128 protein-coding genes and 1 riboswitch (2 of these 129 cut by a window edge) are annotated in these 115,343 nt (G+C 32.2%); of the genes, 99 read left to right on the forward strand and 29 right to left on the reverse strand.

From position 1 onward, the window contains the following. On the forward strand, positions 1-631 hold the 3' portion of the coding sequence (locus tag ACO6VN_RS12690) for an ROK family protein (protein ID WP_194201470.1). It extends 233 nt beyond the left edge of the window; only the last 631 of its 864 coding nucleotides appear in the window; the start codon falls outside the window, past its left edge; the stop codon is at positions 629-631. Positions 632-655: 24 nt separating this feature from the next. Continuing rightward, on the forward strand, positions 656-1,222 hold the full coding sequence (locus ACO6VN_RS12695; protein ID WP_194201471.1) for a GNAT family N-acetyltransferase: 567 nt from the start codon (positions 656-658) through the stop codon (positions 1,220-1,222). Positions 1,223-1,346: 124 nt separating this feature from the next. Here ACO6VN_RS12695 and ACO6VN_RS12700 read toward each other — a convergent pair whose 3' ends face one another. Together ACO6VN_RS12700 and ACO6VN_RS12705 are read right to left on the reverse strand one after the other, a co-directional pair. After that, the gene (locus ACO6VN_RS12700) at positions 1,347-1,532 is read right to left on the reverse strand and encodes a hypothetical protein (RefSeq protein WP_194201472.1); all 186 of its coding nucleotides are present in this window, start codon (positions 1,530-1,532) and stop codon (positions 1,347-1,349) included. Positions 1,533-1,625: 93 nt separating this feature from the next. Continuing rightward, positions 1,626-2,228 carry a nitroreductase family protein gene (locus tag ACO6VN_RS12705; protein ID WP_194201473.1) on the reverse strand — a complete coding sequence of 201 codons (603 nt, stop codon included), beginning with the start codon at positions 2,226-2,228 and terminating at the stop codon, positions 1,626-1,628. A 181-nt stretch (positions 2,229-2,409) separates the two neighbouring features. Between ACO6VN_RS12705 and ACO6VN_RS12710 the strand changes: the two genes are divergently transcribed. Beyond that, positions 2,410-3,126 carry a tyrosine-protein phosphatase gene (locus ACO6VN_RS12710; protein ID WP_194201474.1) on the forward strand — a complete coding sequence of 239 codons (717 nt, stop codon included), beginning with the start codon at positions 2,410-2,412 and terminating at the stop codon, positions 3,124-3,126. Between the two features lie 43 nt (positions 3,127-3,169). Here ACO6VN_RS12710 and iadA read toward each other — a convergent pair whose 3' ends face one another. Further along, on the reverse strand, positions 3,170-4,321 hold the full coding sequence (gene iadA, locus ACO6VN_RS12715) for a beta-aspartyl-peptidase (RefSeq protein WP_194201475.1): 1,152 nt from the start codon (positions 4,319-4,321) through the stop codon (positions 3,170-3,172). A 251-nt stretch (positions 4,322-4,572) separates the two neighbouring features. Here iadA and ACO6VN_RS12720 point away from each other — a divergent pair, with 251 nt between their 5' ends. After that, entirely contained in the window at positions 4,573-5,430 is an 858-nt protein-coding gene (locus tag ACO6VN_RS12720; protein WP_422404761.1) for a helix-turn-helix domain-containing protein, read from the forward strand. Positions 5,431-5,489: 59 nt separating this feature from the next. On the opposite strand, the gene ACO6VN_RS12725 is transcribed toward ACO6VN_RS12720, so the two are convergent. Further along, entirely contained in the window at positions 5,490-6,086 is a 597-nt protein-coding gene (locus ACO6VN_RS12725) for a hypothetical protein (protein ID WP_194201477.1), read from the reverse strand. A gap of 146 nt (positions 6,087-6,232) precedes the next feature. Here ACO6VN_RS12725 and ACO6VN_RS12730 point away from each other — a divergent pair, with 146 nt between their 5' ends. Next, complete coding sequence (locus ACO6VN_RS12730) at positions 6,233-7,534, forward strand: Na+/H+ antiporter NhaC family protein (RefSeq protein WP_194201478.1); 1,302 nt, start codon at positions 6,233-6,235, stop codon at positions 7,532-7,534. Positions 7,535-8,043: 509 nt separating this feature from the next. On the opposite strand, the gene ACO6VN_RS12735 is transcribed toward ACO6VN_RS12730, so the two are convergent. Next, positions 8,044-9,234 carry a M20 family metallopeptidase gene (locus tag ACO6VN_RS12735; RefSeq protein ID WP_194201479.1) on the reverse strand — a complete coding sequence of 397 codons (1,191 nt, stop codon included), beginning with the start codon at positions 9,232-9,234 and terminating at the stop codon, positions 8,044-8,046. Positions 9,235-9,399: 165 nt separating this feature from the next. Between ACO6VN_RS12735 and ACO6VN_RS12740 the strand changes: the two genes are divergently transcribed. Together ACO6VN_RS12740 and ACO6VN_RS12745 are read left to right on the forward strand one after the other, a co-directional pair. Then, on the forward strand, positions 9,400-9,831 hold the full coding sequence (locus ACO6VN_RS12740; RefSeq protein WP_017001145.1) for a MarR family winged helix-turn-helix transcriptional regulator: 432 nt from the start codon (positions 9,400-9,402) through the stop codon (positions 9,829-9,831). Continuing rightward, positions 9,831-11,018 carry an MFS transporter gene (locus tag ACO6VN_RS12745; protein ID WP_194201480.1) on the forward strand — a complete coding sequence of 396 codons (1,188 nt, stop codon included), beginning with the start codon at positions 9,831-9,833 and terminating at the stop codon, positions 11,016-11,018. Before ACO6VN_RS12740 ends, ACO6VN_RS12745 begins: the two co-directional genes overlap by 1 nt. A 253-nt stretch (positions 11,019-11,271) precedes the next feature. On the opposite strand, the gene ACO6VN_RS12750 is transcribed toward ACO6VN_RS12745, so the two are convergent. From ACO6VN_RS12750 to ACO6VN_RS12770, 5 genes are all read right to left on the reverse strand, one after another. Further along, positions 11,272-12,744: a catalase gene (locus tag ACO6VN_RS12750; protein ID WP_194201481.1), complete on the reverse strand. Its 1,473-nt coding sequence runs from the start codon at positions 12,742-12,744 to the stop codon at positions 11,272-11,274. A 332-nt stretch (positions 12,745-13,076) separates the two neighbouring features. Next, complete coding sequence (locus ACO6VN_RS12755) at positions 13,077-13,424, reverse strand: NUDIX domain-containing protein (protein ID WP_422404796.1); 348 nt, start codon at positions 13,422-13,424, stop codon at positions 13,077-13,079. Positions 13,425-13,560: 136 nt separating this feature from the next. Further along, entirely contained in the window at positions 13,561-14,493 is a 933-nt protein-coding gene (locus ACO6VN_RS12760) for a DMT family transporter (RefSeq protein ID WP_194201483.1), read from the reverse strand. Between the two features lie 6 nt (positions 14,494-14,499). Then, positions 14,500-15,789 carry a D-serine ammonia-lyase gene (locus ACO6VN_RS12765; protein WP_194201484.1) on the reverse strand — a complete coding sequence of 430 codons (1,290 nt, stop codon included), beginning with the start codon at positions 15,787-15,789 and terminating at the stop codon, positions 14,500-14,502. Positions 15,790-15,951: 162 nt separating this feature from the next. Next, on the reverse strand, positions 15,952-17,391 hold the full coding sequence (locus ACO6VN_RS12770; protein WP_194201485.1) for a carbon starvation protein A: 1,440 nt from the start codon (positions 17,389-17,391) through the stop codon (positions 15,952-15,954). Positions 17,392-17,603: 212 nt separating this feature from the next. On the opposite strand from ACO6VN_RS12770, the gene fdhF reads away from it, so the two are divergent. From fdhF to ACO6VN_RS12790, 4 genes are all read left to right on the forward strand, one after another. Then, positions 17,604-20,543, forward strand: a complete 2,940-nt coding sequence (fdhF, locus tag ACO6VN_RS12775; RefSeq protein ID WP_422404762.1) for a formate dehydrogenase subunit alpha — start codon at positions 17,604-17,606, stop codon at positions 20,541-20,543. Then, positions 20,543-21,013 (forward strand): DUF1641 domain-containing protein, encoded by a 471-nt coding sequence (locus ACO6VN_RS12780; RefSeq protein WP_194201487.1) that lies wholly within the window; start codon positions 20,543-20,545, stop codon positions 21,011-21,013. Before fdhF ends, ACO6VN_RS12780 begins: the two co-directional genes overlap by 1 nt. A 153-nt stretch (positions 21,014-21,166) precedes the next feature. Beyond that, entirely contained in the window at positions 21,167-21,946 is a 780-nt protein-coding gene (locus tag ACO6VN_RS12785) for an N-acetylglucosaminidase (protein WP_369917462.1), read from the forward strand. 179 nt (positions 21,947-22,125) lie between these two features. Beyond that, positions 22,126-23,253, forward strand: a complete 1,128-nt coding sequence (locus tag ACO6VN_RS12790) for an FAD-dependent monooxygenase (protein ID WP_017000949.1) — start codon at positions 22,126-22,128, stop codon at positions 23,251-23,253. Positions 23,254-23,468: 215 nt separating this feature from the next. Here the strand turns inward: ACO6VN_RS12790 and ACO6VN_RS12795 are convergent, their stop codons facing one another. Beyond that, a complete protein-coding gene (locus ACO6VN_RS12795; protein WP_103268998.1) occupies positions 23,469-25,016 on the reverse strand; it encodes a solute symporter family protein in 1,548 nt (515 codons plus the stop codon). Beyond that, positions 25,013-25,324: a DUF485 domain-containing protein gene (locus ACO6VN_RS12800; protein WP_017000898.1), complete on the reverse strand. Its 312-nt coding sequence runs from the start codon at positions 25,322-25,324 to the stop codon at positions 25,013-25,015. The genes ACO6VN_RS12795 and ACO6VN_RS12800 overlap by 4 nt, the downstream gene beginning before the upstream one ends. Before the next feature lie 261 nt (positions 25,325-25,585). On the opposite strand from ACO6VN_RS12800, the gene ACO6VN_RS12805 reads away from it, so the two are divergent. The 3 genes from ACO6VN_RS12805 (at position 25,586) to gmpC (ending at position 28,334) form a co-directional block, all read left to right on the forward strand. Continuing rightward, positions 25,586-26,605: a methionine ABC transporter ATP-binding protein gene (locus ACO6VN_RS12805; RefSeq protein ID WP_017000900.1), complete on the forward strand. Its 1,020-nt coding sequence runs from the start codon at positions 25,586-25,588 to the stop codon at positions 26,603-26,605. Continuing rightward, positions 26,605-27,264 carry a methionine ABC transporter permease gene (locus tag ACO6VN_RS12810; protein ID WP_017000902.1) on the forward strand — a complete coding sequence of 220 codons (660 nt, stop codon included), beginning with the start codon at positions 26,605-26,607 and terminating at the stop codon, positions 27,262-27,264. The genes ACO6VN_RS12805 and ACO6VN_RS12810 overlap by 1 nt, the downstream gene beginning before the upstream one ends. Before the next feature lie 54 nt (positions 27,265-27,318). Continuing rightward, positions 27,319-27,425: riboswitch (SAM riboswitch) on the forward strand. Positions 27,426-27,491: 66 nt separating this feature from the next. Then, complete coding sequence (gene gmpC, locus ACO6VN_RS12815) at positions 27,492-28,334, forward strand: dipeptide ABC transporter glycylmethionine-binding lipoprotein (protein ID WP_103268997.1); 843 nt, start codon at positions 27,492-27,494, stop codon at positions 28,332-28,334. Positions 28,335-28,370: 36 nt separating this feature from the next. Here gmpC and ACO6VN_RS12820 read toward each other — a convergent pair whose 3' ends face one another. From ACO6VN_RS12820 to ACO6VN_RS12830, 3 genes are all read right to left on the reverse strand, one after another. After that, the gene (locus ACO6VN_RS12820; protein WP_017000905.1) at positions 28,371-29,669 is read right to left on the reverse strand and encodes a cation:dicarboxylate symporter family transporter; all 1,299 of its coding nucleotides are present in this window, start codon (positions 29,667-29,669) and stop codon (positions 28,371-28,373) included. 228 nt (positions 29,670-29,897) lie between these two features. Next, positions 29,898-30,299, reverse strand: coding sequence for a DUF4870 domain-containing protein (locus ACO6VN_RS12825; RefSeq protein ID WP_194201488.1), 402 nt, complete (start codon positions 30,297-30,299; stop codon positions 29,898-29,900). A gap of 220 nt (positions 30,300-30,519) precedes the next feature. Beyond that, a complete protein-coding gene (locus tag ACO6VN_RS12830) occupies positions 30,520-31,080 on the reverse strand; it encodes a CHAP domain-containing protein (protein WP_017000909.1) in 561 nt (186 codons plus the stop codon). Between the two features lie 378 nt (positions 31,081-31,458). On the opposite strand from ACO6VN_RS12830, the gene nhaC reads away from it, so the two are divergent. Beyond that, positions 31,459-32,859, forward strand: coding sequence for a Na+/H+ antiporter NhaC (nhaC, locus tag ACO6VN_RS12835; protein ID WP_135021054.1), 1,401 nt, complete (start codon positions 31,459-31,461; stop codon positions 32,857-32,859). Positions 32,860-32,899: 40 nt separating this feature from the next. Here the strand turns inward: nhaC and ACO6VN_RS12840 are convergent, their stop codons facing one another. Next, positions 32,900-33,682, reverse strand: coding sequence for a CHAP domain-containing protein (locus tag ACO6VN_RS12840; protein ID WP_135031166.1), 783 nt, complete (start codon positions 33,680-33,682; stop codon positions 32,900-32,902). 477 nt (positions 33,683-34,159) lie between these two features. On the opposite strand from ACO6VN_RS12840, the gene ACO6VN_RS12845 reads away from it, so the two are divergent. The 14 genes from ACO6VN_RS12845 (at position 34,160) to ACO6VN_RS12910 (ending at position 48,341) form a co-directional block, all read left to right on the forward strand. After that, a complete protein-coding gene (locus ACO6VN_RS12845; RefSeq protein WP_194201489.1) occupies positions 34,160-36,190 on the forward strand; it encodes a helix-turn-helix transcriptional regulator in 2,031 nt (676 codons plus the stop codon). A 28-nt stretch (positions 36,191-36,218) separates the two neighbouring features. Further along, positions 36,219-36,965: a transcriptional regulator, SarA/Rot family gene (locus tag ACO6VN_RS12850; RefSeq protein WP_103268993.1), complete on the forward strand. Its 747-nt coding sequence runs from the start codon at positions 36,219-36,221 to the stop codon at positions 36,963-36,965. Between the two features lie 32 nt (positions 36,966-36,997). Further along, positions 36,998-37,546 (forward strand): tubby C-terminal domain-like protein, encoded by a 549-nt coding sequence (locus tag ACO6VN_RS12855; RefSeq protein WP_422404763.1) that lies wholly within the window; start codon positions 36,998-37,000, stop codon positions 37,544-37,546. Positions 37,547-37,573: 27 nt separating this feature from the next. Continuing rightward, on the forward strand, positions 37,574-37,939 hold the full coding sequence (locus tag ACO6VN_RS12860; RefSeq protein ID WP_228086221.1) for a hypothetical protein: 366 nt from the start codon (positions 37,574-37,576) through the stop codon (positions 37,937-37,939). A gap of 160 nt (positions 37,940-38,099) precedes the next feature. Beyond that, positions 38,100-39,149, forward strand: a complete 1,050-nt coding sequence (locus ACO6VN_RS12865) for an LLM class flavin-dependent oxidoreductase (RefSeq protein WP_194201491.1) — start codon at positions 38,100-38,102, stop codon at positions 39,147-39,149. 2 nt (positions 39,150-39,151) lie between these two features. Beyond that, complete coding sequence (locus ACO6VN_RS12870; RefSeq protein WP_194201492.1) at positions 39,152-39,505, forward strand: hypothetical protein; 354 nt, start codon at positions 39,152-39,154, stop codon at positions 39,503-39,505. A 453-nt stretch (positions 39,506-39,958) separates the two neighbouring features. After that, positions 39,959-40,309, forward strand: a complete 351-nt coding sequence (locus ACO6VN_RS12875) for a transcriptional regulator, SarA/Rot family (protein ID WP_017000925.1) — start codon at positions 39,959-39,961, stop codon at positions 40,307-40,309. A 70-nt stretch (positions 40,310-40,379) separates the two neighbouring features. After that, entirely contained in the window at positions 40,380-40,985 is a 606-nt protein-coding gene (locus ACO6VN_RS12880) for a C39 family peptidase (protein WP_194201493.1), read from the forward strand. A gap of 76 nt (positions 40,986-41,061) precedes the next feature. Continuing rightward, positions 41,062-42,561, forward strand: coding sequence for a hypothetical protein (locus tag ACO6VN_RS12885; RefSeq protein WP_422404764.1), 1,500 nt, complete (start codon positions 41,062-41,064; stop codon positions 42,559-42,561). A gap of 18 nt (positions 42,562-42,579) precedes the next feature. Beyond that, positions 42,580-43,746 carry an ABC transporter permease gene (locus tag ACO6VN_RS12890; protein WP_422404765.1) on the forward strand — a complete coding sequence of 389 codons (1,167 nt, stop codon included), beginning with the start codon at positions 42,580-42,582 and terminating at the stop codon, positions 43,744-43,746. Further along, positions 43,743-44,663, forward strand: coding sequence for an ABC transporter permease (locus tag ACO6VN_RS12895; RefSeq protein WP_194201496.1), 921 nt, complete (start codon positions 43,743-43,745; stop codon positions 44,661-44,663). The genes ACO6VN_RS12890 and ACO6VN_RS12895 overlap by 4 nt, the downstream gene beginning before the upstream one ends. A gap of 11 nt (positions 44,664-44,674) precedes the next feature. After that, positions 44,675-45,355, forward strand: a complete 681-nt coding sequence (locus ACO6VN_RS12900) for an ABC transporter ATP-binding protein (RefSeq protein WP_194201497.1) — start codon at positions 44,675-44,677, stop codon at positions 45,353-45,355. Positions 45,356-45,525: 170 nt separating this feature from the next. Then, on the forward strand, positions 45,526-46,917 hold the full coding sequence (locus tag ACO6VN_RS12905) for an L-cystine transporter (protein WP_064204602.1): 1,392 nt from the start codon (positions 45,526-45,528) through the stop codon (positions 46,915-46,917). 260 nt (positions 46,918-47,177) lie between these two features. Beyond that, entirely contained in the window at positions 47,178-48,341 is a 1,164-nt protein-coding gene (locus ACO6VN_RS12910) for an acyl-CoA dehydrogenase family protein (RefSeq protein WP_422404766.1), read from the forward strand. Between the two features lie 69 nt (positions 48,342-48,410). Here the strand turns inward: ACO6VN_RS12910 and ACO6VN_RS12915 are convergent, their stop codons facing one another. Then, the gene (locus ACO6VN_RS12915) at positions 48,411-49,349 is read right to left on the reverse strand and encodes an EamA family transporter (protein WP_082892494.1); all 939 of its coding nucleotides are present in this window, start codon (positions 49,347-49,349) and stop codon (positions 48,411-48,413) included. Positions 49,350-49,494: 145 nt separating this feature from the next. Between ACO6VN_RS12915 and ACO6VN_RS12920 the strand changes: the two genes are divergently transcribed. Continuing rightward, positions 49,495-49,866, forward strand: coding sequence for a YbaN family protein (locus ACO6VN_RS12920; protein WP_017000934.1), 372 nt, complete (start codon positions 49,495-49,497; stop codon positions 49,864-49,866). Positions 49,867-49,991: 125 nt separating this feature from the next. Further along, positions 49,992-50,930: an ABC transporter substrate-binding protein gene (locus tag ACO6VN_RS12925; RefSeq protein ID WP_064204600.1), complete on the forward strand. Its 939-nt coding sequence runs from the start codon at positions 49,992-49,994 to the stop codon at positions 50,928-50,930. Between the two features lie 126 nt (positions 50,931-51,056). On the opposite strand, the gene ACO6VN_RS12930 is transcribed toward ACO6VN_RS12925, so the two are convergent. Together ACO6VN_RS12930 and ACO6VN_RS12935 are read right to left on the reverse strand one after the other, a co-directional pair. Continuing rightward, the gene (locus tag ACO6VN_RS12930) at positions 51,057-52,580 is read right to left on the reverse strand and encodes a sodium:solute symporter (protein WP_422404767.1); all 1,524 of its coding nucleotides are present in this window, start codon (positions 52,578-52,580) and stop codon (positions 51,057-51,059) included. A 29-nt stretch (positions 52,581-52,609) separates the two neighbouring features. Continuing rightward, the gene (locus ACO6VN_RS12935; RefSeq protein WP_422404797.1) at positions 52,610-53,479 is read right to left on the reverse strand and encodes an N-acetylneuraminate lyase; all 870 of its coding nucleotides are present in this window, start codon (positions 53,477-53,479) and stop codon (positions 52,610-52,612) included. A gap of 152 nt (positions 53,480-53,631) precedes the next feature. On the opposite strand from ACO6VN_RS12935, the gene ACO6VN_RS12940 reads away from it, so the two are divergent. The 5 genes from ACO6VN_RS12940 to ACO6VN_RS12960 all read left to right on the forward strand — a co-directional run bounded on the left by ACO6VN_RS12940 (position 53,632) and on the right by ACO6VN_RS12960 (position 57,212). Continuing rightward, complete coding sequence (locus ACO6VN_RS12940; protein ID WP_017000350.1) at positions 53,632-54,318, forward strand: FadR/GntR family transcriptional regulator; 687 nt, start codon at positions 53,632-53,634, stop codon at positions 54,316-54,318. Continuing rightward, positions 54,315-54,962: a FadR/GntR family transcriptional regulator gene (locus ACO6VN_RS12945; RefSeq protein WP_017000349.1), complete on the forward strand. Its 648-nt coding sequence runs from the start codon at positions 54,315-54,317 to the stop codon at positions 54,960-54,962. Before ACO6VN_RS12940 ends, ACO6VN_RS12945 begins: the two co-directional genes overlap by 4 nt. A gap of 1 nt (position 54,963) precedes the next feature. Continuing rightward, on the forward strand, positions 54,964-55,833 hold the full coding sequence (locus tag ACO6VN_RS12950) for an ROK family protein (protein WP_422404768.1): 870 nt from the start codon (positions 54,964-54,966) through the stop codon (positions 55,831-55,833). Between the two features lie 61 nt (positions 55,834-55,894). After that, positions 55,895-56,446, forward strand: a complete 552-nt coding sequence (locus ACO6VN_RS12955; RefSeq protein WP_064204596.1) for a biotin transporter BioY — start codon at positions 55,895-55,897, stop codon at positions 56,444-56,446. A 13-nt stretch (positions 56,447-56,459) separates the two neighbouring features. Next, positions 56,460-57,212 carry a GNAT family N-acetyltransferase gene (locus ACO6VN_RS12960; protein WP_194201504.1) on the forward strand — a complete coding sequence of 251 codons (753 nt, stop codon included), beginning with the start codon at positions 56,460-56,462 and terminating at the stop codon, positions 57,210-57,212. Between the two features lie 73 nt (positions 57,213-57,285). Here ACO6VN_RS12960 and fdhD read toward each other — a convergent pair whose 3' ends face one another. Then, positions 57,286-58,077, reverse strand: coding sequence for a formate dehydrogenase accessory sulfurtransferase FdhD (gene fdhD / locus ACO6VN_RS12965; protein WP_194201505.1), 792 nt, complete (start codon positions 58,075-58,077; stop codon positions 57,286-57,288). 284 nt (positions 58,078-58,361) lie between these two features. On the opposite strand from fdhD, the gene modA reads away from it, so the two are divergent. From modA to ACO6VN_RS13030, 13 genes are all read left to right on the forward strand, one after another. Next, the gene (gene modA, locus ACO6VN_RS12970; protein ID WP_422404769.1) at positions 58,362-59,129 is read left to right on the forward strand and encodes a molybdate ABC transporter substrate-binding protein; all 768 of its coding nucleotides are present in this window, start codon (positions 58,362-58,364) and stop codon (positions 59,127-59,129) included. 10 nt (positions 59,130-59,139) lie between these two features. Further along, complete coding sequence (gene modB, locus ACO6VN_RS12975; protein ID WP_194201507.1) at positions 59,140-59,808, forward strand: molybdate ABC transporter permease subunit; 669 nt, start codon at positions 59,140-59,142, stop codon at positions 59,806-59,808. Between the two features lie 6 nt (positions 59,809-59,814). Next, positions 59,815-60,414 carry an ATP-binding cassette domain-containing protein gene (locus ACO6VN_RS12980; RefSeq protein WP_194201508.1) on the forward strand — a complete coding sequence of 200 codons (600 nt, stop codon included), beginning with the start codon at positions 59,815-59,817 and terminating at the stop codon, positions 60,412-60,414. Between the two features lie 168 nt (positions 60,415-60,582). Continuing rightward, positions 60,583-64,254 (forward strand): nitrate reductase subunit alpha, encoded by a 3,672-nt coding sequence (locus tag ACO6VN_RS12985; protein WP_422404770.1) that lies wholly within the window; start codon positions 60,583-60,585, stop codon positions 64,252-64,254. Then, the gene (gene narH / locus ACO6VN_RS12990; protein ID WP_017000340.1) at positions 64,244-65,800 is read left to right on the forward strand and encodes a nitrate reductase subunit beta; all 1,557 of its coding nucleotides are present in this window, start codon (positions 64,244-64,246) and stop codon (positions 65,798-65,800) included. The genes ACO6VN_RS12985 and narH overlap by 11 nt, the downstream gene beginning before the upstream one ends. Then, the gene (narJ, locus tag ACO6VN_RS12995) at positions 65,793-66,368 is read left to right on the forward strand and encodes a nitrate reductase molybdenum cofactor assembly chaperone (protein WP_017000339.1); all 576 of its coding nucleotides are present in this window, start codon (positions 65,793-65,795) and stop codon (positions 66,366-66,368) included. Before narH ends, narJ begins: the two co-directional genes overlap by 8 nt. Continuing rightward, positions 66,361-67,041: a respiratory nitrate reductase subunit gamma gene (narI, locus tag ACO6VN_RS13000; protein ID WP_017000338.1), complete on the forward strand. Its 681-nt coding sequence runs from the start codon at positions 66,361-66,363 to the stop codon at positions 67,039-67,041. The genes narJ and narI overlap by 8 nt, the downstream gene beginning before the upstream one ends. 34 nt (positions 67,042-67,075) lie before the next feature. Continuing rightward, complete coding sequence (gene nreA, locus ACO6VN_RS13005) at positions 67,076-67,519, forward strand: nitrate respiration regulation accessory nitrate sensor NreA (RefSeq protein WP_017000337.1); 444 nt, start codon at positions 67,076-67,078, stop codon at positions 67,517-67,519. Next, a complete protein-coding gene (locus ACO6VN_RS13010) occupies positions 67,516-68,550 on the forward strand; it encodes a sensor histidine kinase (RefSeq protein ID WP_017000336.1) in 1,035 nt (344 codons plus the stop codon). Before nreA ends, ACO6VN_RS13010 begins: the two co-directional genes overlap by 4 nt. 16 nt (positions 68,551-68,566) lie before the next feature. Continuing rightward, the gene (gene nreC, locus ACO6VN_RS13015) at positions 68,567-69,220 is read left to right on the forward strand and encodes a nitrate respiration regulation response regulator NreC (RefSeq protein ID WP_194201510.1); all 654 of its coding nucleotides are present in this window, start codon (positions 68,567-68,569) and stop codon (positions 69,218-69,220) included. Between the two features lie 952 nt (positions 69,221-70,172). Beyond that, positions 70,173-71,333 (forward strand): nitrate/nitrite transporter, encoded by a 1,161-nt coding sequence (locus ACO6VN_RS13020; protein ID WP_194201511.1) that lies wholly within the window; start codon positions 70,173-70,175, stop codon positions 71,331-71,333. Between the two features lie 192 nt (positions 71,334-71,525). Further along, positions 71,526-72,527, forward strand: coding sequence for a ThiF family adenylyltransferase (locus ACO6VN_RS13025; RefSeq protein WP_194201512.1), 1,002 nt, complete (start codon positions 71,526-71,528; stop codon positions 72,525-72,527). Between the two features lie 11 nt (positions 72,528-72,538). Beyond that, positions 72,539-73,039: a MogA/MoaB family molybdenum cofactor biosynthesis protein gene (locus ACO6VN_RS13030; RefSeq protein ID WP_194201513.1), complete on the forward strand. Its 501-nt coding sequence runs from the start codon at positions 72,539-72,541 to the stop codon at positions 73,037-73,039. A gap of 1 nt (position 73,040) precedes the next feature. On the opposite strand, the gene moaC is transcribed toward ACO6VN_RS13030, so the two are convergent. Continuing rightward, positions 73,041-73,520 carry a cyclic pyranopterin monophosphate synthase MoaC gene (gene moaC / locus ACO6VN_RS13035; protein WP_016998776.1) on the reverse strand — a complete coding sequence of 160 codons (480 nt, stop codon included), beginning with the start codon at positions 73,518-73,520 and terminating at the stop codon, positions 73,041-73,043. 69 nt (positions 73,521-73,589) lie between these two features. On the opposite strand from moaC, the gene glp reads away from it, so the two are divergent. The 6 genes from glp to moaA are packed head-to-tail and all read left to right on the forward strand — an operon-like array spanning position 73,590 to position 77,648. Beyond that, positions 73,590-74,849 (forward strand): gephyrin-like molybdotransferase Glp, encoded by a 1,260-nt coding sequence (gene glp / locus ACO6VN_RS13040; protein WP_194201514.1) that lies wholly within the window; start codon positions 73,590-73,592, stop codon positions 74,847-74,849. Next, positions 74,846-75,310 carry a molybdopterin-guanine dinucleotide biosynthesis protein B gene (gene mobB, locus ACO6VN_RS13045; RefSeq protein ID WP_194201515.1) on the forward strand — a complete coding sequence of 155 codons (465 nt, stop codon included), beginning with the start codon at positions 74,846-74,848 and terminating at the stop codon, positions 75,308-75,310. Before glp ends, mobB begins: the two co-directional genes overlap by 4 nt. 8 nt (positions 75,311-75,318) lie before the next feature. Continuing rightward, positions 75,319-75,765, forward strand: a complete 447-nt coding sequence (locus ACO6VN_RS13050) for a molybdenum cofactor biosynthesis protein MoaE (protein WP_016998779.1) — start codon at positions 75,319-75,321, stop codon at positions 75,763-75,765. Between the two features lie 2 nt (positions 75,766-75,767). Continuing rightward, entirely contained in the window at positions 75,768-76,001 is a 234-nt protein-coding gene (gene moaD / locus ACO6VN_RS13055; protein WP_016998780.1) for a molybdopterin converting factor subunit 1, read from the forward strand. Positions 76,002-76,008: 7 nt separating this feature from the next. Further along, the gene (gene mobA, locus ACO6VN_RS13060) at positions 76,009-76,599 is read left to right on the forward strand and encodes a molybdenum cofactor guanylyltransferase MobA (protein ID WP_016998781.1); all 591 of its coding nucleotides are present in this window, start codon (positions 76,009-76,011) and stop codon (positions 76,597-76,599) included. A 26-nt stretch (positions 76,600-76,625) separates the two neighbouring features. Further along, positions 76,626-77,648, forward strand: coding sequence for a GTP 3',8-cyclase MoaA (gene moaA / locus ACO6VN_RS13065; RefSeq protein WP_103268757.1), 1,023 nt, complete (start codon positions 76,626-76,628; stop codon positions 77,646-77,648). A 68-nt stretch (positions 77,649-77,716) separates the two neighbouring features. Here the strand turns inward: moaA and ACO6VN_RS13070 are convergent, their stop codons facing one another. Beyond that, complete coding sequence (locus ACO6VN_RS13070) at positions 77,717-78,757, reverse strand: SDR family oxidoreductase (protein ID WP_194201516.1); 1,041 nt, start codon at positions 78,755-78,757, stop codon at positions 77,717-77,719. 150 nt (positions 78,758-78,907) lie between these two features. Here ACO6VN_RS13070 and ACO6VN_RS13075 point away from each other — a divergent pair, with 150 nt between their 5' ends. Continuing rightward, complete coding sequence (locus ACO6VN_RS13075; protein WP_016998784.1) at positions 78,908-80,107, forward strand: multidrug effflux MFS transporter; 1,200 nt, start codon at positions 78,908-78,910, stop codon at positions 80,105-80,107. A gap of 91 nt (positions 80,108-80,198) precedes the next feature. On the opposite strand, the gene ACO6VN_RS13080 is transcribed toward ACO6VN_RS13075, so the two are convergent. Then, the gene (locus ACO6VN_RS13080) at positions 80,199-80,456 is read right to left on the reverse strand and encodes a hypothetical protein (RefSeq protein ID WP_016998785.1); all 258 of its coding nucleotides are present in this window, start codon (positions 80,454-80,456) and stop codon (positions 80,199-80,201) included. Between the two features lie 129 nt (positions 80,457-80,585). On the opposite strand from ACO6VN_RS13080, the gene ACO6VN_RS13085 reads away from it, so the two are divergent. The 3 genes from ACO6VN_RS13085 to ACO6VN_RS13095 all read left to right on the forward strand — a co-directional run bounded on the left by ACO6VN_RS13085 (position 80,586) and on the right by ACO6VN_RS13095 (position 86,479). Beyond that, complete coding sequence (locus ACO6VN_RS13085; RefSeq protein ID WP_026023597.1) at positions 80,586-81,836, forward strand: lipid II:glycine glycyltransferase FemX; 1,251 nt, start codon at positions 80,586-80,588, stop codon at positions 81,834-81,836. 116 nt (positions 81,837-81,952) lie between these two features. Continuing rightward, positions 81,953-85,126: an efflux RND transporter permease subunit gene (locus ACO6VN_RS13090; RefSeq protein WP_194201517.1), complete on the forward strand. Its 3,174-nt coding sequence runs from the start codon at positions 81,953-81,955 to the stop codon at positions 85,124-85,126. Between the two features lie 195 nt (positions 85,127-85,321). Beyond that, entirely contained in the window at positions 85,322-86,479 is a 1,158-nt protein-coding gene (locus ACO6VN_RS13095) for an aminotransferase class I/II-fold pyridoxal phosphate-dependent enzyme (protein ID WP_016998788.1), read from the forward strand. Between the two features lie 51 nt (positions 86,480-86,530). On the opposite strand, the gene mspA is transcribed toward ACO6VN_RS13095, so the two are convergent. Together mspA and ACO6VN_RS13105 are read right to left on the reverse strand one after the other, a co-directional pair. After that, on the reverse strand, positions 86,531-86,851 hold the full coding sequence (gene mspA / locus ACO6VN_RS13100; RefSeq protein WP_016998789.1) for a membrane stabilizing protein MspA: 321 nt from the start codon (positions 86,849-86,851) through the stop codon (positions 86,531-86,533). Positions 86,852-86,866: 15 nt separating this feature from the next. Then, positions 86,867-87,034 (reverse strand): SE1832 family protein, encoded by a 168-nt coding sequence (locus ACO6VN_RS13105; protein WP_016998790.1) that lies wholly within the window; start codon positions 87,032-87,034, stop codon positions 86,867-86,869. 50 nt (positions 87,035-87,084) lie between these two features. Here ACO6VN_RS13105 and ybaK point away from each other — a divergent pair, with 50 nt between their 5' ends. Both ybaK and ACO6VN_RS13115 read left to right on the forward strand, forming a co-directional pair. After that, the gene (gene ybaK / locus ACO6VN_RS13110) at positions 87,085-87,567 is read left to right on the forward strand and encodes a Cys-tRNA(Pro) deacylase (protein WP_016998791.1); all 483 of its coding nucleotides are present in this window, start codon (positions 87,085-87,087) and stop codon (positions 87,565-87,567) included. A gap of 103 nt (positions 87,568-87,670) precedes the next feature. Beyond that, positions 87,671-88,582, forward strand: a complete 912-nt coding sequence (locus ACO6VN_RS13115) for an AEC family transporter (RefSeq protein WP_016998792.1) — start codon at positions 87,671-87,673, stop codon at positions 88,580-88,582. Positions 88,583-88,752: 170 nt separating this feature from the next. Here ACO6VN_RS13115 and ACO6VN_RS13120 read toward each other — a convergent pair whose 3' ends face one another. The 3 genes from ACO6VN_RS13120 to ACO6VN_RS13130 all read right to left on the reverse strand — a co-directional run bounded on the left by ACO6VN_RS13120 (position 88,753) and on the right by ACO6VN_RS13130 (position 91,454). Further along, a complete protein-coding gene (locus ACO6VN_RS13120; protein WP_016998793.1) occupies positions 88,753-89,538 on the reverse strand; it encodes a glucose 1-dehydrogenase in 786 nt (261 codons plus the stop codon). Between the two features lie 27 nt (positions 89,539-89,565). Next, positions 89,566-90,423: a GRP family sugar transporter gene (locus tag ACO6VN_RS13125; RefSeq protein ID WP_016998794.1), complete on the reverse strand. Its 858-nt coding sequence runs from the start codon at positions 90,421-90,423 to the stop codon at positions 89,566-89,568. 164 nt (positions 90,424-90,587) lie between these two features. After that, entirely contained in the window at positions 90,588-91,454 is an 867-nt protein-coding gene (locus tag ACO6VN_RS13130; RefSeq protein ID WP_194201520.1) for a GNAT family N-acetyltransferase, read from the reverse strand. Between the two features lie 143 nt (positions 91,455-91,597). Between ACO6VN_RS13130 and ACO6VN_RS13135 the strand changes: the two genes are divergently transcribed. Next, complete coding sequence (locus ACO6VN_RS13135; protein WP_228086223.1) at positions 91,598-93,733, forward strand: DNA topoisomerase III; 2,136 nt, start codon at positions 91,598-91,600, stop codon at positions 93,731-93,733. 206 nt (positions 93,734-93,939) lie between these two features. Beyond that, positions 93,940-95,274, forward strand: a complete 1,335-nt coding sequence (locus ACO6VN_RS13140; RefSeq protein WP_016998797.1) for an NCS2 family permease — start codon at positions 93,940-93,942, stop codon at positions 95,272-95,274. A gap of 31 nt (positions 95,275-95,305) precedes the next feature. Here ACO6VN_RS13140 and ACO6VN_RS13145 read toward each other — a convergent pair whose 3' ends face one another. Then, the gene (locus ACO6VN_RS13145; protein WP_016998798.1) at positions 95,306-95,674 is read right to left on the reverse strand and encodes a hypothetical protein; all 369 of its coding nucleotides are present in this window, start codon (positions 95,672-95,674) and stop codon (positions 95,306-95,308) included. A gap of 314 nt (positions 95,675-95,988) precedes the next feature. On the opposite strand from ACO6VN_RS13145, the gene rpsJ reads away from it, so the two are divergent. The 36 genes from rpsJ to ACO6VN_RS13325 form a co-directional block, all read left to right on the forward strand. Continuing rightward, complete coding sequence (rpsJ, locus tag ACO6VN_RS13150; RefSeq protein WP_016998799.1) at positions 95,989-96,297, forward strand: 30S ribosomal protein S10; 309 nt, start codon at positions 95,989-95,991, stop codon at positions 96,295-96,297. A 32-nt stretch (positions 96,298-96,329) separates the two neighbouring features. Beyond that, positions 96,330-96,992, forward strand: coding sequence for a 50S ribosomal protein L3 (gene rplC / locus ACO6VN_RS13155; RefSeq protein WP_016998800.1), 663 nt, complete (start codon positions 96,330-96,332; stop codon positions 96,990-96,992). 29 nt (positions 96,993-97,021) lie between these two features. Further along, the gene (gene rplD / locus ACO6VN_RS13160) at positions 97,022-97,645 is read left to right on the forward strand and encodes a 50S ribosomal protein L4 (RefSeq protein WP_064204194.1); all 624 of its coding nucleotides are present in this window, start codon (positions 97,022-97,024) and stop codon (positions 97,643-97,645) included. After that, positions 97,645-97,923 carry a 50S ribosomal protein L23 gene (gene rplW / locus ACO6VN_RS13165; protein ID WP_016998802.1) on the forward strand — a complete coding sequence of 93 codons (279 nt, stop codon included), beginning with the start codon at positions 97,645-97,647 and terminating at the stop codon, positions 97,921-97,923. The genes rplD and rplW overlap by 1 nt, the downstream gene beginning before the upstream one ends. Before the next feature lie 32 nt (positions 97,924-97,955). Continuing rightward, positions 97,956-98,789 (forward strand): 50S ribosomal protein L2, encoded by an 834-nt coding sequence (gene rplB / locus ACO6VN_RS13170; RefSeq protein ID WP_016998803.1) that lies wholly within the window; start codon positions 97,956-97,958, stop codon positions 98,787-98,789. Between the two features lie 63 nt (positions 98,790-98,852). After that, complete coding sequence (rpsS, locus tag ACO6VN_RS13175; protein ID WP_016998804.1) at positions 98,853-99,131, forward strand: 30S ribosomal protein S19; 279 nt, start codon at positions 98,853-98,855, stop codon at positions 99,129-99,131. 25 nt (positions 99,132-99,156) lie between these two features. Further along, complete coding sequence (rplV, locus tag ACO6VN_RS13180) at positions 99,157-99,504, forward strand: 50S ribosomal protein L22 (protein ID WP_422404771.1); 348 nt, start codon at positions 99,157-99,159, stop codon at positions 99,502-99,504. Positions 99,505-99,532: 28 nt separating this feature from the next. Continuing rightward, complete coding sequence (gene rpsC, locus ACO6VN_RS13185; RefSeq protein WP_016998806.1) at positions 99,533-100,186, forward strand: 30S ribosomal protein S3; 654 nt, start codon at positions 99,533-99,535, stop codon at positions 100,184-100,186. A gap of 2 nt (positions 100,187-100,188) precedes the next feature. Beyond that, the gene (gene rplP / locus ACO6VN_RS13190; RefSeq protein ID WP_016998807.1) at positions 100,189-100,623 is read left to right on the forward strand and encodes a 50S ribosomal protein L16; all 435 of its coding nucleotides are present in this window, start codon (positions 100,189-100,191) and stop codon (positions 100,621-100,623) included. Then, complete coding sequence (gene rpmC / locus ACO6VN_RS13195; RefSeq protein WP_016998808.1) at positions 100,613-100,828, forward strand: 50S ribosomal protein L29; 216 nt, start codon at positions 100,613-100,615, stop codon at positions 100,826-100,828. The genes rplP and rpmC overlap by 11 nt, the downstream gene beginning before the upstream one ends. Positions 100,829-100,851: 23 nt before the next feature. Next, positions 100,852-101,115, forward strand: a complete 264-nt coding sequence (gene rpsQ / locus ACO6VN_RS13200; protein WP_016998809.1) for a 30S ribosomal protein S17 — start codon at positions 100,852-100,854, stop codon at positions 101,113-101,115. 33 nt (positions 101,116-101,148) lie between these two features. Then, on the forward strand, positions 101,149-101,517 hold the full coding sequence (gene rplN / locus ACO6VN_RS13205; RefSeq protein ID WP_016998810.1) for a 50S ribosomal protein L14: 369 nt from the start codon (positions 101,149-101,151) through the stop codon (positions 101,515-101,517). Positions 101,518-101,560: 43 nt separating this feature from the next. Next, a complete protein-coding gene (gene rplX / locus ACO6VN_RS13210; RefSeq protein ID WP_064204193.1) occupies positions 101,561-101,881 on the forward strand; it encodes a 50S ribosomal protein L24 in 321 nt (106 codons plus the stop codon). Between the two features lie 25 nt (positions 101,882-101,906). After that, complete coding sequence (gene rplE / locus ACO6VN_RS13215; protein WP_016998811.1) at positions 101,907-102,446, forward strand: 50S ribosomal protein L5; 540 nt, start codon at positions 101,907-101,909, stop codon at positions 102,444-102,446. A gap of 27 nt (positions 102,447-102,473) precedes the next feature. Next, positions 102,474-102,659, forward strand: a complete 186-nt coding sequence (locus ACO6VN_RS13220) for a type Z 30S ribosomal protein S14 (protein ID WP_016998812.1) — start codon at positions 102,474-102,476, stop codon at positions 102,657-102,659. Positions 102,660-102,689: 30 nt separating this feature from the next. After that, positions 102,690-103,088 carry a 30S ribosomal protein S8 gene (gene rpsH, locus ACO6VN_RS13225; RefSeq protein WP_016998813.1) on the forward strand — a complete coding sequence of 133 codons (399 nt, stop codon included), beginning with the start codon at positions 102,690-102,692 and terminating at the stop codon, positions 103,086-103,088. Between the two features lie 29 nt (positions 103,089-103,117). Continuing rightward, positions 103,118-103,654 carry a 50S ribosomal protein L6 gene (rplF, locus tag ACO6VN_RS13230; RefSeq protein ID WP_016998814.1) on the forward strand — a complete coding sequence of 179 codons (537 nt, stop codon included), beginning with the start codon at positions 103,118-103,120 and terminating at the stop codon, positions 103,652-103,654. Between the two features lie 27 nt (positions 103,655-103,681). Beyond that, the gene (gene rplR, locus ACO6VN_RS13235; protein ID WP_103268772.1) at positions 103,682-104,044 is read left to right on the forward strand and encodes a 50S ribosomal protein L18; all 363 of its coding nucleotides are present in this window, start codon (positions 103,682-103,684) and stop codon (positions 104,042-104,044) included. Positions 104,045-104,062: 18 nt separating this feature from the next. Continuing rightward, entirely contained in the window at positions 104,063-104,563 is a 501-nt protein-coding gene (gene rpsE / locus ACO6VN_RS13240; protein ID WP_016998816.1) for a 30S ribosomal protein S5, read from the forward strand. 16 nt (positions 104,564-104,579) lie between these two features. Then, on the forward strand, positions 104,580-104,759 hold the full coding sequence (gene rpmD, locus ACO6VN_RS13245) for a 50S ribosomal protein L30 (protein WP_016998817.1): 180 nt from the start codon (positions 104,580-104,582) through the stop codon (positions 104,757-104,759). A 30-nt stretch (positions 104,760-104,789) separates the two neighbouring features. After that, the gene (gene rplO / locus ACO6VN_RS13250) at positions 104,790-105,230 is read left to right on the forward strand and encodes a 50S ribosomal protein L15 (RefSeq protein WP_016998818.1); all 441 of its coding nucleotides are present in this window, start codon (positions 104,790-104,792) and stop codon (positions 105,228-105,230) included. Continuing rightward, positions 105,230-106,531 carry a preprotein translocase subunit SecY gene (gene secY, locus ACO6VN_RS13255; RefSeq protein WP_016998819.1) on the forward strand — a complete coding sequence of 434 codons (1,302 nt, stop codon included), beginning with the start codon at positions 105,230-105,232 and terminating at the stop codon, positions 106,529-106,531. The genes rplO and secY overlap by 1 nt, the downstream gene beginning before the upstream one ends. An 18-nt stretch (positions 106,532-106,549) precedes the next feature. Further along, on the forward strand, positions 106,550-107,200 hold the full coding sequence (locus tag ACO6VN_RS13260; protein WP_194201521.1) for an adenylate kinase: 651 nt from the start codon (positions 106,550-106,552) through the stop codon (positions 107,198-107,200). A 306-nt stretch (positions 107,201-107,506) separates the two neighbouring features. Next, positions 107,507-107,725: a translation initiation factor IF-1 gene (gene infA / locus ACO6VN_RS13265; protein WP_001118443.1), complete on the forward strand. Its 219-nt coding sequence runs from the start codon at positions 107,507-107,509 to the stop codon at positions 107,723-107,725. Positions 107,726-107,757: 32 nt separating this feature from the next. Further along, positions 107,758-107,871 (forward strand): 50S ribosomal protein L36, encoded by a 114-nt coding sequence (gene rpmJ / locus ACO6VN_RS13270; RefSeq protein ID WP_003156543.1) that lies wholly within the window; start codon positions 107,758-107,760, stop codon positions 107,869-107,871. A gap of 20 nt (positions 107,872-107,891) precedes the next feature. Continuing rightward, complete coding sequence (gene rpsM, locus ACO6VN_RS13275; RefSeq protein WP_016998821.1) at positions 107,892-108,257, forward strand: 30S ribosomal protein S13; 366 nt, start codon at positions 107,892-107,894, stop codon at positions 108,255-108,257. Between the two features lie 22 nt (positions 108,258-108,279). Continuing rightward, positions 108,280-108,669: a 30S ribosomal protein S11 gene (rpsK, locus tag ACO6VN_RS13280; protein ID WP_016998822.1), complete on the forward strand. Its 390-nt coding sequence runs from the start codon at positions 108,280-108,282 to the stop codon at positions 108,667-108,669. A gap of 83 nt (positions 108,670-108,752) precedes the next feature. Then, on the forward strand, positions 108,753-109,697 hold the full coding sequence (locus ACO6VN_RS13285) for a DNA-directed RNA polymerase subunit alpha (protein WP_064204192.1): 945 nt from the start codon (positions 108,753-108,755) through the stop codon (positions 109,695-109,697). Between the two features lie 16 nt (positions 109,698-109,713). Then, positions 109,714-110,079 carry a 50S ribosomal protein L17 gene (gene rplQ / locus ACO6VN_RS13290; RefSeq protein WP_016998824.1) on the forward strand — a complete coding sequence of 122 codons (366 nt, stop codon included), beginning with the start codon at positions 109,714-109,716 and terminating at the stop codon, positions 110,077-110,079. Positions 110,080-110,444: 365 nt separating this feature from the next. After that, positions 110,445-111,251, forward strand: a complete 807-nt coding sequence (locus tag ACO6VN_RS13295) for an energy-coupling factor transporter ATPase (RefSeq protein WP_194201522.1) — start codon at positions 110,445-110,447, stop codon at positions 111,249-111,251. Next, positions 111,248-112,114 carry an energy-coupling factor transporter ATPase gene (locus ACO6VN_RS13300; protein WP_194201523.1) on the forward strand — a complete coding sequence of 289 codons (867 nt, stop codon included), beginning with the start codon at positions 111,248-111,250 and terminating at the stop codon, positions 112,112-112,114. The genes ACO6VN_RS13295 and ACO6VN_RS13300 overlap by 4 nt, the downstream gene beginning before the upstream one ends. Beyond that, positions 112,104-112,901 (forward strand): energy-coupling factor transporter transmembrane component T family protein, encoded by a 798-nt coding sequence (locus ACO6VN_RS13305; protein WP_194201524.1) that lies wholly within the window; start codon positions 112,104-112,106, stop codon positions 112,899-112,901. Before ACO6VN_RS13300 ends, ACO6VN_RS13305 begins: the two co-directional genes overlap by 11 nt. Before the next feature lie 10 nt (positions 112,902-112,911). Further along, a complete protein-coding gene (truA, locus tag ACO6VN_RS13310) occupies positions 112,912-113,706 on the forward strand; it encodes a tRNA pseudouridine(38-40) synthase TruA (protein WP_026023599.1) in 795 nt (264 codons plus the stop codon). 217 nt (positions 113,707-113,923) lie between these two features. Further along, positions 113,924-114,361, forward strand: a complete 438-nt coding sequence (gene rplM / locus ACO6VN_RS13315) for a 50S ribosomal protein L13 (protein WP_016998829.1) — start codon at positions 113,924-113,926, stop codon at positions 114,359-114,361. A gap of 19 nt (positions 114,362-114,380) precedes the next feature. Beyond that, a complete protein-coding gene (rpsI, locus tag ACO6VN_RS13320; protein WP_016998830.1) occupies positions 114,381-114,773 on the forward strand; it encodes a 30S ribosomal protein S9 in 393 nt (130 codons plus the stop codon). 315 nt (positions 114,774-115,088) lie between these two features. After that, positions 115,089-115,343: the 5' portion of a class I SAM-dependent methyltransferase gene (locus tag ACO6VN_RS13325; RefSeq protein WP_016998831.1), read on the forward strand. Its footprint extends 306 nt past the window's final position; only the first 255 of its 561 coding nucleotides appear in the window; the start codon lies at positions 115,089-115,091; its stop codon lies off the right edge, out of view.

Below are 115,343 nucleotides of genomic sequence, written 5' to 3' on the forward strand. Positions count from 1 at the left end.
TCCGAAGACAGCTTGGAAAGATTTTGATTTTATTGGTTCAGTAAAAGAATATTTTGACGTACCTATAGCATTTACTACAGATGTTAATGCATCTTTATACGGCGAATATCAAAAAGGAATTGCAAAAAACGTTGATTCAGCAGTTTATTACACTATCGGGACAGGTGTAGGCGGTGGAGCTATGATGAATGGTCGTTACATTCAAGGACTAAGTCATCCTGAAATGGGTCATATGTCTATAAAACAACATGAAGATGATGATTTTGAAGGTAATTGTCCATTCCACCATACTTGTTTAGAAGGATTGGCGTCTGGGCCAGCTATAGAAAAACGTGCAGGTATTAAAGCTAAAGATATTGAAGAACAAGATAAGACTTGGGATATGGTAGCATACTATATAGCTCAAGCAGCTTATAATACAACGCTAATGTTATCACCTGAAAAGATTATTTTTGGTGGTGGTGTCATGCATCAAGATCATTTATTAGATAAAATTCATAAGCAATTTGAAATATTGAATAATGGTTATTTAAATTTACCACCAGTTGAAACTTATATTGTGAAACCTAGTTTAAATGATGATCAAGGCGTAATAGGTTGTTTAGGACTTGCACAAAGCGAATATAAATAAAGGTTAAAAGGGGGATTAAATAATATGGACTTACTGGTGAAATTAGCGGAATATCAAACAATGGAAACAGAAAGACTTATATTGAGACCTGTGTCTTTAGAAGATACGCAATCATTATTTGAATATGCTTCTAATATTGAAAATACAACGCATGTCTTTCCAACACATTTGTCTAAAGATGAAACAAGAGAAGTCATTACAAAGTATTATTTACAATCCCCGTTAGGAAAATACGGTATTATATTAAAAGAGAACGATAAATTTATAGGTACGATTGATTTACGAGTGGAAGTAGAACATAAGCGTGCAGAAATTGGTTATGTGATTAACCTAAAGTATAGCGGAAATGGTTATGTAACAGAAGCAGCTAATCAATTGTTGAAATTATCATTTGAAGAAATGGGATTAAATCAAGTTAAAGGTGTACATAGTACATTAAACCCCAAATCAGGACAAGTTATGAAAAGACTTGGCATGAAAAAAGTAGGCGTAATGCCTAAAAATCGTATTCATAAAGATAAAATAGTTGATGATGTAATATATGCAATAACAGATAATATGTATAAAGAAAATAATAAGCCTAAGACGTAAGAATTGTTTTAGGCAAGTATGCACTTTGCAAAAACCAAAATAAATTCTCCTAATTCGTTCATAAAAAACGAATTAGGAGAATTTTTTGAGTATTATATTCCAAACTCACATGTAGTAAAGCATCTTATTTAGATGCTTTTTTTAATTGAGTTAGTATCTTCAATCCATATGCAAATATACCATATCCAATTAATGAACTAGGTAACCATGATTTCGTTAATTGAATATCTTTATTTTTGTTAAGCAAAGTATATGGTACTAACGTTGAGATTAAGTAAAGTAATAGAACTTTTTGATAACGTTTGTTCAATTTAAACACCTCACTTTGTTACTTTTATTATAATATAAATTTGAGGTGAAATATTATAATATTATTACAAAGTTTAGACATTATGTATTGTCTTTATTCAAATTTAGCAAATGATGATACTTCATGACGAGATGCTCTATTATTAGACATTTCACCTTTACCTATAGTAATTAACATAGCAGGTACTAAATTATCATCGATATTAAAAGCATCGACAACAGCTTGTTTGTCAAAACCAATCATTGGGCAAGTAGCATAGCCTTCGTCCTCACTTATTAACATTAAATTCATCGCAAATAGTGAAGCGCCACGCACCGCTTCATCTCTCTTATTTGTTTCATCTTCAAAGAAAGTATTAACACTTTGGATTAACCCTTCGCGTTTTTCAGCAGGTATATGATTATGCTTTATCCAGTCATCGGCAATATCACCTATTATATTATGGGCATTTAAATCACCTAGCACGATGAAAGTAGCGCTGGATTCTTTAATTTTAATTTGTTTGTTCGCTGCTTCGTATAGTTTTTCTTTAGCTTCATCAGAATGTGCTACAACAACTTTCCACTGTTGTAAATTCCAAGCAGAAGGTGATAAAGAAGCTTTGTTTAATAATTTTGTTATCGTTTCACGATCCATTTCATAAGGTTCGTATTGTTTTACTGAACGACGTTTGTTAATGACATCTTGTAATTCCATTAGTAATTCACTCCTAAATGTTTATATATTAATCATGATTAAAGTGGTTGGAATTTTCAAATTCTTTGCTTATACAAGAACACAAATCATTTTGATATATTGATTGAGTGAAAATTTGTTACAATAAAGGTAATAAGGATAATTTGTAGAAAAAGTTGATTCATAAAAAGGAGCTGTACATATGATAGATATACACAATCATTTGCTTTATGATGTTGATGATGGACCAATTGACGCTGACAGTATGATTGAATTAGCTAGAGTTGCAGAAGGGTTAGGGATAACTGATTTAGTAGCTACACCACACTATATAGAACACAGATTTAAAAATGATGCTAATATAGTTAAAAACCGAACAAAAGAAGTACAAGCATTGCTAGATGAAAATGGCATAAATTTAAAAGTTCATCCGAGTCAGGAAATTCATATGTTTGGTAAAGAGCTGGAAGGCTTACAGTCCGGTGAATTATTACCAATAACTGAAGGTTCGCGCTATGTATTAATTGAATTTCCGTTCTTTAGTATTCCAGACTTTGCAGATGAAACATTTGATAAATTATTTAATGCTGGCTATAGACCTATATTAGCTCATCCAGAACGAATAATTCCTATACAAGATAACCCAAAAATATTATTTGATTTAATTGAACGAGGTGCGCTATGCCAAGTTACAGCAGGATCATTAGTTAATAGATATGGAGAAGATGCTAAAAAATCTGCGGATTTCTTATTAGATAAAGATGCTATTCATATAATCGGAAGTGATGCACATAACACTTCGAATAGAACATTCCATTTACAAGAAGGTTACGATTATATTGAACGAACAAAAGGCGTCGAAAAAGTAAACGAACTTAAAGAAAATGCAAAGAAAATATTAAATAATATTGATATATAGAAATTAAGGGTCCGGGACTTACATAATTGCCCCGGGCCCTTAATTATTCATACATACCTTTACGTATTACTTTGTAATCAGATAACATTTCTTTTCCTTTTGCTAGGACATTTTTAATCTTATTGCTATTCTTATCAATGATTAAAATATCGGCGTCATAGTTTTCATGAATATGTCCTTTATGATGCAATGTTAATGCATTAGCTACGTTAGAAGTGAACAGTGCTATAATATCATCCCATTTATCTTGATGATAATGTTTGAGTAAATTAAAGAGTTGTTCTGTTAATGTATAACATTTAGCAACATCATACCCAACAAGTTGATTATTGTGGTCAAATTTAGGTAAACTACCGTGACCGTCAGATGAAATAGTGAGTTGAGCGATATCGCCATTATTTTGAAGATAATAATCTACACAATCTACAGTATTTGTATCGGCTGTTAAATCTATATAAACACCTTGATTACTTAAAGTGATTCCTTCTTTAAGTAAATCTAAACTTTTGTCGAAATGCGTAATGTATATTTTATTCGCTTTGACATCATAGTTTGCTAGTAAATTATGAATTTGATTTAAGTTATGTTTTCCAGTTCCTAAATGAAAGTGAGTAACTCCTGCTTTACCACTCAACATTCCTCCAACAGTAGTTTCTGCAATAATTTTAGCCAGTTCATCTGTGTTAGGTATAGAAGATCTAAAGTCATTAATAGCGATTTCTCCAGTACCAATTACTTTGTCTATTAACATTAAGTCTTCTTTTATAGAATCAGTAATAGTAGTAACAGGTAAGTGGTAGTTACCTGTATACATATATGTTGAAATCCCTTCTGCTTCAAGAGCTTTGGCTTTTGCATATAAACTTGAAAGTGTACGAGAAATACCATCTGTACCTATTAATCCTATTACTGATGTAATACCGCACTCTATAAGTTCAGATAAATTCACCTCTGGCGTTCGCGTCATATAACCTGCTTCGCCTCCACCGCCTAATAAATGAATGTGTGGGTCTATTATACCGGGTATAAGAATATTGTCTTCTGCATCAATTATATTCAAGTTTGGGTCGATATCTTTAAATTTTTCTATATCTATATCACCGATTTTGAGGATGGTTTGACCTTGAATAAGAATTGAATTTTGGCCAATATATTTTGGTGAATAAATATCACCATTTTTTATGATTGTGAACATGAGTTCTGCCCCCTATGAAATTGTATATTGTTACATATTTTAAATTACTTGAATCATTAAAGCAAAGTATCACTGATATTGTCGCAAATTTATAATAGCTAAATTAATTGTATTTTCTTTCTAGCGAGATTAGAATGAAGAGACATAGTTAGTCTTTTTATATATAAAATATGTAAGATTTATTAAGTGTAATAAGTTTAAACATAAAGATGTATGAAATAAAGACAATAGAATGTCGGGGAGCGTTATAGATGAAATTAGGAGAACGTGTTAAACAACGTAGGAGAGATTTAAAGTTATCTCAACAATCACTAGCAAAAGGTATTGCAACACAAAGCCAGATTTCTAAAATAGAAAAAAACGAATTGCAACCGGGATCGCAATTGCTGTTTAATATTTCTAGAAAATTAAGTTGTAGTATGGATTATTTATATGTTGGGGAAGAACTAGATACACAACTTGAACAAAAGTTAAAAGTAATTGAAAGGTTACTTGAAGATAGAGATTACGATGCTTTAACACCTATTATTGATGGCAACTATTTATCAAATAGTTCCACTGACGAAATTGCAGCATCTAAATGGGTGAGATCTATCATAGCTTTTTATAAATATGAAGATATAAATCAAGCAATCTTATTAATAGAAGAAGCGTATAAGTTAATTGATTCAAATATGTTTACTAAATTACAAGTTTCAGTTTGTAATACGAGAGCAATTTTCTATTATAGAGAAAGTAATAATCAGTTGGCTAAATCTTCATTAGAAGAAGGTTTGCAAATAGCTAAACGTTTTAACGTAGAAGACAACTATAAAATAAAACTATATTATACTTTATCGAATATTTATTTTAGTGAAGCATTATACGATAGATGCTTAGCATATGCTCAATCAGCATTGGATATTACGATTAATTCTAATAGATATATGCTGTTTAGTGAACTAGTTTATAATATCGTTCAATCGAAAAAAGAAATGAAAATTATTGATGACACAGATATTAAACAATTAGAAGTAGCTTTATATATAAGTAATTTATCAAAAAAACATAGTGTAACTATTCTTATAAGAGACTTGATGAAGTCTTTGAAAAATACACATGATGAATAAAAAATAAAGGAGTGGAGGTTGAGACGTATATATCTGTCTCACCTCCATTCCTTTTGAAGTTATATATAATGTAGTTCTTGTTCTAATTTCTGTATTTTATTATAATTTGAATCTGACATAAAAGGATAATTAATACTTAATTGCCGCATGATGCCTAAAGTTGCTATTTCTTCTAAAAGCATATTAGGGTATTTAATTTGAGTTTGTTCATTGAAGAAGAGTTGAATATACTCTGTTTGATGTATGTATAATTTAGTGAAGTAATAGGCGACCATTGCATATAAATCATCAACGCGTTCGGATAACTTTTCTATAAATAAAAATAATGTTGTTGAAGATTTTGTAGGGATGGTGCCAAAATCTTGATAGTCACCAATTAAAAAGTAGATATTAGGTTGCAAATAAACTTTATATTGTTTTAAAAACAGCAAACGAATATCAAATATAATGTGTACGAGCTGATCGTTTACATGTGATACATTTCGAATGTCATTTTCGATTTTTGGAATAGTATAAGGAAGAGCTGATACAAGATTATCAACATATTTACCAGCATTTGAGAATTCATTAAAATATCTCGTATAGTATAATTCAAATGATGATTTTGTTAATTGATGGTTGTGTATAAAGCTATTCACAGTATTGCTTATAATCATCGTATAACCCCTTCAATATTATTTAACCACTATTATATATGATATTGCCTAAAATAAATAATCTAATCATCAAAAAAATAATTTGACGTATAGTATGATGTCATGTAATCTTTTGAAGTATTAAAGTTAACAATAAGGAGATTCCAATGGAACAAATAAATAAAAAATCATCGTTTTGGGCACTATCACCTTTAATAGTATTTGTTGCTTTGTTTATAGGTACAGGTATTATTACAAGTGATTTTAATTTTCTACCAATAAATGTTGCTTTATTGATTTCAACTGTTTTTGCATTTATTATTTATCCAAAAACTAATTTAACGAAAAAAATAGACATATTTACAAAAGGGGCAGGCCACCCTAATATTTTATTAATGGTATTTGTATTTTTATTTGCTGGAGCGTTTAGTGAAACGGCTGAAGCAATGGGAGCGGTAAGTTCGACTGTAAACCTTGGCTTATCATTAATTCCACCTCAATTTTTACTAGCTGGTTTATTCATCGTAGGTGCGTTTATCTCAGTTGCGATGGGTACATCCATGGGGACAGTAGCGGCATTGGCCCCTGTAGGTGTTGGTATTTCTGAGTCAACAGATATCTCAATTGCCTTATCGATAGCAACAGTTGTAGGTGGCGCAATGTTTGGAGATAACTTATCGATGATATCTGATACAACTATTGCAGCTGTTAGAACTCAAAAAACTAAAATGGGTGACAAATTTAAAGTGAACTTTTTCATTGTCTTACCCGGAGCGATTATGACAGTTATTATTCTTTGGTTTCTAACTAAAGATTTAGGTATAGCAGAAACAAGTCAAGGTGGCTATTCTTTAGTTAAAGTGATACCTTATTTATTTGTATTAATCGCCGCTTTATGTGGTATGAATGTTTTAATGGTGTTAGTGTTAGGTGTTGTAATTGCAAGCTTTATCGGATTGACCACAGGATCCTTTACAATTAATGAAAACTTAAAAGCCATATCTGACGGTTTAATAGGTATGCAAGATATAGCGATGATAGCTCTATTCATCGGAGGTATTATCGGAATGATTCAATATCAAGGCGGTATTCAATGGTTGCTTAATACTGTAACAAGTCGAGTTAAAACTAAAAAGGGAGCAGAGTTTGGTATAGCAAGTTTAGTAACTACAACAAACTTCGCTACAGCTAATAATACAATTGCTATTATAACTACTGGACCTTTAGCAAAAGAAATCTCGGAAGATTATGAAATTGACGCCCGGAAGTCTGCCAGCATACTAGATATATTTGCAAGTAGTGTACAAGGTATCATACCATACGGAGGCCAAGTGTTAGCAGCAACAAGTGTTGCAGGCATTTCAAGTGTCTCATTGATACCATATTCGTTTTATCCTTATTTACTCGTCGTTTGTGGGATAGTATCCATAATCGTTGGGTATCCTAAAAGAAAAGATAAGAGTGTGTAAATAAAAAGAGCTAGGGACATCAATCCTTAGCTCTTTTTTGGATGGGATTAATCAAAAGGCAAGAGTTGATATTATTGTTGGATTTATTACGACAATAATCCAAGTACAGACGCCTTTATTGGATTTACTAGGACAATAATCCAAATAGACCACTCTTTATTGGATTAAGTATGACAATAATCCAAGTAGAGCACCCTTTATTGGATTAACTAGGACAATAATCCAAGTAGAGCACTTTTTATTGGATTAACTAAGACAATAATCCAAGTAGAGCACCTTCTTATTGGATTAACTAGAACAATAATCCAAGTACATACACCTTTATTGGATTAACTAGGACAATAATCCAAGTACAGACCCTCTTATTGGATTAACTAGAACAATAATCCAAGTACATACACCTTTATTGGGTTTACTAGGACAATAATCCAAGTACAGACGCCTCTTATTGGATTTACCATGACAATTATCTCCCAGGCTGTTTTATTGCTAGTTTTATCATAACTAAATTATTTTTTACCTAAATAATCTACTGTGGCAGCAGCAACTGTTTTAGCTGCAATCAGCATTGCGCTTTCATCAATATCAAATTTAGGATGATGGTGAGCGTAGGTTTCTTTATCTTTCGGACTTGCTCCAACATAGAAAAATGTACACGGTAACTCTTCAGCATAGTATGCAAAGTCTTCTGAAGGTGGCTGTGGTTCACATCTTATAACTTCATTAACTTCGGGAATATTTGCTGATTCAATAGATTGTACGACTTGTTTCGTTAAACTTGGATCATTATATAGTACTGGATAATCATTTGTATATTGCAAGTCACAGTCAACGCCATACATTGTCTCTAATCCATGGGCTATTCTTTTAATTTCATTTTCCATTAATTCAAGGGCGTCATCATTCATCCCTCTAACATCACCTTCTAGTTCAACCTCATTTTTAATGATATTAAATTGTCCTTTTCCATCAAATGATCCTATTGAAATAACGCCCATATCAAATGGGTTCAATCTTCTTGATACAATTGTTTGTATTGACATAACGAAACTACTAGCAGCGACAATTGGATCGTTAGCTAAATGTGGAGAAGAACCATGTCCACCTTTACCAGTGATTTTTAATTTGAAAAAGTTGCGTCCAGATTGAACATTTCCTTCTCGGTAATAAACATTGTTAACAGGCATAGTACTCATAACGTGTACACCTATAACATTATCTACGCCATCTAATATGCCATCCTTAATTAAATATTGTGCGCCACCTGGAGGTTTTTCTTCAGCTGGTTGATGTATGATAACAATTTTTCCGTTCAATTTATCTTTCATTTCTATTAAACATTCTGCAAGAATCATTAAATACGCTGTATGCGCATCATGACCACAAGCATGCATGACACCTTCATTTTTAGATGAGAATTCTAAACCTGTATCTTCTTTAATAGGCAGGGCATCGAAATCGGCTCTTAACGCAAGTGTCTTGCCAGGATTACCAGAATCAATCGTTACTTTAATGCCATGTATATTTTCTCCACCTATATTTGTCTCTACAATAGCATCTTTATCTTGATAAAAGTCAGCAATATATTTAGCTGTTTGTTCCTCTTCAAAAGATAATTCAGGGTTCTCATGTAAATATCTTCTGATGGCTATCATTTCTTCTTCTTTATCATTTAACTTATTAAATAAATGTTCTAGCATCTTTTCTCCTCCTATTAATCATTTAATTCCATTATAGTAAAAATTGCTTATGTAATGTTGTAATTAGAAAAGCATATTGACATAAATATTTGAGAGGAGTAGAATAGCGTAGTATTAGTTAGCAAAGCTAACTTTATTTTTTATGAGAAAAGGCGGTATAAAAGAATGAATAATTTTTTTAATAGTTACATAAACGTTTATAGGCCATATATACATCATATTAATGTGATTTTAGAGCCATATGATTTATATGCAGCTCAGTATAGAGTCTTACGTGATATTGCAGGAAATCAACCTACAACACTCGTACAAGTGTCCAAGCGTTCTTTTATAGAAAAGCCTACAGCTCGTAAAATAATCAAAAAGCTTATTGATTTTAACCTTGTTCAAGCCATTAACAGTAAAGAAGATAAACGAGAAAAGTTTTTAACATTAACTGAAAAAGGCGAAGCAATGCATAAAGAAATTTATGAACAAGTCTTAGAATTTCAGAATAAATGTTTTGAAGCAATAGGTGCAGATGAACAAGAGTTATTAAAAGCAGAGGAATTGTTAAATCAATTTCGAAATTATTTAATTGAGGAGGCGACGGAGTAGTGAATAATCAAATTAAACATCCTATATGGACGAAAGATTTTATATTTAACTTTGTTATTAGTTTCTTTATCTTTTTATCTATGTATTTATTATTAGTTACAGTAGGTGGATATAGTAAAGCAACTTTTCATGTTTCTGATAGCTTCGCAGGACTAGCATCAGGACTATTTATTGTGGGTTCTTTAGTTGGTAGATTTATAACTGGTAAATATATCAACATATTGGGAACGAAAAAAGTATTAGTAATCGGAGGTTTATTATTAGTTATTACTAATGGATTATATTTAGTTTCTGCATCGTCATTCGCATTACTATTAATTGTACGTATTATTAACGGAGCTGCCAGTGGTATTGCAAGTACTGCAACAGGGACAATAGCAGCTTATATAACACCTGCGGATAGACGTAGTGAAGGTATAAGTATGTACAGCTTAAGTATGGTACTAGGAACGGCTATAGGGCCGTTTATAGGGCTAATCTTATATCAACACATACCAATGGAAGGATTATTTATAATTTGTACAACTTTAATTGTTATCGCATTTGTAATGTCAATATTTATGAAGATAGAAACACCGGTAGCAGTACAAAATGAAACTAAAAAAGGATTTAAACTAACGGACTTCTTCTCAGTTCATGCATTACCGATAGCAATTGTTGTAGTTATTGTGAGTATTGCATATTCTTCAGTACTTTCATTTATTCAATTCTTCGCACAAGAAAATAATCTAGTAGATGCAGCAAGTTTCTTCTTCGTTGTATACGCTATTGCAATTCTACTAACACGACCATTCACAGGTAGAATTATGGATCAAAGAGGGGAGAATATTGTAACCATCCCAGCATTTATTTGTCTAGTATTAGGACTATTCCTCATCAGTATTGCAAACAGTGGATTAGTATTATTAATAGCAGGTGCATTTGTAGGATTAGGCTTTGGGAATTTACAATCTATCTTCCAAGCGTTGGTTATCAAAGTATCTCCAATAGAAAAAATGGGATTAGCAACTTCAACATACTTTATAGGTCTAGACTTCGGATTAGGCTTTGGACCATATGTATTAGGTAACTTTACAAACTCAATAGGATATTCTGGCCTATACTTCGCAATGGCTATTGTAGCCTTAATAGGGTTAGTAAGCTATTACTTCCTGCATATGATTAAGACACAAAAAGCAGTTAATTAAAAAAGAGGGGAGCAGAACAGAAATCTTTTAGTGAAATGAGATTCTGTAACGCTCCCTATTTTTTTCTGTCTATTAAAATTTGTATTTATTATTATAAAACTATAAGTATAAAAGGCTAGAAAATCGAATTTTAAAGTTGTTAGACACTCTGAGTATCGCAAGAGAGGGTCCACAACTATTCACACTTTGCTACTTCATCTATTTATATGTATAAAAAAACACGCCATTATACATGGCGTGTTTTTTCTTTATATTACCCTTCTAAATCAACTGAGTTAATATCAATGCCTAAAGCTTCAGCTACACCTTTACCGTAATCTGGATCTGCTTTGTAGCAGTTACGGATGTGACGGTGTTTAACTTCGTCAGTAGTACCTTGCATTTCATTTGCAGTGTTTTGGAAGATACGTTGTTGTTGTTCTGGTGATTGTAGACGGAATAATTTACCTGGTTGCTCGTAGTAGTTATCGTCATCTTCACGGAAATCGTGTTCGTATAATTGTCCTTCTACTTCAAGACCTGGTTTTTTATATTCAGGTTGTGATTCGTGTTTGCTATAACTATTTGGATAATAGTTAATTTCGCTACCAAAGTTACCATCAACTCTCATTTGACCATCTCTAGAGAATGGACATACGTTTTCCGCAGCTTTAGGAGAGTTAACAGGGATTTGCCAATGGTTAACGCCTAAACGGTAACGTTGAGCATCTCCATATGAGAATAAGCGACCTTGTAACATTCTATCTGGTGAGAAATCAATACCAGGAACGATGTTAGTAGGTGCGAATGCAGCTTGTTCTACATCTTGGAAATAGTTCTCTGGGTTACGGTTTAATTCGAATTCACCAACTGGAATAAGTGGGTATTCGTCTTTGAACCATACTTTAGTTAAATCGAATGGATTGTCTTTATGATTTCTAGCTTGTTCTTCAGTCATAACTTGAATGTACATTTTCCATTTAGGGAAATTGCCTTCTTCGATTGCGTTGAATAGGTCTCTTTGACTTGATTCACGGTCTTTAGCAATAACTTGTTCCGCTTCTTCAGCAGTATAGTTTTCAATACCTTGTTGAGTTCTGAAGTGGAATTTAACCCATACTCTTTCGCCTTCATCATTGTACATTGAATAAGTGTGTGAACCGAAACCGTGCATGTTACGGAAACCTTTTGGTATACCTCTGTCAGTCATCAAGATTGTTACTTGGTGTAACGCTTCAGGTAAAAGTGTCCAGAAGTCCCAGTTTGATTGTGGGTTATGCATGTTTGTTTTTGGATCACGTTTAACAACGTGGTTTAAACTTGCGAATAATTTAGGATCACGGAAGAAGAATACAGGTGTGTTGTTACCAACTAAGTCCCAGTTACCTTCTTCTGTGTAGAATTTAAGCGCGAAACCACGGATATCACGTTCTGCTTCTGCAGCACCACGTTCACCAGCAACTGTAGAAAAACGTGCAAACATTTCTGTTTGTTTACCGATTTCTGAGAAGATTTTCGCGTTTGTATATTGTGTAATATCATGTGTTACTGTAAAAGTACCAAAAGCACCAGAACCTTTAGCGTGCATACGACGTTCTGGAATAACCTCTCTATCAAAATGCGCCATTTGTTCTAAGAAATAAATGTCTTGCATTGAGATAGGGCCACGACGACCAGCAGTCATAGTATTTTCACGATCTGATACAGGTGCACCAAAAAGACCTGTAAGTTTTGAATTGTTAGTCATAATTGTCCTCCTATGTTTCCTTAATTATAATAATTCTAATTTCATACTTATTATAATTTAAACTGAGCAAAGAGACAAGTAAAAGAATTATTACAATTAGAAAAAATATAAGTAATTGTGAACAGTTTGTTCACTTAAACTACCCTATTGGTGAATAAAATAAACATTTTACAATAAAAACACTGTATTTTTAAAGTTTTACTTAATATTTATGATAAAGAATAAGAATAGTAAAATTTAGCTGAGTGAGAAAATATAAGCACAATTGATTATAAAGAATATAAATAATTAAAAAAGAGTACATAAAAATGTACTCTAAACAAAAATTACTATTATTTAGTAGAATTTCTATCGATAAATAATGGTTGTATGTCAATTTGTTTTAGTATGATTTCTTTTGCTTTTTCAGGTCTAATGTCTAACTCTGGAATATCCGTTAAATTAACGTATACATAATCGATATTATTTTGATTATGATTATTAGGAATATTTTTAATATGTTCATCTAAATCAAGTTTGTACATAAATAAAATTTCATGAATAGACGTATTTTGGTATTCAAAGAAATTTTGTATTGTAGTAACGAATTGTACCTTATTACATTCAATGCCTAACTCTTCATTAATTTCACGTTTAATTGCCGAATCTGAGCTTTCGAAATATTTAACGCGCCCACCAATTAAGGCATAGTAATTCTTTTTTTATCATAGTGAAAGTAATAGTGATTATTCGATTTAATGATAGCACCAACTCTAATATTTAACATACCATCCCCAGATTGTAATGTTAAGTCCATATCATTCACCCCTTAATGAATTAAAATAATTTCAATATTATTATACCGATAAAGACTAAAGATGCGCCAACAGCTCTTCTTACAGTAATTTTATACCTTGGTGTGTTAAACATACCGAAGTGATCGATGATTAATCCCATTAGCATTTGCCCAAATATAACAACCATTAATGTTAGTGCAGCGCCCAATTCTGGCATTAGTAGAATATTAGTTGTTACAAATACAACTCCTAAAGGTCCACCGATGAAATAAATAAGTTTGATTCTACCTTGTCCTTCCTGGTTTAATTTAAAACGTACTCTTCTAACTATAATAAGAGATAGTATTAGTAATACTATCGTACCAATCGCGAAAGAAATGAGTGATGATAAATAGAAAGATTGAACTTCATATCTTAATGCACTATTGATGGCAGTTTGGATAGGTGGTAAACAACCAGTAAACAAACCTAAAATCATCCAAAACTTTGTGTATTGCGTCTCATTCGTAATAATTCTTGCAGATTTCTTTTTGTAATTCATAAATATTATACCAATTAACATCAGCAAAACGCCGCTAATTCTGCCTATATTAATAGTATGAACTTCTGCATCGAATAAGCCAAATTGGTCGATAAATAGTCCCATAATAATTTGACCTGATACTGTCATTACTACTGTCAAAGCAGCGCCAATTCTTGGCAAGAGCAATAAATTTCCTGTTAAGAAAACTACGCCTAGCATACCACCAGTAAACCATACATAAGAAAATTCTTGGTTCATAATGAATGACGGTGTTAATTTTTGAGGATTCATTACTAAATTAATAATGATTAATGTTAACGTACCAATTAAAAATGAATAAAAAGAAGCAAGGATAGGCGATTTTGTATAACTTCCTAATCTCGTGTTTATTGATGTTTGAAGTGGTACACATAGACCAGCTACAACACCTAATATAATTAGTAATATCAAGTTATCTTACTCCTTATCTATTATTTCTTCAGCTTTTTGATAATATAATGCCTGTTCTTTATCAGGTACCATATTACCTCCAGTAGACCACACGAGATGGGTTGCATTTTCTGTATCTTTATTAATTTCTATTATATTTTTTACACCATGGAAGCCTGATGTTGCAGATGGTTCTATAAAGATATTTTCTTGATCTTTTAAAGTTTTTAAATAAAGATATAGTTGATTATCTTCTACAGTACAAGCACCATATAACAATGATGTCATTACATCACCAACTAGTTTTGAAGGCCTGCTAACAGCTAAACCATCTGCTACAGTCTTACCAGTTAAACCGATATCTTGTACGCTAATGGCATCATGTAATTTAGTAACCATACCTAAAGTCATACAAGGTGCTTCCGTAGGTTCTATAAATACGGGATGAACATTTTTTCCAAAAATCATTTTAAGGCCAAAAGCTACGCCTCCTGGGCCACCACCAACACCACATGGTAAATAAACAAATAGAGGATGATTGTCATCTACAGTGATATTTCTTTCCTCAAGTTGTTTATAAACACGAAGTGCACTTACTGCATATCCTAAGAATAAATCACTTGAAGATTCGTCATCTACAAAGTGACAATAAGGATCGTTTTGAGCAAGCTGTCTGCCTTCTTTAACAGCATAGCCATAATCTTGAACGTGTTCTACAACTTCCACACCTTTAGATTTTAATAAAGCTTTTTTCCATTCTTTTGCGTCTTGTGACATATGTACTGTGACTTTAAACCCTAATTTCGCACTCATAATACCTATACTTAAGCCTAAGTTTCCTGTGGAACCTACAGCAATGCGATATTGTGAAAATAAATTTTTGAATTGGTCAGTTGCTAAAATACTATAATCACTATTTTCAGTGAAGTTAGTATTTTTAATAGCTGTTTCTTCTGCAAATTTCAAAACTTCGTAAATACCACCGCGTGCTTTAATAGAACCTGAAATAGGTAAGGCATGGTCGCCTTTTAAAAGCAATTGACCTTTTAAATTAGGAAATTCTATATTTTTAAATGTATCTAATGAAAAAATTTGAGACTCGATTTTTCCATTGTTTTCTTTTGTCTCTGGAAAAACTGTTTTTATATATGAAGAAAAACGGCTCAATCTTGCTTCCGCATCTTTAATATCATCAATTGTAAAAGGAAGCGAGGAATCGGACTGATAGTCTGGGTTTTGCCAAAAAATTTCTTCAGGGTTTGCCATTTTAGAAATGATGGGATTTTGATTTTTAAGTGTTTGTACGTTGAAAGTCATATAATACGCTCCTTTTTATAAACTGTTTTAATCATATCATACAGCTATGCTTCAACTATAGATAGTCATGATTTAAAAATAAAAAATCTATACATAACACATTATCCAGGCTAGGTTTGCTTAGAATAAGTTTGGTTATGCATAGATAGATTTAATCTCGAATTAAGATGTATATAAATCTTGAGTTGGCGATGCAATTGGTTCGGTTTGTTTAAGTATTGCTCTCACATATAATATTGAAACAATAATAAATACTACAGCGCCACCAATTAAAGCAGTGTTATAAGGGAGGGATAATCCTTCTGGTGCATATAACACATATACGCTGACAGCTCCTGTCATAAACAATGCTGGAATCCCAGCAACGAGATGTGCTTTATTATATCTAAGTAAATAACTCACACTAACCCATAACATGACAGTTGCGACAATTTGATTTGTGAAACCTACATATCTCCATAAGAATGAATAATCGATTGTAGATAGAAAGAAAGCAGGAATACCAACAGCAAAACTTGCAGCAATCATTAAAGCTTTAGAATTTATGCTCACTTTATCTTTAACAAAATCTTCTATAATCATTCTAGAACTTCTTAATGCAGTGTCACCGGTAGTAATGGGTAAAATAATAACACCTAGTAATGCTAATACACCGCCTACAGGTCCTAGTAATTGAATTGAGATTTGATCTACAACACCTGCTGGTCCTATTGATTGTAACTGACTTCCTAAACCTTTAGTACCACCAAAGAAAGTCATACCAGCTGCTGCCCAAATAAGAGCAATAATACCTTCGGAAATCATGGCACCATAAAATACTTTTCTGCCTTCTGATTCATTTTTAACAGTTCTAGAAATAATAGGGCTTTGAGTACAATGGAAACCAGAAATAGCACCACATGATATTGTTACCATAAGAAGTGGCCATACTGGGATGCCACTAGGGTGTAAGTTTTGAACTGTAATTTCTGGAATTGGTTTTCCACTAAATATCAACGCAACTGCTACGCTAACAGCCATCACAATTAAAATAACACCAAATATTGGATAAATACGACCAATTATTTTATTAATAGGAAGAATAGCAGCAAGAATAAAGTATGCAAATATGATAATTAATGCCACCAAGAAAGAAATAGGTGTTTTTGATGAAAGTAGTTGTGCTGGACCAGCTACGAAAGCTGCAGCCACCAATACCATAAGCACGACAGATACAATATCTGTAAATATTCTAATAAACTTACCTAAATAATGTTGTACAAGTTTAGGAAACTGTGCGCCACCATGTCTTAAACTAAGCATACCTGAAAAATAATCATGCACGCCACCTGCGATAATACATCCTACTACTATCCATATAAATGCGACTGGACCATATAATGCACCTGAAACTGCTCCAAAAATAGGTCCAAGACCCGCTATATTTAATAATTGTATCATCCAACCTTTCCAGGCAGGCATTGGTACAAAGTCCATGTTATCTTGCTTACTATAAGCAGGTGTTTCTTTATCTGGATAGATTTCGAAAACACGCTCTATGTATTTTCCATAAAAAACATAACCTAAAATCAATATGATAATGGAAGAAATAAATGTAATCATCGCTAAAACCTCTTTCAAAATAGAATAACAATAGATTAGCAAAGTTCCGTATACTTAGCAATAAGATTTTAGAAATTTCAGATAATTAATATTGTTAAATTCTACAAATGTTTGCATTAGTAAAAATGTAAAATTATAATTAAAATAAGTCATTGAAAATATTGGGTAATATGACTTTTATGGGCAAAATTGAATAAGAGGGGGACAATGATATGCAAGAACATCAAATATTAACAATTGATGGTACAGATTATCTTGTAGAAGAAGGTATGAGACTTTTAGATTTTATAAAAGCTCAAGAGTTATCTTTTGTTCCATCAATTTGTTATAACGAATCACTTGGTCCAATCGAAACGTGTGATTCATGTATTGTTGAAGTAAATGGACAACTTCAAAGAGCATGTAGCACAATGATTGAAAACGGTATGGTTGTAAATACTCAGAAAGACAATGTTAAATCAGCACAAAAACAAGCACTAGACAGAGTACTTGAGCATCACGAACTATATTGTACGGTATGTGACTACAATAATGGTGATTGTGAAATTCATAATACTATGGGCGAATTTGGTTTGGAACATCAATCAATACCATTTAAATCTAAAGGTTATGAAGAAGATTTTGGTGCTTTTTATAGATACGATCCAGACCAATGTATATTGTGTGGTAGATGTGTAGAAGTATGCCAAGACGTTCAAGTAAACGAAACTTTAACGATTGATTGGAAACGTCAACAGCCAAGAGTAATTTGGGATAATGATAAAGCAATAGATGAATCAAGTTGTGTGAACTGTGGACAATGTGTCACAGTGTGTCCTTGTAACGCTTTAATGGAAAATGACATGCTCGGACAAGCAGGTTATATAACGGACCAAAAACCTGGTCTACTGCGTTCAATGATAGAGTTAACTAAAAAGGCAGAAACAGGATATGGACCATTGTTTGCTATATCAGATTCAGAAGCGGCAATGCGTGAAGAAACTATAGAAAAGACAAAAACAGTTTGTACATATTGTGGAGTGGGTTGTTCATTCGACGTATGGACTAAAGGTAGAGAAATTCTAAGAGTATTACCACATGAAGATTCTCCAGCTAATCACATTTCAACATGTGTGAAAGGTAAGTTTGCTTGGGATTACGTCAATTCAGAAGACCGTTTATTAAAACCACTTGTACGTAAAGAAGGTTATTTCCAAGAAGTAGAATGGAAAGAAGCAATTGAACTTGTTACTAAGAAATTCTCTGAAATCAAAAACGAATACGGTAAAGATGCATTAGGATTTATTTCTTCATCTAAATGTACAAATGAAGAATCTTATTTAATGCAAAAGCTATCTAGACAAGTGATTGGTACTAATAATGTAGATAACTGTTCCCGTTATTGCCAATCTCCAGCAACTCAAGGTTTATTTAGAACAGTTGGTTATGGTGGAGACTCAGGTTCAATTGAAGACTTAGAGAAAGCAGATATGGTTATTACTATTGGAACGAATACTGCAGAAGCGCACCCAGTTATCGCAAGTCGTATTAAGAGAGCGCATAAATTACTAGGACAAAAACTATATGTGTTTGATATTAGAAAACACGAGATGGCTGACCGTGCAGATAAATTTTATCAACCTACACCAGGGACAGATTTAGTATGGTTATCAGCATTGTCTAAATATATTATCGATCAAAATTGGCATAATGAAGCATTTATTTCTGAATATGTTAATGATTTTGATGAATACTATGAGAGTTTGGCACCATTTACGCTCGAATATGCTGAAGAAAGAACGGGCATTTGTAAAGATGAGTTAAAAGCGCTTGCTAAAGAAATTGTTCAAACAGAAGCCGTTTCAATTTGTTGGGCTATGGGTGTAACACAACATCGCGTAGGTAGTGACACAAGTACAGCTATATCAAACCTTTTACTAGTGACTGGTAACTATATGAGACCAGGAACAGGAGCTTATCCATTAAGAGGACATAATAACGTTCAAGGGTGTAGTGATATGGGCAGTATGCCTAACACATTACCTGGTTATCAAGATGTTACTGATGCAAAAATACGTCAACCATTTGAAAAAACGTGGAATGTAGAGTTAGATAGTGAAGTTGGGTTAGACAATCATGAAATGATAGATAGTATACATGAAGGTGAATTGCGTTCACTTTATATAAAAGGTGAAGATACAGGGGTAGTCGATGCTAACCTTAACTATGTCAGATCTGCTTTTGAAAAAATAGACTTCTTAGTTGTACAGGATCTATTCTTCTCAAAAACAGCAGAATTTGCAGACGTTGTTTTACCCGCGTCACCATCATTAGAGAAAGACGGTACATTTACGAATACTGAAAGACGTATTCAAAGAATTAATAAAGCATTAGATCCGCTTGGAGATTCCAAACCAGATTGGGAAATTATTCAATTGATTGCTCAATCATTAGGAGCAGACTGGGATTATAAACATCCTAGTGAAATTTGGTTTGAAGCACAAAGTTTAATGCCGTTAGTAAGAGGCGCAACATACGATAGATTAGAAGGTTATAATAGCTTACAATGGCCGATGAATGAAGATGGTTCTGATACACCATTACTATATACTGAGCAATTCCATTTCCCTGATGGTAAGGCGAGATTGTACCCATTAGAATTCAAGGTAGAATCTAAAAAGACTGAAGAAATGTCACTTCATGTTAATAATGGGCGAGTATTAGAACATTTCCACGAAGGTAATATGACATATCAAGTACCTGGTTTAGCTTATAAATTACCAAAGAATTTCTGTGAAATTTCAAAAGAATTGGCAGAAGAACATGGTATAGAAAGCGGTGCACGAGTGAAAGTCACATCTAAAGCTGGTACAACAGAATTGAATGTACAAGTTACAGATAGAGTGTCAGGTAATCATATTTACATTCCATTGAACGACCAAAACGAAGGTGCACCAAACTTTGTTACAGATAGTGACGTTGATAAGGATACGAATACACCAGCATATAAAGATAACTATGCAAAGCTTGAAGTCATTACAAAAAATGGTCGTGCGCCAATACCAAAACACAATTATAGATTTGGTACGAGAAATCCACAAATCAGTGTTAGAGTTCAAGATAAATGGGAAAGACCAGATTATACATTCCCAAATAAAGGTGGCGAATTATAATGGGTGAGAGAATTAGAGTCATTAAACGAATGGAAGAGCCGAAAGAATACAAAATTGAAAAGGATATGAAAATCCTGCAAGAAAGATTGAGCGATAAAAAAATTGCTATTGAAAAAGGAATGGATATACTCGATGCTTTAGAAAAAGCAGAAGCATTAGATGCTGTACATGCAGCAATCGTTCAAAGAAAAGTTATAACGGGGAACATTGTAACAGAATTAAATAAAGAACAGTATGAAGGTATATTAGATAATATAGGCAACGTATTGTTTATGTTTGGAGATTTAGATTTAGAAGAAGCTTCTATATTTGTGAAAAAGATAAATAACGGAATGAGAGTAGCAAATAGAGCCAATTCGAATAATAAAACTTCAGTTAAAGATTTATTAGGTGCATTAAAAGACCCAGAAATAAATAGCAGTATAACAATGCTGTTGAATTTCTTAAAAGGTATGAGCAGAGAAGAATAATGAAATGAAGGAGAGTCCGGGACATAAATAATTGTTCTGGACTCTATTTTTATATTATTTAGAAATATAAAATAAACGGTTTTATTGATATTTGTTATATTTTAAGATAAGTTTATAACGTAATATGGTTATATTAAAAGAAAAGGTGTGAGAATCATTAACTTTTTGAAAGATAGATTCACCCTAATATTAGGACTCATTATTATATTTGTATTTATTATTTTATTAATTATTTTCGAGTCTCCTTTTTTCAAGAATCATCAAACACATACTTATGAAGAAGCTTTGGAAATTCAGACAAAGAGTGATTCACCAGCTGTGACACAAAAAGATAATAAATTTGTGTATGCAGATAAGAAAGATATCGATAAGTATATGGATATTGATAAGAGTAAAACAGATTTACAATTCATGGATATATCTGAAAAAGTTGATATATCTGAAAAACAAGTTAAAGATATTTTAAAAGATAAAGGTGTTTTGAAAGGTAAAGAAAAAGCATTTTTAAACGCACAAGATAAGTATAATATTAATATTATTTATTTATTAAGTCATGCTTTCATAGAAACTGGAAACGGCAATTCTGAGTTGGCTAGCGGTGTTAAAATGTCCAATGGAAAAACTTTTTATAACTTTTATGGCATTGGTGCTTTTGATCAAGACGCAGTTGAAACAGGAAGCAGTTATGCGCGTAAGAAGGGTTGGACTTCACCTGAAAAAGCAATAGATGGTGGCGCAAGATTTGTAAGAAAAGATTATCTAGATAATGGACAAGATACTTTATACAAAATGAGGTGGAATCCTTACAATCCAGGACAGCATTTATATGCGACTGATGTGAACTGGGCGACGAGTATTGGTAAGATTATGGAAAGTTATTATGATAAACATGATTTAAAGAAAGCTGAAATATATAAAGATTATTATAAATAATAGATAACTCTAGTTCTTGATATTGATAATAAGAACCCCGAAAGTTACTAATAATTTAACTTTTGGGGTTTATTAATTGAACTGGGGTTATTTATCGCAATGACTTCATGTTAAAATATAGTTATATTAATTATAATTGAGAAGTAAAGATTTTTATTTTAAAGAAAGTAGTGAACAAAATGAAAATAGCAGTAATTGGTGGGGGAATAGGTGGCTTAACTGCTGCTGGTTTACTTTATCAAACGGGGCATGATGTACAAGTTTATGAAAAAAGAAATGACTTGAATCAAGTAGGTGCTGGGATAGGCATTGGAAGCAATGTACTAAAAGCATTAAAGCCTTACAAAATGACATATGCAATTGAACAAGAAGGACAAGCCCTTAACAAAATCGAAATTCGAACTAATCTAGATTCATTTTTAAACACTTTAAAAATGAACCAAGATGAGGAACAAAATATAACAATTCATAGAAGTGTTTTGCATGAAATATTAAAAACACATGTACCTCCAGAACGTATAAATTTAGATTATAAATTAAAAGAATTTAAACAAACTCCAGATAATATAAGGTTATATTTTGAAAATGGGCAAGAAGCAGAAGCTGATTTAGTTATCGCAGCAGATGGCTTGAATTCAAATATTAGGAAACAAATTCAACCAAAATCTGAACCTAAATACGCAGGGTATACTTGTTTCAGAGGCGTTGTAAATGAAAACTTGAATATTGATCGAACTACTGCATTAGAATATTGGGGACATAAAGGTAGATTTGGAATTGTACCTTTAAAGGATGACGAATTATATTGGTTCTGTACAATGAATGCCAAAGAGAACGATTTACAGTTTAAATCATTCGAAAAGCCTCATCTTCAAGCATATTTTAATCAATATCCTGATGAAGTACGTAATGTATTAGATGCTCAAGAAGAACTTGGTATTTTACACCATGATATGTATGACCTTACACCATTAAAATCATTCATTTCAGGACGAGTAGTATTATTAGGTGATGCAGCTCATGCAACGACGCCAAATATGGGGCAAGGAGCAGGACAAGCTATTGAAGATGCTGTTACTTTAACCAACTTATTAAAAGAAAAAGACGTTGATGCAGCATTAAAAAGATACAATAAACTAAGAGTTAAGCACACTAGAAAAGTAATTAAAAAATCTAGGAAAATTGGAAAAGCTGGACAGGCATCCAATACGATGAAAATAAAAATGAGAAATAAAATGCTGAAATCTATGTCTTCAAAATCATTAAGTAAAAAAGTTAAATTTTTACAAAAAGCGAAATTAAAATAATTTATGAATAGGCTAATTAAAAATTAAGAAAGGGAGTGGGACAGAAATCTCATTTTATTAAAAAGATTTCGTAGTCCCACCCCGGCAAGGATGACTAGGTATGAAAAAGCTTGTTATAAGCGCATTTTCATACCAGTCAGCTACTGCCAATACAAAAAGAGAGTCTGGGACAATTATTTATGTCCCAGACTCTTTTAACATAACTGAACTGATTTTTAATGTGAAATATCTGAAGTTGAAATGCCTGTGGCTGATTTAACTTGCACTTCTTGGAATTTATCATGAGATTCTGATTTGCCTAAGAATGTCCCTAAAAATGCACCAATAAATCCTGCTGGAACTGATATGATTGCAGGGTTTGATAATGGGAATATTGGTGACATTGTAATAAATGCTGTTCCTTCTGGATTCATGACATTTGGACTTAATATTACGAGTACAAGTGACACAATTAAGCCAACAGCTATACCAGTTATTGCACCATGAGTATTAAATCTCTTCCAAAATATTGTGAATATAATAACAGGTAAATTTGCGCTTGCTGCGACACAGAATGCTAATGATACTAAGAACGCTACATTTAAATTTTGTGCAAATAAGGCTAGTATAATAGATACAACTGAAACCGCTAATGATGCTAATTTTGCTGCTTTCATTTGCTCACGCTCACTAATTTTCCCTTTTTTTATCACTTGCCCGTAAATATCATGCGCGAAAGCAGATGCTCCAGTCAATACTAATCCAGCTACTACTGCTAATATCGTAGCAAATGCTACGGCTGAAACAAATGACATTAAGAAGTCTCCGCCTAACTTTGCAGCTAATAATGGGGCTGCCATATTACCAGCAGGGTTAGCGTTTATGATTTCTTCACGTGTTAATAATGCAGCCGCACCAAATCCTAGTAATATCGTTAAAATATAAAATATACCAATAATCCATGTTGCCCACATTACAGAAGATCTTGCTGTTTTGGCATCTTTAACTGTAAAGAATCGCATCAGTATGTGAGGTAAACCTGCTGTACCAAATAGTAAAGCAATAATTAGTGAGATATTATCTAAAGGCGGTTTACCTTGTGAGCCAGGGTTGATAAATTCACTTTTAAAAGCAGGTGATTTAATATTGTGCATTTCACCAAACATAGTAGAAAGATTGAAATTAAAATGTAATAGCACTAAAAATGAAATAATAATAGTACCAATCATAAGTAATACGGCTTTAACCATTTGAACCCAACTTGTTGCAGTCATACCACCAAACAATACATAAATTGTCATCATGATACCGACCAAAATAACAGCAAGTGTATAAGGTATACCGAATAGCAATTGAATAAGTGCACCAGCTCCAACTAATTGAGCTAACATATAGAAAATAACAATGGTAATGGAAGATACTGCTGCCATTGCTCTAACTTTTTTAAGCTCAAATCGTGCTGCAATCATATCTGCTAAAGTATATTTACCTAAGTTTCTTAAAGGCTCTGCAACAATGTATAACACAATGAGATACGCGGTTAAATAACCGATACTATAGAAGAAACCATCAAATCCCCATAATGCGATGGCACCCGCTATACCTAAAAATGATGCAGCTGATAAGTAATCACCAGCAATTGCTAATCCATTTTGCCAACCTGTTAACCCGCCTCCAGCAGTATAAAAGTCATTTGCTGATTGCGTTCTTTTAGATGCAAAATATGTAATAAACAATGTAATACTAACAAATAGTATAAACATAACGACAACAATTACATTCATTTGTTTTGCCCCTCTCTATGCGCCATTAATAATGCTTCAGCATCTTTATCAAAAGATTTAGCTTTACGCATATATAAAGTGACAAGTGTCCATACCATAATGAATAATAATAATGCGTAAATCCATGCCCAAGAGATATTCCAAAATGCAATATTATTCAAGATATTTGTATATCCAGTCAATACTGGAAATAGCAGTGTAGCAAAAATAAAGAATATAGATATAGGAAATATAAAGTTATTTCTTTTTTTCACAAGTTCTTTAAACTTTGGATCTGCTGCTAAACGCTTGAAATCATGCTCAGCCATACTTATAACCCCCTTGTTTTTGGATGTAAAAATACATCTTAAGTTTCATTTTATTGATTGTTCACAAAGTTGTCAATATTTTATTGATAACGCTTACATTAATAAAAATTCATCGAGAAAATGTGAATAAAGTATTTAAGAGAAAAAATACAATATAGATATATGAATATTTAGAAAAGTTTGATTATAAGTATTGACGTTAAAGGTAAACATCAATATAATTCTTATCATAATAATAAGAATTCGGAAGGGATAAATGTTATGATAGAATTTAAAAATGTGAATAAAATTTTCCAACAAAAGAATTCTGAAATACAAGCACTTAAAGATGTAAGTTTTAAAGTAGAAGAGCAAGATATATTCGGTGTTATCGGATATAGCGGTGCGGGGAAGAGTACTTTAATTAGGTTAGTGAATGTATTAGAAGAAAAGACATCTGGAGAAGTATTAGTAGACGGTCATGATGTGAATAAATATTCGAAGAAAAAGTTACAAGTCATTAAGAAAAATATAGGAATGATATTTCAACATTTTAACTTGTTAAATTCAAAGACAGTTTTTAATAACGTAGCTATGCCTTTAATTTTACAAGGTAAAAATAAAAATGATATTAAAGATAAAGTGAATGAATTGCTTGAATTTGTTGGTTTAGAAGACAAAGGTAAACAATATCCAAATGAATTATCAGGTGGTCAAAAACAAAGAGTAGCAATTGCTAGAGCATTAGTTACAGATCCTAAAATCTTATTATGTGATGAGGCAACAAGTGCGCTTGATCCTGCAACTACAGATTCAATTTTAAAACTGCTAAAGAGAGTTAACGAACAATTTGGAGTCACAATATTATTAATTACACATGAAATGAGTGTTATCCAACAAATATGCAATAAAGTAGCGGTTATGGAAAATGGTGAAGTAATTGAAATTGGTCCTGTATTAGATGTGTTTAGTCACCCCCAAACATCAACTGCTAAAAACTTTGTATCAACTGTCATAACTACAGATATATCTTCAAACTTAAGAAAACTTATTCCTGAAGATAAAACTGCTACAGACATTAAATTATACATAGATGGTGAACAAGTGACACATAGTATTATCAATGATTTAATCACTAAATTCCACGTACAAATAAATATACTGTTTGCATCAATGTCAGACATTCAAGGTACACCAGTAGGTTATTTAACACTACGCTTGAATGGAGAACAAGAAGCAATTCAAAATAGTTTTCAGTATTTAACAGATTTAAATATTGAATATGAGGAGGTTGAAGCATAATGTTTGGATCATCTTTAGATTCATCTCAACTATATGACGCTATATACCAAACGTTATACATGGTTACTGTTTCTTTAGTAATCGGTGCATTAATTGGTATTCCTTTAGGTATTTTACTTGTTATAACTAGAAAGAATGGTATTTGGCCAAATGCTTTTATATATCATGTGCTAAATCCAGTTATTAATATATTCCGTTCGGTACCGTTTATTATTTTACTTATTGCTATTGTACCTTTTACTAAAATGATAGTGGGTACATCTATTGGAACTTCTGCAGCAATAGTACCTTTAACAGTCTATGTTGCGCCTTATATTGCAAGATTAGTAGAGAACTCACTGTTAGAAGTGAATTCAGGCGTCATAGAAGCGGCACATTCTATGGGAGCGTCACCGTTTCAAATTATTCGACATTTCTTATTACCTGAAGCACTAGGGTCTTTAATTCTAGCATTAACAACATCTATTATCGGTTTAATTGGTGCTACAGCGATGGCCGGTGCAGTAGGCGGGGGCGGTATTGGTGACTTAGCTTTAGCTTATGGTTATCAACGTTTTGATACAATTGTTATTGTCATTACGGTCGTTATTCTAGTCATTATGGTACAACTTATCCAATCTTTAGGTAATGTATTGTCTAAAATTGTAAGAAGAAGTTAAAAAAAGTATTGACTTAGAGTAATATGATAGGTATTATCAGAATTAATCAAATAAAAATTATCAAGAGAGATTGAGGGATATGGCCCGATGAAATCTCAGCAGCGGACTCTATAAAGAGAACTGTGCTAAATCCATCAAGTTTTAAACTTGGCAGATAAAGTTAATCCCTTTTGAGCTAAGCTTAAAAGGGATTTTTATTTATATACATAAGAAAAGGAGCGAATAAAATGAAAAAAGTATTAACATTATTAATGACATTAGTTTTACTATTAGCAGCATGTGGTGATAAAAAAGATGATAAAAAGGTAACAGTGGGTATCGCTTCAAATGATACTGCTGTATGGGATAAAGTAGCAGAATTAGCTAAAAAAGAAGATATTAATGTAGAGGTTAAACAATTTTCGGATTATAATGTTCCCAATAAAGCATTGTCAGACGGTGATATTGATTTAAACTCATTCCAACATTTTGCATTTTTAGATCAATTCCAAAGAGCAAATAAAGGAACAGAAATCACACCAATTAGAACAACTGTGTTCGCTCCACTGGGTATTTATTCTAATCAAATAAAAGATATTAAAAATTTAAAAGACGGTGCTAAAGTTGTTATACCAAACGACGTTTCTAACCAAGCTAGAGCTTTAAAATTATTAGAAAAAGCAGGGTATATTAAATTGAAGAAAGACTTTGGGTTAGATGGTGGTCCTAAAGATATAGTTGAAAATAAAAAGAATTTAAATATTAAAGCAGTCGATGCTCAACAAACAGCTAGAGCGTTAGATGAAGTAGATATCGCTGTTATAAATAATGGTGTTGCATCTAAAGCAGGATTAAATCCTAAGAAAGACCCTATCTACTCAGAAAACCCAGATGCAAATGCTGCTAAACCATATATCAACTTTATAGCTGCAAATACAAAAGATAAAGATAATAAAACTTTAAAAAGAGTTGCTGAGCTATACCATTCAGAAGAAGCGAAAGAAGCTCTGAAAGAAGACACTAAAGACGGAGAAATTGTAGTTGATTTAAAACAAGAAGAAATTAAAGAAATACAGGATTCATTAAAATAAAAAAGATTCGGCTCCCCCAAGCCGAATCTTTTTTTGTTATTTTTTTAGAGAATTTAAATATAGTTGACCTTTTTCATGGTCATATTTATTTTCCCATTTTGAAATAACGACTGTAGAGAGTGCGTTTCCTACTACGTTAACACACGTTCTCATCATATCTAATAATCTATCGATACCAATGATTAATGCTAAACCTTCTGGATTTAACCCCATCGATCCTAGAGTGGTAATTAATACAACAATAGAAGTACCAGGAACAGCAGCCATACCTTTAGACGTAATCATTAAAGTGAACATTAGAATAAGTTGTTCTACTAGACTTAAATGTACGCCATACATTTGAGCAACAAATAACGCTGCTATAGATTGGTACAAAGCAGAACCATCTAAGTTAAAAGTATATCCTGTAGGTACTACAAAGGATACGATATCTTTTGGTGCGCCGAATTTTTCCATTTTTTCCATCACTGAAGGTAAAACAGTTTCAGAACTTGATGTTGAGAAAGCGAGTAATAAATCATCTTTCAATATGCGAACAATTGAAAAAATGTTAATACCACAAATTTTGGCTACTATGCCTAAAACAACAACAATAAAGAATATCATAGCACCTACAACAACAGCTAATAGCTTAACTAATGGAATTAATGCAGATAATCCAAATGTCATAATCGTTACACAAATAAAAGCAAATACACCATATGGTGCAAGGCGTAGAATTCTATGTATCATCCAAAATACAGCTTCTAGTGCACCTCCAAGAACATCCTTAACAGGCTGTCCTTTCTCTCCAATTGCAGCGATAGCTAATCCGAAGAATACAGCAAAGAATATAATTGGGAGTAACTCTCCCGCAGCTAAAGCTTCGAATATATTAGTGGGAATAATGCTTACAATTGTATCTATTATATGATTTCCATAAGTAGATTTTTCTGCTGCATCAGCAGTGCTTTCATATGTAGAAATATCGCCTTTAGGCAATTTATCTGCATCTAATCCTAAACCTGGTTTAAATAAATTACCGAATATAATACCTAAACCAATAGCAATAGTTGTAATGATTTCAAAGTAAAGTAATGTTTTCCAACCATATCTACCGACTGTATGCATATCGCCAACATTAGATATTGATAATGCTAATGAACAAAATACAATAGGAATTACAATCATTTTAATAAGGTTTAAAAATACATCACCGACTGGTTGTATAAATTTAATAAGTTGATCTTGTCCATTTAAAAAATAGCCTACAACAACACCTAATATTAAAGCAATTAATATTTGAGTAGGTAGACTTATATATCTTCTTCTTGGTTTTTTAAGGTTTTCTTTCAAAAAATTTCCTCCTTTAAAGCACTATAGTTTTTAATACAAAAAAATTATGCGATTCCATCTTAGGAATTGCACAAATGATGTTTAAAAAGGGGACGTATAAATATATGTATTCTTGAGTGTAAAAGAATACAAGTTATTTTATCATGATTAATAATTAAAGTAATGAGCCTCTTTTATCATTAAAAAGAAAAAAAACACTTTTTTATACAAAAAGTGTTTTAATTATTTCTATTTAATGAAGCGAATAGATAATGGTGGTAAATAAGTTTCACCTTGATAAGCTTTAACTGCGCCTATAATGGTGAAGATAAATCCTAAAATCGCTAATATTGGAAGTAAAATAATGCCAATAATAATCAAACATAGTACTCCAGCAACTATTCCCCATATTGTATAAGAAATAAAGAAGTTTAAATAATCTTTACCGATTCGATCTACAAAAGAAGATTCATCTCTTTTAATCAACCATATAATTAAAGGTGCAATTAATGCAGTAAATAGGCTCGTTAAATATATGAGCATCCCGAATAAACGTTCATCATCATTAGTAGATGTTTGATTATCAACATTTATATTATTTTCTTCATGAATTGTAGATTCTTGAAAAGGGTTTTGTTCACTGTTCGTCATATCATTTCCTCCTCGCTTAACTATTGGTATTATTATACATGTTTTAGCGGTGAACTACTAATCTTTAAGGAATAATAATGAAAAATATTCGATTTTGAAAAATACTATAGGCAAGACTAAAATATTTAGCCCGTTAGAGCTTTAAACATCCTTTTTTTATCGCATAAAAAAAGAGTCCAGACATTATTTATGTCCGGACTCTTTAAAAAGTATTCAAATTTTAGTGAATGTAGTTGTAAGAACCAGCTTCTGAAGCTGAGATAGTACGAGAAGATACAACACCTTCGCCTTGGTAGTTCATTTCAGAAACTTCGATTGAACCGTCTGAGTTTACATTTTCAACGTATGCTACGTGACCAAATGCACCAGCAGATGATTGTAAGATTGAACCTTCTTTAGGTGTATTGTTTACTGTGTGTCCATCAGCTGCTGCGTTTGAAGCCCATTGGTTAGCATTGCCCCAAGTTGAGCTGATAGGATCTCCATCTTCCATTTTTTTATCGAAGATATAATAAGTACATTGTCCAGCTGTGTATAAGTTAGCTGATGAACCTGTAGTTTGTGTTGCTGTTTGAGTGAATGAAGAATTAATTGATCCATTCATGTTTGAAGTATTGAAATTTTGGCTATAGTTACTAGTGTAGTTGTAATTATAGTTTTGAGTTTGAGTTTGTTGTACATTTTGGTTTTGGTCAAATGTATCAGCAGAAGCTTCTCCATTCCCTATAATTGTTGTAGCTAATCCCGTAGTTAATACTGCAATCGTTGTTAATTTTTTCATTTTAAATATTCCTCCGTAAATTTCGTATATGTTTAATTTTATAATTTATATTTTAAGTGTGTGTCGTTTTCCGACGACAAAATATACTCTAACAGATGAAATTGAGTTTGTGTGTATTTTCATCGAGTTGTTACTTAATCATAACCTTATAAAATCTTTTAGTAATATTTAAATAGAAATATGACATGTAGTAATATAGGATATAGCCCATCAATATAGGGTTTTTTAATGAATTGTGAGAATACTTATGTCATTTTCTTGTAATAATTCATTTATAACACATGTAAAACAAAAGAAGTAGTTGGTAAAATATACAACTACTTCTTTTATTATAAAAAATTGTAAGAAATCTTCATTTATTAGAAAGGGGTTTGATATATGAAGAGGCTACCAACACTTTTTGAAGCAGTATCAACTATTGTGGTCATGGGGATAATAGTTTTAATAGGTTTTGGAATTTTACAATTCCCAATACAACCATTACTTATTTTAGCAGCTATATATGCTGGCTTTATAGCAATAAGAGTAGGCTTGAGTTGGGAAGAAATACAAGATGGTATTACTAAAAGATTAGCTACTGCTATGCCTGCAATTTTTATTATTATTGCTGTAGGTATATTAATTGGTACTTGGATGTTTTCTGGCACTGTACCTGCACTTATTTATTATGGTTTAGAAATGATAAATCCTACATATTTCTTAGTAACAGCTTTTATTATTACAGCAGTAACTTCTGTAGCGACTGGAACTGCATGGGGATCAGTAGGTACAGCTGGGATTGCATTGATGGCTATAGGAAGTGAAATGAATATACCAGCAGGCATGATTGCTGGTGTTGTTATAGCAGGTGGCGTGTTTGGTGATAAAATGTCGCCGTTATCTGATACTACTAATTTAGCCGCCCTTGTAACTAAAGTAAATATATTTCACCATATAAGACATATGATGTGGACTACAGTTCCAGCATCAGTAATCGGCCTTGTAATATGGTTCTTTGCAGGTTTACAATTTAATGCTGAAAATGTTGAAAGTAAACGTATTAATACTTTATTAGGCAATATTGATACAGCTTTTAATTTAAATTTTTGGGTTTGGGTACCTGTAATTGTAATTGTTATAGGCATAAGTATGGGTAAGCCAACAGTGCCAATGATGTTATTATCAAGTGCAGTAGCTATGGTTGTTGGTATATTTAACAATGGTTTTGATTTAGTTGATGCTTTTAACGTTACAATGAATGGTTTTGATATAAGTATGACATCTTTATCAAATAATGATGCATCAAATTCTATGGTAGAACTTGTAAAACGTGGTGGCATAATGAGTATGACAGAAATAATTGTTACAATTTTTTGTGGTTATGCTTTCGCGGGAATTGTAGAAGCTTCTGGCAGTTTAAAAGTAATACTGTCAACAATATCTAGTAAAATAAGTAAAGATTCACATCTTATATTTGTAACTATTGCTGGTAGCTTAATTTTAGTATTTGCTGCTGGTGTTGCATCAGTTGTTATTATTATGATTGGTGTATTATTAATGGATGTGTATGATGAAAGAAGTTTAGACAGAGTCAATCTGTCACGAACGCTAGAAGATTGTGGAACTATGGTATTACCATTTATTCCATGGGGTACATCTGGCATTTATTATAGAGATTTATTACATGTATCGTTAGGAGATTTCTTCTGGTGGGCAGTACCATGTTATCTATGTGTTATCTTCGCGGCATTTTATGGTATGACAGGTATTAGCATAAAAAAAGTAGATACTAAAGCATAAAAAAGAGCAATCATTATGATTGCTCTTTTTTAAAAATATCTTAGTGAATGTAGTTGTAAGAACCTGCTTCAGTAGCTGAGATAGTACGAGTAGATACTACTCCAACTCCACCTGCATAGTTCATTTCAGAAACTTCAATTGAACCGTCTGAATTAACATTATCAACATATGCTACGTGACCGTATGCACCTGATGTTGATTGTAATACAGCACCTGATGAAGGTTTGTTATTTACAGTGTAACCTGATTGAGCAGCTGCGCTAGCCCAGTTATTTGCGTTACCCCAAGTGTTACCTAAGTCAGGACGCTTGTCGAATGCATAGTATGTACATTGACCAGCTGTGTATAAGTTAGCGCCTCCGCCATTTGATGGACGAGAAGTTGAAGTAGTTGTAGTGCTAACTTTTGAACTTGAGCTTGAAGTTGTAGTTTGGTTATCTGATGTTGGTGCTTGTGTAGTTGAAACGCGAACGTTATCTTGGTTTGAAGAAGCAGTATTTGTAGCTCCTAAACCGCCACCGTTTGGTGCAGCATTGAATGCTGGTTGTGAATAATTTGTATTAGAAGAAGCTTCAGTATTATTTGAGCTAGTATTGTTAGCTACTTGTTGTTGAGCTTCGTTACCGTATGATTGAGTTGAAGGGTTCCAGTTCCCTTTCCAAGTGTAGTGATAGTTACCTTGTTGATCAATTGTGTAGTTGTATTCATAAGAATGTGGATCATTTGGGTTATAACCTTGGTTATTTTCTGCCGCATCTGCGTCATGTGCCATAAATGTTGCAATTCCTGCCGTTGCAATTGCTGCTGTTGCTATTTTTTTCATAATGTAAAAATCCTCCTAGATAATTTAAAAAAGTTTTCGTATATGTTTTGTAATTTATAAGTTTTTTTCTCTGCTGTTTATCAACAAAATCTACTTTAGCAGAAATTGAATGCTTTGTGTTGAATGTTAAAGCTTTGTAATTTAATTTAAATATCTTAAGATTTCATGTAATAATTCTGAACACTTTTATATGAGTTTGAAATGCTTTAATAACAGTATTTATAAGCAATTTTCATTTAAAATATTTTTTATTGTTACACGATTGTAATATTTAAGACATAAATAAATATTTGACTTTATAAATTTATATCAACTGATTCATACTACCTTACTAAAAAATATTGATTTTAACGAAATTAAATAAGTACAAAATTTCATAATAAAAAGTCAGAAATAAAGTATTTTTATCAATAATTTTTGAATTATAATTACTTTACTTATTAATAAGGTTTTGCAAGTTAAATAGAGGTGTTAGTTATGCTACATGATTGTAATTTGAAAATTTATCATCCGTTGAATATACAATATGAATTTAATTTAGGAATTATTGTCCTATATATAATAGAAGGAAAAGCAAGTATTTCTATTAATCATTCTAAAAATGAATATAAAAGTGGCGATGTCATTATCATAAATGATCTTGAACTTTTTGGTGTCATCAGCAATAAAGATACAATCATCGCCTGTCTTACACTCTCAAGGATAGAATTAGATGAAATATATCATTTTAATAAGCATTATTTTCTAAATCCAAATAAAATAGATAATGCTTTATTAAAGGCGCGCATGATTAAACTCATTTCTAATTATTTAAATAGGGAAGGTAGAGAGAATAGGAATGTTTTAGAAAGTATATTTGGAAGTATTAATGATGTAGCAAAATTACTCTTCGATTCAAGAGTTATTGACGATAATTACTTAAATTATGGCCGAGATAAAGTATATTCTGATATAGCGAATACTATAGATTATGTTTATAAGAATAATAAAAATAAAATAACAATAGCAGAGGTAGCCAGGACAAGCCTATATTCAAAAAGGAAGCTTTCAAATAAATTAAGGCAACATACAGGTAGGAAATTTACCGATTTATTAAAAGACGTAAGATTGATTTATAGTAGTTATGAATTAATGTACACTGCTCACACTTTATCTCAAATTGCTATAGATAATGGATATAGTAATGAAAGTAGCTTTATAAAAAATTTTAGAGAGCGATACGATATTACACCGGGGAAATTTAGAAAACAAATGTATCAAGATGAATATTTTTCGTTTCGTAATGATAAGACATCTTTAATGGATGATTTTTCAATGTTACGGGAATTCATTAGAGAATCAGAAATGAGTTTAATTGTAGAGGATAATATAGAAATTGATATGAGAAATGTTCAATCATCAAATGTATTATCACCTGATCTACTTGTTTATGTTACTCATAAGGAAACTTTAACAAACCAGTATCACCAATCTAAGTTATTATGCATGCGTAGAGAATACGGTAAATATTGTTTATTGTTCTCACATGCATTACTTTGTGAATTTTACGAACTAGGTTTTGAAGATAACAAAATCATTGATCAAATATTTTCATTTTGCTTAGAAAACCAATTTGATATTTCATTTGAAATTCAATTGAATAAACATTCTAGTTTAAATAACTTTTTAATTTATTTTGAAAGGTTATTAATTTATTTGACTGAATGTACATATTATTATGGAATGCAATCGTTTAAGTTTTATGTTGATACTTCTTATCAGCAATTCAATATTATAACTGAGACAATTTCTAAATATATAGTAGATGCTACCATGATTCTCATTTTAAACACTCGCAATGATTATTTAGCTCATCGAATGTCTCACAAATTGGACTCGCATTTTCTTATATCATATAAAATAAAAAATGAAACTGATATTAACAAGGAAATAAGCGAAAAATTTAAAGATATCCCTTCGTTCAACATTTTATACCAACCTAAATTTCCTAATAGAATTACATCACTTGTTTCAATATTTAAATGGAGTGTATTTCATAATGAAAAAGTAACGATGCTTATAAATGACATATGGATAGATAGTATGATACCTTCTCAAAGCAGCCATTTTATGATTAAAGAAAAACAATCAAACATTGAAAGCCAAAGACAACTGTTTGAATTGATGTTAACACTGAAAAGATTAAGAGGAGAAATTGTTTATTTTAATGAGCATATATTATTAACGAATTATTTTTATGAATATCAATTACTCGTGTTTCCAAATACACATAGTTTTAAAATGATGCATCAAAGAATAAAAATGAAAAATATAGAAATAAATAGTTTTGTATGTAGGCCAAGTAATATCATCATAAGCGAAAACACTAAGCTAGGTAATAATGAATTGTTAACGAACATGGATTTAGAATTGAGAGAAGTAAGTATTGTGAAAGAACCAAATAATCTAATTGTTCAATATTATTCATCACCAAGTTTTATTAAACATATCTATATAAAAATAAAATAAATTTAATTAATTAAGGTGGTTTTTATAAATGAATAAGCAAATTAATGATTTATTAAGAATGAATTATGTAAATAGCCAAGTAAAGAAGTACTTAAAAAAAGAATTTGAAATTAATATGTATCACTTAAAAATATTAAAATATATGTATAATCGGAAAGAACAATCATCTTTTACTACAGGAGAACTTAAAGCATTGCTAAATATAAATCAGACAATGTTAACGCATGTCATTTCATACTTAGAAGATTTAGATTATTATGAAAAACAACGTGCAAAAGACGATGAGAGAAAAATACTTATAATAGTAGAAACTCGTCACAGAATAAAAATTGAAACTTTAATTCATCAAGTAACAAAAGATTTAAAAACATTATTAATTGAAAGGTATGACACTATCAATACAAATCAGATAATAGAAGTTACGCTTTATATAAATGACCAATTAGTTTCAATAAAAAAAGATATTGTAGAGGGATATCGTTTAAGTATGGATCAATTAATGTTATTGATACTTATTCAACAATATCAAAATGAAGTATGCACATTGAAAGCAATAAAACTAAAATTTAATTGGGATATGGTGAAGATTAATAAAGCTGTTAAAGCATTAGTCAAACTAAACTATGTTATGAAATATAGAAATGAACAAGATGAAAGAATGGTACTTGTTTCAATAAAGAAGAGTGCTGAAGAGGAAGTAAATAAAATAATTAATAAGTTATTTATATTAAATACATTCGATTATAGAGGAAGGGATAAGGCTATGATAAAATGAAATCAATAAATACTTATTGAAGGAGATAATGTATGAATCAATTTCATTTTAAAGAAAACTTCTTCGGATCTTCTACAAAGCCCATCGACGTTTTCAATCAGTATGAAGAACCAGTTTATAAATTGAGTTTATATTATACATCAACGCATCAAGAAACTTTTGCGATTTTAGGAAGAAAAAAACATAATTTTATCATTGAATTTCAAGGTGGAAATTATTCTGTACTCCAAGAGAAAAGTTTAGAAGGTAAACTTAAAACGCCTTTTAAAACAGTATGGGAAGTTTTTAAGAACGATAAAAAAATAGGTGTTGTTGAAACTAAAATAGGTTGGAAACCTAAAATGATATTTAAAGGTATAAACAATGATGAGTTAGTATTTGAATCTGGATTTATCTCTAGAACAGTAAGAGTAACAAATCAGCGAAACCAAGTTTTGATGGAAACAAAGTCTGAAAGGTTTAAAATTGCTTCGAATCATCAAATTGATATTCAAACGAATGATTATCATCCTGCTATGCTTATTATGTTATTCCAAGTATTTTTTGAATATCAAGAATATCAACGTAGTAAATCAAATTAGAATATAAAGTTAAAGGAAGATAACAATATGTTTAAATTTCTTAAAAAAAGAAAGAATGTCTCGACAGAAACGCATATTACATCCATACCTAAACATATAGAAGGCATGACACTTGTAGATGCTTATTATATACAAGACGATCAAGTAGCAGAATATATTAAAAATCGAGAAAGATATCGAGATGCGCTCATTTATGTATTAGGTCTCTATTTTCCTACCGTAGAAGTGATGTTTGAAGGAAGTGTTGATGGGGAGGCAGTAGTAGCTTTTGAAAATAATATCCCTATTAAATGTATTTATTTAGATCCTATGACAATTGATGATATAAGAAATTTGGAATTAACAAAACCTTTAAAAGAAGCATTACTAGAATATTGTAAATTGAATGAATAAATAATTTCTATATACGTCCTTAAAAGTTTTCATTTTTATGTTTACTTTTAAGGGCGTATTTAAGTATAGAAATTTAAATCTTTATTTAACAAGAACCTTGACATTTATTAAAATAGTATTATAATTATATCTAGTATAAATAGTATATCGAGGTGAGAATATGAAGTTTGAATTAGGTCTTTCTTCTTTTGCAGAGTTATCTCCTGTCGATGGTACTGATAAACCTTTCACAGCATCAGAAAGAATCAATCAAATTGTAGAAGAAATTATTTTAGCTGATAAAGTAGGATTGGATATATATGGTTTAGGTGAGCATCATCGAGAAGATTATGCAGTATCTGATCCAGTATCTGTATTAGCAGCAGCAGCTCCTCAAACAAATCGAATAAGATTATCTTCTGCCGTGACAGTCCTTTCTTCAGATGATCCAGTGAGAGTTTACCAAAGATTTGCAACTCTAGATGCATTGAGCAATGGTAGAGCTGAAATTATGGCTGGGAGAGGTTCATTTATAGAGTCATTTCCTTTGTTTGGATATGATTTGAAAGATTATGATATTTTGTATAAAGAGAAGCTAGATTTATTGTTAAATATTAATGAGAATAAAACTGTTAATTGGCAAGGATCAACAAGACCATCAATTAATGGATTAGATGTTTATCCAAGAGCTGTACAAGAGAAATTACCTATTTGGTTGGCAACAGGAGGAAATCCAGAATCATCTATGAGAGCGGGGGAATTGGGCTTGCCTATTACTTATGCTATTATAGGTGGTGCGCCAAGTCGTTTTAAACGCAATGTAGCGATGTATAAAGCTATAGCTGAATCTAAAGGACATGATGTAAGTATGTTACCTATTGCTACGCATTCTTGGGGTTATGTAGCTGAATCTGATGAAATAGCTAAACAAGAATACTATCCTTCTAGTGCTTATGTTATTAATCAATTAGGCATAGAAAGAGGGTGGCCGATGTACTCAATCGAAAAATTTGAACAAGAAATTGTTTATGGCGCATTATTTGTTGGTAGTCCAGAAACAGTTGCAGCCAAAATCATTAAGCTTCATGAAGATCTTGGTATAACAAGGTTTATGCTTCATTTACCAGTAGGCTCTATGCCTCATGAAAAAGTGATGAAATCTATTAAACTATTAGGCGAAAAAGTTAAGCCAATTGTTGATGATTATATGAAAAATAAGGAGGAAATTTAGTAATGTTAAGATATTTATTAAACGTATATGTAGGTAAAGAGTTATTTAAAGCTAGTCAACCGAAAGTAAAAAACGATGACGGTATGGCTCAACAATTTGAAGAAGGATTTGGTCTTTCTAGAAACGCAATGAAATTAACTGGTGGACTTGAAGTATTAGGTTCAGCATTTCTATTCTTAAGTGCATTCAGCAAAACATTCTCAAGATTAGGGTCGTTAATTATTGGATCAGTATTATCAGTAGCAGCTTATAAACACTATGAAGCGGGCCACGGTTTTAAAGGGTCTAAGCATGCATTACAATTATTAGGTTTATCTGTACTAAGCTTTATCGATACACTAGGTAAGAAAAAATAATTATTAATCATAATAATGAACAGGTTGGGACTACTAAATCTTTTTAATAAAACGAGATTTCTTTCCCACTCCCAATTTAAAAGTAGTAAAAATTCTTGATTCGTTAAGAGTTTTTACTACTTTTTTTGTTTGGAAACAGGTTTAACTACTATTTCTATTTTTATATTTTAAAAGTAATTAATATTAAAATATTAAGAACTTTAAAATAAAGACGATAGTAAATATTTTAGTTTCTATTCCATAAAAGTATTGATATTAAAGAGATTTATAGGATTTAATGGAAGTTGATTTCCTGTTTTTACAAATTTTATTGAATGTTTTTAAAACTTATTATAAAATAATAAATAAATAAAAATTCATTGTGTTGAAAAGGAAAAATATGCTATAAGAAAGATAAAATGCTTAATCGACCAATTCAACAAATAGCTATTTTAACTTGGGGAGTGGTAAGCAATGGAAGCCGTACAAATTAGAAATGTAGTAGAATTAGTTACAGTTAGCAAGAAAGCCAAAGAACATTTAACGAAAATAAAAAGCCAATTTGTATTAACATTTGAAGAACTATATATATTAGTTTATATATATAAAGGTGAAAAGGATTGCTATAATGTTAAAGATATTATAAAAAATTCAAAGTTTAAGCCTTATTATATATCTAAAGCAGTTCAAAATTTAAAAGAAAAAGGTTTGATTTCTAAAAAGAGAAACGATAAAGATGAAAGAACTGTAGCAATTGAAGTCTCAAAAATACAACATCGAAAAATTAAAAATTTGTTAATGGAAATTGAAGGAGAAGTTTTATAAAAATCGAAAGTGTGCCTTATTAGGGACACTTTTTATCTTTATTAAATAAATTTTAAGGAGTTATGAAATTATGAAAGTGTTGTTATCTGTAAAGCCAAAAAGCCAGTTGTTTCCTATACCGATGGTTATGGGGTGTGAAGGTGTATCAAGTTCAATGTTACTGAATTATTATTATAAAAAAATTGATGCTATAACTATAATGAAAGATTGGCCAACACATATTGATAATCCTAAAAAAGGTTATGTAGGCAATCAATTTTTAATTAGCTTTTTAAGACACCAAAGTATATTTCCTAATGTTTTAGCACCTTACCTTAATAAGTTTGATGCAGATTTGGTAGACGGTACAGGTACAACACTGTATGAATTAGAGAACATATTAGCAAAAAAGCACCCGGTTTTAATTTATCATACAAAATTAGGTCAATCGCCTGTTTGGAAAACATTTAAAATAGGAAGAAATAATAAAAAGTTAGTTTCAAATATACATGTAACACTATTAATAGGATTTGATGAACATTATTATTATTATATTGATCCTCTATGGAAGCAATATAATAAGCTAATATTACCAGCTTTTTGGCCTTCTAAAGCTCAAATCATTAAAATAGAAAAAAATAAGATGGCTGAAAGTTATAATAAACCAGGAAAAATGTGTATTTTTAAAAAAATATAATTAATTTCAAAATAATATGTTATAAAGTTGTAACATTTGATATGATAATGTTATCAAATCAAAAGAGGTGTAGAATATGTCTACTAAAATTAAAGTGCTTATTATAGCAATAGTAGTTGCATTTGTTGCTGTTGTAGGGATCGGTGGGGCAGCGACTTATTATTTTTTAACTAACACCCCAAAGAATACATATTTATTAAGTGAGCAAAAGTCAGCAAGTTTATGGAAAGATTATTTTAATGACAGATTTGAAAACGAATCTAAGTTTCAAGACAAAATGAAAGATGAGTCTTATGAAATGTCTTATAAATTGGGAGTTGAAGTTCCGGATAGTCTATTAGCACAAATCGGGCTACCAAAATCAGTTATAGATTCAACTAATCTTATATTTAATGTAGGACATGATCCAAAAAAGAAAAACTCTAAATTAGGTATTGAACCAACAATTGCAGATAATAAAATTGGTAATTTCCAGTGGGGTGCTGATAAAAACAATCAGTATTTAGAAACACCGTTATTTGATAGTATTTATAAAGTGAAAAATGATGAAATTAAAAAAGGTATTGAAAAAGCAACTGGAGAATCACTTGATCAAGGTGAAAGTAATAATGTTACAAATGATTCATTAAACTTAAATACAATTTTATCAAGTTCTCAAGTTTCACAAGACCAAATAGATAAAATATCTAAACGATATAGTGATCTTATCGTAGATCAATTAGATGACGATAACTTTAAAAAAGATAAAGAAAAAGTTAAAATCTTTGGTGACGAAAAGAAACTAAAAAAAGTTACGATGAATTTAAGCTCTAAAGATACTAAAAAAATCACTGTTTCAGTATTAGAACAAGCGAAAAAGGATAAAGACATCAAAGAAATTGCTGAAAAACAAGGTAATGTTAAAGAATATAATAAAGAGATTGATGATTTATTAAAAGAAGCAAAAGACGAAGATGAGTCTAATTATCCAAAAGTGAAGTCAATTATATTTGTAGATGGAAAAGAAATCTTAAAGCGTGACTTAACAATCACTAATAAAGATGACGAACAAGTTAAATTAACAGGAGCAAACGTTATTGACGATGGCGTTCAAGTTGATTACAAACTATCAGTTCCTGACAACGAAGATGTAATAACATTAAAAGGTAAATCTACTGATGGTGATAACATTAGTGATAAATACAAACTTAATGTAAAAGAAAATGAATATAGCAATACTATGGTTCAATTAGATAATAAATCTAAAGTTGATGGAGATAAACGTACTGATAAAGGTACAGTAACTTTAACACCTTCAACTGGTAGCAAATTTGATTTAAATTATGAAAATAATTTAACAACTGATGTTAAAAATAATGAGCAAAAACAAAAATTTAATATAAGTTTTGAACAAAATGGTGAGCCAATTAAATTAATGATTGATGGCAAAACTGAATTGAAGAAAGATATTAAATTCAAAAAAGACGGCGCAGTAGATTTTAATACTTTATCATCTTCAGAAGTAGATGATATTGGCGACGAAGTTCAAGACAAATTTGAAGATATCGTAAAAGATGTAACAAACGATATTAATTAATATGGAAGGAGTGGTTATATGTCGACTTTAAAATTGTTCAACATATACCACTCTTTTTTAATTAAAAAGTGGTATTTGCTTGTATATATTTTATTATTATTTATCGCATTGCTTGGTTTAATGATAGGGATTCAACATTTTAACCAAAAAGACGACAGCTTTACAATTGGTATCGTAGATAAAGATCAATCTAAAGAAACAAAGTTAATATTAAATGCTGTTGGTGATGGACAATCACTTGGAGATAATCTTAATATTGAGCATTATAATGAACAACAAGCAGCAAAATTATTAAAAAGTAAAAAAATAGATGGTTATTTCTTATTTAAAGAAGGCATGACAAAAGCTTTTTATAAAAATGGAGAACTTCCAATTGTTGTTAATACATATGACACACAGTCCATAGAAAGTATAGTTATTATGCAATTAACAGATTCTGTATATAGTAGATTAATGTTATCGATGGGGGGAGCACTATCATATACACATGTATATGAAGATGCTTCTGATGAAGAGTTGCTCACTATGATGACTGATATGCTATTTACAGGATTAAATAGAAATGGTTCTTTCGAAGAAGAACCAGTAAAAGTATACGATACAGCAAGTTATTATATTGTAGCATTTTACTTTGTATCCATTTTTTTCTTTTTCTTTTCTATATTCAGTATATTAAAAATGAACCAAAAAAATGCCTTAAAGGAAAGACTTAGTATGTTTCATTTCTCTTATGAAAAATTAACTATTGTGAGAGGGTTATTCAGCTTAATTTATACAGCTATATGGAGTTGCTTTGGTTTATGGTTGATTCTAAAATTTTTGAATCCTGATTTTGAAATGTATAACTGGCCAACTTTGTTAATTTATATTGTATATTATCTTTTTACATTGACGGCTATATTTATTTTTATTGATGTAACAGCAAGACAAACATTTAATTATGTTTGGAAAATTGTTTTGACTGTCGTTATACTAATATTTTCTGGGGCAACCATTCCTGTTGTTTATTTAAAAGGGCTGTTTAATAATATTATAGATATGTCTCCTTTTACTATTGTAATGAATCAATTATTAGAATTAATACTTAACAATTATATATTAAATATACACCCTATGTTTTATTGGAATATATTAATAGTTATGTGTTTATTGGTTATTTCTTTAGTTTGGAGGTATCGCCAATGAAATCTATAGTCAATTTAGTCGTATTAAAACAATGGGTACAATATATCATTTTAATACTTTTTATTATCTTAACTGTAAGTGTAGTTTTTATGGTTGAAGCTTCTTCAAATAAAGTATTTAAAGTCCCTATAGCGATTCAAGATATGGATCAATCTAGTGAATCTAAAAATTTAATTCATATTTTGGAACATACTAAATATTTGGAAGTAATTAAATTACAAAAAGATGAAGCTTATATTGAAGATGTTATTCAAAAAAAGCAAGCTATAGTGAGTATGCAAATACCTGAAGGTTTTAACAAAAAGCTATCTAATAATAATTTAAGAGATGCAATACCTTTATATTATAAAGATGATTTTATTGGTGAGATTGCATTAGAAGTAACTAGTAAAGCACTATATGAACAACAAATTCCAATCATTATTCAAAACCATTTAGACAAATCAGGACAGAATGTAAGTTTAGAAACAATCAAAAAAGAATATAAAAAAGATACGCCAAACTCTAAAATGGAACAACATGCTGTAAATAAAAATTCCGACGTTTCTATAAGCGCAGGATTAATTATTGCATTATTATTAGTTATCAGTACAAGCCAGATTGTGTTACATCAAAGGTTGAAGCAAAATGCAGCTCTAGAAAGATTACTAATGTTTAATAACACTAAAATGAAACTATATTTGACATATATTTTAACACATACTTTATTATTATTTTTTATCATTTTCATAATAGGATTATGTTTATCATGGTCATTAAGTTTCAAATTTTACTTGATAACGTTTTTAATATTGCTAATCTATGAATTTGGACTTTCGGTATTATTATTCAAAATAAATACATTAAGTCATAAAATATTTATGGCTTTATTATGGGCAATAGCTATAAATATTGTATATGTATTTATACAAATATAGGTGGTGTATTGATGATTAAGATTAAAAACCTCAATAAAAATTATAAAAATAAACATATATTTAGCGATTTTAGTACAGAATTCAACGATAAGACATTAACTGTTTTACTAGGTGAAAATGGTGCTGGTAAATCTACTTTGCTGAGAATGATTGCTTCCCTTGAACAACCTACTAGTGGTGATATATTTTATTTTGGGAAAAAATTAAATAATCGACAAATAAAAAATAAAATAGGTTATATACCTCAAGACATTGCTTTGTTTGAACATATGACTGTTAATGAAAACATTAAATTCTTTAAAGCTTTATATAAAAAATCAATTACTGATGAACAAATAACAACTTACTGTGAAAAATTAAATTTGACTGAAAGACAGTCGAAAGTTTCTTCTTTATCAGGTGGAACTAAAAGAAAAGTCAATTTGTTAATTGGGTTGTTAGGTAATCCAAATATATTAATTTTAGATGAACCGACTGTCGGTATAGATTTAAAATCAAGATATGACATACATCACTTATTAAATAGTCTGAAGTCATCGTGCTTAATTATTTTAACAACGCACCATTTAGACGAAGTAGAATCATTAGCAGATGAAATTAAATTAATTGGCAAAGATCCTTTCTATAGAAATGTACTTGAGGAAAAAGGTTGGCAATTTGAAGATATCTTAGAAGAGCTAAATAACGCATAATAAATCAAGCTTTGTAAATGCAATGGATATAAATTAGTTAGAACTTTTTGATTTTAGTTTTTATATAAAATCAGAATTTTTAAAATACTAATTATCTTGTTGCATTTACTTTTTTTTACGTGTATTCTTATTTAGTATATCGGAATTAAAAGAATTAGGAGGAAAACTAAATGGAAACATTATGGGTAATCATAAATATTGTTGTTTTCTTAATATTTATAGGGGTATTAGCCTACTTAAGTAAAAAACACGTGAAGTTTTCTAAGCGTGTATTAATAGGTTTAGGCATCGGGATATTATTAGGTTTAGTATTACATTTGATTTATGGCGTAGATTCTAAAGTGACAGAAAATACCGCTTCGTGGTTGGATGTAATCGGTACTGGTTACATTAAACTACTACAAATGATTGTAATGCCATTAATATTCATTTCAATCGTTTCTGCTTTTACGAAAATAGCTATAGGGCAAAATTTTGCTAAAGTTGGTGCATGGATATTTACGTTCTTAATAGGTACCGTTGCAGTTGCAGCTTTAGTTGGCGTTATATATGCAATGATATTTAATTTAGATGCATCACAAATAGACATGGGTGATGTTGAAAATAGTCGAGGACAAGAAATTCAACAAACATCGGACGATATGGAAGCAAACAATTTACCAAGCCAAATTATAGAGCTATTGCCAGCTAATCCATTTTTAGACTTCACAGGTGCTAGAGGAACATCTACAATAGCTGTCGTAATATTTGCTGGTTTCGTTGGATTTAGCTTTTTACGTGTGATGAGAAAAGAACCTGAAAAAGGTAACTTACTTAAAAGAGGTGTCGATGCTATTTACGCTTTAGTAATGGGTATCGTGACATTTGTATTAAGATTAACTCCATATGGTATTTTAGCTATTATGACAAAAACAGTTATGACAAGTAATTTTGAAGCGGTTTGGACGTTAGGAAAATTTGTATTAGCTTCTTACGCTGCTTTAATAACGATGTTTATTATTCACTTAATTCTAGTAACAGTAGTTGGTTTAAATCCTTCTACTTATGTCAAAAAAACAGGCGAAACATTATTATTTGCATTTACATCTAGATCAAGTGCGGGTACGTTACCATTAAACGTGCAAACGCAAACTCAACGTTTAGGTGTACCTGAAGGCGTAGCAAACTTTGCTGGTTCATTCGGGTTATCAATAGGACAGAATGGTTGTGCAGGTATTTATCCAGCGATGCTCGCAATTATGATTGCGCCAAGTGCAGGTGTAGATATAGACTTACCGTTCATATTGTCAGTAATTGGCGTCGTTGTAATCAGTTCATTTGGTGTAGCTGGTGTAGGTGGAGGCGCAACATTTGCGGCAATTCTCGTATTATCTACATTAAATTTACCTATTGCATTAGCAGGGGTTTTAATTTCAGTAGAGCCATTAATTGACATGGGTAGAACAGCTTTAAACGTTAATGATTCTATGCTAGCAGGAACAGCGACAGCTAAACTTACTGGTCAATTAGATGAAGATAAATATAATGATCAAGACTTTGATGAACTAGGTGAATCATATTAAATCATTAAAATGAGAAATAATAGTGTTCTCAATTTATTCATTTAGTGCTAATTTAATTTTTTGGGCTGGGGCATAAATACATGTCTCAGCCTTATTCATTATAATGACAGTAGTTGACAAGGTGGGACTACGAAATCTTTTTAATAAAATGAGATTTCTATCCCACTCACTTTTATACTTAAAAACTTATCTGTACAGTCGGATATATATTGAAAGCATATTATGACAGTGATAAAGTGATACTAAGGAGCGTGAAAACGATGAGCAGAGATTTATTTATTAAAACAGAGTTTCAACAGAAATGGATTAATAAAATTGAAAATCATAAAGAGGATTTACAAAAACATGCTGAAAAAAATGATTTACACTCAAAATTTCCTTATGAAAATATTAATTGGTTGATTAAAGAAGGTTATACAAAAATAGTATTGCCAAAATCGTATGGTGGAGAGGGCGCGACACCTGAAGATGTTATTATATTACAAGAAACTTTAGGCAGAATTGATGGTGCAACAGCTTTATCGATAGGATGGCATATGGGTGTCGTTGGCCAAATATATTCAGAAAATTTGTGGGATGAAGAAATCATGGATGAATTTGCTGAAGAAGTTCTAAATGGTGCAATCGTTAATAGGGCGGTTAGTGAAGCAGATACGGGAAGTCCAACTCGTGGTGCTAGACCGAGTACAAATGCTAAATTAGTAGGTGACGAGTATATTATAAATGGTGTGAAAACTTTTACGACAATGAGCCAAAGATTGACTCACTTTTTAGTCGGAGCTTTTATCCCTGAAAAAGAAGCTCTAGGATTTTTCTTAATACCTAGGGAAACTGAAGGATTAACAATTGCAGAAAATTGGAACATGGTAGGTATGCGTGCTACAGAAAGCCATGATCTAGTATTAGACGATGTGAAAATAGATAAAAAGTATTTAGTAGAAGTATCTGAAGGTCCACGTGGCGCCGTACCAAATCCTTGGAACCTTCATATACCAGCTGTTTATTTAGGAATTGCACAGGCTGCACGTGATTATGCTGTTGATTTTGCAAACGAGTATAGTCCAGGTAGCATAGAAGGTTTTATCGCTGATATACCAGCAGTTGAGCAAAATATAGGGAACATGGAATTAGAGCTTACAACAGCCCGCCATTATATTTATAGTGTAATCGATAAATATCAAAATCCACCTATAACAAACGCACGAATTAATGAAGAAATAGGTGCAGCAAAGCATGTTGTCGTTAATCACGCAATTAAAATTATTGATAGTGCCATGAGAATTGTCGGTGCCAAAAGTTTAGAGATGGAACGCCCATTGCAAAGATATTATAGAGATATTAGAGCTGGCCTTCATAATCCGCCAATGGATGATATTACTATTAAAAAGTTAGCTAAACAAGCACGAGAAGAAAGAACAAAATAAGAGAAGAAAATTTAACGCTCAACTCCATTTAATCTATTTAAGGAGATGAGCGTTATTGGTATTTTATGTTTATAAAGCTTTATTAACTTTATACTTTTTACGTTTTTTGCGTCTAGGTTTCATACCAATCGACATATAAAGTACTACTGTTAAAATGATAATCATACCGATTAATTGCCATAATCCAAATGAAACTTTTAACCAAATAACTGAAGAGATAACTGCAGTAACAGGTTCCATCACACCAAATAATGCTGTAGTTTGAGGACTTATGTATTTAACACTTTCTAGATACATCCAAAAAGCAAACATTGTTCCAAAAGTGATGACAAAAATAAAATATAAAACGCCTTTTAAATCGAGTAAATGCCAAGGAAATGAAAAGTCTAAATTAATGATAGATAAAGCTATACCACCAATAAACATGGACCAACCGATAACTACTAGCGAAGGCCAATTAATGAATAATTTAGTAGCATAAACTGTATAAAAAGCTGCTGCACATGCAGTTAATAATCCCCAAACAACTGCATTACTTGGAACAGAAAGGGTAGAAAAATTACCATTAGTCAATAATAAACTTGTTCCAAATAATGAACATAAAATAATCGTAATATCTGCAATTCTAAATTTACTTTTTCTAGTTAGCAGTAAATAAATAAGAATGACTACAGGAGCTAGAAATTGTAATAATGTTGCCACAGCTACGTTACCTTTGTCTATCGTTGCCATAAATGTATATTGGACGCCTAACATACCAAATAAAGCATAGATAATAAGCTGAAATAATGAATGCTTTACTTTAAATATATGCATTAAAGGCTGTCGTTGAATAAGTTTAGCTATTAATAACAAGAAGAAACCACTCAGTGTTAAACGAACAGCTACAAACAATGAAACAGGTAAATGATAATCTGTAAATAATTTTTCTGTAACTGTTCCACCTATACCCCAGAAAGAAGCACCAAATAAGACAAGTAAAGTGCCTTTTAGCTGTTCATTTTTCAAAATAAATCCCTCAATTCTAATCTTTTATAATTCTTTTATTGTATCATTTGAAATTTAAACCAACAATATTCAAATAACTTTTACTTGCTTTTTTAACTTAGGCGTTCTTATAATGTACATAATCATTCTAAAGAGAGGTAGTTAAATGAAATATGTTTACATGTCGATCGGGATACTTGCAACTGCGCTCGGGTTTTTAGGCGCTGTATTGCCTTTACTACCAACTACTCCTTTTATTTTATTAGCAGTTTTTTGTTTCGCAAAAAGCTCTGAACGTTTTCATAAATGGCTTATAAATACTAAAGTATATAAAGAATATGTTGAAGATTTTCAAAAATATAGAGGATATACATTGAAAAAGAAATTCGAATTACTTATTAGTGTATATATTGTGGTTGGTTTTTCTATATGGATGGTTGATAACTTTTATATCAGAATAGGGTTATGTATAATGTTATTCTTCCAAACAGTAGTCTTATTCACTTTGGTGAAAACATTACCTGCCAAAAATAAATAAATTTTTAAACTACCTTTTTGTAAGGTAGTTTTTTTATTTATTTAAAAATTCTTATTGATATATTTTGGAAAACAATATATAATTGCTTTATTGCAAATGATAATCGTTATCAACAGGAGGGTATTATGAAAAAGTTATTAACATTAGTTTTGGCTTTAGCTTTGATTGTAGCAGCATGCGGGAACAAATCAGAAGATAAAGAAGACAAAAGTAAAAATGATACAAAATCTAGTAATGATACAGTGAGTTACACATTGGATGATGGTAAAAAAATTGATATACCAAAAGATCCTAAAAGAATTGTCGTATTAGCTCCGTCTTATGTTGGTGGATTTTTACATTTAGGCGTTAAACCAGTAGGAGTTCCAGCATCAACAGATCAAACAAGTGTGTTAAAAGATAAAATTAAAGGCATTGAAAAAGTAAGTGAAGATAATGTTGAACAAGTAGCAAAATTAAAACCAGATTTAATCATTACATATAACCAAGATAAAAATTTAAACAAATATAAAAAGATTGCAGCAACTATTCCATATGACTACAACAAGCACAATTATTTAGATATGCAAGTTGAACTAGGTAAACTTGTAAATAAAGAAGATGAAGCAAAAAAATGGGTAGAAAAATGGAAGAAACAAACTGCTAAAGATGGTAAAGAAATTAAAGAGAAAATCGGTGAAGATACAACTGTATCTGTAATCGAAGCTTTCCAAAAAGATATCTACAGCTACGGTGAAAACTGGGGTAGAGGTACAGAAGTACTTTACCAAGCATTTGGTCTAAAAATGCCTGAAAGCGTTGAGAAAGACGTTAAAAAAGATGGATGGAAGAAAATTTCACAAGAAGAAATTGAAAAATATTCTGGAGATTATTTATTCTTACCATTAACAAAAGGACAAGAAAAACCAGAATTTATTAATACTGAATCATACAAATCTATACCTGCTGTTAAGAATGATAAAGTAATAGAAATTGATGCTCAAACTTTCTGGTATAATGATCCGTATTCATTAGAAGTACAACGTGAATTCTTAAAGAAAGAATTATTAAAAAAAGCTGATTAATCAACTTTAAGTCATAAAATTAAACTTATAAATAATATTAAAACAGTGGAGTCCGAGATAAATTAATGTCTCTGACTCCACTGTTTTATATTTTTTAGTACGTTAGTTTAATTCATTATAATCGAACTATTTAGTTTCTTTTACGTATTGATCATTTATCGTATATATTGTTAAGCCTTTAATATTCTTAGTTTGTTTGTAGAATGGTAAGCTCGCAAGGTAACCTACGATAAATGCAATAAAGAATCCTATTACTGATACTGTAAATGGTGTGATATCAGTTTTACCAATAAAGTACGAAGCAATTGCTGCAACGATTAAACCGATAATAACACCGATTGAGTTTGCTTTTTTAGTAAAGATACCTACAGCGAATACCCCTGCAATTGGTACACCAAATAGTCCTGTTACTAATAGGAATAGATCCCATGTTTCATTAGTTTCTTGATTGATTAAATATAATGAAGCTAATGTACCGAATACACCTGCTATTATAATGATGATTCTAGCTAAAAGTACATCATTTTTAGAATCATTATTTTTAGAATCATTATTTTTAGAAAATCTTTGTTTTAAATCGACAACGACACATGCTGAAATCGAGTTTAAACTAGATGAAATTGTTGATTGAGCAGCTGCAAATATCGCTGCAATTAATAGACCACCAACAAACGGCGGAATTTGTGTCAAAATGAAATAAGGTACTAATGCGGATGTGTTAAATCCTTCTGGTAAAGCTGCTGTATTATTATAGAAAGAATATAATACAGTTCCCATTCCATAGAAAATCGGAATTGTGATAAATGCTAGTAAACCGTTAGTCCAAAGTGACTGATTTGTTGAAGCTACAGAACCTGTTGTTTGATAACGTTGAACGATATCTTGACTGGCCGTATATTGGTGTAAGTTATTAAATATAGAACCAATAAAGATGATAGGTATAGCAGCAGCTGCGCCCCCAAGTTTCCAATTATCCATAGATATAAATTTCTTGTCTTGTACCGCTTCTTGAGCTACTGTTGCAAAGTTGCCATCAATTTGAAACGCACCTAAGAAGATAATTGCTACTGCGCCACCGATCAGAATAATACCTTGTATAACATCGCTCCAAATAACACCTTCGATACCGCCCATAAATGTATAAATCATACATAATAGACCAACCAGTGAGGCGATTAAATAAGGATTAATATCAGAAACGGCTGTGATTGCTAATGTTGGTAAGTAAATAACGATTGCGACACGTCCAACATGGAATAATGTGAAAGCCAATGAGCCAATAACTCTTATAATAACGCCAAAACGTTCTTCTAAATATTCATAAGCAGTTGTTACATCTAATTTTCTAAAGAAAGGTATATAGAAATAGATAAGTAACGGTATGATTGCAATAATTGCAATATTCCCGGCAGCATACGACCAATCTGTATTAAACGCACGCTCTGGTGTACCCATATATGTGATGGCACTTAATGTAGTTGCATATATTGAAAAACCTACAGCCCAAGACGGTACTTTACCTTTTGCTTTAAAGAACGCCTCTGTATCTTGTCCGGCTCTCTTAGTAAAGTATACCCCGACTAATAGTGTTCCCAATAGATAAAGTATCAATGCGACCCAGTTTGCTGTACCAAAACCTACTTCATTCATGTATGACATCCCCTTTGTTCATCAATAAATTATAAGTTGTATTTTGAAACGAGTGATTTAACTTTTTCTAATCCCTCATTATCTAAAGGTGCTAAAGGTCTTTTTACTTCTCCAGCTTCAATTCCTTTAGCTGATAATACTGCTTTTAATGTAGGGTATATTCCTAAAGCAAGTACTTGTTCGATGATATCGTTTGTTTCATGTTGAATATCATAAGCTTCTTGAATGTTACCTTGTTTAGCTAATTCGAAAATTTTTCTTGCTCTCTGACCATTAATGTTGTAAGTAGAACCAATTGCGCCATCTACTCCAGATATAGCTGCTTGAATAAGCATTTCATCAAAACCAGATAAAATTAATTTATCAGGGAATGCTTTTCTAATTCTTTCTAATAAGAAGAAGTCAGCAGCAGTATATTTAATACCGATTACTTTTTCATTTTCAAAAAGCTCTTCAAACTGTTGAATGGATAAATTCACGCCAGTAAGCGCAGGAATTGAATAAATAATCATGTCATTTCCAGTCGCTTCGATAATTGCATTATAGTAATATTTAATTTCTTCAAAACTAAATGGGTAATAAAATGGTGTAACTGCTGATAATGCATCATAGCCAAGAGAAGTAGCAAATTTACCTAATTCGATTGATTCATTTAAATCTAATGCGCCAACTTGAGCGATTAATTTAATTTCATCTCTAGCTTCATCTTTAACAATTTCGAATACTCGCTTTTTTTGCTCTGTGTTTATTAAGAAATTTTCCCCAGAACTACCATTGATATACAAACCATCAATACCTTGAACGTCGATATTTTGACGCACAATTTGTCTCAAACCTGATTCTAAAATATTTCCTTCTTTATCAAATGGTACTAGTAACGCTGAATATAAGCCTTTCATCATTAAAAACTCCTTTTTTATTTTTATAATTGATAATATTGTCAGACCAATTTATAATTATATTGTAAGCGATTGCATCATTAAGTGTCAATTGTTTTTATAAAACTAGATTTTTGTATGATAAAATAAACTTTAAAAAGGGGGGAGATACAATGATGAAAAGAACATCCTTAGTGGACGTAGCAGTTGAAAAATTAAAAGAATATATAACAATTCATCAGTTTGAAAATGGTGATAAACTCCCTTCTGAAAAATTACTCATTGAAAAATTAGGTGTTAGTAGAACAGTAGTAAGAGAAGCAGTTAGTAGGTTACAACAAAGTGGTTTAATAGAAGTTAAATCTGGAAGTGGTATGTATATAACTGAAAAAGATAAGCATCTATCTATGCTTTTTGAGTCTCACATGAAAGTTCATGGATTTAAAATTAAAGAATTATTAGAAGTACGTAAAATTATAGAATTAGGTGCTATACGTTTAATTATCGAAGGAAAATTAAACGTAGACTCTCAAAAGTTGAAAGATATTAATAAGAAATATTATGACTCTATAAAACAAGCTGATCAATTGGCGCTATATGATTCGATTTTTCACGAAACCATCATTTTATTTACTAAAAATCAAACGCTTATTTCTATGAGTAAAGTTATTAAAGAATATTTTTCAAAGAATCAATTCAATAAAGTCGTAGTTCAAGAAGATATAGAAAAATCTTTTTACGAACATAGTAAGATTATAGAAGCTATAGAATCGTTAAATTTAATTTTAGCGCATGAAATAATGAATAACCATCTTTCAAGAGTGTTTGAATGGATAGAAGATTTGGAGCGTAAATCATGAGTAATTTAAATAAAATAGAAGTACAAAGTTTAAAGGAACAAGTTTTACAAGAAATTAAACAATATATTTTATCAAATGGCTTAACTATGGGCGACAAATTACCTACAGAAAGAGCGCTTACTGAAATGTATGGTGTAAGCCGTTCTGTTGTACGAGAAGCACTTAGTTATTTAGAACATACAGGTGTTATAGAAACGGTTCAAGGTAGAGGTACAGTCATTAAAGCACCTGATGTAACGAGCTTAGTAGAAGGTTTTTTATTTAGTTTTCAAGTTGCAAATGGCTCGAAACAAGATTTATTATCTTTAAGAATTATTTTTGAATGTGCAGCTATAGAAGAAATTATTAAAAATAATAAAGATATTGAATTATTGTCTCAAATAGTAAATGAGGATGTAAAGAATCATTATGAGAATGATCGTAAATTCCATCAAGCAATTTTACATTCGACTGGTAACGCACTATTTGAACAGTTGAGTACAGTCGTACAATCATACTTTTATCATATTGAAAATCAACAGCAAGAAATTGACTATAAAGAAACATCTCAAACACATAAACGTATAGTAGAAGCAATCCATAATAAAGACATTACAACTGCAAAAGAATTAATGACTAAGCATTTATCACTTAAGGAGGGCTAACATGAAAATAGCTATAGATATAGGTGGAACTTATATTAAATCTGGAGTAATAGATGAAGCACAAAAACTTCATGGTTATCAAAAAGTCAAAACACCGGAAAATATTCAAAACGAAATACTTAATGAAGTTAAAAATATTATAGAAATGTATGTGAAGGACTTCGAGTTGAATAATCCCAAAGTAGGTATTTCAACAGCAGGAGTGGTTGACTCTGAAAAAGGTGTGATTACTTATGCAGGCCCGACAATACCTGGATATAATGGAACAAACTTTAAAAAGTCATTGGCATATATCACTCATAATGTTGAGATTCACAACGATGTGTCTTGTGCGTTGTTAGGGGAATTATCTGAGCATGATGGTAATACTCAATCATTATTTTTAATGACAATTGGTACCGGAATAGGAGGCGCTTATTACGAAGATAAATTATTAGATGGTGCGAATTATAAAGCATGTGAAATTGGTTATTTATTATATGATGGAGAGACAAATACAACGTATGAAGACCGTGCTTCAACAAATGCTTTAAAATCAATAATTAATCAGCAATATAGTGAACCTGTTTCTGTAGAACAGTTATTTGAGTTGGCATATAGCGATGATGAAAAAGCAATGACTATATTAAAGAACTGGGCTAAAAAAGTCGCAGAAGGAATTGCACAGGTTCAAATAGTATTTGATCCTGAGATTATACTTATTGGTGGAGGTATCTCAAAACAAGAGGAGAAGCTGATTGATTTAATTGAACCATATATAAATCAATATTTACCAGAAGATTATGGGCATGCACGTATTGAAACAACTTCAAAAGGTAATGACTCTGCTTTATATGGGGCTGTAGCACTTTTTGATTTATTGTTAACTTAATATTTATTTTGGTTAACAATGTGATATAATATATCTTATCTTATTAATAGGAGTGAAAACTTTGAAGACAAAAGATATCGTTATTATCGCAATGTTTACCGCATTTATAGCTATGCTAGCATTTATACCACCAATTCCGTTACCCTTTATGCCAGTTCCAATAGCTTTTCAAAATACAGGCATCATGTTGGCCGGGTGTCTATTAGGGTATAAAAGAGGTACGCTTAGTGTAGTTATATTTTTATTATTAGTTGCAGTCGGACTACCTATTTTAACTGGAGGAAGAGGCGGATTAGGTGTATTTTTCGGTCCATCAGCAGGCTACATATTAGGATACCCGCTTATTACATTTCTTATTGGTTACTTTATCGATATAAAGTGGAAGAAGTTAACATTTGTTTACGTACTTATCATTAATATAGTAATAGGTGTACTATTATTGAATTTAATCGGTGGATTTGTCATGGGGGAATTCATGAATATCTCTATTTCTAAGAGGTATATTTTCGCAGCTACATTCTTGCCAGGAGATATCGTTAAAGCTATTTTAACAACTATGTTATTATTTAGTTTAAAACATATACCTGAAATTAAAAGGATAAGAAATAGTTAAGAGGTGAAGTAATATGATATCGTTTAAAGATATAATTACCGATGGCGATATTTTAGAAACTACAAATCGATATATTCACTATCAAACTTTGCATAAAAGAATACAATATGATTCAAATAAAATAGTTTATAAAATTATGCCTGATTTACATACCTTTAAAAAAGATGAACAATTGTTAAAAGCATTACATGATCAACATAAGCAACCATTTTTAAAATTTGTATTCCCAGAAAATGAGCGACTTGAGGAACCATTAAGTTCATATTTAACTTATAGAGGTTATGAGTATAGTTGGTTAGAATTATATGTAGTTACACCTCAAAGATTATTAAAAGAACCACATGAAGATATAGAAGTAATGCCTACAGATGAAGATAATATTGTAGATTTTTTAAATATTTCTTATGAATTTGATAAAAAGTTTGGGACAGACTATGCAGAATTGAAAGTAGAAGATAATAAAAAGCAATTTAATTCGGACAATCCTATACAAGTCATTTCTTATTATAAAGGGAAACCGGCTGGGATTTTACTAATATGGGATAATGAAGCATATGTCGAACTAGATAGCTTTACTGTTAGAGAACCAATGAGAAGACTAGGTATAGGATCACAAATGCAATCGTTTGTAGCGAATTATGCGAAAGGGAAATCCGTAATACTCGTTGCAGATGGTGAAGATACTGCAAAAGATATGTATAAAGCACAAGGTTATCAATATGGTGGATTCCAATATGAAGCATTAAAAGAATTTACAGTAGAATAAAAAGTACAAAATGCTCTTTCTTTAAAATGCAGTTATGCATTTTTGAAAGAGCATTATTCTTGTAAACTAGTAGTTAATCTATTTCTAGTCGTTCTGGGTGAGAATATACGTTAAAGCTACCATCTCTTATAAAACCTATAGCTGTTATGTTAAGATCATTAGCTATTTCAATAGCTAAATTAGTCGGTGCTGATTTGGAAAGTATAACACCAACGCCAATCTTTGCTGCTTTTATTAATATTTCCGAGGAAATACGACCGCTAAAAATAAGCACTTTATTTCTTACAGGTATATCTTCTTGGATGCAGTATCCGTATAATTTATCTAGCGCATTGTGTCGACCAATATCAGCTCGATGTTCATAAAACATGTCGCCATCACTAATAGCAGCGTTATGCAATCCACCTGTTTGTTGGAAAATTTTACTTTCTGTTTGAAGCTGGTCCATCATACTAAGAATTTGATTCGGCTTTATTTTTATTTTTGAATTCGATATTTTAGCAGTTAAAGCATCATTGTTAAAATAAAAAGAGCGACTTTTACCACAACAAGATGAAATCATACGTTGTGTGAATTTATTATCGTTAAGATTTATTTTTTTATTTAGTTCTACATGAGCAAAACCTTTCGAATCATCTATTGAAATTTGCATTAAATCACTTTTTTTGAATATAACGCCTTCTGAAGCTAAAAATCCTAGAACAAGTTCTTTGAGGTTCTTCGGTGAGCAAATTATTGTAGCAAATTCTTCGCCATTAACCATAATGGTAATTGGGAATTCAGTGACATAATCATCTGTAGTTTCTCTTAATTCTTGATGTTCATATCTTAAAATGGGTTGGTTAAAAGTCATATTCTGCTCCATATATATTCCTCACTTTAATTATCGATTTATTTATGATTACTATTTTACTGTGAAGAATGAACTTTTAAAAGAAGAAAGCTTTTACATAACTTACGTTATATTCTAAAAATTAAATTAATTTAGGTAAGGTAAAGCCCTAAATTGTCAATCATATTACCCTGAAAATTAATTTGATTATTCTATTTAATACATATTTGTGAAAAAATATATAAGGAACTTTCATTAATCGATTGAAAGGTGTAAATTAAGTTTATACATATTTTGAAACGGAGATGAATGAGAAAATGAAGAAGGCCTTACTATTGATTCTGACATTACTACTTGTCTTAGCTGGATGTAGTTCAGAATCAAATCAGGACAAAGCTAGAAAAGAAAATGCTGACAAAACATTTACTGTTGCAGCAGCAGCGAGTTTAACAGATGTTACAAAAGCATTAGAAAAAGAATTTAAGAAAGAACATCCTAAAACAAAAATTAAATTTAACTATGGTGGGTCAGGTAGTCTTCGTAAACAAGTTGAAGCTGGCGCAGATGTCGATGTCATGATGTCAGCTAATACTTCTGATATCGATAAATTAAAAGATGAAGATAAAGTTTCTGAAGTTTATGATTATGCTGAAAATAAATTAATCATTATAAAATATAAAAACTCTCCAATTAAAAATTTAAAAGATATCAGTTCACCAAAAAAAATATCTCTTGGTGAAGAAAAAAGTGTACCAGCAGGTCAGTATGCAATTGAATATATGAAAAAAGAAGATATATATAATGGCATGACGAGTACTTTTGTATTTGCAAAAGATGTTAAACAAGTACTAAATTATGTACAAAATGAAAATGCAGAAGCAGGCTTTGTTTATGCTACAGATATTTATAAAGGTAAAAATGAAAAAGTGAGAAATATTGAAAAATTATCTGATGCACCTTTAGACAGACCTATTGTTTATAGAGCAGGTCTTGTAACTGATAATAAAGAAGCAAAAGAATGGTTTGAATTCTTAAAAACAAAAGAAGCCAAACAAACATTTAAAGATTATCACTTTGAAGAATAGGAGATAAATTATGCCAGATTTAACACCACTTTGGATATCAATTAAAGTATCGTTAATCAGTACTATTATTGTATGCATATTAGGGATTTTTCTGGCGAAATTAATGCATAGATATAAAGGTAAAATGCGTCCTATTATTGAAAGTATTATTATGTTACCAATCGTTTTGCCACCTACTGTGATGGGGTTTATATTATTGATTATATTTTCTAAAAACAAATTGTTTGGTGGCATTTTAGATGAAGTCTTTCATGTTCAAATTATATTTACATGGGTTGGAGCTGTCATAGCAGCTGTTATCGTAAGTTTACCTTTAATGTATCAACACGTAATAAATGGATTTCAATCTATCAATCCTAAAATGTTAAACTCTGCGAGAACAATGGGAGCTAGCGAAAGTAAGATTTTTAGACAGATTATTTTACCATTATCAAAGCGAGCAATATTTTCAGGTATTGTAATGAGCTTTGCAAGAGCATTAGGTGAATTTGGTGCAACTTTAATGATCGCTGGCTATATACCTGGATTAACGAATACATTACCTTTAGAAATATATTTCTTAGTTCAAGCAGGAGAAGAATATAAAGCCTGGATATGGGTGCTTGTATTGATTGCATTTGCTATTTGCGTTATTAGCACTATTAACATATTGAACCAGAAGAATCATAAATGGGAGTAGATATTAGTGATTGATATTCAAATTAAAAAGCATTTCAAAACGCGAACGATTGAAATGAACGTTCAATCTAATGAACCTAAAATATACGCAATAGTAGGTAAGTCGGGAATAGGTAAAACTACGATGTTAAATATAATAGCAGGTTTGAATGAAGCGGATGACTGTAAGATTAAAGTTAACCACAATTTATTAAGTAATCATCACCATTTAGTAAAAGTACAAGATAGAAATATAGGTTATTTATTCCAAGATTATCAACTATTTCCTCATATGACGGTAAATGAAAACATTCATTTTATGACAAGTCAAAATGAAAATACAAAACAATTAATTAAACATTTGCGAATTGAACATTGCTTAAAGCAATATCCTTCAACATTATCGGGTGGAGAATCACAACGCGTTGCACTTTGTAGAGTTTTAAGTGTGAAACCTAATTTATTATTGCTAGATGAACCATTTTCTAGTCTTGATGATGAAACTAAAGAAGAAGGGATGAACCTTATTAAATATATATTTAATACATGGCATATTCCTATCATTCTCGTAACACATTCTAAAAAAGAAGTTCAACGATTAGCACATGAAATAATAGAGATTAAATGAATATTTAACTTAATAATATTTGTAAGCTGAGGCATTTATCGATGTCTCAGCTTTTTTATCTTTAGTTAGGGATTTCGAGAAGCGGTATAGGTAATCCCCTAATACATATACTTTGTGAAAAAATGTACAATTTTATTAATAAAGGGCAAATATTAGGAGGTTCTATATATGGCTAAACTCGGTTTGAAATTCTTTAAACCTACAGAAAAATTTAATGGAAATTGGTCAATTTTAGAAGAGAAGAGTAGAGAATGGGAAAAAATGTACAGAGAAAGATGGAGCCATGACAAAGTTGTTAGAACAACACACGGTGTAAACTGTACAGGTTCTTGTTCATGGAAAGTCTTTGTAAAAAACGGTGTTATTACATGGGAAAATCAACAAATTGATTATCCTTCATGTGGTCCCGATATGCCTGAATTTGAACCAAGAGGCTGTCCAAGAGGAGCTTCTTTCTCTTGGTATGAATATAGTCCGTTACGTATTAAATTTCCATATGTAAGAGGGAAGCTATGGAAATTATGGAAAGCAGCATTGAATGAATTTGGAGATCCAGTAGCAGCTTGGGCATCAATTGTAGAAGATGATGTGAAAGCTGAATTATATAAAAGTGCTCGTGGTAAAGGCGGGCACGTACGTGTTAATTGGCGAGATGTTACTCAATTAATAGCAGCTCAAATTATTTATACTGTTAAGAAATATGGACCAGATAGAATAGCTGGCTTTACACCAATACCAGCAATGTCGATGATTAGTTATGCTTCTGGTGCACGTTTTATATCTCTATTAGGTGGAGAAATGTTAAGTTTTTATGATTGGTATGCAGACTTACCACCAGCATCACCACAAATTTGGGGAGAACAAACAGACGTTCCAGAATCGAGTGATTGGTATAACGCAGGATACATTATTATGTGGGGGTCGAATGTACCTTTAACGAGAACGCCGGACGCTCATTTTATGACAGAAGTACGATATAAAGGAACTAAAGTCGTTTCGGTAGCTCCAGACTATGCAGAAAATGTGAAATTTGCGGACAATTGGCTTGCACCTAACCCAGGTACAGATGCGGCTTTAGCTCAAGCTATGACACATGTTATTTTGCAAGAATATTATGAAGATAAAAAAGAAGAAATGTTTATTAATTATGCTAAACAATATACTGATATGCCATTTGTTATTCAATTAGAACCCCATGGAGAAGGCTATAAAGCAGGAAGATATTTACGTTCAAGTGATTTAGGTATAAAGACTGAACATGCTGAATGGAAACCTGTTGTATATGATCAAAATTCTAAACAACTCGTAGTTCCGAATGGCACAATGGGTCAACGTTATGAAAAAGATGTGAAATGGAATTTAAAATTAGAAAATGAAGATGGCACTGTCATTGATCCAGCTTTAACTTTTAAAGACGCCGATGCATCAATTATGACCATTCAATTTCCTTATTTTGATAACGAAGGAAATGGTATTTTTGAAAGACCTATATTAGTAAAAGAAATTGAAAATCAAAATGGAGAAAAAATTTACGTATCAACTATTTATGATTTAATGGCTAGTCAATACGGAATAAGACGCTTTAATCATCCATTAGAAGCTACAGGGTATGATGATGAAAACTCTCTATATTCACCAAAATGGCAAGAAAAAATAACAGGTGTAAAATCATCAGTTGTTGTTCAAATCGCAAGGGAATTTGCTCAAAATGCAATCGATACAGAAGGACGCTCGATGATTATTATGGGGGCAGGTATCAATCATTGGTTTAACTCAGATACGATTTATCGAGCTATTTTAAACTTAGTTATTTTATGTGGATGTCAAGGCGTAAATGGTGGTGGTTGGGCTCACTATGTTGGTCAAGAAAAATGTAGACCGATAGAAGGATGGTCAACAATCGCTTTTGCAAAAGACTGGCAAGGACCACCAAGATTACAAAATGCTACAAGTTGGTTCTATTTTGCTACAGATCAATGGAAATACGAAGAATCAGGTGTAGATAAATTACAGTCACCATTATCTAATGAGCTTAAACACCAACACCCGGCAGATTATAACGTTTTAGCTGCACGATTAGGTTGGCTACCTTCATATCCGCAATTTGATTGCAATAGCTTATTGTTTGGAGAAGAAGCTAAAGAATCAGGAGATGATTCCAATGAAGCAATTGTTAAAAGAGCAGTTGATGCAGTTAAATCTAAAAAAACAAAATTTGCAATTGAAGATCCTGATGCTAAAAAGAATCATCCTAAAACATTATTTGTATGGCGCTCTAATTTAATTTCGAGTTCTGCTAAAGGTCAAGAATACTTTATGAAACACTTATTAGGTACTAAAGATGGATTATTAGCAAATCCAAATGAAACGGAAAAACCAGAAGAAATTGTATGGCGTGAAGAAACTAACGGTAAATTAGATTTGTTAGTAGCTTTAGATTTTAGAATGACGACTACACCTTTATATGCTGATGTCGTTTTACCAGCAGCAACATGGTATGAAAAACACGATATATCATCAACAGACATGCATCCATTTATACATCCATTTAACCCAGCAGTCGATCCATTATGGGAATCAAAATCAGACTGGGATATTTATAAAACCATAGCAAAATCAGTATCAGAATTAGCTAAAACACATATGAAAGGCGTGTTTAAAGATGTTGTAACAACACCGTTAGCACATGATACACAACAAGAAATAGCCACACCATTGGGCTTAGTAAAAGATTGGTCTAAAGGTGAAATTGAAGCAATACCTGGTAAAACAATGCCTGGATTTGCAGTTGTAGAAAGAGATTATACTCAAATTTATGACAAATATATATCAGTCGGACCTTTATTAGAAAAAGGTAAAATAGGTGCTCATGGTGTTAGCTTTTCTGTGAAAGAACAATATGACGAATTGAAGTTAATGCTTGATACGTGGGAAGATGGCACGGTTAAAAATGGCTTGCCTAGAATGGATACTGCTAGAAAAGTTGCAGATGTCATATTAAATGTATCATCTGCATCAAACGGTAAAGTATCACAAAAATCATACGAAGATTTAGAACAACAAACAGGAATGGAACTTAAAGATATTTCTGCAGAAAGAGCATCTGAAAAAATTACATTCCCTAATATTACTGCTCAACCTAGAGAAGTTATACCAACAGCAGTATTCCCAGGCTCTAACAAGTTAGGACGAAGATATTCACCATTTACAACTAACATTGAACGTCTTGTACCATTTAGAACATTAACAGGTAGACAAAGTTACTATATTGACCATGAGGTGTTTCTACAATTTGGTGAGAACTTACCAATTTATAAACCGACATTACCACCTATGGTATTTGGTACGAAGGATAAACAGATTAAAGGTGGCGTTGATACACTTGTATTACGTTATTTAACACCACATGGTAAATGGAATATCCACTCAACTTATCAAGATAATCTACACATGCTAACTCTCTTCAGAGGAGGGCCGACAGTTTGGATTTCTAAAGAAGATGCACAATCTAATGATATTAATGATAATGATTGGTTAGAAGTTTACAACAGAAATGGGCTAGTAACAGCAAGAGCAGTAGTGTCTCATAGAATGCCTAGAGGCACGATGTTTATGTATCATGCTCAAGATAAACATATTGAAACACCAGGGTCAGAAATTACAGATACTCGTGGAGGTTCACATAATGCACCAACACGTATTCATCTAAAACCAACGCAATTAGTCGGTGGATACGCACAAATTAGCTATGGATTTAATTATTACGGTCCAATCGGTAACCAAAGAGATGTATATGTAGCCATTAGAAAAATGAAGGAGGTAGATTGGCTTGAAGATTAAAGCGCAAGTAGCTATGGTTATGAACTTAGATAAATGTATAGGATGTCATACTTGTAGTGTTACGTGTAAGAGTACATGGACAAATAGAGAAGGTGCTGAATATATATGGTTCAATAACGTTGAAACTAAACCAGGGATAGGATATCCAAAAAGATGGGAAGACCAAGAAACTTATAAAGGTGGATGGGTGCTAAATAAAAAAGGTAAATTAGAATTAAAATCAGGTAGTAAACTATCAAAAATTGCACTAGGTAAAATATTCTTCAACCCTGATATGCCAGAAATGAAAGATTACTATGAACCATGGACGTATAATTACAAGCATTTAACGACAGCTAAAGAAAGTAAACATTCACCTGTTGCAAAAGCAGAATCCGTTATTTCAGGAAAAAAGCTAGATATAAAATGGGGACCGAACTGGGAGGACGATCTTGCAGGTGCACACGTTACAGGTCCGACAGATCCAAACATACAAAAGATTGAAGAAGAAATTAAATTTAATTTTGACCAAACATTTATGATGTATTTACCTAGGTTATGTGAACACTGCTTAAATCCTAGTTGTGTAGCTTCTTGTCCATCAGGCGCTATGTATAAAAGAGATGAAGACGGTATTGTACTTGTAGACCAAGACGCTTGTCGTGGATGGCGTTACTGCATGACGGGGTGTCCATATAAAAAAGTTTACTTCAACTGGAAAACAAATAAAGCAGAAAAATGTACGTTTTGTTTCCCTAGAATTGAAGCTGGATTACCAACTGTTTGTTCTGAAACTTGCACAGGACGTATGCGTTATTTAGGTGTACTACTATATGATGCTGATAAAGTACAAGAAGCAGCTTCAACAGAAAATGAGCAAGATTTATATGAAAAACAATTAGATTTATTTTTAGACCCATACGATGAAGATGTTATTCAACAAGCTGAAAAAGACGGAATCACTCAAGACTGGATTGAAGCGGCTCAAAATTCACCAGTTTATAAATTAGCTATAGAGTATAAGCTTGCGTTTCCACTACATCCTGAATACCGTACTTTACCTATGGTTTGGTATTGTCCGCCACTTAGTCCAATTATGAATTACTTTGAAGGTAAAGATTCTATTAGAAATCCGGATATGATTTTCCCAGCTATAGAAGAAATGAGACTACCAGTACAGTATTTAGCTAACATGCTTACAGCTGGTGATACTAGAACTGTTAAATTAGCATTGCAAAGAATGGCTATGATGCGTAGCTATATGAGAGCAAAATCTAGTAACAAAGAATTTGATTTATCTAGATTAGACAGAGTAGGCCTATCAGAAAGACAAACTAAAGATATGTATAGATTATTAGCTATAGCGAAACATGAAGATCGATTCGTAGTACCAACATCTCATAAAGAAGGATACATGGATACTTATAGAGCACAAGGTAGCCAAGGTTTTGGTGGAGAAATGTTTGGCTCGAATTGTGACGGATGTGGCGTACAAAGTATATCAAATGGTAAATCAGGGCAAGAGATTTATAATGAGAACTTCTATGGAGGGATTTTCCGTGATTAATTTAGAAGCTTTGAATCAATATAAAAAGAGTTTTGGTTTTTTTAGTAATCAACTTACGTATCCTGAAAAATTAGATTTTCATCCAAAAGCTTTTGAATCAGCGTTTGATGAAAAACATCCAGCTTATGATTCTATACAACAATACTGGGATAATATGTACGAAATATCACTAGATGATATTCAAGAAGTTTATACAGAGACATTTGATTTTGAAAAGAAAACAACTTTGTATATGACTTATAATAAATTAACTGAACAAAAAGAAAGAGGACAAATGTTAGCAAGGTTAAAAGTTTTATATGAAATGTTTGGTTTAGAAATGCCTAAAAGTGAATTATCGGATTTTTTACCATTAATGCTAGAATTTTTATATGCAGCTGAATGGATAGGAGATAGTCGAGCACAAGAAAGTTTAACGCTCGTTGTGATGGTTATCGAAGACGGAACATATGAATTAATGAAAGTTTTAGCTCAGAAAAATAGTCCATACTTCCATCTTATTAAAGCATTACGTGAAACATTAAAATCATGTGTAATTGAACAAGAGAAGGTGGCGAGTCATGATTAATCAATTTGTTTGGGTCATTTTTCCTTATTTATGTGTAGCCATATTTATAGTTGGGCATATATTTAGATTTAAATATGATCAGTTTTCATGGACCGCAAAATCAAGTGAATTCATTGAGAAAAAGCAATTAATGTGGGGGAGTATTTTATTCCATTTAGGTATTATTCCAGTTATTTTTGGGCATATTGTTGGTTTAGGTATACCTGCTGAATGGCTAAGTGCTATAGGTGTAAGCAATCATTTATACCATATAGGAGCGGTTTATATCGGAAGTATATTTGGTATAGTTACATTAATCGGTATGTTTTTATTAACAGCTCGTAGAATTACTAAACACAATGTAAGAAGAATGAGTTCATTTTCCGATATTTTAGTTAATATATTATTATTAGCGATTGTATTTATGGGATGTGTAGCTACTTTATGGACGAATGCAACGGTACCAGATTTTGATTATAGACAAACAATTTCTGTGTGGTTTAGAGGTTTGTTGATTTTTAGACCTAATGCGGAATTAATGACTACTGTTCCGTGGACATTTAAGACGCATATTATTTTAGGGTTATTGATAACAAGTATGTGGCCATTCACTCGATTAGTACATGTGTGGAGCGTGCCATTAACTTACTTTAGTAGAAGTTATATTATTTACAGAAAGCATAAAACGAATTAAACTAAAGTTGAAAAATGAGTTGAGGTGCTGAAAAATGTCTGATGATTTTAATTTTCAAGAAAAACTTGATCAAATTAGAAATAAGTATGATTTTGATTTTGCTGGTATCGCTATGGCTTTGGACACAAATTTGTCTAGTCACATAAAATGGCAGTATGTATCTGGAAATTTGAATCATAGATATAAAAACATCATTTTAAGAAACGGCAGGGGTATAGCAGGAATTGTAATTAAGAGTGGTAAAGAAATGATTCTTCATAATATTAAAGACAGCATTTACAATGACCAAGTCTTTAATTATCCGATTATTCAAAGCGAGGAATTAACTGCTCTTATTGCATTTCCATTATGGATTAAAAATAGAGTGAAGGGTGTTCTATTGTTAGGACAAAGAAACGATAAACGATTACCAAATTTAGAACAATTGCATTTTTCTAGTTTTGGCCCTTTTCAAAGAGAGGATATGATTAATTCATGAGTGTAGATAACGCTTCAAAATTAAACAATATTTTAAAGCAGTATTATGAAAAAACAAGTGAAATGATCGTCTTTTTAAATAGTAAAGGACAAATTATTGATATGAATAAAGCGGCTAGAAAAATCATTTCAGAAGATAATCAAGAGCCTTTGACACATGCTATATGTAGTAGGTGTGAAGGTTATTCAAATGAATACGCACTACAATCGTGTAGAGATTGTTTCTTAGAATCAACGAACATTGGTAATACAAGCTTCCAAGTATTTATGCAAACAAACAGTGGATCAGTAGAACCTTTCACTGCGACTTATCAAACGATTAGCCAAGAAGAAGATATCATGGTGTACACGCTACAAAATGTGTCCCCACAAATTGAAAGACAACAAAAATTACATCAACAAACAATGATGCAAAAGATCATTTCAGCACAAGAAAATGAAAGAAAAAGAATTTCAAGAGAACTACATGACGGTGTTGTTCAAGAATTATTAAATGTCAGTGTAGAGTTGAGATTACTTAAATACCAAGATGATATAGATCAATTGAAAACTCAGTCACAAGATATAGAAAGTATAATGTCTAGATTAATAGATGATATTCGCAATTTATCTTTAGAGTTAAGACCATCTTCATTAGATGACTTAGGTTTAAATGCTGCATTTAAATCATATTTCAAACAGTTGGAGAAGAACTTTGGATTTATAGTTCATTATCACTTTGATTCTGTTGAGCTTAGATTTAATCCAGAAATTGAAACGGTTGTTTACCGAATTGTCCAAGAAGCGGTATTTAATTCTTTAAAATATGCTAATGTAGATAGTGTTGATGTACACATGTTATTTGAAGACAATATGATTCAAGTAGAAGTGGCTGATCAAGGTGCCGGTTTTGTTATTGGAAGTCAACCTAAAGGGTCAGGGCTAGGTCTGTATGGCATGCAAGAGCGTGCAGAAATAGTAGGTGGTAGCGTTAATATTGAAAGCAAAATAGGTAAAGGTACTAACATTAAATTAAAAGTGCCAATAGCATAAACGTGGAGGAAGACAAATGAAACTCGTAATTGCAGATGATCATGCAGTTGTTAGAACAGGTTTTTCTATGATATTAAACTATCAAGAAGATATGGAAGTAGTGGCAACTGCCGCAGATGGAATAGAAGCATATCAAATGGTTGCTAAACATAAGCCTGATGTATTGATTATGGATTTAAGTATGCCGCCAGGTGAATCTGGATTAATTGCGACGGGTAAAATTTCAGAAGATTTTAAGGAAACTAAAATACTTATATTAACGATGTTTGACGATGAAGAATATCTGTTTCATGTTTTAAGAAATGGAGCTAAAGGTTATATCTTGAAAAATGCGCCTGATGAAGAATTAATTCACGCAGTAAGAACAGTTTATAAAGATGAAATGTATATTGATTCGAAAGTTACGAGTGCACTTGTTAATGAGCTTGTTAACCCAAGTAACCAAGCAGATACTAACTCGAATGATCCATTTAAAATTTTATCTCAAAGAGAATTAGAGATACTTCCTTTAATCGCAAAAGGGTACGGAAATAAAGACATAGCTGAAAAGTTATTTGTTTCAGTAAAAACAATAGAAGCACATAAAGCACGAATTATGGATAAACTTAATTTAAAATCTCGTCCAGAATTAGTTGAATATGCTATGAAGAAAAAATTATTAGATTTTTAAATGGTTAATCACCATATCGTACAAATCAATAGGATATAAAGTTGTAACGTGCAAGGACATCGAGCCTTGCACGTTATTTTTTGAGGATACGACTTATAGTGGCAAGAGATGACTTGCTTGTTGGATTAATTAAGCCGAAAATCCAATAAGAGCCCGTTTAGTTGGATTAATTATGGCAATAATCCAAATAGAACACATTTTGTTGGATTAACTATGGCAATAATCCAAATAGAACACATTTTGTTGGATTAACTATGGCAATAATCCAAATAGAACACCTTTTGTTGGATTAATTAAGACAAAAATCCAATAAGAGCCATTTAGTTGGATTAATTAAATTGAAAATCCAATAAGAACCTGTTTAGTTGGATTAATTAAGTTGAAAATCCAATAAGAGCCATTTAGTTGGATTAATTAAGCCGAAAATCCAATAAGAACCTGTTTAGTTGGATTAATTAAGTTGAAAATCCAATAAGAGCCATTTAGTTGGATTAATTAAGCCGAAAATCCAATAAGGACCTGTTTAGTTGGATTAATTAAGTTGATAATCCAATAAGAGCCATTTAGTTGGATTAATTAAGTCGAAAATCCAATAAGAACCTGTTTAGTTGGATTAATTAAGCCGAAAATCCAATAAGAGCTAAATTTATTAGATTAACTATCAATTTAGCTCTGAATTTCACTTGAACGAATTTGTAAAGTGCTGACGCCCAAGGGAATAGTATGAGCGAGAGACTACAGACTCGAGCCATACATTAGACGACCACGCACTTTCAAATCAGCAGATTAGGAGAATTATTTTGAGTTAAGTACTTCTACCTCACACCCATTACTTTATAGGGAAATTACTGAAGGAGGTAAGGGGAATTCCTTATGTGCAGTTTTTCACAAATAACCTAAAATGTAGTTGAAAAGAGTTTTAAATTATCTACAAATAAAAAGGGTGAAAGTCATGAAAAACAACACAGGTAAAGTCCAATTACCGTTACAAACCTTAAGCTTAATGGCAGGATTTATGGTGTGGAGTATTTTAGCTCCTTTAATGCCATACATATCACAAGATTTTAACGTACCAGAAAGTCAGAAAGCTATTATTTTAGCGATACCTGTTATTCTAGGTTCAATTCTAAGAATTCCTATTGGTTATTACACAAACTTAATTGGATCTAGACTTGTCTTTTTAATTAGTTTTATTATTTTAATTTTTCCAGTATTTTATTTAAGTCAAGCAACTTCAACTACAGGACTAATGATAGCTGGATTCTTTATTGGTTTAGGTGGTGCAGTGTTTTCAGTTGGTGTTACATCGATTCCTAAATATTATCCGAAAGAAAAACATGGTTTTGCTAATGGTATATACGGTATGGGTAATTTAGGTACAGCTGTTTCATCATTTTTATCTCCACCAATAGCAGGGGCTATAGGTTGGCAACATACTGTTCAATTATATGTACTAGTAATGGCGTTATTTGCTATTTTGATGTTTGTTTTTGGAGATAAACAAGAGCCTAAAGTTAAAGTACCTATGTTAAAACAAACTAAACAAGTAGCAAACAACTATAAACTTTACTATTTCAGTTTTTGGTATTTCATCACATTTGGTGCATTCGTAGCTTTCGGATTATTTTTACCAAACTTTTTAGTAGGACACTTTGAAATTGACAAGGTAGATGCAGGCATACGAACTGGTGTGTTTATCGCAATAGCTACAATATTAAGACCAATCGGTGGTATGTTGGGCGATAAATTTAATGCATTAAATATGTTGAAAATATTCTTTGGCATTATGATAGCTGGTGCTTTAATACTAGCATTATCAAATCATATCATGTTATTTACAATTGGTTGTTTAACAATCAGTGTGTCTGCAGGTATTGGAAATGGACTAATTTTCAAACTTGTTCCTACTTATTTCAGCAAAGAAGCTGGTGTAGTAAACGGAATCGTATCAATGATGGGCGGTTTAGGAGGATTTTTCCCACCACTTATTATTACTATGGTCACCGCCTTAACAGGTTCAAACCATTTAGCATTTTTCTTGTTAGCGATATTTGGTTTAGTAGCTTTAATCTCGATGATGCATATGACAAAAGTAGAAAAGAAAACAATTTAATGTTCTTAGGGAGTGGAACATAATCAATGTCTCAAACTCATTAGTTATAGTGGCACTATAAAATCTTTTTAAAATTAGGATTTCTGTACCGCTCCCTAAATTATTATATTTCTGTTCAATTCCCTCTATTGATTGAGGATATTGCAATTTCAATCTATAATGGAGATAAAGAGTCGTGAAAGGTTGGTATAAATGAACGAACGATATTCTCGTCAAATTTTATTTGATAAAATTGGTGAAAAAGGACAAGAAAATATAGCAAAAAGTAATGTGACAATAGTAGGGATGGGTGCACTTGGAACGCATGTTGCGGAACAGTTAACACGCTCAGGGATAGCGCGATTAAATATTATAGATCGTGATTATGTAGAAGTATCAAACTTGCAAAGACAAACGTTATTTACTGAAAGTGATATAAAAGAAATGCTTCCAAAAGTAGTCGCTGCAGAAAAACATTTAAGAAAAATTAGAGAAGATATAACAATAAAAACTTATATCGCACAATGTGACGCTAAATTATTACAAGAAGTTGCAAGATATTCTGATGTCATCATTGATGCTACAGATAATTTTAATACGAGATTATTAATAAATGATTTTGCATATAAAATGAATATTCCATGGATTTATGGTGCTTGCTTAGAATCTACATATGTTCAAGCTACATTTATCCCAGAAAAAACACCGTGCTTTAATTGTTTATTGCCAGAAATTCCGGCTATAAATCGCACTTGTGATACTGTTGGTGTCATTAATCCAGCAGTTACTATGGCGACCAGCTTACAAGTAACAGATGCGCTTAAAATTTTATCTGGAGAAGAGTTTACGCCGAAGTTAACATTCGGTGATGTATGGGAAGGTGACCATCAATCATTTGGTTTTACACAAATGAAACGAGATGAATGTGAAACATGCGGAGAAAATCCAACTTATCCTCATTTATCATCATCAAGTCAAATGATTACTGAGCTGTGTGGACGCGATACAATTCAATATATTAATGAAAAGTTAAATCGACCAGCTATTGAAAAGTTTATAGCTCAAAATGGTTTGTTGCATAGATCAAACGCTTATATGATTCAATATTTATATGATGATCACCGAGTTGTTGCTTTTAATAACGGAAGATTATTAATTCACGATATCGGATCTGTAGAAGAAGGTAAACAATTTGTAGAAAATATGTTTGGCTAGGAGGTTAAATAATGAGTGTGATTGATAAAATTGATAGAAATATAAACATTGCAGTTTTAACAGTTAGTGATACTAGAAATAAAGAAACTGATAAAGGTGGGCAACTTGTTCTATCTTATTTAAATGGTATGAATGTGTCGGTAAAAGAAGAGCATTATAAAATAGTTAGAGATGATGCATCTTTTATACGTGAAGCTATTCAAACATGGTTATCCCAAGATATTGACGCCATTATAACAACAGGTGGGACAGGTATAAGTACACGAGATGTTACAATCGAAGCAATTACACCATTATTTGACAAAGAAATAGAGGGCTTTGGAGAAATATTTAGATATTTGAGCTATACAGAAGATGTAGGTTCTCGTGCAATTTTATCTAGAGCAGTCGCTGGAACAGTAGGTAAGCAAATTATAATGTCTATACCAGGGTCAACTGGCGCTGTGAAATTGGCAATGGAAAAGCTCATAACCAAAGAATTAAATCATTTAGTGTATGAGCTTAATAAGTAAATTATTGACGATTGAAGTCTCCATTAACGCCTCCGGATTTATGAGATAAATAAGTCTCACCAATAATCATGCCTTTGTCTACAGCTTTACACATATCATAAATTGTTAAAGCTGATACACTGGCAGCCGTTAATGCTTCCATTTCAACGCCAGTTTGGCCTTTAGTCTTAACTGTTGCAGTTATATTTAAGTTATTCAAATCTTCAACATCCCAGTTAAATTCGATATCAATACCTGTAAGTTGTAAAGGATGACACATAGGAATAAGCTGACTCGTGTTTTTTGCAGCCATAATACCTGCAATTTGAGCAGTTCCTAGTACGTCACCTTTTTTGTTTTTACCATTTTGAATTTGGTTATAAATTTTTTCATTAACTTGAATACTTGAATGAGCGACAGCAATTCTTGTACTTGTTTCTTTATTTGAAACGTCTACCATTTTCGCTCGACCTTGTTCATTAAAATGTGTGAAATCTGACATGTATAATCATCCTTTCTTAAGTTTATTATAACATGTGAACATAGTTAAATTATGAATGGAGTGCATATTATGACAGTTGAAATTAGAAAACCAATACCAGTTGATGATGCGATAAAACGTGTTATTGAAGTTGTTGAGAATAAAGATCCTATAACAGTACATATTGATGATGCTCTGGATTATATATTGGCGGAAGATGTTATCGCTACATATGATATTCCTAGATTTAATAAATCACCATTCGATGGCTTTGCTATCAATAGTAAAGATTCAGAAGAGGCAGAAAGTAATAACCGAATACAATTCGACGTAGTTGATCACATAGGAGCAGGAACACCATCTAAAGTGCGCATTAAAGGTTACGAAGCGGTTCGTATTATGACTGGAGCTCCTTTACCTGAAGGTGCAGACGCAGTCGTTATGTTTGAACAAACGACAGAAAATGAAAATGGATTTACAATTAGAAAACCTTTTAAACCTGGAGAAAATATTGCATTTAAAGGTGAAGAATGTACGGAAGATGATGTTGTATTAGAAAAAGGTCAATTGGTTAACAGTGGTGTTATAGCTGTGTTAGCTACTTTTGGTTATGAAAAAGTAAAAGTATTTAAAAGACCGACAGTAGCCATTATTGCAACAGGTAGTGAGTTAGTAGGACCCAATGAACCATTAGAACCAGGTAAAATCAGAAATTCAAATGGCCCAATGATTAAAGCGTTATGTGATCAAATGAATATTCAATCCAAAACTTATAAAATACAAGAGGATAACTTACAAGGATGTACTGAAAGCGTAAATAAAGCACTGTCTGAAAATGATATCGTCATTACTACAGGTGGTGTATCAGTAGGTGACTTTGATTATTTACCACAAGTATATAAAGAAATTGGTGCAGAAGTATTATTTAATAAAGTACAAATGAGACCTGGTAGTGTTACAACAGTAGCTTATAAAAATGACAAACTATTATTTGGTTTATCAGGTAACCCTTCTGCATGTTATTCGGGCTTTCATTTATTCACAAGGCCAACTATTCTAAAAATGATGGCAAGCAAAGATATATATCCAGTTATTATAAATGCTAAATTAGGTGAAGACTTTAAAAAACCTAATCCTTTTACTAGATTCATTCGAGGTAAACTCTCATTTACAATCGATGGGGTAATTGCTGTTCCATCAGGTTTTAATAAATCAAACGCTGTGGTTGCAATAGCAAAAAGCAACGGAATGATTATATTGCCGAGTGGTACTAGAGGTTACAGTAAAGGTGATGAAGTAAAGGTATTACTTACTGATCATCAATCATACGAAAGTAATTTAAATATATGAAAATCATGCAAATTGTAGGTTATAAAAATAGTGGTAAAACAACTTTGATTAATGACTTAATTAAAATATGCCAAGAATACCAGTTATCTGTTTCGACGATTAAACACCATGGGCATGGAACACAAGATATATCTTTAAATCATAAAGAAGTAGATAGTCTTTCATTTATTAATAATGGTGCAGAAGAAAGTATCGTTTTGGGACATGAATTAATTGAACGTGTCACAAAAGTTCATCGTTCATTAACAGAAATTATTAACAAAGATTTATCCATACAACCAGATATTTTATTGATTGAAGGATTCAAATCTGAAGATTACCCTAAAGTAGTATTGGGTGAAAATACAGATAATCTAAACGATAAATTAAGCAATGTAGTCTATAACTTTAATGCATACAATCAAGATGAAAGAAAACTATTTCTTGATTGGTTTAAAAAATGGTTATTCCAAAAAGAGTAGGTGCAATTATGAAACAATTTGAAATTGTCTCTGAACCAATAAATCCAGAAAAATATAGAGAATGGACATTAAACTCACGACAAGGAGCTATTGTAGTATTTACAGGACATGTGAGAGAATGGACAAAAGGCATCAAGACAGAATATTTAGCATATGAAGCTTATAAGCCTATGGCTGAGAAAAAAATGGCTCAAATAGGCGAAGAAATTGAAAAAAAGTGGCCAGGTACAATTATTGCAATTGCCCATAGAATTGGTGAGTTACAAATTTCTGATATTGCAGTTGTTATTAGTGTTTCTTCACCTCATAGGCACGATGCATATGCGGCAAATGAATATGCTATAGAGCGTATAAAAGAAATTGTACCAATATGGAAAAAAGAGATATGGGAAGATGGTGAAGAATGGCAAGGTTCCCAAAAACAATACCATTCTTCAATTAAAATGGAGGACTGATTATGAAAGTATTGTATTTTGCTCATTTAAAAGAATTATTAAACAAAAAAGAAGAGCAAATTACGCTCAATAAAACATACTCTGTGTTAGAATTTAAGCAATATTTATTTGAAAATTATCCGGAATTAAAAGGAGAAATTTTTCAAATAGCTGTTAATGAGGAGTTTGTGCAAGATGATGACACAATAACTAGTGATGCTACAGTTGCACTTATTCCACCAGTTAGTGGAGGGTAAAAGAAAAATGATAGCAATAATTCTAGCTGGAGGACAATCCAGTCGTTTTGGTTCACCAAAAGCTTTTGCAACAATTGAAGGGGAAGTATTCTATAAAAAAATTATTAAAACTTTGAATCAAACCAACTTATTCGAGAGAATTGTAATAAGTACAAATGAAACTTTAAAAGATTCATTTGATTATAGTGATGTTGTAGTAGATGAACCAGTATATGCAAATAACGGTCCATTAAGCGGTATATACAGTGTAATGGAATCATACGATACCGAATGTTATTTTGTGATTGCATGTGATACACCGATGGTAACTGAAAAATCTATCAGTTATTTATATCAATTTTTTATATCTCGAGTAATGGAGGAACAGCTAGATATTGCTGGATATGAAGCGAATGGTTTTAAAATGCCAACATTAGCATTTTATAGTCATCGTGTTAAAAGTGAAATTAAACAATCTTTAGATCAAGGTCAATATAGAATGAAAGAAATATATGAAAATAGACCTGCACAATGGTTAGATGTGGATGAAATAAATAATCAACATAATTGGTATAAAAATATTAACTATCAAGAGGATTTGAAAGAAATAGAGCATTAACTGTTGTAGGTAGAGGGGGCGTTACGATGAATCAAGCAATCAAGGATAAATTAGGACGACCAATTAGAGATTTAAGAATATCTGTTACGGATCGTTGTAATTTTCGATGTGATTATTGTATGCCAAAAGAAATATTTGGCGATGACTTTGTATTTTTACCTAAACAAGAACTGCTCAGTTTTGACGAAATCATCCGTTTAGCTCGATTATACAGTAGCCTTGGTGTTGAAAAAGTAAGAATTACAGGAGGAGAACCTCTTTTAAGACGTGATTTGTATAAATTAATCCAAGGTATTAATGAAATTGAAGGTATTAATGATATTGGTTTAACAACGAATGGTTTGTTGCTAAAAAAACACGGCCAAAATCTATACGATGCAGGATTAAGAAGGATTAATGTCAGCATAGATGCATTAGATAATGAACTATTTAAATCGATTAACAACCGTAATATCTCTGCTTCACAAATACTTGAACAAATTGATTACGCTAAGAAAATAGGTTTTAAAGTAAAAGTAAACGTAGTTATACAAAAAGGTATTAACGATCAAGAAATTATACCTTTAGTAGAATACTTTAAAAATAACAATATTGTCGTAAGATTTATAGAATTTATGGATGTAGGAAATGATAATGGTTGGAATTTTGATAAAGTAGTCACGAAAAAAGAAATGCTAGAACAAATCGGTCAACATTTTGAAATCGAACCAGTAGAATCAAGTTATTTTGGCGAGGTCGCGACTTATTACCGACATAAAGATAATGGTGCTCAATTTGGATTAATTACAAGTGTATCTGCATCATTTTGTTCTTCATGTACAAGAGCAAGAATCTCCTCAGATGGAAAATTTTATGGTTGTCTTTTTGCTGAGAAAAATGGTTATGATATAAAAACTGAATTGCGAGATGGAAAGACAGATAATGAAATATTATCAACACTCAAATATTTATGGAATATTCGAGATGATAAATATTCAGATGAAAGAACGGAAGCAACAGTGGCGAGACGTAAGAAAAACAAAATCAACATGAATTATATTGGTGGTTAAACGTAAAAAAACAGCAACCTGTTAATTTTAAAATAACGGGTTGCTGTTTCATTTGTATAAAGAAACCTTTATTTTTCAAAATATACACGAATAATCATATCTAGTGCATCATGACTTAATTGTAAAGTGTCTTTGCCTGCTTGATTCATCATATATGCTGTATTTTCATCGTTAAAGTTTATGGATTTTGAAAAATAAGGTGCAAATACATCTATAAAACTATTAAGCACTCTTTCTTCATCTGTAATGGTATTAATTTCAGATATAGGTGCGACTTCTAATTGATGAAAGTCTAAATGTTTTTTTATTGTTTCAAAAATAAAATCATTTGAAGGCGGATAATTATTTGTTGCATGATAAATTTTTTGATTTTCTGCATAATCACAAGCCACCGTCAAAACATCTACAACATAATCAACAGGTACAAAATTAGAAGTATGTGTGCTATCTCCAAATAATCTGTATACAGTTTCAATGTTTTTATTAGTGATTCTTCGTTTAAAAACTTTTAAAGCTTTCATAAATCCATATAATGTAAATTTAGAATCTGCTTCTCCAGTTAATGAATCTCCTATAATGATAGCTGGTCTTATGATAGATGTTGCCATATCTTTTTCCTGAGCGACTAAATGTTCAGCTTGTACTTTAGAAGCTTCATATGGGTTGTTTGTTGGCGCATCTATCGGGTGAAGTTCTTCATAGGCTAATTCTTTTTCACCTATTGTGTAAGCAGTGGATACGTAAAGGAAATGTTTACTATTCAGCTTTTTCGCTAATTCTATTGCATGCTGAGTACCCGTATAATTAATTTGGAACAATTCATCAGCTAATTCAAAATTAAACTTCACTAAAGCAGCTAAATGATAAAATTTATCTATTTGTGGTATGTCTTTAATTTGATTTTCACTAACGTTACAATTTTCATTCGTAATATCACCATAAATAAAATGCATTCTTTCATGATATGATTCTTCCACTTTATTTAATAGCATTAATTTCTTTTGTTCAGATCTGTATAAAATGTAAAAATTCTTGTGCGCATCTTTAGCAAGTGATTTTATTAATTCAGCACCTACAAAGCCTGTTGCACCGGTTAAAAATATATTCATTATTTCACTCCGTTACTTTGTTTCTGACTATATTTTGAATGATGGTTTCGTGAAAGTAAAGCGTTTATATATTGTAATAAAATATAATATTGATATTTGAAATTTAAAAAGCATATAATAGAAAGTATTATACATAAAGGAGCATGTCTTATGATCGAACAAAAGAAGGCTAAACCTTCGTTATTTTTAATTATTATATTAGGCTTATTAACTGCTTTTGGTCCATTCTCTATTGATATGTATTTACCTGCATTACCTGAGATAAGTAATGATTTTAATACAAGCACATCGAATACACAGCTTACTTTAACATTATTTATGATAGGTTTAGCAATAGGACAAGTATTTGTAGGACCACTGTCAGATTTTATTGGTCGTAAGAAACCTTTAATGGTTGCGTTGGTTGTCTACACTATCGCTTCGATATTATGTGTGTTTGCTCCAAATATATATGTCGTGATGGCTTTAAGATTTGTTCAAGGTTTTACCGGCGGAGCAGGTGCAGTTATTTCCCGGGCAATGTCGAGTGATTTATATTCCGGAAAGGCTTTAACTAAATTTTTAGCTGTATTAATGCTCGTTAACGGTGTCGCGCCTATATTAGCACCTGTGCTAGGGGGGATAATACTTGAATTCTCTACTTGGAAAACTGTCTTTTTAGTACTGACAGCTTTTGGAGCGATAATGTTCTGCTTATCATTTTATAAATTAACAGAATCATTACCTGAAAATAATCGTTCTTCGGGTAGAATAAGCGAAATTTTAGGAGACTTTAAAGAATTATTAAAAAATCCAAAATTCTTATTACCATTATTTATACAAGGTAGTACTTTTGCATTACTGTTTAGTTATATTTCAGCATCACCATTTATCGTACAATCAGTATATGGCGTTTCCTCTTTTGCTTTTAGTTGGATGTTTGCTTTTAATGGACTTGGTTTAATATTTTCAGGACAGTTGGTTAATAAATTGGTTGATCGTTTTGATGAACATACATTGATGAAAGTATTTGCTTTTGTACAAATTATAGGCGTTATTATAGTATCTCTAACATTGTTAAATAGTTGGTCAATTTGGATACTTATGATTGGTTTCTTTATTTTAGTAAGTCCTGTTTCTGCAATTGGTACTACAGGATTTTCAATAGCTATGGCAAACAATAAACGTGGTGCTGGAAGTGCTTCTAGTTTATTAGGATTATCACAATTTGCATTTGGAGGACTTGTAACACCACTTGTCGGGATAAAAGGAGAACACGATGTTATACCATATGTATTAACAATTGTCATAGTTTCACTCATTTTAATCATTTTATTCATGATTAATAGAAAAGTGTTTAAAGTTAATTAAACTTAATAGATATAATTAAATTCTCCCAGTCCAGTGGATTGGGAGAATTATGCTGAGCAGAGGTTAGCACCAAAGCTCAAGATGTTTGAATTTAATTAGAATATACATTAAGGTATACATTCTGAATAATTATTGATAAATGACCTAAAGCAACAAGTGCACTTAAAATTGCTAAAGTTAGTGTGGATTTATTAGCATTTTCAAGGATGAATACTATGCTCAATAAAAAGCTGAATGCAACAAGTATAACACGGTAACTTAAAAAATTGATTTCAATATCAACGTTTAAACTTGTAACAATCATGATAGTATTGAGTATAATGAACAACACAAGTAATAATTGTCTCATTTATTTCAATCCTAACTTTATGGTTTTGTTTATTAAGTATAACAAATGTTAGGCTAATACGTGAAATTAATGAACGTTTCATTGTATAATTAAGAAACGAATTGATAAAAAGGAGATTTATAAATGGCGATTAAAAAAATGAATATCACTCATGAGCAACATGATGAATTTGTAAAGCAACATCCTAATGGTGATATGTTGCAACTTACAAAGTGGGCAGAATCCAAAAAGCTTACAGGTTGGTATTCTCGTCGTATTGCTGTAGGTGACGGTGAAACACTTACTGGTGTAGCGCAAATGTTATTTAAAAAAGTACCAAAATTACCTTACACATTGTGTTACATATCAAGAGGTTTTGTAGTAGATTACAAAGATGAAAAATCTGTAAAAATGCTTTTGGAACTCTCGAAAGAATTAGCTAGAAATGAAAAAAGTTATGCGATTAAAATTGACCCTGATATTGAAGTAGAAGAGTCAGAAGGTGTATTAGAATTTTTAACTTCTTTAGGATTCAAACATAAAGGTTTTGAAGATGGTTTAAGTAAATCATATATTCAACCACGAATGACGATGATTACTAAAGTAGATCAATCTGAAGAAGATTTAATGCAAAGCTTTGATAAGCGTAATCGTTCACGTGTGAGAAACTCGTTAAAACGAGGAACTGATTTAATTATAGGAAATAGAGACGATTTAAAAATCTTTGCGCAAATCATGGAAGAAACTGGCGAACGTGATAATTTCTTAACTAGAGATTTGTCATACTTTGAAAACATCTATGACCATTTACATCCAGATGGAGATTGTGAGTTATTCTTAGTCAAAGTTGTTCCAGATAAAGTTCTTAAAGATTTATTTAAAGAACGTGACGCTTTATTAGAAGAAAAAGAAAAACTAGAAAATAAACGTCAAAATAAGAAAGTTGTAAACCAACTAAAAGATGCAGAAGAAAAGCTAGGAAATTATGAAAAACGCATTCAAGAAATGGAAGAACTTAAAGAGAAAAAACCAGATGGCGTTTATTTATCAGGTGGTATTCTTATATTTAGTGGTAAAAAATCATATTATTTATATGGTGCTTCTTCAAACGAGTATCGTGAATTTTTACCGAACCATCGTATGATTATCGAAATGATGCGTTTTGCTAAAGAAAAAGGTGCAACTAAGTTTGACTTTGGTGGCACTGACAATAACCCAGACCAAGATCATGAACATTATGGTTTATGGGCATTTAAACGTGTTTGGGGAACATACTTAAGCGAAAAAATTGGTGAATTTGATTATGTATTAAATAAACCAATTTATACAGCAATAGAAAAGGTTAAACCGGCTGTTACAACTTATAAGAGAAAAATAGAGAAAAAAATAAAGAGAAATTAAGATTAATAAAGCACTAAAAATTAAAAATTTTTAGTGCTTTATTCTCTGTTAGTTGTATGAATAGTGACCGTTATATTATAGAATGAGTTAAGAAAAGATAAATAGGGGGAAAACGAGTGGTTCAAAAAATGATAAAGTTCTCACTCAATAATAAATTTGCCATTTTGTTAATGACAATTATTATATTATTGGGTGGCGTATATTCAGCTTTTAAAATGAAACTTGAGTTATTACCGGATGTAACAACACCCGTTATTACAGTCACAACGCCATATCCTGGTGCTACACCCGAAAGTGTACTTGATAATGTAACAGAACCTGTAGAAAAACAAGTACAAAACTTAGAAGGTGTAGAAAATGTAACGAGTCAATCGTTAGAAAATGCATCTGCCATCACATTAGAATATACATACCAAACAGACATGGATGAAGCAGAAACAGAATTAAGAAAGAAATTAGAGGAACTTGATTTACCTGAAGGCGTTCAAGACCCAGACATGAGTAGAATGTCTATGTACTCATTCCCTGTAGTCAGTTATTCAATTTCTGATAAAAATGATAATTTAGAAAAAGTTACAAAACAAATGGAATCAGATTTAATTCCTAAGCTTGAAAAAGTTGATGGAGTTGAAAGTGTGTCTTTATCAGGACAAACATTGGAAGAAGTTAACTTAGAATTTAATCAAAATGAACTTACTAAACGAGGTTTGTCAGAAGATGAAGTTCTTCAATATATCGATGGTGCTACAAAAGAATCGCCATTAGGGTTATATACTTTCGGAGATGACTTGAAATCTATAGTAGTCGATGGTCGTTTCACATCAATTAAAGCATTAAAAGATTTAGAAATTCCAATGACTGGTGGCGCTTCGAGTGGTGGAGACCAGCAAGCTAGTCAAGGAGGCGCTAGTCAAGCAGAACAGGCAAGTCAAGCACAGCAAGCAGGGCAAGGCGATGAAGAAAGTTCTGAAGCATCGCAAAGTATTCCAACAGTAAAACTGTCAGACATTGCTGATGTTAAAAAAGAAAAGAAACGAGATTCAATTTCAAAAACTAACGGCAAAAATGCCCTTGCGTTACAAGTTACAAAAGCTACGGATGCCAATTTAGTGGATGTAGTAGATAATGTAGATAAAGAAGTTGAAGCTTATAAGAAAGATCATAAAAATATTGAATCAGTACAATTAATGGAAACAGCTTCAACTATTAAAGACTCTGTATCTACAATGGTTGAAAAAGCGTTGATAGGTTCAATTGTAGCCGTAATCATCATACTCTTCTTCTTAAGAGATTTGAAATCAACAATTATAGCAATGGTATCAATACCAATGTCATTACTAATGGCTTTAATAGGGTTAAAGGCGTTAGATGTTTCACTTAATATTTTAACATTAGGTGCCTTAACAGTAGCGATAGGTCGTGTAATTGACGATTCGATTGTCGTTATAGAGAATATTTATCGACGGATGACGGATAGCGCTGAAAAGTTAACTGGTGGAAAATTAATCACGAGTGCAACTAAAGAAATGTTTATTCCGATTATGTCATCTACTATCGTTACAATTGTCGTATTCTTACCATTAGCATTTGTAACTGGTCAAATCGGTGAGATGTTTAGACCATTTGCTTTAGCAGTAGCATTTAGTTTACTTGCTTCATTACTAATCGCGTTAACGATAGTACCAGTGTTATCACACATATTCTTTAAAAATGGTATTAAAAAACGCAAAAAAGAAAAAGGCAATTGGTTAGCTGGTAAATATAAAAATGTATTAAAATGGAACTTAAATCATAAGTGGCTTGTTATATTACTAAGTCTTATACTTGTCGTAGCGAGTATCGTTTTAGTATTTACTCCGTATATTGGGAAATCATTTATAGATACTGGTGAAGACAAGATGTTAGCACTAACTTATAAACCTTCACCTGGTGAAAAAGAAGAACAAGTTGTTAAAAATGGTGAGCAGGCAGAAAAATATTTATCAAAAGATAAAAATGTAGACTTTGTTCAATATAGCGTCGGTGGAGAAAATCCATTCAATCCGTCAGCTCAAAATGATATGGCTTTAATGGTGAAATATGATAAAGATACTCCAAATTGGGACAATGTTGGTAAAAAAGTAATGGATCACATTGGAACATTTGATCATAAAGGAGAATGGAAACAACAAGACTTTTCTACAGGCGGTACAGCAAACGAAGTATCTGTTAAAGTTTCTGGACCATCAACTGAAGCAATAGAAGATACAGTTAAAAGTGTAGAAAAAGAAATTGCTAAAGTAAGTGGAGTTGAAAACGTAAGTTCAAACCTTTCTGAATCATATGAACAGTATGATATTGAAGTAGACCAAAATAAAGCAACGAAACTCGGCTTATCAGCTGGTCAAATTGCAATGACACTTAATCAAACAACACAAGATAAAGTCGTTACAAAATTAAATGACGATGGTAAATCTATAGATGTGAAATTGACTAAGGATGAAAAAACAGACTGGTCAGAAGACAAATTAAAAAATACAAAATTAACGACACCATTAGGTAAAGACGTTAAATTGAGTGAGATAGCATCACTTAAGAAAACAACTTCACCTGATACAATTACGAGAGAAAATGATAAAATATCCGTTTCAGTAGATGCAAAAATTACTGCAGACGATGTTGCCAAAGTAACATCTGATGTTAATCAAAAAGTATCTAAATTAGATAAACCTAATGATGTAGATGTAAACGTAGGTGGTACCAATGATGATATTAATGAAGCAATAGAACAATTAGTGTTGGCAATGGCAGCTGCGATATTAATCGTTTACTTAGTTATTGTCTTAACATTTAAAGGTGGATTAGCACCATTTGCGATACTATTCTCATTACCAGTATCTATTATTGGTGTAGTAGCTGGATTGTTAATTACGCAAGAAACAATTTCAGTTCCAAGTATGATTGGTATGTTAATGCTTATTGGTATCGTTGTAACCAATGCGATTGTATTAATAGATAGAGTTATTAATATGGAACAAAGCGGTATGTCAACACGAGAAGCTTTAATTGAAGCAGCAGGAACACGTTTACGTCCGATATTAATGACAGCCATTGCTACAATTGGTGCTTTAGTACCGTTGTTATTCGGTGGTGGAAGTTCTGTACTGATATCTAAAGCATTAGCTATAACTGTTATAGGTGGACTTGTTTCATCTACGATATTAACATTATTAGTTGTACCAATTTCATATGAAATCATTATGAAATTTAAAAAGAAAATATTTAAAAACCCAAGTGAAAGGGTAGAATAAATATTTTATATAGTCATTAGAAATTAATCAGAGGTAATTCTTATTATTAAGAGTTTTCCTCTGATTTTTTAATTTTTAAATAAAATGATATAATTCTTAGTAAATTAATCAGCTAAAGCTTGTGTGATATATATACTCTGATAGAATATATTCATATAGTATTTATTCGAATTTATTTGATAAGGAGTCGTTATAATGGGAACATCTCGATTATTGTCTCAAATACCTGATAGTTATTTTGGTAAGACGATGGGGCGCAAAGTTGAACACGGACCGTTACCACTTGTTAACATGGCAGTAGGTATTCCAGATGGGGAAACGCCTAAAGTGATCGTTGACGAATTTATTAATGCGATTCAAAAACCGGAAAATCAAAAATATGGAGCTTTTCACGGGAAATCGACATTTAAACAAGCAATAGTAGATTTTTATAAGAGGCATTACGATGTTGAATTAGATCCAGAAGATGAAGTGTGTATATTATACGGTACTAAAAATGGTTTAGTCTCATTACCAACTTGCGTAGTAGAACCTGATGAAAATGTCCTATTACCCGATCCAGGATATACAGACTATTTAGCTGGTGTTTTATTAGCGAGAGCCAATCCTTATCCGCTTGAGTTAAAGCCTGAACATCATTACTTACCTAAATGGGATGAAGTAAATCAAGACGTTTTAAAAAATACAACATTAATTTATTTAACTTATCCAAACAATCCCACTGGTTCAGTAGCAACGACTTCATTCTTTGATGAAACAATTCAAAGATTTAAAGACACGTCCACTCAAATTGTGCATGATTTTGCTTATAGTGCTTTTGGATTTGATGAAAAGAATCCGAGCATTTTGCAATCTAAAGATGCTAAAGAAACTGCAATTGAAATATATTCACTATCTAAAGGTTATAATATGTCTGGTTATAGAGTAGGTTTTGCAGTGGGGAATAAAGAGATGATAGCAGCGCTAAAAAAATATCAAACTCACACACATGCTGGTATGTTTGGTGCATTACAAGATGCAAGCACATTGGCATTAAATGAATGTGATGACTTTTTAAATGAACAAAACGAAATATTTAAAGAAAGAAGAACAAAGTTTGAAGCTGCATTAAATGAAGTGAATATACCATTTGAGCCGATGAAAGGTGGTATATTTTTATGGTTAAAAGTTCCACCGAAGTTTGATGGTGAATCTTTTGTAGAATATTTACTTAAAGAACAATCGATTTTAGTAGCACCTGGCATTCCATTTGGAGAAAATGGTAAATATCATGTAAGAATATCATTAGCCTTGGATGATGAACAATTATATGAAGGTGCGAAAAGATTACAAAGCTTAGCGGATTTATATTAATAAAAAAGAGTCCAGAACAATTATTTATGGCCTGGACTCTTCCGAAATTAATTAAAAAATAATAAATATTAAAATAACATAAATAATGAGAATGAAAATTGTCATTAAATTAAGTAATTGAATACCTTTTTTATCTTTCACACGATATTTAAATGCTGTAATTTCTATATTTAAAACTAAGCATAGCAATACAGCTAGTAACCACCAGTATTGAAGTGGAAAAGTAAATATCATACTTCCTAAAAAGACTAATAACATAAGTCCCATGATAAAACGTAAAGCTTGAGTTAACATCGTATGAAGTTGATAAATACTTAAATAGCTTATGATAAGATAAATAAGTGTGAATAATAAAAGAATTAAAATTAACATGGTTGCTTCCTTTCGTTAATCTTGATTTAATTGAGCACGTACTTTACTAATTTCATCCTCAATTTGTTCGAGTTGCTTTTCTAACATTTGAGTTGCTTGACCTGTAGATTCTCGCTTTTCTAAATCATTTTGAATACGAATATAATCATATTTAAGTTCAGACAATTGTTGGTTTAAATCCATAATTGAAACACTCCTTTATATTATTGAATGAATTAAAGTTGGTGACAAAGATGAAAAAATTAAAAACGAATGCTATGCGTATACTTGATCAACACAATATATTTTATCATATCCACGAATTTAAAATAGGGAAAGAACATATTGAAGGGGATCAAGTTGCAAAACTTATACAAAAACCAGTAGAGCAAGTGTATAAAACATTAGTTCTAATGAATGATAAAAATGAGCATTATATTTTTGTAATACCAGTAGTTGAACATTTAGATATTAAGAAAGCAAGTAAGTCTGTTGGACAGAAAAAGCTTGAATTACTACCACTTGATCAACTTACAAAAGTAACAGGGTATGTAAGAGGCGGTTGTTCTCCAATTGGTATGAAAAAATCTTTCAAAACAATTATTGATGACAGTGCTCAGTCTCTATCAAGTTTTATTATAAGTGCTGGTAAGAGAGGGTATCAAGTTGAAATAGACCCAAATGACTTAGCAAGTATAATTGATATTGAGTTTCATGATATATTAAAACATAACTAAATTAATTTTAGTATAATTAAAAAGAATTTCAAACAAAAAGTGTGCATAAAAATTAAACAATGTTAACATATAAAAATGTGAGTTTTACGAGAGAAGTGATAAAATGACTGAAAATTTCATAATGATAATCTTATTGATTACATTAGGGTACATACTTAAAAAGTTGAAATTCTTTAAAGCTTCAGATGGTAATGTATTAGCTACACTAGTACTAAACGTAACTTTACCATCATTAGTTATCGTCAATTTGAACGGTTCAGACTTGGACTTATCTTTAGGTTGGCTACCTATATTAATGATTTTATACGGTGTTTTAGCTAAATTACTTATTATATGGTTATTCAAGAAAAAATATAATAATCAAATAAGAGGTACAGTAGGGATGATGGCCGCTTCTGTAAATATCGGCTTATTTGCTTACCCGTTGGTGGCACAAATATGGCCTAAAACAGGGTTATTATATTTTGGTATGCTAGATATCGGTACGGCGATTATTATGTTTGGAGTAACTTATTTTGTAGGCAGTTACTTTAATGATGGTGGAGACCAATTTGATTTCAAACAAATGGGCGTAAAATTATTAAAAACTGTGCCTCTAATGACTTATATTATTATGTTCATTTTAAACATATTAAACATACAAATACCAGGAAAAGCGATAAACTTCTTTGAAATTATATCCAACGCTAATATGCCATTGTCTATGATATTATTAGGCTTATTCCTTAACTTCAAAATTGAAAAGGCATATTTACCAATCGTTGTTAAATATTTATTATTCCATTATGGATTCGGTCTATTAATGGGACTACTTGTCCATTTCTTCTTACCAGTTTCTGATCCAATGATTAAAACAACATTATTAATTGGCTGGTTGTTGCCGATAGGTGTATCAGTGCTTTCATACGCTATTACTTTCAAATATAAAACGTTGCCTATTGTCGGTATGGCCACTAATCTAAGTATTATTATTTCAATTGTAATTTTATATATGTATCAGTTATTATTTGTATAGAAAAAGCGTATGAGACATAAATAATTCAAGAAAAAAATGCTCCTAATTCGTTAATTAAAAATCTAACGGTTTAGGAGCATTTATATATTAGCTTTTGAAAGCGCATGCTTGCCTAGGGTATTCCCCCGGGCGTAAACACTTTACAAAATCATGTTCGGGCTTTGTATATATTACCCTTTACCACCCATAAAGGCAGGGTAGTTAGTCATTCCGCCATCTACATAAATAGTTGTACCGTGTACATAGCTTGCTTGTTCAGATGCTAAGAATGCATTAATGTTGGCTACTTGATATGCTTCGCCAATTTCATTTAATGGTATCATTTCTAATGTTTCATCTCTTGTTGTAGGATCTGAGAATTTTTCACGTGTATGTTCTGTAACAATAGCACCTGGTGAAACGTTATTAATTCTAATACCGTATTTACCGTATTCCATTGACATTGTTTCCATCATTAATTTTAAACCGCCTTTACTTGCAGCGTAGTTAACGTAGTTTGGCCATGGAATTTTATCATGAACACTTGCTGTGTTAATAATTTGTCCTTTAATATCATGTTCTAAATAATATTTGACCGCTTCTCTACTACCTAAGAAAGCACCAGTTAAGTTGATATCTATTACTTTAGACCATTCTTCTGTACTCATTTCGTGTGTTGGTATAGGCTTTTCAAAACCAGCATTATTAATCATAACGTCTATTCGGCCAAATTCTTCGTGAGCTTTTTGGATTAAGTTTTTAATATCTTCTTCTTTAGATACATCACCTTGAACAGCAATTGCTTTGCTGCCTGAATCTTGAATAGTTTTTACAACTTCTTCCGCTTCTTCTGAATTGTTAAGATAGTTAATAACGACATTAGCGCCTTCTTTTCCAAAACGTTCTGAAGTTGCTTTACCTATACCGCTATTACCTCCTGTAATGATAACGACTTTATCTTTTAAATCATTATACATATTAAACACTCCTTCTCTTTAATTTAATTATCCTTTAGCAAACCCTATAATAAATGCTGCGATAATTATGAGGACTATACCAATCCAAATGAAAGTCATTTGACGTTTTGTTTTTTGTTCGCCTAATAAGAATATACCCCCTAAAGTGGAGACGATAACTAACATTTGTGAGAATGAGAAACTTGTTCCAACCCCAACTTTTGGTTGAGAGATAAATAGGAACATGTTACCTAAAGCCCATACTATACCTGGTAATAAATTAAATGTTGTATATTTAACGGATGGCTTATGTTTAAATGATAAAATCACACCACCGATAACCATACCTATAGATTGAGGGAATAAAGCATCCCATCCTTCTACGCCAAATACTTGGCCGATTACAACGTAAACTACATAACCAACAGTTGAAATAAGTAAAATCGGTATTGCTTGGCCGAATTTTTTAGAATTACCACTGCTAGTTGAACCTTTCTTCTGCACAGAAGTAAAAATAACACCGATGATTAAAAGAACTAATCCTGTTAGTCCAAGTGCAACTTGTGTGCCAGTATCCCATTCACCTAAGAATGCGGCACTAAATAATGTTGTACCCAATAGTTGTAAACCTGTAGATATTGGCATTGTTAAAGAAACACCAATTAAATCAACACTCCGTAATTGGAATCCTTGTCCTAAAGCCCAGAAGGCACCGGAAATCATCCCTATAATAATAGTACGGAATGTAAATTCTACATCTCCAAAAATGAAGAGTAATATACCTATAATAAATGCACCGATAGTCGTACCTAAAATTTGATTATAAGGTCCGCCACCGACTTTCACATTAATTAATACAACGCTCCCCCAGAACAATGCTGGTAACAGAGCTATAAGATAATCCATATGGACAACTCGCTTTCTATAATTGAATTCATCTTCCATTTTACCCATTATTAAATATGCAAAACAATTAATAAACTTAATAAATCGCTTACAATGTTAAATTACAATAAAAAAGTCTGGAACATAGATTATGTTCCAGACTTTTTTATATTGGCAGTACCTGACTAGGAGAGGCGAACGTACTTGAAATGATGCACTTCGTTTGTAATTTTAAATCCAACTTTCTCATATAGAAGCTGTATTTGTTCGTAGTTTTTACTGTCAACATGAATGCGTACTGTTTCAACTTCATTATGATTGAAAGCTTGAGTTGTAGCATAATGAATCATTTGAAAAGCGATGCCTTGTTTTCTGTAATCTCTATGTGAAGCAAGGTAAGGAATAGTTGCCAAGTGTTCTGGTATATCTATTGAAAGATAAATGTATCCTTTTACGAGACCTTCCGCCATAAATAAATATAAAGCGTGGTCATCATCTAAAGAGTCTATTATATCTTCAGAAGTTACTTCACTATCTATGAAACTTTTAGAATGAAGTTTATCGAACGAATAAAAATATGGTTTACTGTAATGAATCATTTGATGTTGTTCCTCTATTTCGTGAGGGGGCTGGTGTATTTCAAGTGTATATTGTGTTTCAACATAGCCTGCTCGCAATGCTTTCAACTTACTATTGTTGAGTATGTGGTTTTTATGTAAAGATATGTGACAATATTTAACTTCTGGATGATTATTTAAAAGCATATCCCAAGCTTCTTTTAATGATTGTAACGTTTTTTCAGAAGTGTCATTTACGATAGGGCCCCATACATTTACAGTTTCTTTATCTACTTTTTCGAAACCTAGAATCCCGGTTATTTCTTCATTATTGTAAAGATAGAAAAAAGATTGTTCATCAAATTTGTTATTTAAAGATGACTTAATACTATCAATACATTCTGGAATATATTGTACATGATTTTCATCTTGAATGTTTTTCTCTTGTATATACTGGGCGACAGGATCGATTTGCTTAAGTGGAAGTATTTGCATGAAAGTCACTCCTTTAATGGACATCGATTATTTATAATCTATTATACGATTAATTGTCTTGTTATAAAAGTTTTTGATAACTTTAGATGGATAATCATCCGTGTTATACTAATAAGAATGAAAAAAGAATGGGTGAAATAATTATGAAAGCATTAATTCTTGCTGAAAAACCATCTGTTGGTCGTGACATTGCTAAAGCAATGGGCGTTAATGATCAAAAGAAAGGTTATTTCGAGAACAAACAATATATTGTGACATGGGCGTTAGGTCATTTAGTTACGAATGCAACACCAGAGGAATATGATAAGAAATTTAAAGAATGGAAATTAAGTGAACTTCCTATTATTCCTGATTATATGAAACATGTTGTTATTAAAAAGACGCGCAGTCAGTTTAATACTGTACAACATTTAATGAAACGTGATGACGTTCAATCAATAATCATTGCAACTGACGCGGGGCGAGAAGGTGAGTTAGTAGCAAGATTGATTATCGAAAAAGCTAAAATAAAGAAACCAATAAAAAGATTATGGATTAGCTCAGTTACTGAAAAGGCAATTAGAGAAGGATTCAAAAATTTAAAACCTGGTAAAGCATATGACAATTTATATAAAGCAGCATTATGTAGAAGTGAAGCGGACTGGATTGTTGGAATAAACGCAACACGAGCACTAACTACTAAATACGATGCACAATTATCTTGTGGTAGAGTGCAAACACCAACATTGAATCTTGTTAAGATGAGACAAGACGAAATACAGTCATTTAAACCTGAAAGATATTATCAGATGAACGTTGAAGTGGATGGTTATAAATTCAAATGGCTTACACAAAATAGTGACCGAATTTTTGATAAAGAAAAAATCGAAAGCTTGAAAAATAAATTACAAAATAAAAAAGGCGAAATTAAAAAAGTTAATAAAAAGAAGAAAACTAAACACCCTCAAAAATTATACGATTTAACTAGCCTTCAACAAACAGCTTACCAACGCTATAAGATGAGTGCTAAGGAAACGTTAAATACTATGCAAACTTTATACGAACAACATAAAGTTTTAACTTATCCAAGAACAGACTCAAACTATTTAACAAGTGATATGGTTTCATCATTAAAAGATAGGGTATCTACTTTAACTGCTACACCATTAAAATCATATGCTGTACCGTTAATTAAAAAAGAAATACATGCAGGGAAACATTTTGTTGATAATACAAAAGTATCGGATCATCACGCAATTGTTCCAACAGAAGTTAGAGCAAATATGGATCAATTATCACCGAGAGAACAAAAAATATATATGCTAGTGGCTGAGCGATTTTTAGAAGTATTACTTCCACCATATCAATATGAAGAAACAACTGTTGATTTAACTGTAGAAGGTGAGACTTTTAAATTGGTTCAAGAAGTAGCAATTGATTTAGGTTTTAAAGCAATTCATCAAGAAGAAGCGGTTGTTAAAGCATTACCATTTAAGGAACACGAACAAGTGGTCATCCAAAAAGTAAATGTCATTGGAAAAGATACAGAGCCACCAGCTTACTTTAATGAAGGAACATTATTAAAAGCTATGGAATCACCACAATTATTCTTTAACTTGAATGATAAGAAAATGTCTAAAACATTAAATGAAACTGGTGGAATAGGTACTGTAGCTACAAGAGCAGATATTATCGAAAAGTTATATAGTTCTAATGTTATAGAAGCTGTACAAGGTAAAATTAAAATAACACCTAAAGGCAAACAATTGTTAAACTTAGCACCTGAGCAACTAACATCTCCAGCATTAACTGCTGAATGGGAAATGAAACTCACACAAATTGAAAAAGGTCAGTATCAAAAAGAAGCTTTTATGAAAGAGATGAGAAGTTTTACGAAAGAGATTATCTCTGATATAAAAAATAGCGATGACAAATTTAAGCATGATAATTTAACGACTACAGAATGTCCTACGTGTGGAAAATTTATGTTAAAAGTTAAAACGAAAAATGGCCAAATGTTAGTTTGCCAGGACCCTACTTGTAAAACGAAGAAAAATCAGCAAAGAGTTACAAATGCTAGATGTCCAAACTGTAAGAAGAAACTTACGTTATATGGTACAGGAAAAACGGCAGTGTATCGTTGTGTATGTGGACATACTGAATCACAAGAACACATGGATAAAAGACTTAAAAATAAAAAGACAGGTAAAATCAGTAAAAAAGAAATGAACAAATATATGAAAAATGAAGAAGTTGAAAACAATCCATTTAAAGATGCCTTAAAAGATTTAAAATTATAAAATTAAACATCAACAATGTTACGTACGAAATATCATTGTTGATGTTTTTTATTTATATATAATGAAGGAATTACGATTCAAATTGCTTTCTAGTCACAAATACGAACATAATGTGAATGTTTTTAATCAATGTTCGTAAAAGTATTGATTTTTAAACATTACAGTAATACAATGTACAGTGTTGAAATTAATAAAGGAGTCTTGAAATGAAACGATACTTTAAATTTGATGAGCTAGGAACAAGTTATAAGCGAGAGATACTAGGTGGGCTAACAACATTTCTATCAATGGCATACATATTAGCAGTTAACCCTTCAATGTTAAGTTTAGCTAGTGTTGAAAATATACCTGATTCTATGAGAATGGATCAAGGTGCAGTATTCGTAGCGACAGCATTAGCAGCGTTAGTTGGTTGTTTATTCATGGGAATTATAGCTAAATACCCAATTGGTTTAGCACCAGGTATGGGATTAAATGCATTTTTTGCGTTTACAGTAGTATTAACTATGGGTATTCCATGGCAAACAGGATTAACGGGCGTACTATTTTCAGGTGTGATATTTGCTTTTCTAACAATGAGTGGGTTAAGGGAAGTTATCATTAATGCTATACCGTTTGAACTTAAGATGGCAGTTTCAGCAGGTATAGGTTTATTTATAACATTTGTAGGTTTACAAGGAGCAGGTATTGTTCAAAAAGAAGATTCTACTTTAGTAACTTTAGGTACAATGCACAATCCAGAAGTATTATTAGCAGTATTCGGGATTATCATCACTATTATATTGATGGCGAAAAAAATTCCAGGATCTATTTTTATTGGTATGGTATTAACGGCAGTTGGTGGATTAGTAACAGGCTTAATCGACATGCCAAGTAGCGTGGTAGGTAAAGTACCAAGTGTCGCACCAACATTCGGTGCAGCATTTGAAGCTTTTGGAGATTTATCCACTATATTTAATGTGCAATTCTTAATCGTTGTATTAACTTTCTTATTTATTGATTTCTTTGATACAGCAGGTACATTAGTTGCAGTAGCAAACCAAGCAGGTTTAATGAAAGATAATAAATTACCTAGAGCTGGAAAAGCACTATTCTCAGATTCATTAGCTACTATAGTAGGGGCTATTTTCGGTACATCTACAACTACAAGCTATATCGAATCAAGCGCAGGTGTTGCTGTAGGTGCAAGAACAGGTTTTGCAAGCGTAGTAACCGGTCTTTGTTTCTTAGCCGCGTTATTATTCTCTCCATTAATGTCAGTTGTTACAAGTGCTGTAACAGCACCGGCATTAGTTATTGTTGGTGTGTTAATGGTAAGCAACCTAGGTAAAATTGATTGGCAGAAATTCGAAATAGCAGTACCGGCATTTTTAACTATGATTATGATGCCATTAACTTATTCAATTGCGACAGGTATAGCATGCGGATTTATTTTCTATCCTATTACTATGATAGTTGCAAAGAGACACAAAGAAATACATCCTATAATGTATGGTTTATTCTTTGTATTCGTAGCATATTTCATGTTTGTTCATTCATAAAAAAAGTCACGTGCATAAGCGCGTGACTTTTTTAATCTTTATAAGTAGTTTTGAACGATTTAGATGGAATGTACACAGGGGCTATTATAATTGTAAATAAGAAAATAACCATTAATACGACCATTAATATGTGTAATAACCATCCAACAACGGGAATGATAGAAATAAAACTCGCAATTAATCCTATTAAAGGTATGACAAAAATAGCTTTGACAGAATTTTGATTATCTATTAACAATATCAATGTAGATATGAAATATAAAGAACCATTAAATACAAGGGCATTATAACCAGTTGAAAGAACAATGCTCCCACCTATAAAAGGAATAGCTAATAAAAGTTCAGAAATTACTAATATAATAGAAAGAACAAGTAATACTGACTTGATTCCTCTTTTCATGTTTTCACCACCTGTTAAAAATACTTTTTACATTATAACATTTAGATTACAAATTATCTATTTTAAATTATCTATTGAAAAGGTAAAAGAATTCCGTTATAATACATGGGTATGTGCTAGATAAAACTTAGAGAAATATATGATTATCTATTGATTAATGGATTCAAATCATGTATCATATCTAATGTTGGACTTTAAGAAGCGATGAAGCGAGAGGTTACTGACACACCCGGCCGCTTTGCCATGGCGGTGTGTAAGAGAGTTTTCGTGGAGAAGTCTATCACTATAAAGTAGACGAACAAGGAGGGAAAATTATGGCAAAACAAAAAATTCGTATCCGTTTAAAAGCGTATGATCACCGCATGATCGATCAATCAGCAGAGAAAATTGTTGAAACTGCTAAACGTTCAGGAGCTCAAGTGTCTGGTCCGATTCCGTTACCAACTGAAAAATCAGTTTATACAGTAATCCGTGCCGTTCACAAATACAAAGATTCACGTGAGCAATTCGAACAACGTACGCATAAACGTTTAATCGACATTCTTAACCCTACACCTAAAACAGTTGATGCTCTTATGGGCTTAAACTTACCATCTGGTGTAGACATCGAAATCAAATTATAATTCATTCAAAATAACAGGAGGTGCGACTTTCGATGACCAAAGGAATCTTAGGAAGAAAAATTGGAATGACTCAAGTATTCGCAGAAAATGGTGAATTAATACCAGTAACTGTAGTAGAAGCTAGTCAAAACGTTGTATTACAAAAGAAAACTGAAGAAGTAGATGGCTATAACGCTCTACAAATCGGTTTTGAAGACAAACAAGCATATAAAAAAGATCGTAAATCTAATAAATATGCTACTAAAGCTGCTGAAGGACATGCTAAAAAAGCTGGTTCAGCACCTAAGCGCTTCACTCGTGAATTCAGAAACATAGATGTTTCAGCATACGAGGTAGGTCAAGAAGTCACTGTAGATACATTCCAAGCAGGAGACATTATTGATGCAACAGGCGTTTCTAAAGGTAAAGGTTTCCAAGGCTCAATTAAACGCCATAACTTCGCACGTGGACCAATGAGTCACGGTTCTCATTTCCACAGAAGCCCTGGTTCAATGGGTATGGCTTCAGATGCTTCTAAAGTATTCAAAGGTAAAGGATTACCTGGCCGTATGGGAGCAAACACAGTAACTATGCAAAACTTAGAAATCGTTAAAGTAGATGCAGAGAACAATGTAGTCCTTGTAAAAGGAAATGTTCCAGGTCCTAAAAAAGGCTTAGTAAAACTTACAACTTCAATCAAAAAAGGTAATAAATAATTATTTAGGTGAAAGGAGGAAACAACATTATGGCTAATTTTGATGTATTAAAAGTAGATGGTTCTAAATCAGGATCTATCGAATTAAATGATAGTGTATTTGGTATCGAACCAAACCAACACGTATTATTTGAAGCAGTTAACTTACAACGCGCTTCATTACGCCAAGGTACTCATGCAGTTAAAAATCGTTCAGCAGTTCGTGGTGGTGGACGTAAACCTTGGAAACAAAAAGGTACAGGACGTGCTCGTCAAGGTACAATTCGTGCGCCACAATGGCGTGGTGGTGGTATCGTATTCGGACCAACACCAAGAAGCTATTCTTACAAAATGCCTAAGAAAATGCGTCGTTTAGCATTACGTTCTGCATTATCTGCAAAAGCAAATGATAACGAATTAGCAGTATTAGAAGCATTCAATTTTGATGCTCCTAAAACTAAAGAATTAAAAAATGTAATGAGCAATTTAGAACTTTCTAAAAAAGTATTATTCATCGTTGATGCTTTAGATAACAATGTTGAATTATCAGCTCGTAACATTCCAAGTGTAAAAGTTATTGACGCTCAAAGTTTAAACGTCTTAGATATTTTAGACGCTAACAAAGTCGTAATAACAAAAGCAGCTGTGGATAAAGTAGAGGAGGTGCTCGGATAATGGAAGCAAGAGATGTTATTAAGCGCCCCGTAATCACAGAGAAATCTTCATCAGATATGGGATTAGACAAATACACATTTGATGTAGATACTCGTGCAAATAAGACACAAGTTAAAATCGCAATCGAAGAAGTTTTCGACGTTAAAGTAGATTCAGTTAACATCATGAACATTAAAGCGAAAGCTAAACGTGTTGGTCGTTACAATGGTTTCACTAACAAACGTCGTAAAGCAATCGTAACTCTAAAAGACGGTTCATCAATCGACTTTTTCAACTAATAAACAATTACCATTAAGGAGGTAAAACGACAATGGCTCTTAAAAAGTATAAGCCAATTACAAATGGTCGTCGTAATATGACTTCTTCAGATTTCGCTGAAATCACATCAACGACTCCTGAAAAATCATTATTACAACCGCTTCCGAGAAAAGCGGGACGTAACAACCAAGGTAAATTGACAGTTCGTCACAGAGGTGGCGGTCATAAACGTCAATACCGTGTAATTGATTTCAAACGTAACAAAGATGGAATTCCAGCTAAAGTAACAACAGTTGAATATGATCCAAACCGTTCTGCTAATATTGCATTAGTAGTATACGCAGATGGTGAGAAAAGATATATCCTTGCTCCTAAAGGTTTAAAAGTAGGACAAGAAATTTTCAATGGTCCAGAAGCAGATATCAAATTAGGTAACGCATTAGCATTACAAGATATCCCAGTTGGTACTACAATTCACAATATCGAATTAAAACCAGGTAAAGGTGGACAATTAGTTCGTTCTGCTGGTACAAGTGCTCAAGTACTTGGTAAAGAAGGTAAATACGTACTAGTTCGTCTTAAATCAGGCGAGGTTCGCATGATTTTATCTACTTGCCGTGCTACAATCGGACAAGTTGGTAACATTGCTCACGAATTAATCACAGTTGGTAAAGCCGGCCGTACTAGATGGATGGGTAAACGTCCTACAGTTCGTGGTTCTGTAATGAACCCTAACGATCACCCACACGGTGGTGGTGAAGGTCGTACACCAATCGGTCTTGATTCACCAATGTCTCCATGGGGCAAACCAACACTTGGTAAGAAAACTCGTAAGAAAAGCCAACGTTCATCTAAATTTATCGTTCGTGGTCGTAAGAAAAAATAATAATACCTTATTTACGTGTGCGGCTTAAATGCCGCGCGCAATAATAAGAAGGGAGGCGCCATAATGGCTCGTAGTCTTAAAAAAGGACCTTTCGTTGATGATCATTTAATGAAAAAAGTTGAAGCTCAAAACGAAGGTGAAAAAAAATCAGTTATTAAAACATGGTCTCGTCGTTCAACAGTATTCCCTAATTTTATAGGACATACAATTGCAGTATATGATGGTCGTAAACACGTACCAGTTTTCATTACTGAAGACATGGTTGGTCATAAATTAGGAGAGTTTGCTCCTACACGTACTTATAAAGGGCACGCTGCAGACGACAGAAAGACTAAACGCTAATTTCTAAAAAGAGGAGGAAGTCACAATGGAAGCAAAAGCGGTTGCTAGAACAATAAGAATCGCACCTCGTAAAGTGAGATTAGTTTTAGATCTTATTAGAGGTAAAGAAGTGGCAGAAGCAATTGCCATCTTAAAATTAACGAATAAAGCAACATCACCTGTTGTTGAAAAATTATTAATGTCAGCATTAGCAAATGCAGAACATAACTATGATTTAAATCCTGATACTTTAGTAGTAAGAGAAGCTTACGCTAATGAAGGACCTACATTAAAACGTTTCCGTCCACGTGCACAAGGTCGTGCAAGTGCGATTAACAAACGTACTAGCCACATTACAATCGTAGTTGGCGAAAAAGAAGTTAAAGAAGCATAATTAACCAAATCATTAAGGAGGGAATATAGTGGGTCAAAAAATTAATCCAATCGGACTTCGTGTCGGTGTAATTCGTGACTGGGAAGCAAAGTGGTATGCAGATAAAGACTTCGCAACACTTTTACATGAAGACTTAAAAGTTCGTAAATATATCGCAGAAGCATTAAAAGAAGCTTCAGTTTCAAGTGTTGAAATTGAACGTGCAGCAAACCGCATCAATATTGCAATCCACACTGGTAAGCCAGGAATGGTTATTGGTAAAGGCGGTTCAGAAATAGAAAAATTACGTAATAAATTAAACGCATTGACTAACAAAAAAGTACACATCAACGTTATCGAAATCAAAAAAGTTGATTTAGATGCTACATTAGTTGCGGGTAACATTGCTCGTCAATTAGAAAACCGTGTATCTTTCCGTCGTGCTCAAAAACAAGCAATCCAACGTGCAATGAAATTGGGTGCTAAAGGTATCAAAACACAAGTATCTGGTCGTCTAGGTGGCGCGGATATCGCTCGTGTAGAACAATATTCAGAAGGAACTGTTCCACTTCATACACTACGTGCAGACATTGATTTCGCACATGAAGAAGCCGACACTACGTACGGTAAACTAGGTGTTAAAGTATGGATCTACCGTGGAGAAGTTCTTCCTACAAAGAAGTCTAGTGAAGGAGGAAAATAATAATGTTATTACCAAAACGTGTTAAATTCCGTCGTCAACATCGTCCTAAAACAACTGGTCGTTCAAAAGGCGGAAATGAAGTAACATTTGGTGAGTATGGCTTACAAGCTCAAACAGCAGCTTGGATTACATCTCGTCAAATTGAATCAGCTCGTATCGCAATGACACGTTATATGAAACGTGGCGGAAAAGTATGGATCAAAATATTCCCACATACACCTTACACTAAAAAACCTTTAGAAGTACGTATGGGTTCTGGTAAAGGTGCAGTTGAAGGTTGGGTAGCAGTAGTTAAACCAGGACGTATCTTGTTCGAAGTTGCAGGTGTTCAAGAAGAAGTAGCACGTGAAGCATTACGTCTTGCTGCACACAAACTTCCAGTTAAATCTAAGTTTGTAAAACGTGAAGAATTGGGTGGTGACACAAATGAAAGCTAAGGATATCAGAAATTTAACCACTACTGAAATTGAAAAAGAAATTAAAGAAGCTAAAGAACAATTATTCAACTTACGCTTTCAGTTAGCAACTGGTCAACTTGAAGAGACTGCTAACATTCGAAAAGTTAAAAAAACGATTGCACGTTTGAAAACAATCGTTCGTGAAAGAGAAATCGAAGAAGAGAAAGCAGCAGATAATAAATAATCAAGTAAAGGAGGTTCATTACTGTGAGCGAAAGAAATGACCGCAAAGTTTACGTTGGTAAAGTAGTTTCAGATAAAATGGATAAAACTATTACAGTAGTTGTAGAAACTTACAAAACTCATAAATTATATGGTAAACGAATCAAATATTCAAAAAAATATAAAACTCATGATGAAAATAATTCAGCAAAAATGGGCGATATCGTTAAGATTGCAGAAACACGTCCTTTATCATCAACTAAGCGTTTCCGTCTAGTTGAAATCGTTGAAGAATCAGTAATTATTTAATAGAAGTATAAAGATAAGGGAGGTCAAACAAAGATGATCCAACAAGAAACACGTTTAAAAGTGGCAGACAACTCTGGTGCTCGTGAAGTATTAACAATCAAAGTTTTAGGCGGAACTGGTCGTAAAACAGCAAACATTGGTGACGTTATCGTCGTTACTGTTAAAAATGCTACACCAGGCGGCGTTGTTAAAAAAGGTGAAGTCGTTAAAGCTGTTGTTGTTCGTACTAAAACAGGTGTACGCCGTGAAGATGGTTCATACATCAAATTTGACGAAAATGCATGTGTAATCATTCGTGATGACAAAGGTCCACGTGGTACACGTATATTCGGTCCTGTAGCGCGTGAATTACGTGAAGGTAACTTCATGAAGATTGTTTCTCTAGCGCCAGAGGTACTTTAATCTATAATGATAAAAAACAAAATTCCTAAGGAGGTGCCTACACATGCACGTACGTAAAGGTGACAACGTAATCGTTATCTCAGGTAAAGATAAAGGTAAAACTGGTAAAGTTTTAGAAGCATTACCTAAGAAAGAACGCGTAGTTGTAGAAGGTGTGAACGTTATTAAAAAACACCAGAAACCAACTCAGTTCAATCCAGAAGGTGGTATCTTAGAAACAGAAGGTACTATCCATGTATCAAACGTTCAATTACTAGATCCTAAGACAAACGAACCAACTCGTGTTGGATTCAAAGTAGTAGATGGTAAAAAAGTTCGTATCGCTAAAAAATCAGGCGAAGAAATTAAATCATCAAAAGAATAATTATTAAGTGAAAGGAGGATCCACTTTGACACGTTTAAAAGAAAAGTTTAATAATGAAATTTCATCTGAATTAGTTAAAAAATTTAACTACAGCTCAGTAATGGAAGTACCAAAAATCGAAAAAATCGTAGTAAATATGGGTATCGGTGATGCGGTTCAAAACTCTAAAGTTTTAGATTCAGCTGTTGAAGAATTGCAATCAATCACTGGTCAAAAACCAGTAGTAACTAAAGCGAAAAAATCAATTGCGACTTTCCGTCTTCGTGAAGGTATGCCAATCGGTGCAAAAGTAACATTACGTGGAGAAAGAATGTATGAATTCTTTGATAAATTAATCTCAGTTTCATTACCACGTGTACGTGACTTCCGCGGTATCTCTAAAAAAGCATTTGACGGTCGCGGTAACTACACATTAGGTGTTAAAGAACAATTAATTTTCCCTGAAATCGACTATGATAAAGTAAGTAAAGTACGCGGAATGGATATCGTTATCGTAACAACTGCTAACACTGACGAGGAAGCTCGTGAATTGTTAACACAATTCGGTATGCCATTTCAAAAGTAATCTCTAATTATAAAGGAGGCTAATTAAGTGGCTAAAAAATCAATGATCGCTAAACAACAACGTAAACAAAAATTCGGAGTTCGTGAATATACGCGTTGTGAACGTTGTGGACGTCCACATTCAGTATACCGTAAATTCAAACTTTGTCGTATTTGTTTCCGTGAACTAGCGTACAAAGGCCAAATCCCTGGCGTACGTAAAGCTAGTTGGTAAAACTCAAAAGAATGAAAGGAGGATACACAAATGACAATGTCAGATCCAATTGCAGATATGTTAACTCGCGTACGTAACGCAAACATGGTACGTCACGAAAAATTAGAGTTACCTGCATCAAACATTAAAAAAGAAATCGCTGAAATCCTTAAAAACGAAGGATTCGTAAAAAGCGTAGAATATATCGAAGATGATAAGCAAGGTGTTATCCGTATGTTCCTAAAATATGGTCAAAACAACGAGCGTGTTATCACAGGATTAAAACGTATTTCTAAACCAGGTTTACGTGTTTATGCTAAAGCTGACGAGATTCCAAGAGTTCTTAACGGTTTAGGTATTGCACTTGTCTCTACATCTGAAGGTGTTGTAACTGATAAAGTTGCTAGACAACGTGGAATCGGTGGAGAAGTATTAGCTTATATCTGGTAATTATAAAATTATAAGGAGGTGCCCACATAATGAGCCGTGTTGGAAAGAAAATTATTGAGATTCCTTCAGACGTAACTGTTGCTATCGAAGGTAACACGATTACAGTAAAAGGATCTAAAGGTGAATTAACTAGTACTTTTAATGAAGAAATGACATATAAACAAGAGGAGAACACTTTAGAAGTTGTTCGTCCATCTGACTCTATAGAACACAAAACAGTACATGGCACAACTCGTGCATTGATCGCTAACATGATCGAAGGTGTATCTAAAGGTTTTGAGAAAAACTTAGAACTTATCGGTGTAGGTTACCGTGCTCAAATGCAAGGTAATAACATCATCCTTAACGTAGGATATTCTCACCCAGTTGAAATTACTGCTGAAGATGGTATCACATTATCAGTAGATAAAAACACTAAAATTAAAGTAGAAGGTATTTCTAAGGAACGTGTTGGTGCTGTTGCATCTTACATCCGTTCAATCCGTCCACCAGAACCTTATAAAGGTAAAGGTATTCGTTACGAAGGCGAATATGTTCGTCAAAAAGAAGGTAAAACTGGTAAGTAATCACTAAGATAAGAAAGGAGCACTAACATGATCGCTAAAATCGACAAAAATAAAGTTCGTTTGAAAAGACATGCTCGCGTGCGTTCTAAATTAGCTGGAACAAGCGAAAAACCACGTTTAAATGTTTATCGTTCAAACAAACATATTTATGCTCAAGTTATTGATGACGTAAACGGTGTTACAATCGCTCAATCATCAAGTTTAGATAAAGACTTAAATATAGAGCAATCAGGTAATGTAGAAGCTGCAGCTAAAGTTGGCGAAAGCGTTGCAAAACGTGCGTCAGAAAAAGGCGTTGAAACTGTAGTATTTGACCGTGGAGGATATTTATATCACGGACGTATTCAAGCATTAGCTGATGCAGCTCGCGAAAACGGACTTCAATTTTAATTTAAAGGAGGGACACTCATGCGTCGTAAAGAACAAGAAGTTAAAGAATTTGAAGAGCGCGTAGTTACGATTAACCGTGTAGCTAAAGTAGTTAAAGGTGGTCGTCGTTTCCGTTTCACAGCTTTAGTAGTTGTTGGAGACAAAAATGGTCGCGTAGGTTTCGGTACAGGTAAAGCACAAGAAGTACCTGAAGCTATTAAAAAAGCAGTAGAAGCTGCTAAAAAAGATTTAGTAACAGTTCCACGTGTTGAAGGAACGACTCCTCACCAAGTTATTGGACGTTTTGGTGCAGGTAATGTTTTAATTAAACCAGCAGCACCTGGTACAGGTGTTATTGCAGGTGGACCAGTTCGTGCGGTATTAGAACTTGCTGGTATCACTGATATCTTAAGTAAATCATTAGGTTCAAATACACCAATCAATATGGTTCGTGCTACAATTGAAGGACTTAAAGAACTTAAAAATGCCGAACAAGTAGCTAGTCTACGCGGTAAATCAGTAGAAGAATTATTAAATTAAGGAGGGAAAAAACACTATGGCTAAATTAGAAATTACCCTCACTCGTAGCATTATAGGTCGCCCTGAAACTCAACGTAAGACAGTTCAAGCGTTAGGACTAAAAAAGACAAACTCAACTGTTATAGTTGAAGACAATCCTGCGATTCGTGGGCAAATCGAGAAAATTAATCACTTAATCAAAGTTACTGAACAATAATAATAATCAAAGTATTAAGGAGGTGCCAAAATGAAATTACATGAATTGAAACCAGTTGAAGGTGCTCGTAAAGAGCGTAACCGTGTTGGTCGTGGTATGGCAACAGGTAACGGTAAAACAAGTGGACGTGGACATAAAGGTCAAAAAGCACGTTCAGGTGGCGGTACTCGTTTAGGTTTCGAGGGTGGTCAATTACCATTATTCCGTCGTTTACCAAAACGTGGATTCTCTAACATCAACCGTAAAGATTATGCAATTGTTAATTTAGACCAATTAAATCGTTTCGAAGATGGAACTGAAATCACACCTGCATTATTAGTTGAATCAGGTGTAGTGAAATCTGAGAAATCAGGTATCAAAGTATTAGGAAACGGTTCATTAGAAAAGAAATTAACAATACAAGCTCATAAATTCTCAGCTTCAGCAATTGAAGCAATCGAAGGTAAGGGCGGAACGCATGAGGTGATCTAATGTTTGAAACGATCGTTAGTTTTTTGAAGACTAAAGACATTCGTAACAAGATATTATTCACACTAGCAATGCTCGTTATATTCAAAGTTGGGACTTATATTCCAGCTCCTGGCGTTAATCCAGATGCTTTTAATCAAAATAAAGGTTCGCAAGGTATTACCGATTTGTTTAATACATTCGGTGGAGGTGCCTTGCAGAACTTCTCAATTTTAGCTATGGGTATTATGCCTTATATTACTGCTTCAATTGTAATGCAATTATTACAAATGGATGTTGTGCCTAAATTCACTGAGTGGGCTAAACAAGGTGAGGTAGGACGTAAAAAGATTAATCAATTTACGCGTTATTTCACAATCGTTTTAGCTTTCGTTCAAGGTTTAGGTATGTCATATTCATTTAATAATATGCTTGGCGGTAATTTAATTCAAAATACTTCAGTTTTAAATTATGTTTTAATTGCACTCGTATTAACAGCTGGAACAGCTTTCTTAATGTGGTTAGGTGAGCAGATAACACAATTCGGTGTAGGTAATGGTATTTCAATTATTATCTTTGCCGGTATATTATCTTCATTACCAAACTCATTAATACAATTTTACCAACAAAGCTTTGTTGGTGCAGATGATACTACAATGGCTTGGTTAAAAGCGATTGGTTTATTTGTTGGTATGGTTTTACTTACAGTTGGTGCAGTATATGTACTACAAGCTATTCGTAAAATTCCAATTCAATATGCTAAACGTCAACAACAAGGTTCAGGTGCAGGATTATCTGCAAAAGCAACATATTTACCTTTAAAAGTTAATGCAGCTGGTGTTATACCTGTAATTTTTGCAATGGCATTTTTCATGTTGCCTAAAACCTTAACATTGTTCTTCCCAGAACAAGATTGGGCGCAAACAGTTACTAGATATGCAGATCCATCTCATAATATTGGAATGATAGTCTATGTTATTTTAATTATAGCTTTCGCCTACTTTTATGCATTTGTTCAAGTTAATCCTGAAAAAATGGCAGAAAACTTACAAAAACAAGGTAGTTATGTACCGGGTATTAGACCTGGCGAACAAACTAAAAAATATATCACTAGAGTGCTCTATCGTTTAACATTTGTTGGTTCAATTTTCTTAGCTGTAATATCTATAATTCCAATTTTAGCTATTAAGTTAATGAACTTACCACAAGCTATACAAGTTGGTGGTACAAGCTTACTAATCGTTATCGGTGTTGCTATTGAAACAATGAAAACTTTAGAAGCTCAACTTAATCAACGAGAGTATAGAGGCTTTAGAAGACGATAAACAAGTAGGAGGGCATTTATGAACATCATTTTAATGGGTTTACCTGGTGCAGGTAAAGGAACTCAAGCGAGTGAAATTGTTAAGAAATACCCTATTCCCCATATCTCAACTGGTGATATGTTCCGTAAAGCGATTAAAGAAGAGACTGACCTTGGTAAACAAGCGAAATCTTATATGGATCGTGGGGAACTTGTTCCAGATGAAGTGACTATAGGTATCGTTAGAGAAAGACTTGCTGAAGAAGATGCGAAAAAAGGATTCTTACTAGATGGTTTTCCTCGTACAGTAGAACAAGCTGATGCATTAAATGATATATTAAGTAGCTTAGGTCGTGAAGTTGATGCAGTAATTAACATCCAAGTGCCTGAAGAAGAACTTATGAATCGTTTAACTGGCAGACGTATTTGTGAAATATGTGGAACAACTTATCATTTAGTATTTAATCCACCAAAAGTTGAAGGCATCTGTGATCTTGATGGCGGTAAACTATACCAACGTGAAGATGATAATCCTGAGACAGTAGCAAATCGTTTAAGTGTTAATGTTAAACAAACAAAACCACTTTTAGATTTCTATGAAAATCAAGGTGTTTTGAAAAACATCGATGGTTCTCGTGAAATTGAAAATGTTACTGAAGATGTTATTCAAATTCTTGAAACATTAAAGTAATGACGCTTTCACCCCGAATTCGCCTAGCTTTAGGTGGTTCTTGAACGCGTGTTAGCGTTCAATTTTAAGGATCAAGACAGTATTTAGGTTTTTGAAATACAATCGGAGTGATTACTAAAAGCGATAAGTATTTGAAGTGTTGTCGAATGCAAATCTTAAGTATTAAAATCATCCCAATTTTATAAACCTGTGCTTATTCTATGTGATTTAATCACCTAAAGTATGTCTCGTATTTTGGACCAGGTTTTAAAACATGAAATACAATTAGTATTTCACGATAATGAATAGAAAAAGGGGGAAATGATCATGGCTAAACAAGATGTAATCGAATTAGAAGGTACTGTATTAGATACTTTACCAAACGCTATGTTTAAAGTAGAATTAGAAAATGGACATGAAATTTTGGCACACGTGAGTGGTAAAATTCGAATGAATTATATTAGAATTCTACCTGGCGACAAAGTAACAGTTGAAATGTCTCCGTATGACCTAACACGCGGAAGAATCACTTATCGTTATAAATAATCGTCACTCCAAATACAAGGAGGTATACAAAGATGAAAGTAAGACCATCAGTAAAACCAATTTGCGAAAAATGTAAAGTTATTCGTCGTAAAGGTAAAGTAATGGTGATTTGTGAAAATCCAAAACACAAACAAAAACAAGGCTAATAAAAGAGAGGTGTAAATAAATGGCTCGTATTGCAGGTATTGACGTACCACGTGAGAAACGCATAGTAATTTCGTTAACTTACGTATATGGTATCGGAAAAACAACAGCACAACAAATTCTTAAAGAAGCAAACGTATCTGAAGACACACGTGTTCGTGATTTAACAGATGACGAATTAGGTCGTATCCGTGAAGTTGTAGATAACTACAAAGTTGAAGGTGACCTTCGTCGTGAAACAAACTTAAACATTAAACGTTTAATGGAAATAGCTTCATATCGTGGTATCCGCCATCGTCGTGGTTTACCAGTTCGTGGTCAAAAAACTAAGAACAATGCGCGTACGCGTAAAGGACCAGTTAAAACAGTAGCGAACAAGAAAAAATAATAAGTAAAGGAGGCACATATAAATGGCACGTAAACAAGTATCTCGTAAACGTAGAGTGAAAAAGAATATCGAAAGTGGTGTTGCTCACATTCGCTCAACATTCAACAATACAATCGTAACGATCACTGATGATTTCGGTAATGCATTATCATGGTCTTCAGCTGGTGCGTTAGGATTCAAAGGTTCAAAAAAATCAACTCCATTCGCAGCACAAATGGCTTCAGAAACAGCTTCAAAAACTGCTATGGAACATGGTTTAAAAACTGTAGAAGTTACAGTTAAAGGTCCTGGCCCAGGTCGTGAATCAGCGATCCGTGCGTTACAATCAGCTGGATTAGAAATTACAGCTATTAGAGACGTTACACCAGTACCTCATAACGGATGTCGTCCACCAAAACGTCGTCGTGTATAATTTTTGTTAGTTCATAAGTTCAAAAGTCACTGGATAGAAATTAATAAAATTTAATCGACGTTTATAAGGAGGATATATTTATAATGATTGAAATCGAAAAACCTAGAATTGAAACAATAGAAGTTAGTGATGATTCTACATTCGGTAAGTTCGTTGTTGAACCGCTAGAACGTGGTTATGGTACAACACTAGGCAACTCCTTACGTCGTATCCTATTATCTTCATTACCAGGTGCGGCAGTTAAAAATATCGAAATTGAAGGTGTTCTTCACGAATTCTCAGCAGTCGAAAATGTAGTTGAAGACGTTACGACTATCATTATGAACATCAAGAAATTAGCACTTAAAATTTATTCTGAAGAAGATAAAACACTTGAAATCGATATTAAAGATGAAGGTGAAGTTACTGCGAAAGATATTATGCATGATAGTGATGTTGAAATCTTAAACCCAGAGTTAAAGATTGCAACGGTATCTAAAGGTGGTCACCTTAAAATACGTCTAATTGCTAATACTGGTCGCGGATACGCTTTAGCGGAAAAAAATAACACAAGTGATTTGCCAATTGGTGTCATTCCAATCGACTCACTTTATTCTCCAGTAAATCGTGTTAATTACACTGTTGAAAACACACGTGTAGGGCAAAGTAGTGATTATGATAAATTAACTTTAGATGTTTGGACAGATGGTTCTTTATCTCCTCAAGAAGCAGTTTCTTTAGGTGCTAAAATCATGACTGAACACTTAAACATTTTTGTTAATTTAACAGATGAAGCACAAAATGCTGAAATTATGATTGAAAAAGAAGAAGATCAAAAAGAGAAAGTACTAGAAATGTCTATAGAAGAATTAGACCTATCAGTGCGTTCATACAACTGTTTAAAACGTGCAGGAATTAACTCTGTACAAGAATTAGCAGATAAATCTGAGGCAGATATGATGAAAGTGAGAAACTTAGGTCGTAAGTCTCTAGAAGAAGTTAAATATAAATTAGAAGATCTTGGTCTTGGTTTAAGAAAAGAAGACTAATAAAGGAGGTTAATTCATGGGTTACAGAAAATTAGGTCGTACTTCGGATCAACGTAAAGCAATGTTACGTGACTTAGCTACTCAACTTATCGTTTCTGAGCGCATCGAGACTACAGAAGCTCGTGCTAAAGAACTACGTAAAGTTGTCGATAACTTAATTACTTTAGGTAAAAAAGGTGATCTAGCTTCACGTCGTAGAGCTGCTCAAACATTACGTGATGTTAAAATCCTAGAAGATGACAAAACAATTACTGTTTTACAAAAATTATTCAATGATGTTGCGCCTCGTTACGAAGAGCGTCAAGGTGGATACACTCGTATTATGAAAGTGGGACCACGTCGCGGTGACGGAGCAGAGTCAGTAATTATTGAATTAGTATAATTTATTCTTTATTGGAGTGACGCAAGTCACTTCAATCATTCTTTATAAATACAGTTTATTTCACACACACACAAAGCAAATGAGTGCAATGATAATGTTTACCACACATAGATATTGTCTAGCTCAGAGTACTCCATCACATTTGAATGACTTATCGCGTGAACTCGTCTATGGTGGAGTGCGCGCTTTTTTATTTTAAATCCGTTTATACGGATTTTTTTTATGGAAAAAATTAAAAGATAATCAAACATAAATTTTATATTTGAACTTAAGTAATTAAAAGTATTTTAAAGCAATATATGATTACTTTTCTTTCGTGATGCTGTAAAATAGAGAGACAATTAATTTTCGAAGGATGAATATAGATGGTGCAGAACGAAATTATTAGGTTCTCGAATGTTACATTTAAATACGATGAAGATGAACCTACTGCATTGGAAAATGTTACATTTAATATAAAACGCGGTAAATGGACATCAATCGTTGGCCATAATGGTTCAGGTAAGTCTACAATTGCTAAATTGCTCATGGGTATCAACAATAATTATGAAGGAGATATTATTGTAAAAGATATTAAAGTATCTGAAGAAAATATCGACGAAGTTAGAAAACATATCGGTATCGTTTTTCAAAATCCTGATAATCAGTTTATAGGCTCTACTGTAGAGTATGATGTTGCGTTTGGAATGGAGAACCAAGGCATAGAATATAGTCTTATGCATACAATTGTAGATCAAGTATTAACTGAAGTAAGTATGTTAGAAATGAAGACATTCGAGCCATCTCATTTGTCAGGCGGTCAAAAACAGCGCGTTGCAATTGCAGGTATTTTAGCTATGTCGCCAGATGTCATTATTTTAGATGAAGCAACAGCAATGTTAGACCCTGAAGGAAAAGGAAGCATCATGAATTTAATTAAAACTATACAAGATGAACGTCACTTAACAGTCATTTCAATTACACACGATTTAGAAGAAGCAGTAGAAGCTGATGAAATTATCGTTATGAATAAAGGTAAAGTTTATAAACAAGATGTCCCAGAAGAAATATTTAAAGAAGGGGCATATTTAACTGAAATAGGATTAGATTTACCTTTCGCAATGAGAATGAATAGCCTGTTATTAAATAATTACGCGTTTTCATCTTTTGAACAGTTGGTGAATCGCTTATGAAAATTATATTTAATAATGTAAGTTATGACTATGGTTTAAAAACGCCATTTCAATATAGAGCGTTAAATCATATTTCAACCACTTTTAACGAATCGAGATTTTATGCAGTTGTAGGACAGACTGGGTCGGGGAAATCTACGCTAATCCAACATTTAAACGCAATATTAAAACCAACTGAAGGGCAGTTAACTATTGATGAAATAGAAATCAATAGAAAGACAAAATCTAAGAAATTATCTCCTGTTCGTAAAAAGGTTGGTATCGTTTTTCAATTTGCAGAACATCAATTATTCGAAGATACAGTCGAAAAAGATATTATATTCGGTCCACTTAATTATGGTATGGATAAAGATAAAGCAGTTAAAAGAGCAGAAGAATTAATGGATTTATTAGGTATGGAACATGCTTTATTAAAGAAGTCGCCATTCGAGCTCTCAGGTGGCCAAAAACGACGTATAGCTATCGCGGGTGTACTAGCTATGGAACCTGAGATATTAGTCCTTGATGAGCCTACAGTGGGCTTAGACCCTAAAGGACAACAAGACATGATGGATTTGTTCAGAAAAATACAAATGGACCTAGGTATTACAGTAATACTTATTTCTCATCAAATGGACATCGTTTTGAAATACGCAGATGAAGTGAAAGTGATTAAAGCAGGAGAATTAATAGCTGAAGATAAACCTATTAATATTTTTACTAATGAAGAATTAGTGAGACAAGCACATTTAGACATTCCAAAAATCATCCAATTACAACAAGCTGTTGAGCGCAAATACAATATGCAATTTGATCAACTTGCAACTTCTGAAGAAATGTTTAAAGATATGTATGATAAGTGGGTGATGAAACATGACAGATAAACTGATAATTGGTCGTTATATTCCTGGTAATACAATTATTCACCAACTTGATTCTCGAATGAAAATGATTTTTGTACTACTTTTTATGGTGTTAATATTCTTTTGTAATTCGTGGTTGAGTTATTGTTTCATGATTTTATCCGTTTTATTCATTATGTATTTATCAAAAATAAAACTTTGGTTTTTAATTAAAGGTCTTACTCCAGTGATGATTCTATTTATCTTTACATTCGTCATGCACTTAATCGTAACAAAAGGCGGTCCTGTGCTCATTGATTTTAAAATATTTACAGTTGAACAAAATGGTGTAGTACAAGGTACATTTATTGTATTAAGACTTGTGTTACTTGTTATGATTTCAACTATTATGACCCTTACTACAAGCCCAATTAGTTTAACAGATGCAATAGAATCAATGCTAAGACCGTTAAAAAAAATAAAGTTTCCAGTTCACGAAATGGCTATGATGATGTCTATATCTTTAAGGTTTATCCCTACTTTAATGGATGAATTGGAAAGAATAATAAAGGCTCAAACATCAAGAGGTTCAGATGTTACGTCTGGAAGTATTATGAATAGATTTAAAGCTATTATACCTTTATTAATTCCTATGTTTATTTCGGCTTTTAAGAGAGCAGATGACTTAGCAATAGCAATGGAAGCAAGAGGTTATAATGCATCAAATGTTAGAACAACATATCGTAAGTTAAATTGGCGTATGAGAGATACGTTAGCATTATCAACAATTATTATCATAGCAATTGTTATATATTTATTAAGAAATTGAGGTGCCTATTTTGAGGATGTTAGTGAAAATTTCATATCATGGAGGACAATTCATGGGGTTTCAAATACAACACCATGAAAGAACAGTCCAATATGAATTTGAAAGAATTCTAAAAAGAATGCACCGTACATTTGTTAGAATTCATCCTTCTAGTAGAACGGATAAAGGTGTTCACGCTATAGAGCAGTATTTCCATTTTGATACAGAGTTGAATATCGCCCCAGATAAATGGCAGTATGCATTTAATTCTGCTTTACCAAAAGATATATATGTTCAAAGCGTAGAACAAATCAGTGATACATTTCATTGTCGATATCATTGTGTAGGTAAAAAATATCGTTACAAAGTTTATATAGACGAAGCTAGAAAAGTATTTGAACACGATACAAAAGTACAACAAAAGAAACCGGTCGATATAAACGCAATGAACGAAGCAGCAAAATTATTTTTAGGAACACATGATTTTACAAGTTTTTGTTCACAAAAGACAGAAGTAAAAAACAAAGAAAGAACAATTTATCAAAGTGAAGTTGTAGAAACGGATGAAGGCTTTGAATTTATCGTGACAGGTTCTGGTTTCCTATATAATATGGTACGTGTTATGGTAGCTTATCTAATTCTTGTAGGTGAAGGGAAAAGAAGCGGTCAGGAAATTCATAAATTACTTGAAGAAAGAGATCGTAATAAAGTGCCACATACAGCACCTGCACATGGATTATACTTAGAAAGAATTTATCTTAGCGAAGAAGAACTCAAAGAAGAGTTTGGAGAACACATTCACATTCATAAGAAAAACTCTATATAAATTGTTTGAAATCAATTGACAAAAAGCGAAATAAATTATATTATAGTTAACGGTATTGTTTTATATCACCACCACGATAAGCCCCGGAATCTTATTGTGTTTTAAGATATAGAAGCAGGAATCAGATAACGGAATATAAGATGTATGTTTTTTCTTTGGTACAGGCGAATTCATACATCTTGACCAGAACTTTTTTAAAATTTAGGAGGACACTATAATGCGTCAAACATTTATGGCTAATGAAGCAAACATCGATCGCAAATGGTTTGTTGTTGATGCTGAAGGAGAAACGTTAGGTCGTTTATCATCAGAAATCGCATCAATCTTACGCGGTAAACATAAAGCAACTTATACACCACATGTTGATACAGGAGATAATGTTATAATTATCAATGCTGACAAAATCTACTTATCAGGTAACAAAGAACAAGATAAAATTTACTACCGTCACTCAAATCACCCAGGCGGAATCAAATCAATTTCAGCTGGTGAATTAAAAGAGAAAAACCCAGTTCGTTTATTAGAAACATCTATCAAAGGTATGTTACCAAATAATAAACTTGGTGAAAAACAAGGTAAAAAATTATTCGTATATGCTGGTGCAGAGCATCCACATGCTGCACAACAACCTGAAAACTACGAGTTACGTGGTTAATTAAGAGGAGGATACTACATTGGCACAAGTTGAATATCAAGGCACAGGCCGTCGTAAACATTCAGTAGCACGTGTACGTTTAGTACCTGGTGAAGGTAACATAACAATTAACAAACGTGACGTACGCGACTACTTACCATTTGAATCATTAATTTTAGATTTAAACCAACCATTTGAAGTAACTGAAACTAAAGGAAACTATGATGTTTTAGTAAACGTTCAAGGTGGCGGTTTAACAGGACAAGCACAAGCTATCCGTCACGGAATTGCACGTGCATTGTTAGAAGCTGACCCAGAATACCGTGCTTCATTAAAACGCGCAGGATTACTTACTCGTGATCCACGTATGAAAGAACGTATGAAACCAGGTCTTAAAGGCGCTCGTCGTTCACCACAATTCTCAAAACGTTAATATTGTTTACCAATATTATTTTGAATCCCATAAGCAAATGCTTATGGGATTTTTTTATACTTAACTAATAAATATTTTTATCATTATATAAAATATATTAAAATCTCTAAACCTCCAAGTTGACTTGTATTATATCTGGTGTTATTATGATTTAATCAAAGATATAAAAAGTCTTTAATATCTTCGAAAGGTAAATTACTGCATTAAAATTAAATTTTGATAAAGTCTTAGTATTTTATTAAAGCACGATATAAGCAAAGAAGCATAATTAAATTATATATAAATTCTGTTTTATCTATTTGAGGAGGTATTTTAATGAATCAAAAATTAACAAAGAAAATCAATAACTTAGAGACGATACAAAGAATTCCAGTAGAAGATATACTACCATTTATTTCTCTAAATAAAGTGGATAAAGTATTAGATCTTGGAGCTGGAGTAGGGTATATAAGTCTTCCAATATCTAAGTACGTAGATGAAGTAACTGCAATTGATTTTGATGCAGACATTTTAAATTATTTAGATACAAAAGCTAAGGAAAAAGAAATTACGAATATTGAAACACTAGTA

It is taken from the genome of Mammaliicoccus sp. JADD-157, assembly GCF_049310805.1.
GTDB classification, from domain to species: Bacteria; Bacillota; Bacilli; order Staphylococcales; family Staphylococcaceae; genus Mammaliicoccus; species Mammaliicoccus lentus.

Excerpts from the sequence above, each read along its gene's own strand:
- ACO6VN_RS12695 (WP_194201471.1), top strand. The coding sequence starts at position 656 with ATGGACTTACTGGTGAAATTAGCGGAATATCAAACAATGGAAACAGAA.
- ACO6VN_RS12705 (WP_194201473.1), bottom strand. The coding sequence starts at position 2,228 with ATGGAATTACAAGATGTCATTAACAAACGTCGTTCAGTAAAACAATAC.
- ACO6VN_RS12710 (WP_194201474.1), top strand. The coding sequence starts at position 2,410 with ATGATAGATATACACAATCATTTGCTTTATGATGTTGATGATGGACCA.
- iadA (WP_194201475.1), bottom strand. The coding sequence starts at position 4,321 with ATGTTCACAATCATAAAAAATGGTGATATTTATTCACCAAAATATATT.
- ACO6VN_RS12720 (WP_422404761.1), top strand. The coding sequence starts at position 4,573 with ATGAAATTAGGAGAACGTGTTAAACAACGTAGGAGAGATTTAAAGTTA.
- ACO6VN_RS12725 (WP_194201477.1), bottom strand. The coding sequence starts at position 6,086 with ATGATTATAAGCAATACTGTGAATAGCTTTATACACAACCATCAATTA.
- ACO6VN_RS12730 (WP_194201478.1), top strand. The coding sequence starts at position 6,233 with ATGGAACAAATAAATAAAAAATCATCGTTTTGGGCACTATCACCTTTA.
- ACO6VN_RS12735 (WP_194201479.1), bottom strand. The coding sequence starts at position 9,234 with ATGCTAGAACATTTATTTAATAAGTTAAATGATAAAGAAGAAGAAATG.
- ACO6VN_RS12740 (WP_017001145.1), top strand. The coding sequence starts at position 9,400 with ATGAATAATTTTTTTAATAGTTACATAAACGTTTATAGGCCATATATA.
- ACO6VN_RS12750 (WP_194201481.1), bottom strand. The coding sequence starts at position 12,744 with ATGACTAACAATTCAAAACTTACAGGTCTTTTTGGTGCACCTGTATCA.
- ACO6VN_RS12765 (WP_194201484.1), bottom strand. The coding sequence starts at position 15,789 with ATGACTTTCAACGTACAAACACTTAAAAATCAAAATCCCATCATTTCT.
- ACO6VN_RS12770 (WP_194201485.1), bottom strand. The coding sequence starts at position 17,391 with ATGATTACATTTATTTCTTCCATTATCATATTGATTTTAGGTTATGTT.
- fdhF (WP_422404762.1), top strand. The coding sequence starts at position 17,604 with ATGCAAGAACATCAAATATTAACAATTGATGGTACAGATTATCTTGTA.
- ACO6VN_RS12780 (WP_194201487.1), top strand. The coding sequence starts at position 20,543 with ATGGGTGAGAGAATTAGAGTCATTAAACGAATGGAAGAGCCGAAAGAA.
- ACO6VN_RS12790 (WP_017000949.1), top strand. The coding sequence starts at position 22,126 with ATGAAAATAGCAGTAATTGGTGGGGGAATAGGTGGCTTAACTGCTGCT.
- ACO6VN_RS12795 (WP_103268998.1), bottom strand. The coding sequence starts at position 25,016 with ATGAATGTAATTGTTGTCGTTATGTTTATACTATTTGTTAGTATTACA.
- ACO6VN_RS12800 (WP_017000898.1), bottom strand. The coding sequence starts at position 25,324 with ATGGCTGAGCATGATTTCAAGCGTTTAGCAGCAGATCCAAAGTTTAAA.
- ACO6VN_RS12805 (WP_017000900.1), top strand. The coding sequence starts at position 25,586 with ATGATAGAATTTAAAAATGTGAATAAAATTTTCCAACAAAAGAATTCT.
- ACO6VN_RS12810 (WP_017000902.1), top strand. The coding sequence starts at position 26,605 with ATGTTTGGATCATCTTTAGATTCATCTCAACTATATGACGCTATATAC.
- gmpC (WP_103268997.1), top strand. The coding sequence starts at position 27,492 with ATGAAAAAAGTATTAACATTATTAATGACATTAGTTTTACTATTAGCA.
- ACO6VN_RS12825 (WP_194201488.1), bottom strand. The coding sequence starts at position 30,299 with ATGACGAACAGTGAACAAAACCCTTTTCAAGAATCTACAATTCATGAA.
- ACO6VN_RS12830 (WP_017000909.1), bottom strand. The coding sequence starts at position 31,080 with ATGAAAAAATTAACAACGATTGCAGTATTAACTACGGGATTAGCTACA.
- nhaC (WP_135021054.1), top strand. The coding sequence starts at position 31,459 with ATGAAGAGGCTACCAACACTTTTTGAAGCAGTATCAACTATTGTGGTC.
- ACO6VN_RS12840 (WP_135031166.1), bottom strand. The coding sequence starts at position 33,682 with ATGAAAAAAATAGCAACAGCAGCAATTGCAACGGCAGGAATTGCAACA.
- ACO6VN_RS12845 (WP_194201489.1), top strand. The coding sequence starts at position 34,160 with ATGCTACATGATTGTAATTTGAAAATTTATCATCCGTTGAATATACAA.
- ACO6VN_RS12850 (WP_103268993.1), top strand. The coding sequence starts at position 36,219 with ATGAATAAGCAAATTAATGATTTATTAAGAATGAATTATGTAAATAGC.
- ACO6VN_RS12855 (WP_422404763.1), top strand. The coding sequence starts at position 36,998 with ATGAATCAATTTCATTTTAAAGAAAACTTCTTCGGATCTTCTACAAAG.
- ACO6VN_RS12860 (WP_228086221.1), top strand. The coding sequence starts at position 37,574 with ATGTTTAAATTTCTTAAAAAAAGAAAGAATGTCTCGACAGAAACGCAT.
- ACO6VN_RS12865 (WP_194201491.1), top strand. The coding sequence starts at position 38,100 with ATGAAGTTTGAATTAGGTCTTTCTTCTTTTGCAGAGTTATCTCCTGTC.
- ACO6VN_RS12870 (WP_194201492.1), top strand. The coding sequence starts at position 39,152 with ATGTTAAGATATTTATTAAACGTATATGTAGGTAAAGAGTTATTTAAA.
- ACO6VN_RS12875 (WP_017000925.1), top strand. The coding sequence starts at position 39,959 with ATGGAAGCCGTACAAATTAGAAATGTAGTAGAATTAGTTACAGTTAGC.
- ACO6VN_RS12880 (WP_194201493.1), top strand. The coding sequence starts at position 40,380 with ATGAAAGTGTTGTTATCTGTAAAGCCAAAAAGCCAGTTGTTTCCTATA.
- ACO6VN_RS12885 (WP_422404764.1), top strand. The coding sequence starts at position 41,062 with ATGTCTACTAAAATTAAAGTGCTTATTATAGCAATAGTAGTTGCATTT.
- ACO6VN_RS12890 (WP_422404765.1), top strand. The coding sequence starts at position 42,580 with ATGTCGACTTTAAAATTGTTCAACATATACCACTCTTTTTTAATTAAA.
- ACO6VN_RS12895 (WP_194201496.1), top strand. The coding sequence starts at position 43,743 with ATGAAATCTATAGTCAATTTAGTCGTATTAAAACAATGGGTACAATAT.
- ACO6VN_RS12900 (WP_194201497.1), top strand. The coding sequence starts at position 44,675 with ATGATTAAGATTAAAAACCTCAATAAAAATTATAAAAATAAACATATA.
- ACO6VN_RS12905 (WP_064204602.1), top strand. The coding sequence starts at position 45,526 with ATGGAAACATTATGGGTAATCATAAATATTGTTGTTTTCTTAATATTT.
- ACO6VN_RS12910 (WP_422404766.1), top strand. The coding sequence starts at position 47,178 with ATGAGCAGAGATTTATTTATTAAAACAGAGTTTCAACAGAAATGGATT.
- ACO6VN_RS12920 (WP_017000934.1), top strand. The coding sequence starts at position 49,495 with ATGAAATATGTTTACATGTCGATCGGGATACTTGCAACTGCGCTCGGG.
- ACO6VN_RS12925 (WP_064204600.1), top strand. The coding sequence starts at position 49,992 with ATGAAAAAGTTATTAACATTAGTTTTGGCTTTAGCTTTGATTGTAGCA.
- ACO6VN_RS12930 (WP_422404767.1), bottom strand. The coding sequence starts at position 52,580 with ATGAATGAAGTAGGTTTTGGTACAGCAAACTGGGTCGCATTGATACTT.
- ACO6VN_RS12935 (WP_422404797.1), bottom strand. The coding sequence starts at position 53,479 with ATGAAAGGCTTATATTCAGCGTTACTAGTACCATTTGATAAAGAAGGA.
- ACO6VN_RS12940 (WP_017000350.1), top strand. The coding sequence starts at position 53,632 with ATGATGAAAAGAACATCCTTAGTGGACGTAGCAGTTGAAAAATTAAAA.
- ACO6VN_RS12945 (WP_017000349.1), top strand. The coding sequence starts at position 54,315 with ATGAGTAATTTAAATAAAATAGAAGTACAAAGTTTAAAGGAACAAGTT.
- ACO6VN_RS12950 (WP_422404768.1), top strand. The coding sequence starts at position 54,964 with ATGAAAATAGCTATAGATATAGGTGGAACTTATATTAAATCTGGAGTA.
- ACO6VN_RS12960 (WP_194201504.1), top strand. The coding sequence starts at position 56,460 with ATGATATCGTTTAAAGATATAATTACCGATGGCGATATTTTAGAAACT.
- fdhD (WP_194201505.1), bottom strand. The coding sequence starts at position 58,077 with ATGGAGCAGAATATGACTTTTAACCAACCCATTTTAAGATATGAACAT.
- modA (WP_422404769.1), top strand. The coding sequence starts at position 58,362 with ATGAAGAAGGCCTTACTATTGATTCTGACATTACTACTTGTCTTAGCT.
- modB (WP_194201507.1), top strand. The coding sequence starts at position 59,140 with ATGCCAGATTTAACACCACTTTGGATATCAATTAAAGTATCGTTAATC.
- ACO6VN_RS12985 (WP_422404770.1), top strand. The coding sequence starts at position 60,583 with ATGGCTAAACTCGGTTTGAAATTCTTTAAACCTACAGAAAAATTTAAT.
- narI (WP_017000338.1), top strand. The coding sequence starts at position 66,361 with ATGATTAATCAATTTGTTTGGGTCATTTTTCCTTATTTATGTGTAGCC.
- nreA (WP_017000337.1), top strand. The coding sequence starts at position 67,076 with ATGTCTGATGATTTTAATTTTCAAGAAAAACTTGATCAAATTAGAAAT.
- ACO6VN_RS13010 (WP_017000336.1), top strand. The coding sequence starts at position 67,516 with ATGAGTGTAGATAACGCTTCAAAATTAAACAATATTTTAAAGCAGTAT.
- nreC (WP_194201510.1), top strand. The coding sequence starts at position 68,567 with ATGAAACTCGTAATTGCAGATGATCATGCAGTTGTTAGAACAGGTTTT.
- ACO6VN_RS13020 (WP_194201511.1), top strand. The coding sequence starts at position 70,173 with ATGAAAAACAACACAGGTAAAGTCCAATTACCGTTACAAACCTTAAGC.
- ACO6VN_RS13025 (WP_194201512.1), top strand. The coding sequence starts at position 71,526 with ATGAACGAACGATATTCTCGTCAAATTTTATTTGATAAAATTGGTGAA.
- ACO6VN_RS13030 (WP_194201513.1), top strand. The coding sequence starts at position 72,539 with ATGAGTGTGATTGATAAAATTGATAGAAATATAAACATTGCAGTTTTA.
- moaC (WP_016998776.1), bottom strand. The coding sequence starts at position 73,520 with ATGTCAGATTTCACACATTTTAATGAACAAGGTCGAGCGAAAATGGTA.
- glp (WP_194201514.1), top strand. The coding sequence starts at position 73,590 with ATGACAGTTGAAATTAGAAAACCAATACCAGTTGATGATGCGATAAAA.
- mobB (WP_194201515.1), top strand. The coding sequence starts at position 74,846 with ATGAAAATCATGCAAATTGTAGGTTATAAAAATAGTGGTAAAACAACT.
- ACO6VN_RS13050 (WP_016998779.1), top strand. The coding sequence starts at position 75,319 with ATGAAACAATTTGAAATTGTCTCTGAACCAATAAATCCAGAAAAATAT.
- moaD (WP_016998780.1), top strand. The coding sequence starts at position 75,768 with ATGAAAGTATTGTATTTTGCTCATTTAAAAGAATTATTAAACAAAAAA.
- mobA (WP_016998781.1), top strand. The coding sequence starts at position 76,009 with ATGATAGCAATAATTCTAGCTGGAGGACAATCCAGTCGTTTTGGTTCA.
- moaA (WP_103268757.1), top strand. The coding sequence starts at position 76,626 with ATGAATCAAGCAATCAAGGATAAATTAGGACGACCAATTAGAGATTTA.
- ACO6VN_RS13070 (WP_194201516.1), bottom strand. The coding sequence starts at position 78,757 with ATGAATATATTTTTAACCGGTGCAACAGGCTTTGTAGGTGCTGAATTA.
- ACO6VN_RS13075 (WP_016998784.1), top strand. The coding sequence starts at position 78,908 with ATGATCGAACAAAAGAAGGCTAAACCTTCGTTATTTTTAATTATTATA.
- ACO6VN_RS13080 (WP_016998785.1), bottom strand. The coding sequence starts at position 80,456 with ATGAGACAATTATTACTTGTGTTGTTCATTATACTCAATACTATCATG.
- ACO6VN_RS13095 (WP_016998788.1), top strand. The coding sequence starts at position 85,322 with ATGGGAACATCTCGATTATTGTCTCAAATACCTGATAGTTATTTTGGT.
- mspA (WP_016998789.1), bottom strand. The coding sequence starts at position 86,851 with ATGTTAATTTTAATTCTTTTATTATTCACACTTATTTATCTTATCATA.
- ACO6VN_RS13105 (WP_016998790.1), bottom strand. The coding sequence starts at position 87,034 with ATGGATTTAAACCAACAATTGTCTGAACTTAAATATGATTATATTCGT.
- ybaK (WP_016998791.1), top strand. The coding sequence starts at position 87,085 with ATGAAAAAATTAAAAACGAATGCTATGCGTATACTTGATCAACACAAT.
- ACO6VN_RS13115 (WP_016998792.1), top strand. The coding sequence starts at position 87,671 with ATGACTGAAAATTTCATAATGATAATCTTATTGATTACATTAGGGTAC.
- ACO6VN_RS13120 (WP_016998793.1), bottom strand. The coding sequence starts at position 89,538 with ATGTATAATGATTTAAAAGATAAAGTCGTTATCATTACAGGAGGTAAT.
- ACO6VN_RS13125 (WP_016998794.1), bottom strand. The coding sequence starts at position 90,423 with ATGGATTATCTTATAGCTCTGTTACCAGCATTGTTCTGGGGGAGCGTT.
- ACO6VN_RS13130 (WP_194201520.1), bottom strand. The coding sequence starts at position 91,454 with ATGCAAATACTTCCACTTAAGCAAATCGATCCTGTCGCCCAGTATATA.
- ACO6VN_RS13135 (WP_228086223.1), top strand. The coding sequence starts at position 91,598 with ATGAAAGCATTAATTCTTGCTGAAAAACCATCTGTTGGTCGTGACATT.
- ACO6VN_RS13140 (WP_016998797.1), top strand. The coding sequence starts at position 93,940 with ATGAAACGATACTTTAAATTTGATGAGCTAGGAACAAGTTATAAGCGA.
- ACO6VN_RS13145 (WP_016998798.1), bottom strand. The coding sequence starts at position 95,674 with ATGAAAAGAGGAATCAAGTCAGTATTACTTGTTCTTTCTATTATATTA.
- rpsJ (WP_016998799.1), top strand. The coding sequence starts at position 95,989 with ATGGCAAAACAAAAAATTCGTATCCGTTTAAAAGCGTATGATCACCGC.
- rplC (WP_016998800.1), top strand. The coding sequence starts at position 96,330 with ATGACCAAAGGAATCTTAGGAAGAAAAATTGGAATGACTCAAGTATTC.
- rplD (WP_064204194.1), top strand. The coding sequence starts at position 97,022 with ATGGCTAATTTTGATGTATTAAAAGTAGATGGTTCTAAATCAGGATCT.
- rplW (WP_016998802.1), top strand. The coding sequence starts at position 97,645 with ATGGAAGCAAGAGATGTTATTAAGCGCCCCGTAATCACAGAGAAATCT.
- rplB (WP_016998803.1), top strand. The coding sequence starts at position 97,956 with ATGGCTCTTAAAAAGTATAAGCCAATTACAAATGGTCGTCGTAATATG.
- rpsS (WP_016998804.1), top strand. The coding sequence starts at position 98,853 with ATGGCTCGTAGTCTTAAAAAAGGACCTTTCGTTGATGATCATTTAATG.
- rplV (WP_422404771.1), top strand. The coding sequence starts at position 99,157 with ATGGAAGCAAAAGCGGTTGCTAGAACAATAAGAATCGCACCTCGTAAA.
- rplP (WP_016998807.1), top strand. The coding sequence starts at position 100,189 with ATGTTATTACCAAAACGTGTTAAATTCCGTCGTCAACATCGTCCTAAA.
- rpmC (WP_016998808.1), top strand. The coding sequence starts at position 100,613 with ATGAAAGCTAAGGATATCAGAAATTTAACCACTACTGAAATTGAAAAA.
- rplN (WP_016998810.1), top strand. The coding sequence starts at position 101,149 with ATGATCCAACAAGAAACACGTTTAAAAGTGGCAGACAACTCTGGTGCT.
- rplX (WP_064204193.1), top strand. The coding sequence starts at position 101,561 with ATGCACGTACGTAAAGGTGACAACGTAATCGTTATCTCAGGTAAAGAT.
- rpsH (WP_016998813.1), top strand. The coding sequence starts at position 102,690 with ATGACAATGTCAGATCCAATTGCAGATATGTTAACTCGCGTACGTAAC.
- rplF (WP_016998814.1), top strand. The coding sequence starts at position 103,118 with ATGAGCCGTGTTGGAAAGAAAATTATTGAGATTCCTTCAGACGTAACT.
- rplR (WP_103268772.1), top strand. The coding sequence starts at position 103,682 with ATGATCGCTAAAATCGACAAAAATAAAGTTCGTTTGAAAAGACATGCT.
- rpsE (WP_016998816.1), top strand. The coding sequence starts at position 104,063 with ATGCGTCGTAAAGAACAAGAAGTTAAAGAATTTGAAGAGCGCGTAGTT.
- rpmD (WP_016998817.1), top strand. The coding sequence starts at position 104,580 with ATGGCTAAATTAGAAATTACCCTCACTCGTAGCATTATAGGTCGCCCT.
- rplO (WP_016998818.1), top strand. The coding sequence starts at position 104,790 with ATGAAATTACATGAATTGAAACCAGTTGAAGGTGCTCGTAAAGAGCGT.
- secY (WP_016998819.1), top strand. The coding sequence starts at position 105,230 with ATGTTTGAAACGATCGTTAGTTTTTTGAAGACTAAAGACATTCGTAAC.
- ACO6VN_RS13260 (WP_194201521.1), top strand. The coding sequence starts at position 106,550 with ATGAACATCATTTTAATGGGTTTACCTGGTGCAGGTAAAGGAACTCAA.
- infA (WP_001118443.1), top strand. The coding sequence starts at position 107,507 with ATGGCTAAACAAGATGTAATCGAATTAGAAGGTACTGTATTAGATACT.
- rpmJ (WP_003156543.1), top strand. The coding sequence starts at position 107,758 with ATGAAAGTAAGACCATCAGTAAAACCAATTTGCGAAAAATGTAAAGTT.
- rpsM (WP_016998821.1), top strand. The coding sequence starts at position 107,892 with ATGGCTCGTATTGCAGGTATTGACGTACCACGTGAGAAACGCATAGTA.
- rpsK (WP_016998822.1), top strand. The coding sequence starts at position 108,280 with ATGGCACGTAAACAAGTATCTCGTAAACGTAGAGTGAAAAAGAATATC.
- ACO6VN_RS13285 (WP_064204192.1), top strand. The coding sequence starts at position 108,753 with ATGATTGAAATCGAAAAACCTAGAATTGAAACAATAGAAGTTAGTGAT.
- rplQ (WP_016998824.1), top strand. The coding sequence starts at position 109,714 with ATGGGTTACAGAAAATTAGGTCGTACTTCGGATCAACGTAAAGCAATG.
- ACO6VN_RS13295 (WP_194201522.1), top strand. The coding sequence starts at position 110,445 with ATGGTGCAGAACGAAATTATTAGGTTCTCGAATGTTACATTTAAATAC.
- ACO6VN_RS13300 (WP_194201523.1), top strand. The coding sequence starts at position 111,248 with ATGAAAATTATATTTAATAATGTAAGTTATGACTATGGTTTAAAAACG.
- ACO6VN_RS13305 (WP_194201524.1), top strand. The coding sequence starts at position 112,104 with ATGACAGATAAACTGATAATTGGTCGTTATATTCCTGGTAATACAATT.
- rplM (WP_016998829.1), top strand. The coding sequence starts at position 113,924 with ATGCGTCAAACATTTATGGCTAATGAAGCAAACATCGATCGCAAATGG.